Source organism: Peribacillus sp. Aquil_B1 (genome assembly GCF_022603275.1).
Taxonomy (GTDB): Bacteria; Bacillota; Bacilli; order Bacillales; family DSM-1321; genus Peribacillus.
This window is the reverse complement of the sequence record NZ_JAKXEE010000008.1, coordinates 1-106,198: the sequence shown is the minus strand read 5'-3', so window position 1 is coordinate 106,198 and position 106,198 is coordinate 1. Positions and strand designations below refer to the sequence as shown.

Sequence of the window (106,198 nt, the reverse complement as noted above, 5' to 3'; positions counted from 1 at the left end):
AGATCCCTGAAAGATGATCAGGTTGATAGGTCAGAGGTGGAAGCATGGTGACATGTGGAGCTGACTGATACTAATAGATCGAGGACTTAACCAACGCTTTTTGAAAAATGAAATACCTTCTTATTATTATCTAGTTTTGAAGGAATGAAAATTTCTTCTTGCATTTTGATTTCATACATGGTATGATAATAAATGTTCTAAAAAGATTAAATGTTTGGTGGCGATAGCGAAGAGGTCACACCCGTTCCCATTCCGAACACGGCAGTTAAGCTCTTCAGCGCCAATGGTAGTTGGGGGTTTCCCCCTGTGAGAGTAGGACGCCGCCAAGCTATAATCTTTGTATTCTTTTTGAATAAATGGGAACACTATATTTATAAAAGCAACATTTATACCGTCGCGGGGTGGAGCAGTCCGGTAGCTCGTCGGGCTCATAACCCGAAGGTCGCAGGTTCAAATCCTGTCCCCGCAATCATGGAAAAAACGAAACTTAGGTTTCGTTTTTTTGTTTTATCTGAAATTCGATTAATTATGTTCCTAACTTATTTGTTTCTTCTTTTGAAACAAGGTAAACTACATATAGAATGGTTTTCGTTCCATAATATTGCGTTTATGGTTATGGACATGAACAATAGGACGTTTCCTAATAATGATAAAGGTGATTGATATATGCAACATGTTGAATGGATTTCTCAGAGTGAGGAAGAAACCGCGCAATTTGCGCATAGATTGGCACAAAAGCTTTCCAGTGGAGATGTGCTGGCTTTAGAAGGTGACTTGGGTGCAGGGAAGACGGCATTCACAAAAGGGCTGGCTAAAGGATTAGGTGTTACCAGAATGGTGAATAGCCCTACCTTTACGATAATAAAGGAATACATGGGCCGCTTGCCTTTATATCATATGGATGTCTATCGGGTAAGTGAATCGGAAGAAGATCTAGGCTTTGATGAATATTTTGATGGTGATGGTGTGACTGTCGTTGAATGGGCTCATTTAATAAAGGATCACCTTCCAGAGGAAATCTTGTCCATTTTTATCTATCGCCTGGGCGATACCAGCCGGCGTATTGTTTTGGAAGCCAAAGGCGAACGATATGTAAAGTTATGTAAGGAGATTATTTGATGAAGGTTTTAGCTATAGATACATCGAATTTTACATTAGGGATTGCCCTAGTAAACGAGAATCAAGTAATTGGTGAGTATACGACAAATTTAAAGAAAAATCATTCGGTGCGGGTAATGCCGGCAATTGAGACACTGCTGAGGGATTGTGATACTAAACCGAAGGAATTGACTAAGATAGTGGTAGCTCAAGGTCCAGGCTCATATACAGGGGTCAGGATTGGAGTGACGATAGCGAAAAGCTTGGCGTGGACGCTTCAGATTCCCTTATCAGGTGTTTCCAGCTTAGAGGTTTTAGCGGCTAATGGACGTTATTTTAACGGGGGGATCTCTCCCTTGTTCGATGCAAGAAGAGGGCAGATTTATACTGGATTATATGAAATGGAGAAGGATTCTTTAAAGACAGTCATAGAAGATTGTAATATTCTATCCTCTGAGTGGGCGAATCAATTAAAGGAATTAAATCGTCCTGTTTTATTTGTTGGTCAAGATGTGGACATCCATCGGGATGCAATTACGGATGCATTAGGGGAATTGGCGGTATTTGCTCCGGTACAGTCATATAATTCAAGGCCAAGCGAACTGGCCTTCATCGGTCTTGATAAGACTGAAGTGGATGTTCACCAGTTTGTACCGAATTATATCCGCATGGCTGAAGCAGAAGCTAAGTGGCTTGAACAGCAGGGGAAATAAACAAGGAAAGCGACCGATTATTATGAGTAAAACATTGACGTTCCGAAAAATGAATACGGAAGATATCGACCAAGTGCTAAACGTGGAAAAGCAGTCCTTTACTTTGCCTTGGAGCCGGGAAGCTTTTTTTAATGAATTGAATCATAACCAATATGCTGTATACATGGTGATAGAGGATGAAGGTAAAATCGCCGGTTATTGCGGTGCCTGGATCGTCATTGATGAATCGCACATTACCAATATAGCGATATTGCCAGAATACCGAGGGCAAAAGTTAGGAGAAGCTTTGCTCAGGAAGATGATTGAAATCTCCATTTCGATGGGTGTGGTGAGGATGACGCTCGAGGTCCGTGTCAGTAATGCAATAGCCATTTCGCTCTATGAAAAACTAGGTTTCCAAAAGGGCGGAATCCGAAAAAATTATTATACAGACAATCAAGAAGATGCTTATGTTATGTGGGTGAATTTTACATGAAAAAAGATCAATTTATATTAGGTATTGAAACGAGCTGCGATGAAACTGCGGCAGCTGTCATAAAAAATGGTACGGAGATACTGAGTAATGTCGTGGCTTCACAAATCGAAAGCCATAAACGTTTTGGCGGTGTCGTTCCTGAAATAGCTTCCCGTCATCATGTAGAACAAATTACGATTGTTCTTGAAGAAGCACTGCTGCAAGCCGGTGTGACATATGAAGACTTGGATGCCATTGCCGTTACAGAAGGTCCAGGCCTTGTAGGGGCACTATTAATTGGCGTGAATGCGGCGAAGGCTGTAGCTTTCGCACATGGAATACCGATTGTCGGTACGCATCATATCGCCGGTCATATCTATGCAAATCGGCTTATTCAGGAGATCGAATATCCTGCTCTTTCTTTAGTCGTTTCGGGAGGACATACGGAATTGGTGCTTTTAGAAGAGCCGGGTTCTTTCAAAGTGATAGGGGAGACGAGGGATGATGCAGCAGGAGAGGCGTATGATAAAGTGGCTCGGACATTGGGGCTCCCTTATCCTGGCGGTCCTCATATCGATAGGCTGGCGCAAGAAGGCTCACTAACTTTGAAATTGCCTAGGGCATGGTTGGATGGCAGCTATGATTTTTCTTTCAGCGGGTTGAAATCGGCGGTGATCAACACTTTGCATAATGCAGAACAGCGCGGGGAAAAAATCGAACCTAAAGATTTAGCGGCAAGTTTCCAAGCAAGCGTGATAGAAGTGCTTGTAATGAAAGCTGTAAAAGCTGCAAAGGAATATAATGTGAAGCAGGTATTGCTTGCTGGAGGAGTTGCGGCAAATAAAGGTCTTAGGGAAGCATTAACGGAAGCTTTTAAGGATTTACCAATGGATATATCCATTCCGCCCCTTTATCTTTGTACGGACAATGCCGCCATGATCGGTGCTGCTGGCAGTGTCATGTTTGAAAAAGGAAAACGATCTGGCTTGGATTTGAACGGAAATCCCGGCTTGGATATAGAAGCATTTTAATTGACGAGAAGACAGGATCCCGCACTTCGGCATCCTGTCTTTTTATCGTGTTAATAAAATAATAGAATATTCTGTGGATAAAGTTTTTTTGTTCATCCTACTGCATGTGTATAAAGTGGTGCTTTTGTGGATAAGTGGATATGTTTCTGTGGATAATGTGCATAACTTGAATTATTGGCTAATGAACGGTAAGTGGTTTGTTAACAAGTTTGTGGATAACTTGTTGATTTGAATTGAAAAAGACCGAGTCGATTGACCCGGTCTTTTGTCATTCTTCCAGTTCAGTCCATTCTTCGAGCAGCTGGTCCAAACTTTCCTGTGCAATATCAAGCTTTGTTTGAACCTCCATCACTTTTTCGTGGTCCTGAAAAACATTTGGATCACAAAGGAGATCATTATATTCGCTTATTTCGATTTCAAGAAGCTCCATGGCTGCCTCGATTTCCTCAATGCGCCGTTTTCGCTGGCGTTCAGCTTTTTTTGCTTCTTTATCAATTTTGTAATTTGTTTTTTCTACAGCTGCATCTAAAGTTTTAGCTTGATCCTGCTGTTCAAGTGCTTGGATTTCCGCCTGCTCCTGTTTCTTCTCTAAATAGTAATCATAATCACCGAGGAATTCTTCGTTGCCGTCTTTGGAGAGCTCTATCACTTTCGTTGCTATCCGATTTATGAAATAACGGTCATGTGAAACGAAAAGAATGGTTCCCGGATAATCGATCAAAGCATTTTCAAGCACCAATTTACTATCGAGGTCCAAATGGTTCGTTGGTTCATCAAGAATTAAAAAATTCCCTTTTTCCATCATCATTTTGGCTAGAGCAAGCCGGGCCTTCTCGCCTCCGCTTAGTGTGGAAACGGTTTTCAAAACATCGTCCCCGCTAAATAGGAAATTACCGAGTACGGTGCGGATGTCCTTTTCCGGTTTAAGGGGATAGTCATCCCATAATTCATTGAGTACGCGTTTATTGGAAACAAGGTTAGCCTGTTCTTGATCGTAGTAGCTGACTTCTACGTTCGTTCCAAAACGGAAATCCCCAGAAAGTGCAGGCAGCTTAGAAATGATCGTTTTCAATAAAGTCGATTTTCCAACTCCATTTGGACCAACAAGAGCTATGCTCTCCCCTTTAGTCATACGGGAATTAATATTCTTTGATACCGTTTCCCCTTCGTATCCGATAGCCAAGTCCTGGAGGTGAAGTACTTCATTTCCGCTTTGCCTTTCAATCTGGAAAGAAAAATTCGCGGATTTTTCATCACCTTGCGGCTTGTCCAATACATCCATCTTTTCGAGCTGTTTGCGTCTGCTTTGTGCTCTTTTCGTGGTGGAGGCCCTCGTGATATTACGTTGAACAAAGTCGCGAAGCTTTTCAATTTCCCCTTGTTGCTTCTCGAACAGTTTCATGTCCCGCTCATAATCCTCCGCTTTTCCCTCTAGGTAGGAACTATAATTACCATGGTATTTTTTCATGTTATTCCGGGAAATCTCATATACCAGGTTTACTACTTTATCTAAAAAATAACGGTCATGGGAAACAATAAGGACAGCTCCCTGGTAGCTTTGTAAATATTGTTCAAGCCAAGAAAGGGTTTCGATATCCAAATGGTTCGTCGGCTCATCCAGAATCAATATATCCGGTTTCCTTAAAAGCAGCTTTCCTAATGCAAGCCTTGTTTTTTGCCCGCCGCTTAAAGTGGAAATTGGGGTAGAATAGTCAAAGTCAGCAAACTGAAGCCCATGCAATACGGAACGGATATCCGCTTCATATTGATAACCGCCCTTCTCTTTGAATGCCACCATCAAAGTGTCGTATTCATTCAGCACTTTTTGGTAAATCGTTTCGTTTTCAAAGATGTCAGGTCTGGCCATATCAGCCTCTAGGCGACGCAGTTCCTTTTCCTGCTCTATAAGGTCCGTGAATACGGTCAGCATCTCATCCCAAATCGTCAGTTCGGATTCCAATCCCGTATCCTGGGCCATATAGCCGATTGTGACGCCTTTTGGTTTGATAATTTCACCGCCATCATGGGAAAGCTGCCCGGCTATGATTTTTAGCAGAGTGGATTTTCCGGCGCCATTTCGGCCGACAAGTGCAATTCGATCTTTATTTTGAACTTCGAGCTTCATATTTGATAAAATAAGTTCAGCTCCATAATATTTCGATAGTTGATTGATTTGTAATAAAATCATAGATTTCACCTCAATTGATTATAGATAGTGTAACGTATTTTAGTGATTATCGGCAACAGCTTGGTTCCATGGTAAAACAAAAGCTGTTACATAAAGTGGAATAATAGTGTATGATTTAGGAGGGGTTACTTAAATGGGAGACTTAACGCATTTTAATGAACAGGGCAGGGCCAAAATGGTCGATGTGAGTGCTAAGCCAGAAACAACCCGGACGGCAGTAGCTCAATCGAGCATTTTATTGAATGATGAAATATATGAATTGGTCACGAACCAGAAAATGAAAAAAGGCGATGTACTGGCTGTTGCACAGGTTGCAGGAATAATGGCCAGCAAAAATACATCCAATATCATTCCGATGTGCCATCCCATTGCTCTGCAAGGGGTCAATATAGCCTTTGAGTGGGAAAAAGAAGAACAAGGATACAGGCTTAGGATTGAAACGCAAGCTAAGACAAAAGGGAATACAGGTGTGGAAATGGAAGCGTTAACAGCTGCATCCGTGACGGCCTTGACTGTTTATGACATGTGTAAGGCCCTTGATAAGGGAATGGTGATCGGGCCTACATTCTTAGTGGAGAAAACAGGCGGAGTTTCCAGTAACGACTTTAAAAGACAAGTAAAACAAACAGATAGAGAATTAAGTTGAAAAGCATGTGTGAAGGCGGGGAAGAACAATGAACCATGACCCAAAGATACCGCAGGCAACAGCCAAAAGGTTGCCATTGTATTATCGATTTTTAAAGAACTTACATTCCTCAGGCAAACAAAGAGTTTCCTCTGCAGAGCTAAGCGAAGCTGTAAAAGTGGATTCTGCCACCATACGCCGTGATTTTTCCTACTTTGGCGCTCTTGGGAAAAAAGGTTACGGCTACAATGTCAATTATTTATTATCCTTCTTCAGAAAAACACTAGATCAAGATGAATTGACCAAAGTCGCTTTAATCGGGGTAGGAAATTTAGGAACCGCTTTTTTAAATTACAATTTCATGAAAAATAATAATACAAAAATTGAAATGGCTTTCGAAGTTTCTGAAGAAAAGGTCGGCAAGCGAATAGCTGATGTGCCCATCTATCATATGGATCAAATCGATACACTATTGCAGGAAAATAATATTACTGCGGCTATATTGACAGTGCCTGCACAGGTAGCCCAGACGATAACCGATCGTCTAGTCAAAGCCGATATAAAAGGAATATTGAATTTTACACCTGCACGGCTGACCGTGCCTCCATCCATTAGGGTCCACCATATTGACCTGGCCGTGGAGCTTCAGTCGCTCATCTACTTCCTGAAACATTACCCAATAGTGGAAGAAGCCGCATTGGAGGAATGAAAAAAACGCTGCATCATTGCAGCGTTTTTTTTATTGCAGCTTTTCAGTTTATACACTAAAGGAGGCGGAACGGTCTCATCCCGAACTTAGATTTTAAAACCAACATTGATTATCCTTCATGTTTTTAACCTTTTTTGGGAGGTACAATTTAAACGTTAATTTCCACTCCAGGCACTCGCTTTCCGCGGGCGGTCCGGGAGCCTCCTCGGCGCTCTTGCGCCTGTGGGGTCTCCCTTGGACGCGCTTTTCCCGCAGGAGTCTCGCACCTTCCGTTACAATCAACTAGATTTTTATAGGTTGTTCTAACCTAGGACGATGTTTAGGATAGATTATTCTTCATGGTTTTTTACAGTTTTATGAAATCGCTCAATGGATTGAAGAAATTTGCGTCACTCCTGCCGAAAAACTGGCTAGCCGAGCCCCCACAGACGCTTGCTTTGTTGCGGTTTGGCAGACAGTCGGCGGAAAGGGAGCGGATTTCTTCAAGCAACTGGAACTTTTATTAAATAAAAAAAACTGTAGACTCAATTTTAATCGAATTGGTCTACAGTCTGAAATGCTGCTGCGTTTTTTTATTTTTTCTTATTTTTTTGTGCGGCTTTAATCTTAAAGTGCAGCATGATCATGCGTAAGCCCGATCCAAAGTCAAGAGTCGCAATAAGGACAAGTATGTAGGCGAAGAGTCCCCATCCAGAAGAATTGACGGTTTGAATCGCGATAGCGGTAAAAAGAGCTCCTAAGCCTGCATAGATGATGCCCATGAATAAGGGTGATTGACGTTTCATAATAAACCTCCGATGAAGGCCTGTGCAGTATCTATCATCTTCTCTATATCCTTCCGATATACCACTTGAAGGATGATGACAAGTGTATTCATCGCAATATGAGCGCTCATTGATACGAGAATGCGGCCTGTTTTTGCATAAAGGAAAGCAAAAGTGAAGCCCATTGCCGTATATAAAAGAAGATGTTCAAATTCACCATGCGCCAAGCCGAAAATAACTGAGCTGATTAAAGCTGAAATAAAGAAGTTAAAGCGTTTATGAAGTGATCCGAAAATGATTTTCCGGAAAATTAATTCTTCCAATATAGGTCCAATTACTGAAGTGACGAAAATGACCATGGGGACTTTGTAAATGAGTGAAATGAGTTGCTGCGTATTTTCAGATTCAGATTCCACCCCAAGCATCTGTTCAATGCTTCCGGCAATGCTTTGCGCAAAAAGAGCCATGAACACTCCTGCAATTGCCCATAATATGGACATGGAAACGGAAGTTTGATTTCTCGTGTCTACCTTTTCCCTCATGTCTCTTCTCATTAAAAAAAGAATCAAGAATAAAGCAGCGAGAAAACTGAAAACTATCCAGTATGCTGCAGATTTCACTTGGAGTTCATCATCCGGCATTCCGGTATAAGACCCGATCAGCATGAAAATGGGCACCCCAACAATACTGGATAATTGCATGGCAATATAAGTGATGATGACGAACCAATATTCTTTTTTCAAAAATGAAAACTCCTTTTATAGTCACCCATTCCGCTCGGAACGTTCCTGTTATGGGGACAAGCTATAAACGCATACTCCAAAATGGTATCAAAAATTGAGGCAGAACTCCACTTAAAGGTCCCCCTAACGAAACATTTAAATAACTTTGTTAAGGAAATCATTATGCTAAAGTAGTTTACCCGTAATTTATCAGAAATTAATAAAAAATTTTCAATAAGATACTTGCAAAAAAGGCTCGGTTTATTTAATATTATAAATGTGTTAGCACTCGATGATGAAGAGTGCTAATAATCATGTAACAAATTATCAAGAGAATATGAGGAGGTTGTTTCACTTGTTAAAACCATTAGGTGATCGCGTTATTATTGAACTAGTTCAAACTGAAGAAAAAACTGCAAGCGGTATTGTTCTTCCTGATACTGCTAAAGAAAAGCCACAAGAAGGTAAGGTAGTAGCAGTTGGTACTGGCCGTGTCCTTGAAAATGGCGAACGTGTTGCTTTAGAGGTTGCCCAAGGCGATCTAATTATCTTCTCAAAATATGCAGGTACTGAAGTTAAATACGAAAACACTGAATACTTAATTTTACGTGAAAGCGACATTCTAGCTGTTATCGGCTAATTATACATCATACTTAACTGAACGAAAATTTTCTTAAAATTTTAGGGAGGTACTTATAAATGGCTAAAGAAATTAAATTTAGTGAAGAAGCTCGCCGTTCCATGCTTCGTGGTGTGGACGCACTTGCAGATGCAGTTAAAGTAACGCTTGGACCAAAAGGTCGTAACGTGGTTCTTGAGAAAAAATTCGGTTCACCGCTTATCACTAATGACGGTGTGACGATCGCTAAAGAAATCGAATTGGAAGATGCATTCGAAAACATGGGTGCAAAATTGGTTGCTGAAGTAGCAAGCAAAACAAACGACGTAGCTGGTGACGGTACTACGACTGCAACGGTTCTTGCACAAGCAATGATCCGCGAAGGTCTTAAAAACGTAACAGCTGGTGCTAACCCAATGGGTATCCGTAAAGGAATCGAGAAAGCGGTCAATACTGCAATCGCAGAATTGAAAGCCATTTCCCAACCTGTTGAAAACAAAGAATCAATCGCACAAGTTGCTGCCATCTCTTCAGCTGATGAAGAAGTGGGCCAACTGATTGCAGAAGCAATGGAGCGCGTTGGTAACGACGGCGTCATCACAATCGAAGAGTCTAAAGGTTTCACAACTGAATTGGACGTAGTAGAAGGTATGCAGTTCGATCGCGGATATGCATCTCCATACATGGTTACTGATTCAGATAAAATGGAAGCTGTTCTAGAAAATCCATATATCTTGATCACAGATAAAAAAATCACGAATATCCAAGAAATCCTTCCTGTACTTGAGCAAGTTGTACAACAAGGTAAACCGCTATTATTGATTGCTGAAGATGTAGAAGGCGAAGCGCTTGCAACTCTTGTTGTGAACAAACTTCGTGGAACATTCAACGCTGTTGCGGTTAAAGCTCCTGGATTCGGTGACCGTCGTAAAGCAATGCTTGAAGACATCGCAGCTCTTACAGGCGGCGAAGTAATCACTGAAGAAATCGGACTTGATCTTAAATCTGCAACAATCGATTCATTAGGCCGTGCGTCTAAAGTGGTTGTTACAAAAGAAAATACAACGATCGTTGAAGGAGCTGGAGATACAGCTCAAATTCAAGCTCGTGTAAACCAAATCCGTGTTCAATTAGAAGAAACAACTTCTGAATTCGACCGTGAAAAATTACAAGAACGCCTTGCTAAATTAGCTGGTGGCGTAGCAGTAATCAAAGTCGGTGCAGCTACTGAAACAGAATTAAAAGAACGTAAACTTCGTATTGAAGATGCATTGAACTCCACTCGTGCTGCTGTTGAAGAAGGTATCGTAGCCGGTGGTGGTACAGCACTTCTTAACGTATACAATAAAATCGCTGAAATTCAAGCGGAAGGCGACGTAGCAACAGGCGTGAAAATCGTTCTTCGTGCAATCGAAGAGCCTGTTCGTCAAATCGCTCACAATGCTGGACTTGAAGGCTCTGTAATCGTAGAGCGCCTTAAAGGCGAAGCAGTAGGAACTGGCTTCAACGCAGCTACTGGACAATGGGTGAACATGATCGAATCCGGAATCGTCGATCCTACTAAAGTAACTCGTTCAGCTCTACAAAACGCTGGTTCTGTAGCAGCTATGTTCTTAACAACAGAAGCTGTTGTTGCTGACAAACCAGAACCTGCTGGCGCTGGCGGCATGGGCATGCCTGACATGGGCGGCATGGGCGGAATGGGCGGCATGATGTAAGAACACCTTGAAAACGTTGATAAATCAACGAATTTAGGGGTTTGCATCAGAATATGTCCTCGGTTTTGTCCTCTTAAGAAGACAAAGTTCGAACTAAAGGAGAAGGTCTTTCATCAGTTTACTGAACTGTTGAGAGGCCTTTTCTTCCATATTAGAAGTCATATGAGCGTAAATGTTCATGGTGGTGTTTATGTCAGTATGGCCTAAACGCTGTTGAATTTCTTTAATACCCACACCTGCCTCAATAAGTAGTGAGGTATGAGTATGCCGGAAAGAGTGTGGTGTTATATTCTTTTCAATTCCCGCCTTCTTAAGCAACCTCTTTAGCCTTGTTTCAAATACCTTTCTTAATTGTGGATAACCATCATCCCTGGCGAAAATAAAATTCTCATTTTGATAAATTGGGCTATTTTTAAGCTTAATTTCATTTTGATAAATCTTATGCTTTTTAAACATGTTGGTAAGCATCTCATCGATCTTTATTGTTCGGATGGATCCTGATGTTTTGGGAGTTAGTAGCTGGTAACCTTGATAATTGTTATTTGGATTGTACAGCGTTTTTGTAACTCGCAGCTTCCCTTGTTGTATATCAACGTCTGTCCACTTTAGGGCAAGAAGCTCACCAATTCGAAGACCAGTATAGGAAAGTGTCGTAAATACAAGGGCATCCATATCTAATCCTTCTGAATGACTGAGCTTTAGGAAGCTAGCCAATTCCTCTTTCTCCAAAAACTTTAATTCATCTTCCGCCTTTTCCAAATCTTCTACCTTTGCCTGTTTCTTCGGTAACCTAAAGTTTTCAGTGGGGTTTATTTTCATAAGATCAAGCTCAATAGCTTGTTTAAAAATCATTCGACCGGTAGCGTGAATCCCGTCCATGTAATTGCGGCTATATTTTTCTGATAGGTCCATGATTCTGTCCTGGTACATTTTTTTTGTAATGCGACCAATCGGAAAGGGGCCCCATACATTAATAAAGTGCTTCATTTCTTTTTCTCTGGCTCTAACACTGCTGACCTTCACTCCGCTCCGACTATAGGATTTAAGCCAATCCTTAGCAAATTCCTCAAAGGACATACGGGATGCCTTTACTAATGTACCGTTTTCTTTTTCCATCTCCACAATTCGGGCTGCAGCCACAGCTTCTTTTTTTGTCTTGAAACCACCCTTTGATATTTCCATTCGTTTCTTAGTCAATGGGTCTATACCTAGATATACATAATAAGTCCACGTATCACCGCGCTGCTTAAATTTGGCCACAGCTTAATCCTCCTTAAACAATGCTGATAGAATTCCTAGAATAAGTTGTTTTTTTTCAAATGAAATTTTCTTTTCATCATAGAAAACTGAAAAATCTCCTTCGAGTATTTTTTTTAAGTCTAAGTGGGCACCTTCTAATTTGAAACGTTCGAAACTCTCCATAGTACTTAAAAATTGGCTATCTGTTTTTTTATATTCAGGTAAAACTGGAAAATCAATGTATTTAAATTTTTTTGATAATAAATTACCATAAGAAACTTTATATACCTTGGCTAGTTTAGCTAAGACTTCATGCGAAGGATCATTCTTTTTTCCTAATTCTAAGTTTCGGATATAGGTATGACTAATACCGGCATTAACTGCCACTTCACGTAAGGACATATTTCCTCGTAATTCTCTGAGATAATCTCCGAATTCATTCACTCATAACATTCCTTTCAAAACATGTAATTACATCTATATTGTAAGTTATAAGATAACAAAAATAAAGACTTTTGTAATTTATTAGTTGACAGTTAACTTAATTAGGAATAATATAAAGTTGTAAACTATCAGATAACAAAATTGAGGTGATGAGATGAAAAATATTGTTAAGTATCTTAGGAGAAGTCAAGAATTCGACATGACGCAGCAAGACTTAGCAAAAAAGATAGGTGTAACGAAGGTCACGGTATCAGCAATTGAAAATGGTAGTAACACTTCTGGAGAAATTATTTTAAAAATATCAAAGGTATTTAATAAAGATCCAAGAGAAATTTTTTTTATCGAGGATGTAAACTAATAGATTACAAATGATTAGAGGGAGAAAAAATGATTGAAATTAAACTAGATGAAAATGAACTTAGAACCATCTATTTGGAGGAAGTGCAAAAAAGACTGGATAAAATTCAATTCGAAACATTACTTATGGATTCAAAACAATTGTGTAAGATGTTATCTCTTTCATGGCCAAGCATTGAAAAACTTTTTTTATCTGATCCTAACTTTCCTTCAATGAGAGTTGGTACTAAATGGTTGTTTAATAGAAAGGAAGTTCAGGAGTACATTGATCAATGGTCTGTCCAAATTAAAGTTAAAAAATAAGGGAATGAGGGACTTCATCATTAAAAAAATGTTATCAAGCATGCAATTTATTGTTTATTGCATAGGAGGGAGAATTGATGGATAGTGAACACGCAGCAAAATAACTTCAACAATATACCTAATGAATTAAAACTCACTAATCAATGGGTTCTCTGGAAATCCACAGTTAGAGAGGGAAAGAAAACAAAGGTTCCTTTTCAATCAGATGGCACTATGGCCCAATCAAATAATCGTCGTACTTGGTCTACTTTTCAATCAATTGTTCATCGGTACAACCAAGGTGGATATGACGGAATAGGATTTATGTTTTCCAAAGATGATCCATTCATTGGAATTGATATTGACCATTGTGTGAATGAAGGGGCCCTGACGGAACTGGCTGAAGATGTTATTGAAACTGTCCAGAGCTATACAGAGTATTCCCCAAGTGGACAAGGCGTTCATATTATCGCAAAAGGTAAGCTGCCATTAAAGGGGCCCGGGACTGGCCGGAAAAACCCTGGGATGGGCTTAGAAGTATATCGGCATGGCAGATACTTCACCTTCACAGGGGATAGCCTGGGCGAAATCCCAATCGTGGAACGTTCGGATGAACTAAAGATTCTATTTGATAAGTACCTAAAGGAAAAAGAAATGCCGGCTCCAAAAGTGAGGACAGAGCAGAGGGAACGGGAAGACTTCAGTACCCTTTCTAATGCGGATCTATGGGAAAGAATGTTCAACAGTAAGAGTGGTGGCAGCATAAAGAATTTGTTTCAAGGCCTCCTGATCAACGGAGACCATTCTTCCACAGATATGGCATTATGCAACCACCTTGCCTTCTGGGCGGATAAAGATGTTGCAAAAATGGATTCGATGTTTCGTGAATCTAATTTACTTAGAGAGAAATGGGACAAGCCGCATTCATCGGATGGTAGAACATATGGCCAAATGACAATTGATGCAGCAGTTATATCAACGCAAAATACTGTTTCTGATTTTGAGCCTACGTACAGTAAAAAAAATGACTCTAAAACCAATAGAACTAAAAGAAAGCAATCATTCAATAGGACTGACTTAGGAAATGCGGAGCGCTTGGTTCATCATCATGGTGAGAATATTAGATACAACAATACATTTAAGAAATGGTACTTATGGAATGGAAATCAATGGAATGAAGATGAAACGAATCAGATACGCCAGCTTGCTAAACAAACCGTTAGGAAAATATATCAAGAAGCCTCGGAAGAAGAGGATGGAGATATCAGGGCCGCCATTTCAAAGCACGCTATGCACTCCGAAGCGAGAGCAAAAATAGAATCAATGATTGCCCTTGCTGAATCAGAGGTTCCTATTTTACCGGATGATTTAGACAAGAATAAATGGCTTTTCAATTGTGCAAATGGAGTTATTGATTTGAAGACAGGCAAACTTTTGAAACATGATCGAGAATATTACATGAACAAAATTTCTCCAGTTGCTTATGATCCAAATGCTAAATGCCCATTATGGGATAGTTTCCTTCAGGATATTATGCGTGATCAGAATGGAAACGTGAATTATGAATTAATAGAATTCCTGCAAAAAGCAATTGGTTATGCACTAACTGGTGAAACAACCGAACAAGTTGTATTTTTCCTTCATGGCAAAGGAAAAAATGGCAAGTCTACCTTTTTAGATACTATCCGTCATCTTGTAGGAGACTATGGAAAACAGTCTAATACAGACAGCTTTACAATGAAAAAAAATGATTCTGTTAGAAGTGATATTGCAACTCTAAAAGGATCTAGATTAGTAGCGGCATCTGAATCTGAGGAGGGCGCAAAGTTAGCTGAATCTTTAATTAAACAATTAACCGGTATGGAGCCTATCCAAGCAAGGTTTCTATATGGTAATCCGTTTGAATTTGTACCACAGTTTAAGATTTTCTTTACAACAAATCATAAGCCGGATATTAACGGCGATGATCTTGGAATCTGGAGAAGGATTCGTTTAATACCATTTACAGTTACAATTCCAGAAGAAAAAAGGGATAAAAACCTTCCTGAGAAATTCTTAAAACAAGAAATATCAGGCATACTTCGATGGGCTGTAGAAGGCTGTCTAAAGTGGCAAAAAGATGGATTGAAACCACCAGAAGAAATTGAAAAAGCAACTGATCTTTATCGAAGCGAGATGGACACTATCGGGAGCTTTATAAGTGATTTTTGTACAATTCATGAAAGTGCTAAAACTTATTCTAAACAACTGTATTTTAGATATGAAGATTGGTTCCACGAAACTGGAGAAAGAGAAATACCTAAAGTAACCTTTTATAAAAAAATCGAAGAAAGAGGATTTAGAAAAAAGAAGGACAATAAAGGATTTTACTTTCAAGGAATTGGTATCCGTTCTTCTTTTGAACACTATTCTTCTTCTTTAGAAAGAAAGAAAATATAAAGTGAAAAAGTGAAAAAGTGAATCAAAAAAGGAAAAGTTTCTATAGGAAAAATAAAAAATAAAAAGTTTCCAAAATTAAAGCTGTTTTTTCACTTTTTCACTTATCCATTTATGAGGTGAATTATGGTTCTTAAGAAAGAAAAACCGCCAGTGTTATTAGCTATTGAAAGAGATCAGGAGGGGAATTTGAGCGTTTGGTGTCATCACTGTGGACGCTTTCACCATCATGGTAAAGAGCAAGGTAATGTAAGTTCTCATTGCACAAATGCAGAAAGTCCATTTAATAAATCCGGTTATTACTTAAAAAAGATCAAATATAACGGGAAACAAATCATTATTGAAAATAAGTCACTTAAACAAGGGAGGAAAAATTAATATGAAAAACCCGAAAAAACAAATCGAAAATTATGAGCAGTTACGTGAACTTGTCGGGAGTCAGAGAGTGCCAAATTTGGCTGAAAGGAAAATTTATAAACGAATTTTCAATGGGGAAATGTTACAAGAAAATGGTGAACTATCGTGGGCAATCATGCTCGTGTATTTGGCTGGAAAGGCGAAAGGTGCCGGAATGATTACATACGAAGGAATGGATAAAATCGTTGATAGGATGGTAGAACAGGAAGCACAGAAAAAAACCTCCACTACTGAGAATAGTGAAGGCATTGAAAAGTTAAATGCATAATAAGTTTTTAATCCACCTGAATTATATCACGAAGGTGGGATTGTATGGAACAGGAAACTTTATCTGTTGCTGAAAAGAAAGTCCTGGACGGTGCCGAATATAAGGTCTTGCAAAGAATGGTAAAGGAGCAACTAAAACTTTACCGAGCATTGAATGTAAGGCTGCAGAACAAACGAGAATGTGAAGCAGCTGGAGTAGGCCGGTTATTTCCTTCTATTCGTGAGAATTACATTAAGGATGATTTAAAAGTTAAACAGATTGACAGGGCGTTGACAGAGGGATTAGATGCAGTGGAACGTGAAATCATTGAGCTTAAATATCTACAGCCGTCTATCCCTACAGACCTTCAGGTGTACATGGATATGTACCTAGAGAAAACAATTTATTACCAGAAAAAGAAATCAGCTGTTATCTCCATTGCTTATGCTCTTGGGATGATATGAAGGCAATGGCTTTATCTGCTGATGAAAAGAAGGAGATCCGGAAAGCTCTTGAGCAAGAGTTTGAAAGCTATAGGCTTTATCAATTACTGATTGGTTCCGAAGGATATATTGATCAGCAACAATATATGAAGTCTTTCTGTGAAAGGATAGACCAAGCTGTTAGTCAGCTGCCAGATCGAGAAAAGCATTTGATTATGGAACGATATCTAAACATCGAGAGTGATTACATTATGGATATAGTATACCTATCTCATGAGTCCATCAATAAGTGCAAGGACATACAGCACGTATAGAGACAGGGCCATGGTTAAGTTAGCAATGTATTTGAATATAAACACTGGAATAAAAGGAGTTGATTGTATGGTCCATTGGGACCGGCAATGCCGAAGATGTGGAGAGTAAAATACGCCCCCCGGTCAAAAAGTTTCGTCATTTTTTTGGAACCCGGGGACCGGGGAGGGGGCTCGACTGTCCAAATTTTTGTCTTATTTCTCGCGTATATAGGGGGGGGGGAAGGCAAGAGAAGTCAATGATGAAGAAGCTTTTAGGTTAGAAAACGATGTAAATAATGCGATAAAAGGAGGTGAAAGAACCAAATGAAACACAATATCGAGGTCAAAGGGCCAATTATTTCAAATGATGAAGCTTGGATCTATGAGTGGTTTGAAATGGATGCAACAAGTCCTAGCAGAGTATCAAAAGCCTTGGCTGAAGCAAATGGGGAAGATGTGATTGTTTCAATTAATAGTCCAGGTGGTTATGTCCATGATGGATCAGAAATTTACACAGCTATAAAAAACTATTCAGGAAATGTTGAAGTTCAGATTGTTGGACTAGCAGCAAGTGCAGCATCTGTTATTGCTATGGCTGGTGATAAGGTGAGAATATCTCCAACAGGACAAATGATGATCCATAACGCATCTATGTTAGGGCATGGTGATCATAGAGATATGACCAAGGCATCCCAAGTGTTAAGAACTACAGATAAAACAATTGTTAATGCCTATGTCATTAAAAGTGGTAAGTCTGAAGATGAACTTTTGTCCATGATGGCGGAAGAAACTTGGATGAGCCCTCAACAAGCTTTAGAACACAAATTGGTGGATGAGATTATGTTCATCGATAATACCGTCAAAATTTCTGCTTACAGTGCTGCACCAAATATGATTCCACAAAAAGTAATTGATAGTATCAGAAATAAAGTTATGAATGAGAAAAAAAGTGAAGAAAAAGAAGGTTTAAGTTCTATCGCAAGAGCGTTTTTAAACAGTTACTCTAATAAACTATAAAAATTCAGGAGTGTGTTAACTATGGTAATAAGACTTAATAATAAAAATGGAATGAACGATGCAAAGGAAAAATTAACAGCTGTATTATCAAACACAGAAAGTACCGAATCGCAACAAACAGAAGCTTTTACAAATTACTTCGATGAACTACAACGAGAGGTTACAAAAAACATACGTACAGAAGTCCAGACGGACATGCTTAGTGGTTCGCGTGGTTTAAATCAATTATCTGGACAGGAAGTAAGATTTTTTAATGCAGTAATTGAAGAAGGTGGGTTTAAAGACAATGAAACTCTCCCTGTAGATACGCAAGAACGTATTTTTGAGGATTTACAACAAAGTCATCCACTACTGCAACATCTTGGTATTCGAAATCTTGGAGCTGTAACTGAATTTATTTACGGTAATCCAGAAGGTGCAGCTGTCTGGGGTCCGATCTTTGGTGATATTAAAGGACAACTAAATGCTACTTTCCGAAAAGAGTCTATCAGTCAGCTTAAATTGACTGCATTTATTCCCATCTCTAATGATATGTTGAAGCTAGGGCCAGTATGGGTTGAACGTTATGTTCGTACAATGATTGTGGAAGCAATGTCAGTTGGCTTAGAGCGTGGTTTTGTTGCAGGAACTGGAGATAATCAACCTATTGGTTTGCTGAAGGATTTAAATGGATCAGTAGTAAATGGGGTAATGGTATACCCTGATAAAACTTCTGCAGGTACTTTAACCTTCAAACCTGGACGCACTACGATCAATGAGTTAAAAGGCGTGGTAGAAAAACTATCTATTCACACTGTGGGAAGCGAGGAAAGAGTGAGAAATATTGCTGGAAAAGTTGTGATGGTCACTAATCCATTTGACAGCTTTGGTATTAAAGCAAATTCAACAGTTCAAAATGCTGCAGGATCCTATGTATCTAGTCTTCCATTCAGCCCAATCTTTACAGAATCAATGTTTGTTCCTCAAGGTAAAGTATTATTCTTTGTAAAAGGGGAATATCTAGCGGCTATTGGTGGAGGAATGGAAATTAAAAAATTCGACCAAACATTAGCAATGGACGACGCAACATTATACATTGCTAAGCAATATGCAACTGGAAAACCAAAAGATAATAAAGCAGTACAGGTTTACGATTTAGATCTTTCTATTACTGAAGAGCCTGCAGGTGTATAAATAGTCAGAGGGGGTGGGCTCTAAGTAGTCTATCCCCTTTCTAAAAGGTGGTATGAAGGCGCATTGAGAGACATGGTAAAGGTGAATTAAATAATGTTCGGGGTTGTTAAAGAAATAAGAAAAATGCGAAAAGGATAGAAATTTTTTAATGACATTAATGCATTGTAATTGAAAAAGGATTGTTTGAAAAAGCAGAGGGGGAATACTCCCTCTTTCTTTTCGACAACTCTTAATGACCGTTAGGAGTATTGAGATAATGGAGTAATTACCGAGTCGGAAGCTTCATGAATGTTGAAATATTTATTACTATCTAGTAAATTTTTAAATTAAAATCCTTCTCTAACAATGGAGTAGGATTTTTTATTGTTTATTTGCTGATTAAAAAAGTTAGGAAAAGAATTGTTTCCCCAGTCATATGTATTTAAAAGAAGGGGTGAACAGATGTTAAAAAAACTGTTTTCTAAACAAAAAACAAATGATAAAACTGCTCGTTTTAATTTGATAATAGATTTCGCTAAATCAGTTATAAGTGAAACGCAGTTAAGTAAGGATGGGGTATTTGAAAATGGCAATCACCCTATTTTTGATGTCATAAGGCTTCTGGGAAGAAATCTACAAACGAATTATTTAACCAGTTTATTAATTTCTGAAAATGAAACTAAATTACCGAGTCTATACCCTGAAGTGATTTTTATGGACCCGAGGACAATAATATTTGATGACATAACAATCGAGAGTTTGTTAGTTGAAGTAAATATAACCAAAAAGCTACAACTGGGTAGAGACTTAGTACTACCGTGGCCATGGAAAAGAGAAAGACTAATTAACTGCATTTCACAAATAGGAGAGAAGAGAAAAAATGGCCCATGGAAGCAAGATTATAATCATTGGGTCGAGCTATGGTTACCGATGGGGGTTGCTTGGGTTAACTCTGGGAACCACTCAATTAGCACCGGTATAATTCAAGGCCAAGGGCAAATTAAGTCTTCAAAGGCTATAGATATTAGTCATTTATATGCTTACATTTATAGTGATGGTGAATATTATTACTCATTTAAGAATAATGAGGTTATATCTGAGGTGAAAAATGTAGATTTTGCAGCAGTTTTTGAAATTGGGAGATTAATGAAAGAAAACGATATTAAATTTTAACAGGAAAACTTATCTCTCACATAGAAAGTAACAAAACATTTCACAACAATGAGTGAAAATAAAGCAATGCATTAATAAGAGGTTTTTTTAACTTAAATTCAAGGTCTGAATAATAAATCTTTTAGCAGAAGGGGGAGGTGATGGTCATTGACCTATAAAGGTGAAAAGGCGCGGGGCATTTCTGCAGATAAGAAAGCAAGAAAAGCTACTTTCACTGAATTGTTTGCTGCATAACATAGAGGATGAATATTAGAAATTAATTGAATGGGAAAAAATATGATTGAGAGTAACTCCTTGAAATTATTGCACACCCTGGTAAGCCTTCTTTTATAGAGGGTGCTTTTTCTTTTGAATGAGCTTTAATCACGATACGGAACTTGTCACTTTTGCCTTCATTGGACTCAAGGTGAATTCCTGGATAAAACAATTGTGGGACTTTAATTCCATTCGTTTTATCCTTTTTTTTTGTTTTAATTAATGGGTAAAAAGGAGGGGGATGCATGGTTTTTGTCAAACTAAGAGAGAGGATGTTCACGAAGAAAGTTTTTCATGGACATGATTCAACATCAAAAGGAAAAGGTGAATCGAATGATAAGGTGTATTACAAGTGATAAAGAAACGCTCATTGCATCAAATTGTGAAGTAGACAGTACAAAGAAGCTATCCAAAGAAAAACGACTTCACTGCCCGAATTGTCAAAGTACCGTAATTTTTAAACCAGGAAACGTATATAGATCACATTTCGCGCATTTTAATTCAGAATGTGTCGTTACCAATTATGAACCGGAAACAACCTCACATATTAAAGGTAAGCAAATTTTGTTTGAGTGGATAAGAAAGAACTATCCGGATGCAGTGGTTGAATATGAAGTATATATACCTGAAACGAAGCAAATAGCAGATGTTTTTGTCATCCACTCGGGAGAAGGAATGGAAGGAGTGCGATGGGCGTTTGAGTTCCAACACAGTCCCCTTTCATCAAAGGATTGGGAAAACAGGCATGAACTTTATCAATCTGTAGGCATACAAGATTTTTGGATTTTGGATAAAGCTAAATATATGAAATTCTCAAAAGCCCAAGGGATTACTGACGCCCGCAATAGAAAAGATTTAGAAACGGCCATTTATAACGAAACAGGCCTTTGCTATTTTTTGGACTTGAATACATCGGAGCTGACCATTGATTTTGAGTTTACTAAGTCATGGGAGACCAGGAATGTAAGGGGAATTGATCGGAGAAATGAATATACGTATCATAGTCCTATCCTTCATTCCTTTCATCTGGATCTAGTTATGATCCGAATGAATGAGGAATTTAAGCATGGGGTATTTGTTTTTCCTGAACTAATGAGCCGTATGGAAGACAGACTATCATATATTATAGGAAAGCTTAGGAGGAAAAAACAAGAACAAGAAGAATTAGAACTACAAGAAAAAGCTGCGGAAAAGAAGACGTTTGCGGAAAAGGAATATGGACAAGAAAAAACAGATATGATTTGGCAATTCATGAAGACAAACAAAGAAGCTTTAACGGAGGATGTACGACATTTACAACCCCAGACTTTCTTTGAGAAATATCACGAACTGATTGAAAGACTCTTGCTGGATATCCAGGAATTGAACATTATAAAGGATAGTGAGGACTTCACGAGGAAGATACTTGCAACCCTCATTTATGAATCTGAGCTTTATGGCTTGAAGTTCCTAAATGAGCAGGGTGCCCTTGTATTAGAAGAACATCTAATGACAATCAATCAAGAGAAGGTGTCTTTAGTTACATACGTCTATGAAACATATAAGGAAGAATTAGAAAAACTGGCATCGATGCATCCGAAGCATGTAGAACGAAGGCTAGGTGAGATTAACTACTCCTTAACCCCATGGGAAAAGAATCCTACGGCTATTGATTATGCGCTTAAGTATCGCCGTCTGGAGACGATGGAAGAAGCAGATGAGTATATGAAACAAATTAAGGATGAGATTATTAACTATGATCCGTTTGCTGATATGACATGGTAAGATCCATACGATTCGAACCGCATCCCTTGGTGGATGCTTTTTTTATAGGGAAAGAGAGGGAATGGCAAACTATCTTTCACTTTACCCGTCTGTACCCCTTTTGCTCCTCCGGTGCAACATAAACGGGAGATTGTGAACTTAAAGTATAAATGTTTTATAAACCCTTCTCATAATAGAGAGGGCCCTTTTTGTTTTATAAAGGCCTAACCTTCTTAACTAACTCCGTGATATCAATTTCTTCGTTATAAGTTACCTGATCTATTAGAAAATCCTCACTAGCAGCAAACTTAATTCTAATCTGCTGAATCCACTCGTATGCCGCAATGGCTGCCGTCCGGTCAGGGTCCTTTTTAAACTCTGAATTTAGGACAGGGAAGCTTCTACTCTGTAAAAATTTAGTTCCTTTTGAGTGTAAGTAAACTTTGATATTTATTTTCATTCTTAACTCCTCAATGAAAAAATGTGGACTTTTTTATTTTCTTCAACAGAAATAATCCTGTTAGCTCTTTAATAAACTATTAGAGAATCAAAGTACCTCTTGAAAAGGAGGTGATGTAATGGCCACAATTGACATAATTCAATTTGGGTTCAACGTGTTTTTTCAGTCGACCAGTTTTATAATTGCGTTATGTACTCTTTTTATACTAATAAAGAAAATGCCCTCATAAAAGACCGAGGACACGACATCACTAATTATTTTGTTTCCATGTAAGTGCTTCTGAAGCGTTGCCGCGCTTCAGTTTTTTTATGCTCTTTCGGTATATACCCAGGAATGTTCCAAATGTCATGTTCAATGTAGTCGCTTCAAGCGTCATCGCTGTTATCATATTGTATGATGTAACCGTTTGGTGATATACGTAAAATTATATAAAATAATAATATTGAAATTTATCGTATCACTGGTACCTTGTTAAATTTGAACCAGAAAATACCTAAATAGTTGCAGGAAATATGACTTATATGGCGAATTATGTTAAGAAATACTGCAAAGGTTATGCAAATGTAAAGGATGCGAATGAAAAATTGGATATTTTAAAATTTGAAGATATAATACCTGTTATAAATGAAGATAAGAATTATTGGCTGGTAAGAACTCTAGGTGGAAGATATTATGATGAGTTTAAGACAGGTAGTTTTATAGCTATTGGTTGGGACAAGATTACACTTGATGAGTTAATGAATTTGAGTCACCCCGATGTGATAAAGAGAATAAGTAAGGAATATCCTGAACGGAAAAGACCCATCAGACTAGCCAATCAGCTTAGCGATTTTGTCAAAAACATCAAGGTTGGAGACACTGTTATTATTCCTAGTGCTGGCTCAAATAAGATAACAATAGGTGAAATTGAAGGAGACCCTTATATAGAAGAGGTTGACGTAGAAAAATTGCGACCTGACGGTAAGAAACCATGTCCGTATCAAAAGCGAAGAAGAGTTAAATGGATAAAAACAATTTCTAAATGGGATATGGATATGGAGTTTTTTAAGTTATTCAAATCACAACATACAATAAGTAGTGCTAATGACTATGCATCATTTATTGATAGGATGATGCATACGTTTTTTATTCGGGGAAATGAAGCTCACTTGATATTAGATGTTAGGACACAGGGGAAAATACCTTTTGATACACTTTTTCCTATGGGAACGGAAATTCTTAATCTTGCTAAAGATTTCAATAAAAAAACTGGAGCAGGATTAGACTTATCAGATATTGAAGTGAAAATAAACGTACAGTCTCCCGGGAAAATTCATTTAACTGGAAAAGTTAAAACAATGATGGGTATAGGATTTCTTTTAATTTTATTAGTGGGCGGCGAGGTTGAATTTGAAGTTCCACTTGTTGAAACTACTGTAAACCTTCGTGTAGAGAGTCTCATTACAACAGTGTCTGATTATTTAGATGCTAAGCAGGATCGTGAGCATGACGATTTGGTCCTGAAAACTTACATGAAGGAATTAAAAGTTGAAACACCGGATGAACTTAAAAAGCTAATGGAAATTGATAATAATTTAAATTCAAATGATGAGCAGAAATCCGAATCAAAATCAGAAGAATGATATATAATATTGCAAAGGATATTACAGGGTATTAGGAGGGGGTTCAGAGATGTTGAATTTGATTAATTATATATCAATTTTAGGTTCTTTTCTCTTCCTTTTTGGCTTACTTTTCCTTTTACAAAGATATACTTTGGGTTTTATACCACTATTCGGTAGACCATTAGGAAGAAAAATTAGAAATTTATCAATCGGGGATGTTGTTTTTTCCTTGAATTCAATATTCTTTCTAATAACCTTCATGGATTTTATTAAACCATATTAACAAAGCCCCTCCTATATAAGTGGAAGGGCTTTTATTATATCCAATACTTATCTTGATCCCTTCCATTTTCGGTGGGTCTTTTTTTATTTCCTGAGTCCTAGAAGCAAAGATTAATAACTGTTTTATGTCCAGAATCTGAATGAATTGAACGGCTGAATGACACGGTAAATTGGATCTGGTGTCTGTGAGCAGAATGACTTAGGAAAACTTTTTTATCTTCTGGTTGCCAGGGTTCCTGCTGCCACTCATTGCTCATGAAATAAGATACCTAGCGGTTAAACTTTTCATCATAACCTTTTCGGAATAGATAGAACGTTAAATCTCTACAAAGAACGGGGCACGCTCTCAAATCATAAAGGCGTCAGGTTCCGTATTTTGGTTCGAAAAAAAAGGTTTCTGGTGGCTGAAAGTTCAGCAGTGACCTATAGAATTCAACGATTTTCAAGAAATGAGGGATTTTAGCAGAGTCTTTTTTTATAGGGGTTAGTGAAGGGAATTAGATGTAAGGTTGTTGAGAGGTATTCACTTCAATTATATTGTCTCTTCGTAGTCTCTTCATAACCGTATTGCAGCATGTAATAGGGTTCTTCAATCCAGAAAGTGAAGGTTGATAAGATCATCGTGTGTCATGCACCGGAAACGGTTTAAATCAGCCAGTATATTTTTAATCACGTTTTCTCATTAATCCAACACCTAAAATATAGGATCAATAATCTCTGGTTCATCAGATTGCTTAGAAGGCCCTTTAAATGGATTTTTAGTTATATTAGACCTATGAATCTCTAATGTTTTTTTAGCCTCGGTTATGACTAAATACGGGGCTTGAACTTCTTCCAATTCAGCTTTGCTTTATAATTTCAGTAAAAATCAAACGTTACCTTTCAATTTCTCGCTTCCTGGCGTTCCGATAATACGTGAGTTAAGGGACACAATGTCTAGAATTTGTGCTACACCTGACTATGTACCGTCTGGTGAGATAATAAGGAAGATAATGCGAGCCATTATGAAAATTGATCCTGGAGCAAAGGTGGAGGATTTTTTTGATATATAAAAAGGGGACTGTTTTTTTACAGCCCCTCTCCCTCTTCTGGAATTTCTTTATATAACATTGGTCTTATAAACATTAGAAGATCTATATCCTCAACATCTGTACGATTTTGCATAATCACAACTGTTTTGTTTACTGTAATCATAAAATCATAACTTCTTTTCTCAAAAGTGATTGAGCAATTTAGAGAGCTTAGCCTTCCAGCAGCCTCATAACGGTTATAATCTTCACTAAGATTTACATGATCCCCATACAACGCTACACTTTTTAGGTTTCCATCGTTAAAACCATTTAACCATCCGCCCCATACATTCTGTGTGTGGAGTATTAAGTAAGGAAAATCTACATTTGATCTGTTTAATTTAAACTTGTTAGCGTGCTGCTTCTCAAACTTCTTTTTAAAATCATTAACTGCTGCTTTATTTCCCTCAACAAGAAAAAGTTTTTTTGAAGAATTATAATAAGCATTCATACTGTGATTTTCTACGAATTGGTTGAAAATAAGATTTTCGCCGTATGCTCTTCCTTGCTTTCTTTTTATCTTTTCATGCTTAATTATATATTTATCAAAACCAGAATAGTAATCCCTTTTTATTAGCTGTAATGTGCTTATAGGCTGATCGTCAGATTTTTCCGCTGCGAGTTGTTGTTCAGTGCTTACAGCGGTTCCCTCTTGAACATCATCAAAAAGTGTTAAGGTCTCCACGTCTAAAAAATGATATGCTTTCAATAATTAATCACCTACTAATGATATAAAGTTTACACTGGCTGTTTGAAATTCTGTAATATCATTAGTTGTACATTCCAGTGCTTTTTCGGAAATAGTTATGTTTTTCTTGCCTTGAATTGTTTCTTGACTATAGCTATACCACAATCTATGGACCTTTTTAGAGTCAATATTCTTAGCGATCATGCTGATAAAAGGATTTTTACCCTGAAAGCTAATTTTAAATGTGAACTTACTACTGTCTGGTTTTAATTCTCGTTCGATACTTCTAAAGATAGGGGTTAATCTATTTTGAAAAATATCTAAAGATTTATCATACGAACAATAAAAATCATCAACTCTACATACCACTTTACCTTTGACATCGGTTTCTTCATCATAAATGTCTATATAATCAAATACGAATCGAAGACCGTCAATATTTAAGGAAAAAGCCCTATCGTTTATCAAATTGAATGATCCTGAATTCTTATTTTCAAGCATTTTTTCTTTAATTTTTTGTTGGATATTAGAGTTAAAATCACCTTCAAATTCTGTGTGGACATTCCATTTTGAACTTGAATTAAGAAGAATTATTTTAACACGGTTAATAAAAATGTTAAATTTACTCCAATAGTTGTATAACGTTGAAATAAGTCCAGCAATGCCAAACCCATATTTAAAAACGTCAAACCAATTTTTTACTAAAGAATGGAAGTATTGATAAATAAGAATGGCAATTGTAGCAATTAAAATAGCTGATACCGTAAACCATAGGCGTCTACTATAAATCAATTTCATAAAATGGACCGCCTGCCTCATTTTCTTTTTGTTCATTTTAACATAATTTGTATTAGATAAACTAATTTAAATTGTCCTCGGGTTTGTCCTCCTGTATTTTTAAAAACATTTATGTCTATTGCGATAGAACTTAGTAAAATGTTGAATAAATAAGGATCATTAAATTCGGTTTCTTCCTATTATAGGTTCAAATGAATGGGCGGCATGATGTAATTATCGCCCAAACCCCTTGATACATGAGGGTTTTATGTAAGAGGGGAGCGGAATGCTAACATCTTGCTAACATTTCTCTCCTAACATTAGAGGTTTCTCATGAGTTGTGCAAACTTGTGGGAAGCCTCTTTTATCATTTCTTTGGTATGTGAAGATAGACGTTCTTAGTTTTCTCGTCGTCACAGTGTCCTAAGCGATCCGTAATTTCTTCTAATCCTACCTTTGCTTCGTCTAACAACGATGTATGTGTGTGGCGCAAAGAGTGAGGAGTGAGCTCTGAACTTAAGCGGCCAGCTTCAGCAGCCGCGCCATTCTGTTTTCCACGGTCTTGATTAAAATAGGGAAGCCAGGTTGTTTCTTTTTCTTGGCAAAAATAAATCCTTCATCAAGATAGGTTTCACCATAGTACTCCTTCACTTTCTCCTGCGCTAGCATATGCTTTTTGAAAGCGGCAATGACTGCTTCATCTACTGAATTGTGCCAGGCTTTACATTGTTCTTCTCACTGTACATAAGAAGCCACTCGCTCGCGAAATCTTTGAATATAACATTCACTTCTTGTACATATGTGCCTTGATTGAGTTCGTGTAGGAGTTAGTTAGCGGCTCTGACCCTTTCGGGGATTTAGCTCATTAATTGTGACTATAATAAAACCTTTTCAGAAAAGGAAATCAAGTTTTTCTTCAATAAATTTCATCTCTTTTTTATTTCAGCTTATTTACCTTAATATATAGAAAAGCGGGTTCAATAAATATCTGAGCTATCCCAATGAATAAGTTAAAAAAATATTGGTAACAGTTGACACATACACACACACGTGTGTATAATGTGTGTATTGGTATCAAATGGAAGTGATAATAATGTTAACGACAAAAGAAATTAGTGAAATGTTAAAGGTATCCGAGGAAACTGTCCGTAGATGGATTCGTACGGGAGATCTAAAGGCGATTCAAGAAGGAAAAGGTTACCTGGTTGAGAAAAAAGATTTAATGAAATTAGTTCAAGAGAAGTCCACTGCAACAAATTCCTCAATTGGCAAGATGGCAACGTTAATTCCTTTGATAGGAGGGGTAGGAGCTATAGCCGGAGAAACAATTCTCAAAATGCTAGCTAAGAAGAACTTAAACGATGTAGATAATAATAGGAAAAGAGAAATTTCACTTCAAGATATAACTTACCGTATAGAGGAATTAAAATTAAAAAAGAAAAAGATAGAACTGGAACACCAAATGGAACTTTTGGAGATTGAAGAAGAAATCTCAGTATATCAGAAACTTCAAAATGAATTAAAAAAATCTGGAAAATAAAATCCCTTATAAAAAAACCTCTTGGGAGAAGGTAATTTGATGAATGAATTAAAATTAGATAAAAGGCATTTTATTTCTGAAAACGTATATAATTCCCAAACGATAAAGGATAGCTTCCTAAAAACATTTGAGTCAAGAACAAACAAGATATTAACTAATATCGCCGGCTTGCTTCCAACAGCGGAACATATAAGGGATATCATCGATCCACACAAAATATATGTTGCCCAATTTCCAAAAGACATAGTTGAGAAAATGCAAGCGGGACAGTATGATTTAATGCATTCAAAATCTGGCGAAATACTTTCTATGATAATTGATAAAACCCATCCTAAAAAAAACATTATTCATAATGTAAGATTAACCGAGCTTGACACTAATGTACTAAGTAAGGTACAGGACATTTCAAATAATATTGCTAGTTTGGCTGTTCAACAACAGCTTGCTCAAGTATTGGAAGAATTGTCTGAAGTGAAAAAGATTGCTACATCAATAAAGCGGGGGCAGGTTACTGATAGAATCGCAACGGTTAATACAGGTAAAGACCTTCTTGAAAGTGCTTTGAATGGGCCTTCAAAAGAAGGATACTCTGAAATTCAACATGCCATACGAATGCTGTTATTGGGAAGGAATCAATTGGAGTTGTATCTAAAAGATGAATTAAAATTTATTAGCGATGTACCCACAAGTAAAATAAAAATATTTTTTAAATCTGTTTTTAATAATGGATTTTATGATAAATGTAATGAAAGCTACAATTCCTTCCAAGAGGCTTTTAAGGCATATTTTGAATCATGTGTTTATCTCTCTATGGCATATAATGAGATAAAAGATGAAAAGGCTATGTTAAAAGCGTTTGAGACTGTTAAATCATTAGTTCAAGTTTCCTCATCCAAAATACTCTCACTTTCAACTATAGCTGTTTCAGGGAAAAGTGAAGAAGATTTAATGTGGTACAGAAATCCAGATCTAATATTAGAAACATTTGATAATTATCAACAACAAACATTCCTGAAAAATGCGGATGTAATAAATATAGAATTCGAAGGAAGCCAATTGTTAGGTGAGGTGTAACAATGAAAAACTGTATTTTTTGCAAAAAGTTAGGTGAAGGAATGATATGTAGGCATTGTTTAGCAAAAGGAGGAGCAAAGACAGGGCAAATTACCAAGACTATTGGTAAGTATGGTGGAATGGTTGTTTTTTTGGCATTTGCAAGGGGAAAATTTAGAAATAGAGGGGACCATAACTGAAAAATACAATTTGAAAGTTAAACTCATCTAACATTTCATGTGTTGCCACATACACTCCGCACATGAGGATTGTGTAACTGCGGTTTAAAAGCGACGCAAACAGAATTTGCGCCGCTTCTGTTATAAGAGACATCAAGTTAATTGCAAATCATTGACTGCTAACATTTTGCTAACTAAGTCCAATAAAACGAAGTAAATTAGGGTTAAAGATATTACATTTGATGCCTGCAGAATGCTGATTCGACGGACCTTTCTTCTATCGTCGTTAAAAATGTTACAACATAAAACCACATGGGCGGCATGATGTAATCATCGCTTAAATCCCTTTGGGTTTAACGAGGATTCAGTCATGAGTGCTCACCAAACATGTGAATATCTTTAAAGTTGAAGTCCTCTCACAGTTTACTGTGGGAGGCCTTTTCTTTATATTTGAATTCAATTCTATATTTCCTAATCGTTGTTGTTTTTTTATTCCTACTACAGCTTCAATTAATAGTGAAGTGTAGGTATGCCCAAATAAGTGTGGAGTAATGTTCTTTTCCATTCCTGCTTTTTTCGGAAGCCGTTTCAACTATTCGGTGTTTCTATAACATGTTAACAGCATTTCATCAATCTTAATCGTACGTACAGAGCCCTTTGTTTTTGGTGTTAAAAGTTGATATTTCCCAATATGGTTATATCGTGTTTTTGTCATGCGAATAGTGCCTGTTCTTCGTTAAAATCTGCCCATTTCATGGGTAATGATCACCGATTCTTGAACCGTTATAGGGAATACGCGATTCTACCAGGGAAGCATCGCTAAAAAAAGGGAATTAAGAAATGTAAATTATATCGTTTCATTTTTGGAACGAGAGGATTTACTAAATATATTAGTATAAAGTTAGAAGTGCGAAAACGCTACCCTAACCCCATTGTTAAAAGGAGTTTGACCACAATGAAAATAATTAGAGAAAGAGAAGTTACAATTGCACTTTGGGTATTATAATAGTAGGAGTTGAAATTAATGGATGAGTTAATAGATGAATTTAAAAAGATGAAATATCATCAAAAGTTATTACTTACAATTGCATTGGATAAAAATCATGAACAATATACTTTTTTTCATTTCATTTTGAATAACGATTTGAGTGAAAAGGATTCAAAGGTAATTTCTGATATACTTCATGCTTTAGAAGATAAAAAGGAAGGTACTTACCAAAAGGGTAAATATGGTGCAGTCATTGCATCATTATTAGGAGATAATCCTTCAGTGTCCATGGATACCTTTGAAAAGGCATTGTTACATGTAAATATTGATGTGAACCCTATTTATCTAATTAAATCCTTGAGAAATCAATATTTTCAAGTTGATTTATGTAATTACCTCTTGGAACAATAAAGTATGATAATCTCAACAAGCATCAGTATATAATATTATTTCGGCAAACTAACTAAATATGCTAATGCTAAAGAAAGAAAACCCCTTTTTCTATAGTTGTACTGACCTAAAAAAGTGAGAAAAATAAAAACACCTTTCGTTGAAAAGTAGGTATTAAATATCAACCAATCAATGTGAAGGTGTTTTTTTTATGGGAAAAACAATGCGGTGTAGGTAAATAATTCTAGAAGGGTTTGGCGTTATAATAATTATTTTCTTATGTCATTTCACGTTTGTTAAATTCACGTTAAACTCAGTAGATTCAGCAACTGTATTTCTAGCAAAGTTGTCTGATTCATCACGTATAGAAGCCTCTGTAAACCGCGGAGAATCAGAGCTGCCCTAAAGGCAGCTCTTTCTTTATGCAAATATCAATGCGGTTTAGTGAAATAAGAATGGCTATATAAAACAAGTGAAACAGGTATTTTTCTAAAATAATAATGTATTTAGAAGCTTCTTCATATGCTGCACACCCTTTCCACGGTAACCTCAGTTCTCCTATACCCAATTGTGAGATGTTGCGAATATAAAAAATGAATAAATATATTCCCTTTTATAAAAAATGGTTTACAACCATTCGTTTAGTTGGTAAGATTTGTTTTAATAAATAATTTGAAAAATTCAGTTATTTATCTTTTTAAAACAGAAAATTTTAAAACTAAAAAGGAGAGGTAAATAAAATGGAGGCAACTGATTACAATTTAAAGCCGAAAGTAAAAAGATTCCTGGAAGGATCTATCGGTCTTTATATTAATGGAGAATACGTACCAGCGGTTAGTGGGGAAACATTCGATGTCATTAACCCAGCTAATGAAGAAGTGATTGCACAAGTCAGCGAAGCACAAACTGAAGATATCGATATTGCCGTACGAGCTGCAAGAAAAGCATTCGATGAAGGTGAATGGTCAGAAATGAAAGCGGCTACACGCTCGCATCTTCTTTATAAGTTCGCAGATCTTTTGGAAGAAAACCGTGAAGAGCTTGCGCAACTTGAGTCACTTGATAACGGTAAACCATATAAAGTCGCATTAACAGATGATGTTGATGGGTCAATCCAACACTTCAGGTATTATTCGGGTTTCGCAACGAAAATACAAGGAAAAACGACACAAGTATCGCCGGAATACGTGAATTACACTGTGCATGAACCTGTTGGGGTTGTAGGCCAGATCATTCCTTGGAACTTTCCTCTTTTGATGGCTGCTTGGAAGCTGGGATCTGCTCTGGCTGTTGGTTGTACAGTGGTTATTAAACCAGCAAGTGAAACACCACTTTCTTTACTTTATATAGCAAAACTGTTCAAAGAAGCTGGTTTTCCAGACGGCGTTGTTAACATCACTCCTGGCTCCGGTAGAGTTGCTGGTGAAGCAATTATCACTCATAAAATGGTGGACAAATTGTCGTTCACTGGATCAACAGCTGTCGGAAAAGAAGTCATGAAGAAAGCTGCAGATCAAATCAAAGGAGTCACGCTCGAACTAGGTGGTAAATCACCTGCAATCATCCTGGAGGACGCCAACCTGGAAGAAGCGATTGAAGGGGCATTCAATGGCACGATGTACAACCATGGACAAAACTGTAGTGCTTGTACACGTATCTATGTTCATCGTAAACATTATGAACAGGTAGTGCAGGCATTGGCAGAACGTGTGAACACGTTGAAACTTGGCCCAGGAATGGATCCGGAAACAGATATGGGTCCCCTCGTCTCAGCAAAACAGCAACAAACTGTTCTTGACTACATCGAGCAAGGAAAAAGAGAAGGTGCACGTCTTGTTACGGGAGACAAAATGGCATTTAATAAAGGCTATTTTGTTCAACCAGCGATTTTTGCGGATGTAGAAGATGACATGGCCATAGCGCGTGAAGAAATCTTTGGTCCAGTAATGTCGGTTTTGGTTTTTGATACTGTTGAAGAAGTTATTAAAAGAGCAAATGATAGTGATTATGGTTTAGCGGCTAGTATTTGGACTGAAAATATCAAAACCGGTCACTATATTTCCCGTAAACTGCAAGCCGGTACAGTTTGGATTAATGATGTTGGTCTTGAGTGGGAGACAATGCCGTTCGGCGGTTATAAACAATCTGGCATTGGACGCGAAATGGGCGGAGAGTATGGCTTAGAGAACTACACCGAAGTGAAAAGTGTATATGTGAATATTAAACAAAAGTAGACAGTTAAAATCATGCAAATCCGTAATAGCTACACAACTATATAGATAGATGCAGCTTTTCCAATAAAGAAATCAATGGGTAGAAATTCTGTTTAATTAACTTTTATGAGGAGGATAAATATGTATAAACCTTTTGGAATGATTCCAGCTTTACCAACACCTATGAATGAGGATAACAGTATTGATTATAAGGGGCTTGAACAAATAATAGAACATTTGATAGATGGAGGAATGAACGGTCTTTTAGTGGGAGGAAGTACTGGAGAATACTCACTAATGAGCATGGAAGAACGAAAGGAAGTAATTAAATTCGTGTGTGAAACATCAAACGGCAGATTACCTGTTATGGCGGGTACAGGATGTCATCGAACAGAAGATACAATTGCACTTACTAAATACGCAGCTGAAGTTGGTGCAGATTGTGCCTTGGTCATTAATCCTTATTATATGACAACTAGCAGACAAGGAATCATTGATCATTACAAGGCAGTAGCAGAAAACTCTAGCATTGGAATTGTCATCTATCATTATCCGGATGCTACAGGTGTTGAACTTGATCCAGAGTTAATTAATGAATTAAGTCAAATAGATGGAATTGTCGGTATTAAAAATACCGCTGATGGACAGCATACCTCTAAACTTATTGCAGTGACAAAAGACAATCCGAACTTCGCGGTCCTAACTGGATTTGAGCATTTGATCTTACCTACATTGGCATTAGGGGGGCATGGTGCTATTGGAGTTGTCCACAACTTGGCTCCGAAAAAAATAGCAAAATTATATGATTTGATCGTAAATGAAAACAACTTAAAAGAAGCGACTAAATTAAATCAGGAATTGCTAGTTTTATATAATGCTATTGAAGAAGAAACGATTCCTGGAACAGTAAAGGCAGGCTTGGAAGCACTAGGATTATCAGGAGGATCAAGTAGATTACCGTTAGTGCCTGCTTCCGAAAAGTTCAAGTCAAAAATTGAAACAGTACTAAATGAATTAGGGGAACTAGGAGTGAAACAACATTAATTGAATGAGGAGAAATACACAAGGGATGGGAGGAGATCCAATGAAAGATGTAATTATAATAGGCGGTGGACTTGCTGGATTGTCCGCTGCCTGGCGCCTTAAACACCATGATATATTACTTTTAGAATCAGATGATCGTATTGGTGGGCGTGTCCGCTCTGAACGCCGAGGGGATTATTGGTTAAATTGGGGCGGACATCTATATGCCGGAGCTGGTTCGGCTACAGATGAATTATTTCAATCTGTAGGAATAAATGCATTACCTGTACCAGGAATTTTAACGGCAATGTCTTTGAATGGGAAGTTGCTTTTAGATGGTCCAGTTGAACTGTATCCATTTCGGGCCCCTATGGCATGGAAAGCTAGATTTGCCATGATACGTGCAGGTGCTAAAGTGCGTGCAGCTGTTATCAAGTATGGCAAAGTAGCAAAAAAACGTCCGGGGGAGGACTATAGAGTTCGACAACAACGAATTTTAGAATTTATGGGTGATCAAACTTTTGCCGAATTTACTGGTAAATTACCACCAGATGCAGATGCCATTTTTAGACCTACAGTTAGCCGTTCGACTGGCAGTCCTGAGACAATGACTGCAGGATCAGGTGTAGGGTATTTCCACACTGTATGGAACAAAGATGATGGGTTAGGGAGAAATATTGTCGGGGGAGCATCAACGCTTACGAACACGATTGCAACAACATTAGGTGAACGGGCTCAACTAAATGCAAAAGTTTCAGAAGTTCTACAGAAAGAAGACTCTGTTGTCGTACACTATACTCAAAATGGCGTGAAGCATGTGGTGGAAGCACGTTATGCAGTCCTCGCGACGCCTGCCACAATTACAAAAAAAATAGCGAAAAACATTGACCCGGAAATCGCAGACGCTCTTGGTAAGGTTAAATATGGTCCACATGTTAGTGCAGCATTTTTAACAAATGAAACAGGACCTCAAGTTTGGGATCATGTATATTCTTTTGCTACGCCTAAAAGGTCATTTGACATTATTCTTCATCAATCTAATCTAGTCCGTTCAATAGAAACTGAGAGACAGCCAGGTAGCAGTCTTATGACATTTTCACCGGGGGAAAGCGGGCGGCGGCTAATGGATAAATCTGATGAGGAAATCATTCAAATATATTTGAAAGATTTAAATGAAATATTTCCTGGTTTTAGTGATCATGTAGTGGAGGCTCATGTAGAAAAATTCCCATTCGGATCAGCTTATATTTTCCCAGGCCGTGCAGAAATACAACCAGTTTTAACAAAATCTGCGGGCCGATTGTTCTTAGCAGGTGATTATTTAGGCTCCTATTATACTGAAACAGCCATTCAAACAGGATTCACTGCAGCCCAGAGTATTAATAGCTTCCTGGATTTCGAGCTTCTTGCATCCCAAAAAGAGAAGAAATTCAAGACTGTAGTTTCTAATTAATGACCATGGTTTTGTTGAGAGAATCAGTTAATATAGGCTTATATAGATAATTTCCTTTTTAAACCGGCAGCAAAAGTGGCCCTTTTCTTTGGCTCAATTAGGTAAAAAATTTGGTCATGTCGAGAAATTAAGCAGAATGTATATAGATTGAAAAACCCTCATTAAACCTAGTCATTTACAATAAATGATGCGACTTTATGAGGGAATTCCCCAAAGCTTTCTATATAAGTATAACTGAAACTTTCAACATGGCTAACGAATCAATTCGCTGGAGCACTTTCTCCGGGAAAGTGGAGATGCTCCATAAATGAACGAATGGATGAATGGATGTCTTTTATGCATTGCACTGGGTCCTTCTCCATACAGAAGAAATCGATATTTTTAATGTTCATACAGCCTAAAAAGCTGACAATGGCGGTAACGCTTCTTGATAGAGCCGGAAATTGTCAATTGAAGGTATTATGAATATTTAACCATTTTAAATGCATCCACTTCTTTATCCATTCTTTTAGGAGCAGTATGGACAGGAAAAGGCCGTTGTTAAATCCAGTCTTACAATACTTAGGCAATAGCCCTTTCTATAACTTAGATGAAGGATAATACATGTCGAAAGTGATCGGCAAAATGCAAGCGTTATCTTTATGACAAAGGTAATATTTCGCTATTTGGAACAGATGAATCAAAGTAAAAAATATTGTTAATAATTGGGAGGGAATTTATGAATAAAGTCCGGACAATGGAAGAGCTTCCTTTAAGTGGATTCCATTATAAAATGTTTGCCTACGCCAGTGGGAGTACATTCATCGATGGGTATATTATTGGAATTATTGCGGTAGCCCTTTCTGCCATGCAGTCCCAATTCGATTTGTCCTTAACCATGATGGGGTTGATTGGGATGGCAACTCTCGCGGGTATGTTTGCTGGTGGAATAATAGGGGGCTATCTTACAGACCTTATTGGCCGGAAGAAGATGTTTCTCATCGATATGCTTATCATGGCTATTGTGTCAATCCTTCAGTTTTTTATCAACGATCCCATTCAGTTAGTCATTTTACGATTTATTTTAGGTGTTGCAATCGGGGCAGATTACCCAATTGCAGGAGCCTTGATGGCGGAATTTTCTCCGAAAAAAAATCGTGGATCCTTGCTTGGAGGGCTTAATGGACTCTGGTATGTCGGTTACGCCGTTTCATATTTGGTCGGTTTCTTATTGCTGTCCGTAGGTGACACGAGCTGGAGATGGATGCTTTTAAGCAGTGCTATTCCAGTAATCCTCATGCTTGTCGCACGTTTAAATATGCCAGAATCCCCTCTTTGGCTGGCTAGCAAAGGAAGACAAAAAGAAGCAAACGCTATTGTTCGGAAAATATTCGGGGATCATGTCATCATGTCAAATGAACCAGAGACCAAGGAGAAAACCACCTTTCTCGAAATGTTTCGAAATGGTTATGGAAAATGGGTGTTTTTCGTGTCTGCTTTCTGGTCGCTTCAAGTTATTCCTACCTTTGGAATAGGAACCTATATCCCTGAGATCCTTGCACAATTTGGTTTTGCTAATGGAACGAGGGAATATCTTGGATCGGCAGTCATTAATATCGTCTATCTTGTCGGCTTGCTACCTGCCCTTTATTTAATCGAAAAATTCGGAAGAAGACCTACCCTTATTGTTCCGTTTTTAGTATCTGCCATTTCTTTATTCGTACTGGGGGCAACCTCTGGGATGAATACATCGTTTGTTTTTATCCTGGTTCTCTTTATAATATATGGAACGTTCAATACTGCGATGGGAGCTCATGATTGGATCTATCCGAACGAGCTTTTCCCAACCCATATTCGGGGTACGGCAATGGGCTTTATCACAGGCGTAACCCGTATCGCCTCTGCCATTGGTACATTTTTCTTCCCGTTCATTTTGGAGAATTATGGGTTGGCAGCTACGTTGTATATTTGTGGGGCTTTGTTTTTCATAGGATTTTTAATCTCTCTCTTCATGGCTCCGGAAACAAAGAATATGAGTTTAACGCAAACCAGCTCCATCAACAAAGCGGGAAACAAAAGACAAGACAGCTTCACATCGAAAAAACACATTAATTAGAAAAGAGAGAACTTTTTAGAACAGCAACAGTTAATTAAAATTATTCGTCTGGCAGGAAAAGTGTTGATAGTTGTCGAAACCGAGGAAGAGATGGAAAAAACCAACGAGATGTTGTGTTTCTGGAGAGGGTTTGACCCGGCTAGTGGCAAAGTGACTGGCCGGCCTCATTCCCCTTATAGGAAAAGCCTTACATCTGAAATTGAATTGGTGAAGAACATACCCGTTATCATGAACAAAAAGCGGCGGGGGAGCAGGACTCATCATGACATTTGGCGCTGCTTCCGTTCAAAATAAATCTCTGTATCTTAACTTTATTACTAGTTAGATTTATTAAAACCACTAGTCATCTTCCGCCTAGACGGATAGATGGCTTTAAATTTGAAGTTCTATTTATGGGGAAGGAACTTCAGATGGAGATGTTGTCTGCTGCTACGATGCATTCATACATACTAAATGGAAGCTCAATATTATGATGACTTAAATTGGCGTACAACTGAATAGGAGGTGAATGATATGAAAAAATTGTCGGGCTTGAGAGTTTACTTCATTACAATTGCTGGTGCGGTATGTTGGGGACTTATTGGTTTATTTATTGCTCCATTATATGCTCGGGGCTTCACGGCTTGGGACGTAGTTGCCATTCGGGGTATCTTTACCTTTGTTATCTTAATTCTAATTATGGCAGTTTTTTATCGTGATCAGTTACGTACCAGGTTAAAAGATCATATTTTTTTCGCTGGTGCGGGAATCTTTAGTATCGCTTTATTTAACTTTTTTTACTTTGAAGTTTTTTCTCAATCGAGTTTATCCCTTGCAGTAACACTTTTATATACTGGTCCCTTGTTTGTAACCATCCTATCTCGGCTCTTTTTTAAAGAGCCCTTGACCATTCGGAAAGGCTGGGCACTTGCTCTTGCTATTACAGGTTGCGCATTTGTCGTAGGTCTAGTGCCATTCGGCCAAGAAAGTATACCTATGAATACCTTGTTAATGGGGATTCTATCTGGATTTTGTTATGCGTTGTACAGTATTTTCAGTAAACCTGTAACGAAACGGTATTCTGCATTGACAATTACAACGTACACATTTTTTTATACGAGTATTTTCATGTTATTGACTAGTGACATAATAAAAAAGACGGATCAATTTCAATATGCAGATGTTTGGATGTCAGCGGTGTTGTTAGCGTTAATATCAACGGTTGCAGCTTTTGTTTTGTACACTTCAGGACTAAAGCATTTGGAAGCTAGCAAGGCTTCCATTTTAGCAACGATAGAACCCATCGTTGCAGTAGTAACTGGAGTACTCTTTCTTGGGGAACATCTGCGGGGATGGCAGGTGTTGGGGATCGCATTGGTTTTGTATTCAGCAATCCTTGTTGCAGGGGGACGGTCTATGGTTAAGAAGAGCTTTTGATATACAATGATGGATTTCAATCTTGTCGAAGATTCTTTTGTACATAAATCGTATTTAAACTCTCCATTTCTAACACATTTTTTAATTAGTCAGCCTTGAAGGCATGAACCCGGTGATCCACCGGTCTCATGCCTTTTAATTTCTCTATGATTCGTCTGTGATTGTAGTAATGAATATGATTTCTAGTTCTTGTTTGAAACGCTCCATGCTGTCGACCTTCTGTAATTAAAAGTAATGCAGATTTAGCCAAACTAGTTTTCCATGGTGTCTAAACAATTTCCTTTTTGGGACGTACTTTGAGTAAGAGCATGTAAGATTTCATTTGGTAATGCCAGCCTCCGAATGAAGAATGGGGAAATCCTTCAACTACTGTCGCTAAAGGCTTGGTTAAGCATCCAAATTAGGATCAGGAGAATAAAGCACATATCTTTGGTTATTATACTAATCTAATAACAAATGCCTCCTCCCAAAAAACTACTTTGATTATTCGATAAAAATCCATTCCTCCAACTGCCTTACCCTATAAATAATAGGTTAATCAGGTGAACTGATTAACCCTATATTACAAACCGGCGCCATTCAGAAGTGTCCTTTTTGAATCCGGCCATTTTCCTTGAATATAAGATATAATGGACCCAAGTGGATCGCTTTTGACGGATAATCTACATATTGAAGGTGAAAGGGGATTTAAATGAGTTTATATAATCAAACAACAACAATAAATAAAATAGTTGATATTAAAGATTCTTTACCAAAAAAACAAAGACAGTTATGCGATTATATTCTAAAAAATTATCAGTCAATAGGATTGATAACAATTAAAGAACTTGCCAATAATGCCAATGTTGGAATTTCAACTGTGGTGCGTACGATAGAAGCCTTGGGATATGAAAATTTTAATGACTTACGAAAAGATATCTATGATGAATCGGTGCCTTCCGTCTCAAAATGGACATTGAAGAAGTCTTTTACAGAAATAAAAAAAGAAGGAGGGAAGGTTCCGACTCTAGTGCAAGTTTGGAAAGAATCAGTTAATTTATTAGACAAATCATTAGATTCCACTTTGATGGAAAATTTCGAAAATGCAGTTGATTGCATTGTGAAATCAAGTTATATCAATGTGTTGGGTACTCGACCGTATAAAGCAACTGCCTTATATTTCGAACTGTTGCTTGGGGAATTCTATCCTAAGATAAGGCAACTAGGCCATGACACGGAAGTGATTTATGACAGGATCTTGCAATTTGAAAAGGATGAAACTTTAGTGGTTTTTGCATTCGAACCGTACACTAATCGCATTATCGAAGCAGTTAAGCTGACCTATGAACTAGGTAATAAAATTATATTGATAACAGATCATATCTCATGTCCAATTATTTCTTATGCGTCTGTCACATTGAAAGTAGAGGTTAGTGAAGAACAATTTTCAGTAATACCTATTATTGCATTAATAGATGCATTGGTCATTGAAATTGGTAAACGGTCATCAGAAGAATCGATTAAAAAGTTGAAAAGACTTGAAAAAACACTTATAGAAAAGAATATAACGTTTACTTATTAAAACTAGAGGAACAATTATTTTATCTAAATAATATGGGGTAAAAGCTAAATGTAAACTGGTAGCCGTCATCTACCGAGCACCAATTGGCGGCGGCTATTTGAATGTCATTCAATTCTATAAGCAAATTAATCTATTAAAGGTGAAATGATTATGATAGCTAGTCTTATGAAGTCTTGGACAATATGGATGAAAATTGGAATAATTTTATTCGGGGTATTCTTACTGTCGTGGTTGGGTCCTGACGAAATTGGTCTTACTGATTTGCTTATTTCATTAAGAGAAGGTGAAGAAACAGGAAATAAGTTAATGCTTGCCGTTTTTTTGTTAATTTCTTTAAATACAGTTTTAGCTTTGTTTCATTATATTGGTGCACTGCTGTTGGGGGACGAAATCGGTGCTCGTTTAAACCGTCCATGGTTAAAAATTATCATTCCTCTTATTATCATTCCTCTCGACTATATCGTGATAAATGCTTATTATTCTTTAACATACTCATTTAGCGCATATGCGTTGTTATTGTTGTTGGCCATCTTATTATTGCAAGCCTTTGAAAAGGATAGGTTAAAGCCCATTATTAAAACGATTATTTGTTCTCAATTAATCTTTGGGATTGAATGGCTGAATGAGATTCCTTCTTTATCCCAATATGGATTTGGCCAAGGGACGATTTCAAAGGAATTAAAAGATATAGCGGTTCAAATTGGATTTGAGCAATCATTAACATTGTACAGTTTAACTTTGTGTTTAATTTTTGTTATTAACGCTGTTATTTTAGCTGTGTATTTTTCATTAGCTGAACAAAAGTGGCGGATAAAGCAAGAGCTTCATTATGCGCAGTTAGAAGCAATGCAGTCAAGATCAGGGCGAGAAGCACTATATCTGGTCCATGATTTAAAAACACCTCTCACAGCAATTGAGGGGCTAAATTCTTTAATTAGTTTGAAAGTGGACGATTCTAAAATTAAAGAATATTCTCGAAAGATTTCATCATCGATTCATTCCGTTAGCGACATGATTTCCGAGATTTTATACGATGATAAAAAACATTGGTGCCGTATAAAAGATCTAGTTGAATACGTCGAAGCAAGCAGACTGAGCGGGACAAATCTAAATCTGAAGGTAGACTTTCAAACAGATCCTGAGATTAAAATTTTAATTAATAAAATCCGAATGACAAGGGCATTAGTGAATTTAATTGACAATGCTTACGATGCAGTGAATGGAAAAGAAGATGGCAAGGTTTTGCTTAAGGTAAAAACCTTTGAAAATGAACTTTGGTTGGGCGTATCAGATAATGGGAAAGGGATTTCACCTAAAGAACAGCTGAAAATATGGAAAGCTGGGTTTAGTACAAAATCGCATCCAGGGATGGGATTAGCCTTTGTACGACAAGTTGCTGAAGGACATGGTGCATCTTTAGAAGTTGACAGCAAGCTTGGGCACGGGACAATAATTTGGATTAAACTAGCTGAGGGGAGTGTGTCAAGATGAACATTTTAGTCATTGATGATGATGCATCAATTCAATATATGCTAAGTGAAATTTGTGAATTTGCCGGCTGGAATGTAGATACGGCTAACAACGGAAAAGAAGGGTTAAATGTGTTTGCAGAAAAAGGAGCGGATGTCGTTTTAGTTGATTATCATATGCCGGAAATGGACGGAATAAAAACGGTGGGTGAGCTTCGTAAGCTTAATGCTGATGTTCCGATTCTTGTATTAACAGTCGATGAACGACAGGAAATTGCGGATCGCTTTCTTGAAGCAGGCGCAACAGATTTTGCATTAAAGCCTGTAAAAGCACCTGATTTGATTTCAAGAATTCAACTGCATGCTCGCCTTGCAAAATTAACTCAATCAGCTCCGCAGCAAAAACCCAGTGAAGAAAAGGATGTATTTGTAACAAAGGGAATTAGTAAGAGAACACTTTGTCACGTTAGTGATTTTCTACATTCTAACCGTGAACCTTTTTCCGTTGATACCATTTCTAAAGAAGTGGGTTTGGCTTATCCGACCGTCTATCGTTATATAATGCATTTACTTGATGAAGGAAAAGTGGAAATTATTGTGAGTTATCAAAAAATAGGAAGACCGAAAAATTTATATCAATGGATTGTTGACTAAAAAACTGCCTTAATGCAAGGCAGTTTTTTTATTATGATGGGGAGTCTCCAGTACTGCACAGACCGTTAATGCAGCAGGACTTTTTTTCTTTTTTTTCTGTATTTTTATATTTTCTGATAATATAAAATTATTTTACAACACAAAAGATTCTTTAAAATTTAAATGCTTTCATTAAGCGTCTTCGAATAAAATGAATGAATTTATTAGGATTAATGTTCATTTAGATTTTGCTATCTGATTCCTTTTGAACCGGATCTAAGATTAAAAAAATGTAAACGCTTACTGCTGGTGGGTTGGATGACATGCATCGCCAACATCGTATTAGGCGTAGTTGGAACGAATCAATAATTCTATTAAATGCAATTACTTGGCGAATGTAAACGATAGGTGAAGGTTTAATATTTAACCATATTTAGGGGGACTTTATTATGCAAGCACTATTAAAAGATGATGTTCAGCAGTCAAACGAGTCAAACCAGCCCAGGAAGAAGCATCCTCCTGGACTGTATATGCTGTTCGCTACTGAGGCATGGGAGCGCTTCAGCTATTACGGAATGAGGGCAATTCTTGTTCTTTACTTAACGGCAACTGTCGTAAACGGCGGGCTTGGAGTCGACAAAACTACGGCTATGGGTATATACGGATTCTTTACTGGTGCCGTTTATATTACGCCGATGATTGGCGGATACTTGACTGACCGTTTCATAGGCAGAAGATTGGCGATTACGATTGGCGGTATTTTAATGGCGCTTGGTAACTTTTCGCTATTCGCAAGTCAGAGTTTGGCTGCTCTTTACATTGGTCTTGGTTTATTGATTATCGGTAATGGTTTCTTCAAGCCAAACATCTCGACAATTGTTGGTGATCTTTATGAAGACAACGATCCGCGTCGTGATGGGGCTTTCACCATCTTCTATATGGGTATTAACGTTGGGGCTTTCTTCGCACCATTAGTAGTTGGGCTTATGAGCTATAAATATGGGTTCTTGACAGCAGCAATTGGCATGATTGTAGGTCAGTTAGTTTTCAACTTATTAGGCAATCGCTATTTGGGTGATATCGGTAAAGAACCTACTGGCAAACCGGAAGTTACAGCTGGTCAAAAATCAGCTGCACCGTTAACGAAAAGAGAACAAAAACGTACAGCGGCCATCGTTATTTTGGCAGTCTTCGTTATAGCGTTCTGGGCCGCTTTCGAGCAGGCAGGAAGTTCATTGACATTGTATGCTAATGACCAAATTGATCGGAATGTATTTGGTTTTGAGGTTCCAACTGCCTGGTTCCAATCATTGAACCCATTATTCATCGTGATTTTAGCGCCGATTATGTCTGCTTTATGGTACAAGCTTGGCAGTTCAAAACGCGGTGACTTAAAAACTCCAACGAAGATGGCTCTTGGTTTAGTCACTGTTGGTTTAGGTTTCTTAGTACTGCTTCCTGCTGTTATGTATACAGGAAACGATACAGCGCTTAAAGTAAACATCCTGTTCATGATTGTCACGTATTTCCTTCATACATTAGCCGAATTAATGATTTCACCAGTTGGTTTATCAATGGTAAGTAAAATTGCTCCAATCAAGCTTGCCTCTCTTCTAATGGGAGTATGGCTGGCAAGTTCCGCGGTAGCTAATATGGTAGCCGGCCAATTAGCTGCATATACGCAGTCTTTAGGTTACCTGGAAATCTTCAGTGTAATTGGTTTTGTAACAATTGGTTTAGGTATTGTTTTATTGCTTCTTTCGAAGCCAGTAGCAAAGCTGATGAAATAATGAGAAAAGGAGCTGACCCAAAGGGCATATTATGTGCCATTTGGGTCGAGCTTTTTTTAGTGTAAAAAAATAATAGAATCGGTCTAAATTGGTGTAAGAGGAATCTCCACAACCATCCAAACCAGAAAGGAAGATTCACTGAAGTTTTATTTCTTTTTGCTTAATCTTATCAGTATTTTCACGAGTCTTTCATCAATTTGAATGCTACGGAAGGCTAATATAATCAAACAAGAAACAAATCGGAAGTTCTTATAAAACAAGTCAAAGCTATATTAGTGAATGGACTTGGTTTCAATAATCGGACGGCCACTTTTAGTAGAAAAGGACTCAGAGCCGGTTATGTAAAAGAGCTGATGAATTTAGGATGGAATTCTACTTTATTGAGCACTTCGAAAGAAAATGCACAAAGTTAATCTAGAAAGCATGCGATGATAGAATATCGGTGGATGATCTAATTCTATATGGAAACAGAGGAGGGAAAAGGAAATCTTATCGCTATCCCTAACGACTTCTAGATAGGCAATACTTATCTAGACAGAAAATTTAAGGTCAGGTAGACTACAGATACAACTAGTTATAGAAAAGAGGCCCGATATGCGACGTGATATACAATTGAATGAACGAGCTTTCTCTTCCAAGGAAGTGGCGGAAGAAGTGGGGATTGCAACTCCCACTGTTCGAAAGTATGGTCAAATCTTAGAGCGAAATGGATATGAGTTTTTGAAAGATGGAGATCGACGTATCTTTGTTAAATCTGACATCGGAGCGCTTATAGCGCTACGCGATACGGACAAGCCCCTAGACGATACAGCTAAAGACCTTGTATATCAACAAAAAGAAAAATTAGAAGGATCCAATGAAACACAGATAGCGATACCCGATACATATGAAAATTCACCCCACGACCCCAATCAATTAAACGAGGTCTTAATGTTTTTAGTCAATGAACTCGCAGCCACACGTGAAATGAATGTCCAACTGACAAACGATATGTCACAGCTTAAAACAAAGGTTTCCCGGCTCCAGCAAGATCATCATGTTATAAGTTCTAGTATTGGAAATTCAGCGCAAAGAACTAATTCTAAAATTGAACAATTAACTGAACAACAAAATATCCATTACGAAACATTGCTGGAACAAGAAAAACAAAAAAGTGAACTCTTACAAAAGGAAATACAAAATATGCGGGACGAACAGAAAAGAGAATGGAGTTCACAAAATGAATTTAATAAACGTTTAGAAGTGACTATACAAAAACGTTCCGAAAAATGGCGGGGGCTTTTCTCCATATTCAGAAAATAAGGGAACTGTTATGGTTTTTTCCTAGCTGGGTATTGATTGGTGGAAGCAATGTATTGATGAAGAAACAATTGATAGATATTTTTTAAATAAATAATGATGGAAAAAAGCATTGAGATGCGAATCCACAAAACTTTAAAAAATTCATAGTGCCATATATGATTCACGTATCTGAAAAACAGAATGAAGAAAGAATATTTCAACTTTACAGGATTTGGCACCTTTTATCTAAATGCTCGGCGATACTAATGTATCGGACGTTCTACCAAAGGCTCAATTGAAATTCATTGGAGATTTGTTTAAGCGATATGCATCTAAAACAAAATACACAATTTGAAGCAGCAAAAAAGCTTGTTTGATAAAAAGGGGGTTTGAGGAGGTTGAAAACTTGCCTTCAAGATTCACCCTTACTAGAGGTGCTCCAGCAGGGATTGATTGGCTCTTTTTTGTGTGTTTCGTATCGCTGGGCGATATAACTTGCAAATAGATTTGAACCCTTAGGTTTAATAGAATAGCGGCGTTTGATATGCAAACATGATATACATCCGAATGAACGAGTATTCTTTTCTAAGGAAGTGGAAGAAGAAGTAAGGATGCACACCCACTGTTCAAAAGTATGATCAAAACTTAGAACGAAACAGATATGAGTTTTTAAGATGGTGGTTGCCTATCTTTATTCAAGCTGACATCGAAGCGCACATAGCGTTACGCGATACGGACAAGTCCCTAGAGGGTACAGCTAAAGATCTTGTGTATCAAAAAAAATAGATTAGATGGTACCAATGAAACAGAGATAGCGATACCCGATATATATGACAACTTACCCCGTAATTCCAAACAAATAAATGAGAATTGTTATAAACCAATGAACTCGCAGCTGCGCTTGAAATGAACGTCCACTGACAAACGATATGTCACAGCTTAAACCAACGGTTTCCCAACTCCAGCAAGATCTATGTCCTCAATAGTGTTCCTCAAGAAAGAACCTTAGCGGTTCTTTTTTGTGTATCGTATCGCTGGGCGATATAACATGAAAATAAATCCACAGAACCTTCATCTTTACTAGAAAGGAAGGTCCGATATGCGACATGATATACATCCGAATGAATAAGAACCCTCTTCCAAAGAAATGGAGATGCAAAATAAATGAGAATTGTTGTTAAAATATGTAAATTTAAATACCTTTGTTCTATCCAACATCAAAACGCTTAAAGTGTTACGCGATACGGGCAGCTCCCTAAACGATAGCGCTACCCGATACATATGACAATTTAACTCATGTTCTCATTCAATTAAAAGGGAGCTTGTTTTTTAACCAATGAACTCACAGCTACACGTGAAATGAACATCTAACTGACAAACGATACGATATGTCATAACTTAAAACTGAACAACTAAAAACCAATTACGAAACATTACTTCAATAAAAAAAGATTTCAATGTCTTTTCCTTTACGATATTCAGTGTTAATTTCCGTTAATAACTATTTAAACCTAAGGCAGTCAAATCAAAAGTAGAAATTCCTTTGTTCCACCTAATCGGAATCACTATTTTCAAATTTCAACAATTTCCCGAGAAATATCTACAAATTCTGAGTAGATATCGACAAAATTAAAAGCTTCTAAAAACTGCCGGATAATGGCTGTGGAAATGGAAAAAATAAATGGATGATCCACATAAGTTTATATAATACTCCTTATCGGACTTTTGCAAAAAGCTTGTTTTAGCAATAATTACTGCATTTAGCTTCTATATGATTTAGCCTTTCCAAGAGACAGGCCTCTAGAGTATAAGAATTTTTCTTTCCTCCTCCTTTGAATTACAAACAACAAAGCAGTGATCTCAATTTTCGGGATGCACTGCTTTGTTGTTTGTAGATATTCTACGCATTCATGATTAGCTCGATAACTTCTTACCATTCCGTAAATCAAAAGCAGCAAGATCCTGAACCCGTTCGATTTTTCCAACAAAGAAAAATGTAGGACAGTGATCCTGCGAAGGTTATACAAGCAATAAGGGGAGGTGCAGGAGCAAAATCACCGCCCTTGGCCAGGAAGCCAATCGCAATCCGTATAATAATTGATGCTGTACCACCAATGAAATTGAATGTACCTCCAGAAATTCCAATCAGCTGCTGCTTTAGGCAAGCAATGAAACAAACACCCAGGTGAATGAAAGCGTATGTGTTTGAGAAGAACACACCTTTCAGGACTAAAGAAATATAAAGGGGTGAGTGAGGGGCAACCTACGATAGTACTGAAGGCAGCTAAATCGCTGCGAGTAGCGACCTGTGCTCGCTCGATATCACAACAAGACCTAGAAGCAAGTCAAAGAGAACAAGGCTAAGCCGAAGACAAAAGACAAAAGGAGGTCTCAAGGCCAGGGATACATGTCTCATGGCGAAGCCAAACCCAAGCAGGTTTATCAATGGTAGTTTTTTTAATAGGTGAATGAGGGCTATCTAAGAAAATTTAGGAAGGCAGCTAGATCCCCTCGAGTAGCAACCTATATTAGCCGGCCAGTAACGTGCAATTACTAATAGGGCGCTAACCAACGGGCAAAATCTGCCCAAAATGACGTTCTGATTCATTCATACAGTCGTTCGCAGTAGCGGTTAATCCCAAAAGAATAAAATATTACCATTCCATAATTCTATTCATTTTTTTCCCCCAGAACCTGCTAAAATCCCAATAAACTTTGCCTCTATGAACGAGAATCTAGTTGAATTCAAAAAACTTGCATTACTAATTATTTTAAGATTATAATACTTGTATACAAGTGTACTTGAACTCTAAGGGAAGGTGAATATATGGCTGAATCAAAGGAATTTCTTTATCCTGCAAAATGGCTTTCAAAAGCTTCAGCTGGTGATCGTGTTACATCCGAGCTTAGAATGCGTATTATTTCGGGGATGATTGAAAGCGGTGCCATCCTATCTGAAAATAAATTAGCTGCTGATTTCGGTGTAAGCCGCTCACCAGTTCGTGAAGCGTTAAAAATACTTGCCTCTGAAAATATCATCCGATTAGAAAGAATGGGTGCGGTTGTCATTGGTTTAACAGAAAAAAAGTATGCAGAAATCTATGATGTACGTATACTCATCGAAACGTTTGTATTTGAACGTCTAGTAAGGTTGAACACGAATGAATTAGTAATGGAACTTAGTAAAATATTGGAAATGATGAAAGTGTCCATAAAATACCTGGATGCTGATGAGTTTTCCTATCAGGATGTTCTATTCCATGAAACGATCATTCGATCCATCGATCATTCCTACATCCTGATGATCTGGGATAATTTAAAACCTGTGATGGAAAGTTTTATTCTTCTATCCATGCGCAGTCGTTTTAAAGAAAAGTATGAAGACTTTACACGGATCATAAATAATCATCAACTTTATATTGATGCGATCAAAACAAAAGATCGAGACATCATGATTAAGTCGTTACATGAAAACTTTGATGATGTTCAAGGAAAAGTGGAAGACTTATGGATGGCCCAACAGATGCTTTCAAAAGGAGTCGAACAAGAAAATGACTAGCTATATGTTAGGAGTAGACATCGGTACAACAAGTACAAAAGCTGTATTATTCACGAAAAAAGGCGATGTCATCCAGCAAGAGAATATTGGCTATCCTCTTTACACACCGGATATGACAACGGCGGAACAAGACCCTGAGGAGATTTTCCAGGCTGTTCTGAAAGCCTTTTCAAATATAACGAAGAAGCATCCAGATAAAAAACCATCATTTATTTCATTTAGCAGTGCGATGCATAGTGTTATAGCTATGGATGAAAATGACCAGCCGCTAACCGCTTGCATCACTTGGGCAGATAATCGCAGTGAAGCTTGGGCCCATAAAATAAAGGATGATTTAGATGGGCATGAAGTTTACAAGCGAACCGGAACACCGATTCACCCGATGTCACCATTATCCAAGATTACCTGGATCGTGAATGATCGCCCGGAGATCGCAACCCATGTTAAAAAGTATATCGGGATTAAAGAATATATCTTTAAAAAGTTCTTTGATCAATATGTTGTCGATCATTCCCTTGCTTCTTCGATGGGCATGTTGAATCTCAAAAATTTGGATTGGGATGAGGAAGCCCTAAGAATTGCTGGAATAACGCGTGATCAATTGTCTGAACTCGTACCAACAACCAAAATCTTTAACAACTGTGACCCGGATTTAGCCAAACAGATCGGGATTGACCCAGAAACCCCTTTTGTCATTGGGGCAAGTGATGGTGTCCTTTCAAATCTAGGTGTAAACGCTATCCGGAAAGGTGAAATCGCTGTCACGATTGGGACAAGCGGTGCGATTCGGACGATTATTGACGAGCCGAAAACAGATGAAAAAGGAAGAATCTTTTGCTATGCCTTAACGGAAAAGCATTGGGTGATTGGCGGACCGGTAAACAATGGCGGGATGGTCCTTCGCTGGATCCGCGATGAATTTGCTTCTTCTGAGGTGGAAACGGCTAAAAGACTCGGAATCGACGCTTATGAAGTCTTGACCAAAATTGCCGAACGCGTAAGACCAGGCGCAGATGGATTGTTATTCCATCCATATCTTGCAGGTGAACGTGCACCATTATGGAATCCGGACGTACGGGGTTCATTTTTCGGATTAACACTGTCGCATAAGAAAGAACATATGATTCGAGCGGCTCTAGAGGGAGTCATTTACAATTTATACACAGTATTTTTAGCCTTAACCGAATGCATGGACGGTCCCGTGACCCGAATTCAAGCTACAGGAGGCTTCGCAAGGTCAGCTGTTTGGCGGCAAATGATGTCCGATATCTTCGAATCGGAAGTCGTGGTTCCAGAAAGCTACGAAAGTTCGTGCCTGGGTGCTTGTATATTAGGATTATATGCCACTGGGGAAATTGATTCCTTCGAAGTCGTTTCTGAAATGATAGGCAATACCCACAAGCACACACCGAAAGCTGATTCTGTAAAAGAATATAGGCAGCTGCTGCCGATTTTCATTAACCTATCAAGGGTATTGGAAAACGAATATACACAGATTGCGGATTATCAAAGAAACTTAATAAATGCTGCAAAGTAAAGACATGGGGGGATTACAATGCCATTAGTTATTGTCGCTTTAGGAATTGTCGCCTTATTAATTTTAATAATGGGCTTAAAATTAAACACCTTTATTTCCTTGATCATTGTATCGTTTGGAGTGGCTTTAGCACTTGGGATGCCACTTGACGGAATTGTCAAAACCATTGAAGCTGGATTAGGCGGAACACTTGGCCACTTAGCGTTAATCTTTGGACTTGGAGCGATGTTGGGTAAGTTAATCGCAGATTCAGGCGGAGCGCAACGCATTGCCATGACCCTTGTTAAAAAATTCGGTGAAAAGAATATTCAATGGGCTGTCGTGGCAGCGTCATTTATTATCGGTGTCGCACTATTTTTTGAAGTGGGCTTAGTATTATTGATTCCAATCGTTTTTGCGATTTCAAGAGAATTAAAAGTTTCGATATTGTATCTTGGTATTCCAATGGTAGCGGCATTATCCGTAACACACGGTTTCTTACCGCCGCACCCAGGACCAACCGTTATTGCTGGTGAATATGGTGCAGACATTGGTCAGGTTTTACTTTACGGCTTCATCATTGCCGTTCCAACCGTTATTTTGGCTGGACCAGTATTTACGAAGATAGCCAAAAGATTAGTACCTGAATCATTTACGAAAACAGGCAGCATTGCTTCTTTAGGAGAACAAAAATCATTTAAACTTGAATATACACCTGGATTTGGGATCAGTGTATTTACCGCCCTGCTTCCGGTTATATTAATGTCAATTGCTACGATTATCACTTTGATGCAAAAAACAATGGGATTTGAAGATAATGGTTTACTGGCAGCTATCCGTTTCATTGGCGAAGCAGGTACTTCCATGTTGCTTTCCTTATTATTTGCGGTTTATTCAATGGGATTAGCAAGAAAGATTCCAATGAAAGATATTATGGAATCTTGTACATCAGCGATTCTGCATATCGGAATGATGCTCTTGATCATTGGAGGCGGCGGAGCCTTCAAACAAGTATTGATCGACGGCGGTGTAGGTGACTATGTAGCTGAATTATTCAAAGGAACCTCATTATCACCGATCTTGCTTGCCTGGATCATCGCGGCAATCCTGCGTATTTCATTGGGATCTGCTACCGTTGCAGCCTTAACGACAGCTGGTTTAGTTATTCCGATGTTAGGTCAGACGGACGTTAACCTTGCTCTAGTTGTACTTGCTACAGGAGCGGGAAGTTTAATCGCTTCACACGTTAACGATGCTGGTTTCTGGATGTTTAAAGAGTATTTTGGTTTAAGCATGAAAGAAACATTTGCAACGTGGACGTTGCTTGAGACGATCATTTCAGTAGCTGGATTAGGATTTATTCTATTACTAAGCTTATTTGTATAGGCCTTTCCCGGCAGTAAATCCCCCACTTATGGCTGGGATTTACTGCCTATTATTCTTACATAGAAGGAGCAGAAATAAAATGTACAATACAATTGGTGTCATTGGTTTAGGGGTAATGGGCAGTAATATCGCGTTAAATATGGCTAGTAAAGGGGAACAAGTGGCTGTCTATAACTACACAAGAGATTTAACGGATCAGCTTGTTGCTGAATTGGACGGTCAGTCGATCCATCCGTATTACGAAATCCAAGACTTTGTTCAATCACTTGAAACCCCAAGAAAGATTTTTCTAATGGTGACTGCGGGTAAAGCGATCGATTCGGTGATCACTTCATTACTTCCTCACCTTGAATCAGGCGATATTATCATGGACGGTGGTAACTCCCATTACGAAGATACTGAACGCAGATATGATGAATTGAAATCTAAAGGATTCAGTTATGTAGGAATTGGTATTTCCGGTGGAGAAGTCGGGGCGTTAAAAGGACCTTCAATCATGCCAGGCGGAGATAAGGAAGCCTATGAAAAAGTAGCTCCAATCCTGACAAAAATCGCAGCCAAAGTAAATGATGATCCTTGCTGTACCTATATCGGTCCAAAAGGATCAGGTCATTTTGTGAAAATGGTACATAACGGGATTGAGTATGCGGATATGCAATTAATCGCCGAAGCTTATACGTTTTTAAGAGAAAAACTGCATTTAGAAGTTAATGAAATTGCTGACATCTTTGAAACATGGAATCAAGGCGAACTGAAAAGCTATTTAATTGAAATCACAGCGGAAATTTTAAGGAAGAAAGATGAAGTAACAGGCTTACCCTTGATCGATGTGATTCTTGATAAAGCAGGACAAAAAGGCACAGGAAAATGGACCAGCATGCAAGCTATTGATAACGGTATACCAGCATCGATTATTACAGAGTCTTTGTTTGCCCGCTACATTTCCGCTTTAAAAGAAGAAAGGGTTCATGCAGAAAACATTCTAACAGGGCCTGAGAACGTTCAGCAACAATTAGATAAAAATGAGTGGATTGACTATATTAGGCAAGCATTATATATGGGCAAAGTTTGTGCATATGCGCAAGGTTTCACTCAATATAAAATGAGTTCAGAACTTAACGGCTGGGATTTGCCTTTAAAGGATATTGCGCTTATCTTCCGAGGCGGCTGCATCATTCGGGCAGAATTTTTAAACGTCATTAGCGAAGCCTATCAAGAGCAGCCGCATCTGGCCAATTTATTGATTTCACCATATTTCGCTGAAAAGGTTGCAAAGTACCAGGTGGGATTGCGAAAGGTTGTCTGTGAGGGAATAAATTCTGGCATCTCGTTCCCATGTTTGGGCTCTTCACTTACTTATTACGATAGTTATCGGACAGGCATCTCAAATGCTAACCTCCTGCAAGCACAACGTGATTATTTTGGGGCACATACCTATGAGCGACGTGATTTAGCAGGGGTCTTTCACACAAACTGGCAGTGATGGAAGTGACAAAAGGGACAATCATCTTTCAATGACTGTACATGAATTGGAGAAGGTACCTTGCTTCAAAAAGGGAGCTGCTTTGGCAGCTCCTTTTTTGTGTAACAAAAGGGGGTCCCATCTAAATGTTAAAACAAACTTGATTGAAATTGGTGTGCAAGACTTCGGCGGGAAAAGCGTGTCAAGGGGAGACAGCAAAGGCGCCGAGGGCGGACCGGCCTCGGAAAGCGAGCATCTTGAGGGGTAAATCAACGTTCAAATTGAACAAGCCTTTAAATAACTGTAGACTCGAAATTTTAGTTGGGCATTTTAATTGGTCTATTTAATTGAGAATAATCCCGATATGACCGATAAGATACCATTTTTCTATTCTCATAATACCCATCCAATTGTAATATTTTTGATTTGTTGGTTTCTAAATAATAATGAAACCCTTCTGTTTCTAAACTATAGAAGGCATAGGTAATTCCAAGCATTTGTTTCTTGGTGACTTTTGTATCAGGGTGATGTTGTATAAAATCAGCCAATTGCTGTACAGATGTTGCTGGAATGTCTTCGATATCAAATAATGTTTCCTTAATATTAGTCTTTATTTTATTCAAAGTAGTTTTTGCTTTATGTTTGATTTTTTTGGAATGTCTTTTCAAAAATATCACTCCTACTCTGTTTATAGTTAAAAGATTTATTATGTTATTTCCAATCAGGAAACGGAGTAAACGCAAATTTGAATCCTGGGTGAAATTCTACCAAAACAGAGAAAATCTTGGTGAAAAGTTTTACGGAAACAAATAATGTTTTGGGGGAGGTTTAATACTCAGGTTAAGTGGTATATAAATGATAACGGTTTATTCCTCTGCTGTGCCTTTATTAATAGTCGGAGTTCTTTACGAAGAAAGAGTATCGTTTCATGAATGATGTCGACAGGTAGCACATAGTCTTCTTTTGATTATTACCAATTATTTCTGCCTGAAAAAGGAGTGATATATCATGAGGCAAATGTGTATTTACTGTTTTAAATGGGCTGACATAGATACGATGACACCACTTTTGAACAAGGTAGAGATTTCGTCAATTATTATTGCGAGGATTGTGTTACTGCTGTTATGGATAATTTGTTTAAGCTTCCAGACAAACATGTATGCGAACAATCAAGAACCCACTAACAACTAGCAATGCGATTTAAAAGTTAAGTGATTGCGCTGAAACAGCATAACTAGAGGCCATCTCAAAACGAGAAAGGCTTTTTTTGTTCGCGTTTGTCCTCTTCTTAATCATACCGATTTAAAATTATCTAGTCGAACTCTTGCGGAATAATGATATATAGTCCTTTTTTGATGAATGGACGAAGGATGTAATCATCGCTTAAATCCGTTAATATAAGGGTTTAACAAGGATTCATAAAGTGTCTTTAAAGTTGAAGGCCTCCCACAGTTAACTGATGGGAGGCCTTTTCTTATCCAGTAAGCAGGCTGTTTAACCCTAGTTATTTCAACCCACTTAAACAATATGATCATACCGAATATTATTAAGTAGCGCGTATGAAATCGGATTGAGGAAAAATTACATGTTTTAATACTGCTGATTATTGAATGTGGATTAGATATTAACAATGAAAACAGATAAAGAAACTAAAGCATTTAAGGGGTAGATTAGCCTGTTAAAGGAATTCAATGTTTGTTATACTCTTGACGCTGATGTTAAGTGGGAGAAAATAAAAAAAGGATTGAGCAGTAAAAAAGAAGATGTTTTACAAGAAGTCTTGAAAAGGATGGAGCACTGTGAGTATTTTATTGTGAAAAGTGATAGTAAGCATCATATTATCCATACTTCATTAATACGTTATATACGCATTTTTGAAAATAAGTAATCTCACTACTGCTTTCTTGGAATATAAGTTATGGTTGTATTCTCCTAACAGTCTATCTGGGAGGGGATTTTTCTATGGCAAAAAAACCTTTTCATACATATACAGAGCGAGTAGGTTTGGTAAATGCCTTGAAAGGAGTGTAAAGATGAATAGAGAATTAGATGATGGTTTTATTGAGTCATTAATGGTTTCCCTTCAAGACGAAAGGGTCACTGAAAAGATAAAAGCAATAGCAGAAGCGGGCTCGTTTAATCAAATGGGGGAATATAAGGAGCTGCTGAGAGAAAAAGAAAAAGAAATAGCAAGACTCCAACAAGAGATTGAGTCGAAGAAAGAGGAAATTAGTGAGTACCAAATAAAGATCACCCATCTAAATGGGAAGATGGAAGCCTATTTTACTGAATTGCAAAAGAGAAGAGCTGACTATCGGGAAGCGGAAGAACTTTATGAAGCTGTACAACAATTATCCCATTCCACTAAAAGTTCGTTGAAAGGAATTTTCAAGGGCGGGTCGGTGCAGGAATTCATTGTTTGTGGTGTGCAATATGAAAACATTTCATCTTTGTGGGATTTTATTAAAAACGAGATTATGGAAGGAAGGGAGCAGGAAAGAGAGATTTTACTCGCCCTTTTTCTGTATTTCTTTCAAGAATACAGTAAAACATACGATACACCTTTATATAGAATACAGCAAGTGAAAATGAATGAGGTCTTCAGGGAAGACTTGTACATAAGGGCCCCCAATAGCAAAATATCAGGGAACATTACGGACATCCTGCTGCCGGGTTATATAAGCATTAATGGTAAAACCATTAAAAAATCGGTTGCGAGAATCTAGCAGGCAAAAAAGAGAATGATATTAAAGGAGAAATACAATGACATCGATTATTATCCCAGAGATTGAAGAAGGCATCGAAAAAATCCTTCTTGTGCATTGGTATAAACAGCCAGGCGATTATATTACGGTGGGCGAAAGCTTAGCCAAATTCAGCTGTGAGGGCATCGAATTTGATCTCTTTTCAGAAAAAGAAGGTACCCTTAAAGAATTGAATGTAGCGGAGGACACTATAGTCAAGATTGGTGATCTGATATGTTATTTGGATTCTGGTGATGCAATATCAGAAGAATTATTAAAAGAAGTTGAAAAACAAGAAACGATAGTAGATAAAGAGCCGCTTGAGAATGTATCAAGCCTAGCAGAAAAAAACAACATAGACAGTTCCATATACTTAATGAATAAGAACGAAGAAGAGGTTCTATGCTCACCTGATTCCCAAACCGTTCCGGTATCTGCCATTTCAATGACTTATAAAGAAGTGAGATCTTTAATCATCCATTTATATCAGAGTGCAGAAGAAACCTTCTTCAAGGATGAAGCGAGCTTCTTTCAAGACATTAAAAAGATGCTCCGTTCCAGATGGGTTTACATGAGTAACGGGAATATTATATATGATCACAACATCGCAGCTTTATTTCCTTATAGAAAATACTATGAGTTAATGGACGAGGATTTTGACTACAAACAGCATCTGGACGTTTCCGGTTTTAAAGGTGATGTCATGACACGGGAAGAAGCTGCGAAAAGTTTCAATACAACCGATCACCCTGTATATAAGAGAATACTAGCTTTAGATGATTACTCCGCGAGTAAAAATCCTTCCATTTCAAGGATATTTGCCAATCAAACGGCTAACTCTTCTAAATCAATAGCGTTTAAAACCAACGGGTACAACATTCAAAGCTTCGATGTAGTAAATCAAAAAAACAATTTGCTGGGAAAAGGATTTTTCGTACCCGTTTTCCGTTTGAATGGGGAAAATGCCCTTGAAGTCAATGACCGAATGGCTCTCCATCTCTGGCTGGAAAACCGATTGGTACCAAGTGGATTAAGCGCCGAACGCCAGAAGGAGTATGATTATTTGCTGGCATTGTATCAATTAAAGGGTTTAGATCAGGAAAGTTTTCTAAAAGAATTGCCATCGATCGCTATCGATTCCAAGACGTTTTATGAGAAGCTTTTAAACTCTGAAAAAGTAAGAGCTGATATTGATACATATGATAAAAAGATGTTAACAGATCCAAACCGGGGACATTGGGATTTATGGCCTGTCCACTCTGATGAAAAACCTTTAACGATAACACTGAACGAAGAGATAATGGCCAGAAATCCTAAATTGGATATTAAGGAGGACGGCATAGTTGGCATTGATTTTGGAACGAAAAGTACAGTGGTCGTCCATCAAGAAGAAAGTGATTTTACTCTTCCCATGCGGATTGGGGTTGGCTACCTTAACACGGAAGTACAAGACTGGCATTATGAAAATCCAACCGTGATCGAATTTATCGATTTAGAACATTTCCTTGAACTTTACAAAGAAAAGGAAGGAAGACCAGATACAAGGTGGCAGGATGTGACGGTTTCCCATAATGCTCTTAACAACTTGATGAATGGAAAGAGTGACCATTATTATTCCATATTGAATAATCTAAAGCAGTGGGCTGGAGAAAAGAGAAAAGAACTCCGATTGAAAGACAAGAGGGGATATGACGTTGTACTGCGTTCCTTTTTGGACTTAACCGATCAGGAAATCAACCCAATTGAGTTATATGCCTACTACCTCGGTTTGTATATCAATAACCAGAACAATGGAATTTACCTGGACTACACCTTATCTTTTCCGGTGACGTATGAAAAAGAGGTAAGGGAAAAAATTCTAAAGTGTTTTGAGCGTGGGTTAAAAAAGACGATTCCTATGCCAATTCAGCAGGATGAAGAATTAATGAAAAAGTTTCGTGTCACTGCTGGGGCGAGTGAACCTGCTGCCTATGCCGTTTGTGCGTTACAGGAATACGGGTTTGAACCTGAAGAGGATGAGAAAACGTACTATGGCGTATTTGATTTTGGTGGTGGAACGACAGATTTTGATTTTGGGATTTGGCGTGAAGCGGGCTTGAAAGAAAGCAGGTACGATTATGTCATTGAGCATTTTGCAGCGGGAGGGGACCGTTATTTAGGCGGGGAGAACATGCTAGAGCTTTTGGCGTTCCAAGTGTTTAAAAACAACCAAAGAACAATGCGTGAGCTAAACATTCCTTTTACTCTCCCAGCAGAATGTGTGAAATTTCCCGGAAGTGAAACGCTGATTAATGAGTCACAAGAATCCTATTTAAATACGAAACAATTGGTAGAAAAATTAAGACCGCTTTGGGAAAGGCATGAACGGTATGAAGAACAGATTGGAAAAGGCATGATCCGGGCAGACTTGTTTGACAAAGGTGGCCACGCTAAACTCAATGTGGAGCTTTTGATCGATCAAGATGAAATGGAACAACTGATTGAGGAAAGAATTGAAAAAGGCATTAAAAATTTCTTTGAGTCATTAAGGCGCGCTTTTGCCCGGTCAGAACACAGTAAAATTAATAAAGTGAATATATTGCTTGCAGGTAATTCAAGTAAATCCCCGGTCGTTATGAATCTATTTAATAAATGGATTGAAAGGGAAGTGCAGAACACCCAAAACTGGGGAGAAGTGTCTAGTGGTCTTTTTGAGATTCTCCCGCCACTGGGGACAGAAGGCGCATATTTAAAGCAAGAAGAGAGAAACAGAGTGGTTAACCGGGATATAATAACCGCTCCTACAGGAAAAACAGGCGTTGCCTTTGGACTTGTACAAAGCAGAAAAGGCGGAAGTATAAAAGTTATTGACCGCGATATGGTGAATGGTGAATCAAAGTTCAAGTATTTTCTTGGCATCGGGAGAAAAGGGAAATTAAAAACAATGATCGATCAAGAAGAAGAGTATAACAAATGGCATCTCTTCATTGATGCGTCAGAAGAAGATTTTGAAATCTATTACACAAGCCTGCCGGAAGCTAGTACCAACCAGCTTGATATTAAACAGGCACAGAGGAAAAAGCTTCGAATTGACCATGTAGACGATTCAGCTTTTGTTTATATTCGAACCATAAGCCCGACTGTTATTGAATATGTTGTGGCAGACGAAGACTCGATTATAAGTGGGGATTATTTAAGTGAAACTACTAAAGTGGAATTAAGCTAATCATATAGGTTGAATGAAAAAAAATCGTGAATGCAAAAGATGATTCAATTGTATGGGCTTTGATTGCTTCAATTGAATATATCAAGTTAAAGGTGCTATGTTCATTTGAGTGGTATATAAATAGAAGATGTCCTCGCTTGGTGCAGGGTTAAGGTTTTAGTAGGACCATGAGTGACTTTAAAGTTGAATGCCTCCCACAGTTTTCTGATGGGAGGCCTTTTCATGCTGCTCGTATAAATAAATAGTTTTCATTTCCAACATTTAATGCTGGAAGCTCTATGTGTTTATCCTGGGATTCACTTCTTCGATCCTCCTGTTGTTCCATAATCATTAATTGTTAATTTTACATCGTAATGGATAGAAGCTTCACTAAAAGTTTGGTCCCAATCCTTTTTGACACGATTCCATACTTTTGGTTGCTCAATTCTCAATCGATTTCCGAAGCCAGCAACGTCCACTTGGTATTCTTTTTGCATTTTTTCTAAAACATTCCCCACCAAGCGTTTCACTTCTTTTTCAAATGATTTTTCTGCTTTTTTTAGAAATTCATTTTTAAAAGTATTCCCTGAAACTACCCAGTTTTCAGACAGTCTTCCCACTGATTCAATGTTTACATCAAAAGATATGCTGTTTCCTTTAACTCGTGGTATGATCCTGCTTTTCATGGTTTCTATTTCATATACAATCGGCTGACCGGTTTCTTTATCAAAGCTTTTCACAACACCGCCTTTTCCCTTACCTGTTATCCACGTCACTCCCTCCAGTTCTTCCTCATTCAAAGTACCAGTCATTTTGTGTGTCTTTCCATCGATTACGGCAGCTCCGGCAAATTTGACTTGCCCATCTGCTGATAGAACTTTTTGCATCAGAAAACTAGACCCTGATTTGATCTTGCTTTCTACTTTAATATGCGACATGGGGGGCAAAATTCTCGTTGTTCGATATGCATTTTCTACAATGCCAGCCAGACGGAACGCTGGGATTTCTCCTGCTTTCTTTGTTTCCAGTGTTTTACTTGCTCTTCCTTTACTGATGAGCACAAGGCAGCTTGGCCTAACCTCACTTTCTCGTAGATTTTGATCAAGTAATTGTTCCAACTTATACGATCTTGCAAGATTTTCACCGATAACAACCACTTTCATATGGTGAGCGGTTACGGGTTGTTCACTTCTCAAAGATAATTCACGAACCATTTGATGCAAGGAGTCTCCAGTTTCAGAAACATTAACATAAGATTTTTGTTGTGGTCCGGATTGTTTCGTCGTCGAACTCGCTACCAGTGGAGTGATAAATTGATAGGTTGCTGTAATCAGGTTCCTTTTTGAATAACCCTCCCCTTGTTCGTTCAACTTTTTCTCGATGGAGGACTGCTTGGCTTTATCGAATGCCAAACCTATACCTAAACTTTGCTCTTCAATTTCATGACTGCTCCAACATCCTGTAAGGGATAAGAACGAAAGAACGGAGAGGGAAATGAAGAGGGGGCGTCTATTGCTATGTGATTGTTTCATATTTTCCTCCCTTTATTCTTGAGATGATAAGCAGTAGAAGGGGGAGTAAACCAAATAAAAACATTGCGATATTGCCGACAAAATCTCCTTGCTTAAATAGGTCATTGATATTTTTTGGAATCATGGCAAGGATGTAGAGAATCGGAAGCAAACCAAACATGAAGGGGTGAATGCTTTTTTTCGTAATTTGAGCCAGCCCTAAAGCGGCTGCAAAAAACGTGATCGTAAATGTGGCGAATATTTGCATGATCCAGACAACGAGCAATAAAGATTCAAATCGTTCAAAGATCAAACCGGCGATTTCAAAACTTCGGATAAGATCAAGTGTCGGCCATGTTCTAAGGACCACTCCATCAACAGATAATGCCCCGATAACCATCACGACCGTTATCACGTAAAAAATCAATGGAATGGAAACGCCAACAAGCAGGGCTTTTACTGCTTTTTTGGGCTGATTCATAAATGGAAGAAGCAGTAGCATAATTTCAGGCCCTGAAAAAGCGAGAGCCGTTGTTTTTACTCCTTTAAGTACAGGGACGATTCCTTCTCCTAATACCGGACGGAGATTATCGATTTCAAATATTTTGAAGCTCATAAAGGTAACAACCAAAAAAAGGATAACTGTCAAAGGTAGAATAATTTCAAAAAGACGGGCGATCGGGTTAATGCCGCCGATGATGAGATAAAGACTTACCCACATGAAGATCATAATAATTGCCCAAGTAGGCGTACCCTCCAGAAGTAAATACCTTATTACTTCCGCCATTGCACGGAGCTGAAAACTGGAAGTTGTCAGAAAGTAACATATTACAACTAAACTTAGTAGCCCGCCCAGCCATTTTCCTACAATTTCATTGATGTATTGATAGAAGGTCTTTTCGGGAAACTGTTGGCTTAATTTGACCATGATCAGCCCCGCGGTTATAGTGATAACTCCGCCTAAAATAACGCTTATCCATACATCTGGTGTTTGTACCTTCTCCGTAGATGATCTGGGTAGGGTGAGTAATCCTGTGCCGAGTATAAAGTTGATGACAATGACTGCTGCTTGAGGAGTTGTAATTTTGTCTTTCGGATTGAGAATCATTCTATAACCACCCTTTCACCGATAGGTTATCCTTTACGTATGGGATTTTTTGTATGCATCATCTTTGGACGGCGTTTCATCATCATAAGTGGCATGCGTACCATCAGGTCTTTCCACTCACTTAAGCGATAAGGAACGGCTGGACTCAAATAAGGCACACCAAAGCTTTTTAATTTCACTAAATGGCTGGTCATTAAAAGAAAAAAGAGAATGACCCCGTATAATCCAAATGTGGCAGCACATAGCATTGCGGGAAAACGAAGAATCCGTAATGTAAACCCTGCACTATATTGCGGAATGGAAAAGGATGAAATGGCTGTTAACGCTACTACAATGACCAGAACGGGGCTAACGATCCCTGCCTGTACAGCAGCTTCCCCAATGATTAAACCGCCGACAATTCCCATTGCGGGACCGATTGGTTTAGGCAATCGCAGTCCTGCTTCCCTCAGAATTTCGATGGCTATTTCCATGAATAATGCTTCAATAAGTGCCGGAAACGGGACCCCGGACCTGGTTCCGATAATGGAGATGGCCAGCTTGGTCGGAATCAACCCTGAATGAAATGAGATAAAAGCTATATACAAAGACGGTGTAAAAAGGGCCAGAATAGCTGCGAGGTAACGAAGCATACGGATGAATGTGCCTGGAATCCACCTTTCATAATAATCTTCCGGTGACTGCAACATCATGCTTAAGGTAACCGGAACGATCAAAGCGAATGGCGTCCCATCTAACAAGATGGCCACTCGCCCTTCCATCAAAGCAGCGATCACGCGATCAGGACGCTCTGTATTCTGTACCTGCGGAAAAGGACTAAGGTAATTATCTTCAATAAGCTGCTCTACATAACCTGATTCCGGCACACTATCCATATCGATTTTCTTAATTCGATTTTCCACCTCTTGAACTAACTCGGGATCAACAATATCTTTTATGTAAGCGACAACCAAATCCTTTTTTGAAAGCTTTCCTACTTGGAATTTTACTAACGATAAATTCTCAATTTCACCACTGCACCTTAAAAAAGATGTATTATCACTCAATGATTCAGTGAAACCGACACGTGGACCTCTGACTAATGCCTCTGATACCGGCTCTTCAATCGTTCTTGTTTTATGTTTTGCAGTTCCAAGGATCAGCGCATCCAATGATCCATCAATTAAAAGGGCGGTAGAACCTGTTAGTACTTTAGATGCTAACTCTTTAATGGAACGGATAGCTTCTATTTCACTAATGGATAACACTTCATTTTTTATGAATTCTTTTGAAATGCTTCCTTTGAGGAAGGGAAGGTTCTGTTTATATTCTGCTGAAAAATCAAGCATCAATGATGACATAATATGCTTATCAATGAGATCTTTATCCGATAGTCCATCCACAAAAATGATAACTGATCGTATACCGGTTCGCCCTAGATTAAATTCCCGAAAATGCACATCCCAATTATGGCCAATTTCTTGCTTAACACATTCAAGATTAAAATTAAGATTATCTGTAAACTGATTTGTTGGATTTTGGGAAGTATATGCTTCTTGTTTGTCTTTTTTGTTACTATTTCCTTTTTTACCAATCTTTGATATCCACTCTTTCATCATCATCACTCATCCTTTGAGGTGCGAAGCAAATTAAACAATTTGCTGATTAGATACGGAATAACAAATACAATGAAAGCCTGTATAAAAACCTGCCATTCTGGAAGGTAGGAAACAATCGTTTTCCACATTTTCATCACCCTATACTTGTCTCAGATAGCAGCTGAAATTCCTTTATTTCTCAAATAGTATGAATATCTTCTATGTTTCTTATGCAATGAAGTTAAAAGCCATTAGCCGTATTTGCCATCAATTTAGACTTCGCATCAGCTTAGCGGGAAGGTGATTTTGAATATAGTAGAGGATAAGTCGATATCAGCGACTCATTGATTATAGTGAGCTTTAATAAACATCGGTTTTCCTTTCTTTGAACGGAGGATGACTTATGCTCACGATTTGAAATATAATTTTAAAAATATCAATATAAAATTGAAATGGAACACGAAATAACCTATACTGAAAATTAAGAATTATTTGTAAATATTATCCGCTTTTGGAAATTGCGCGCTTTTATAAATTTAAATATGAAAAGAGATGGAATGAATCCGATTATTATCTTTCGGTAATGTATTTCAAAGGGGTGGAAAATGATGAATATATGGACAAGCTGCACTCTTAGTTCAATACTGGCACTTTCCTTATTAGCACCTTCCGTGTCTTTTGCTAATGAAAATTCAAATCATGTAGCCGCTGTGAGTAAGGAGACTGCCGGCCAGTATCCAATATTAAAGAAAGCAAAAAAACCGGAAGAAGCGGGCTTTTCGTCTGAAAAGCTGGATAAAGTGGATCAGCTTATTGAAACGGAAGTGGCAGCCGGTTTCCCTGGTGCTGCACTGATTGTCATTAAGGACGGAAAAATCGTTAAAAATGAAAGCTACGGGTACAAACAGAAGTTTGATGAACATACACCTCTTAAGAAATTTCAGAAAATGGAAAATGACACGTTATTTGACCTTGCTTCGAACACGAAGATGTATGCAACCAATTTTGCCATTCAGAAACTAGTCAGCGAAGGCAAGCTGAATATCGAGGCAAGAGTCCAGCAATACATTCCTGAATTCAAAGACACGGAGGAGGATGTAATCAAAGGAAAGGACAATCTGAGGATTATTGATGTTCTTCATCATACAGCAGGGTTTAGACCCGATCCGCAATACCATAATCCAAAGGTTTCGAAAGAACTTTATTCCCAGGAGCGGGATAAAACCATCGAGTTCATTTCCAAAACACCTCTCACATATGTACCTGGAACACAGAATGTCTACAGTGATGTCGATTATATGCTGCTTGGTGCCGTTGTTGAAGAAATAACGGGCCAACAGCTTGATGCCTATGTTGAAAACGAATTGTACAAGCCGCTTGGTTTGAAAAATACAAAGTTCAATCCTCTTCAAAAGGGCTTTAAGCCAAAGGATTTTGCCGCAACTGAATTGCTTGGCAACACCCGGGATGGCGTGATAGACTTCCCTAACATTCGCACATACACACTTCAAGGGGAAGTGCATGATGAAAAAGCCTTTTATTCGATGGGAGGCGTTTCAGGGCATGCCGGACTTTTCTCCAATACGGAAGATATGGCTGTCCTTCTGCAGGTGATGCTGAATGGCGGGGGATACGGTAAACATACTTTGTTTGATCTAGAAACCATCGATGAATTCGTCGCACCTTCCAAGATGAATCCTACATATGGACTTGGGTGGAGACGAAATGGCGATGCCAGCATGGAATGGATGTTCAGCCCTTATGCGAGCGACAGTGCCTACGGTCATACTGGCTGGACCGGGACGGTCACGATCATTGATCCGGAAATGGATTTAGGGATTGTGTTACTAACAAATAAAAAGCACTCACCGCTCGTTAACCCTGTAGCCAATTCCAATCAGTTTTTTGGCGACCTCTTCAAAACAGGAAGCTATGGAAGTGTTGTAACTGCAATTTATGAAGCATTGGAAACGAATCAATGAATATAACATAAAGTTAAAGGCCTCCCAATAATGTTGGGAGGCCTTTTTTCTCGTTTATGGATTTCTTTAGCCAAGCTTTATTCTATACAGTTTGGGCAAGGATCAGATTTTTATATGCTCCGTCTTGATGGAGTAAATTATCATGGGCACCTTGTTCGATGATTTCTCCGTTTTGTACAACGATGATGCGATCGGCATGTTTGATTGTCGCTAATCTATGTGCAATGACAAGTGTAGTCCGATTTATCGAGAGGCGCTCCAAAGCTTTCTGAACTGCTTTTTCTGTCTCGGTGTCTAGAGCGGAAGTCGCTTCATCAAGGATTAATATCGGTGGGTTCTTCAGGAATATACGGGCGATCGAGACACGCTGTTTTTGCCCTCCCGATAATTTCACTCCGCGTTCTCCAATCAACGTTTCCAAGCCTTCGGGCAATTGTTCGATCAAGTCATTCAATTGAGCATCTTCGATGGCTTGGTTCAATTGGGCTTCGGTTGCCTCAGTATTGCCGTACATGATGTTATCCCTAATCGTTCCATCAAATAAAAAAACATCTTGTTGTACGATACCGATATGTTTTCTTAATGAAGTCAATTTGTAGTCCCTGATATCAATGCCATCAATTTTAATACTGCCTGACTGGATATCGTAGAAGCGGGGCAGCAAGCTGCATAATGTTGTTTTACCACCACCTGAAGCACCTACCAATGCTATCGTGTTACCTGCGGTTACTGAAAAAGAGATATCTTTTAGTATCGTTCTGTCCGCTTCATAGCCAAAAGAAACATTCTCGAAAACTACATCACCTTTTACGGAATCAACTTCGATTGCGTCCTTGACATCATGGATATCCGGGAACATATCAACCAATTCCAGGTATCTTTTAAACCCTGCATAACCCTTGGGCAAGGTTTCCAAAATCGAGCTGATTTGTTTGATTGGTGCTATGAATATATTCGAAAGCATAATGAATGCCACGAACTCCCCATAGGTCATTTTTCCATGTATGACATACCAAGCCCCGCAGCCCAGCACGGTTAAGGCGACCAATTTCATGAGAATGAAGTTCATCGACGTACTCCACGCCATGATTTTATAAGCAAGGAGCTTTGTCAGGCGAAATTCCGAGTTGCTGCGATTGAATAGCTGAATTTCATGAGCCTCTTTAGTAAAGGATTGGACAACGCGGATGCCGCTGATATTATTTTCGATACGAGCATTATAATTCGCGATATCACCAAACATCCTTTTGAAAGCCCTTGTCATTTTACGGCTGAAATAGACGGATAAGACGATTAAAAAGGGAACAACCGTAAATACGATAATGGCTAATTGCCAATTAATTTGGAACATGACGAAGAAGGCCCCAAAAATGGTCATGAACGCTATGAATAAATCCTCTGGACCATGGTGTGCGATTTCCCCGATATCCATTAAATCATTCGTCATCCTGGATACTAAATGCCCTGTTTTGTTATTGTCAAAAAACTTAAAGGATTGCTTTTGCAGTTTGGAGAATAGATTTTCCCTAAGGTCCGTTTCGATGTTTATACCAAGTTTATGCCCGTAGTAAGAAACGATGAAGTTTAATAGAGTACTCAATAAGTAGATGGCAAGAAGCGCTACACATGCTATTATTATGTATTTCCAATTGCTGGTTGGTAATAGATCGTCTATTATTCGGTTCACTGCAAGGGGAAAGATTAACTCTAAAACAGCAATTAAAACTGCACATGAAAAATCAATAATGAATAGTCTTTTATAAGGTTTATAATAATTTAAGAAACGCTTGATAACAGTAGACATGATATATCCTCATTTTTCCTTGATTTCATCAAACATGATTCATATAGGTCCCCTATGGGGAAACAGACAAAGGCCATCACTGCCTGTGATAGCCTTTATTATTATTTCACTAAACTTTTTAAAACATTATCAATGATTTGTTCATTAGCGATTGCTCCAGTGTATAACCAGCTTTCATCAGCAGAAAACTCATGAACATTTCCAGCCTTTACAGCTGGTATACTTTTCCACAAAGACTCATTCAAGGCTTTAGAGCCAGTTGAATCATCACTATTGATCAAGAAAAGGTGATCGGCATCCAATTCCACTAACTTCTCTAATGAAATGGCACTCCAGTTCCCTGTTGCACTAGCGGATATTTCTTTTACCACAGCGGGAACTTTCAAGCCTAAATCTTCGTACATTACAGCTCCGCTGGAAAGTGTTTCACTTACAACGAAGAATTTTCCGCCTACTAGCCAAATAGCTGCCACAGAAGGATTATCCGTTTCTTTTTTTAGCGTTTCTTTTGCTTTTGCAGCTTTAGCATCATACTTTTCTAAAGCTTCCTTAGCGGCTTCTTCTTTGCCAAATACTTCTCCAACGCGCTTAAGCTCATCACGCCAGTCATTGTTTACCTCGGTACCGATTACATATGTAGGTGCGATTTTATTATATTGCTCATACTTACCGCCTTCAACCATGCTGGCAGAGTCCATGATGATTAAGTCAGGTTCCGTTTTTTGAACAGCTTCAAATGGAAGGTCATGTGGAATGGTAGGGATTCCGTCAAGTTCGTCTTGTAAATACCCCTGTATACTTGCCCCATCTTTCACACTCCATTGAGCGACAGGCTTTATCCCGAGAGTGACAAGATTATCTTCAAGATATGTAGCGATGACACGTTTCGGATTGGCTGGGACAACTACCTTATTCCCCATTGCATCCGTTAAGGTTCTTGTTTTGGCTTCTCCTTGTTGGTCTTTAGCTGAGGTTTGATCTGTTTTAGTTGTCGAAGATTGACTTTCCGTTGCTTCTTGGTCACCGCAGGCAGCTAATGAAAGTGCTAATAATCCAGCGCCCATCGCCTGCAACATTTTTTTCGTGCTCATAACTTTATACATTTGAATCCTCCTAAGGATATGATAGAATATACCGTGGATGATAATGATTATCGATTTCAATTAATTTAAATATAGAAACCACTCATTGTCAATCGTTATTTTTGCATTTTCACTTTGGAGAGAGTAGTTGTTAAGATGAATTCAAAAACGGAAATAAATAAGATACCGCTAAATACATATAAAAATAGATTAGTAAGTTTGATACTAATGATAGTAGGTATTGGGTTATTGCTCATTTCGGTCGTGGCTTCGATTAACTTTGGGGCTGCCGATTTGAGCTATCGTGATGTTTATAACGCATTATTTCATTTCGATGAAGATAATCCGGCTCATACGATCATTCGGCAATTAAGGTTTCCGCGTGCGGTCGCCGCAATATGTGTAGGAGCTGCTTTAGCTGTTTCAGGAGCGATCATGCAGGGAATGACAAGAAATCCATTGGCATCACCTTCGATAATGGGTGTAACGGCGGGGTCTTCATTTTTAATTGCAATTGCTCTCGTGGCTATGCCAGGTGTTACTTACCTAGGTTTGATGATGTTCTCATTTGTGGGGGCAGGGTTAGGAGCTGCATTAGTTTTCGGGATTACATCGTTTTCCAGAGGCGGCATTACACCAGTAAAGCTGGCGTTGGCCGGCTCGGCCATTACATCCTTGCTAAGCTCACTTTCGACGGCTGTCGGGATTAAATTCAATATTTCAAAGGATATAAGCTATTGGTTTGCTGGAGGTGTTTCAAGTGTGCAGCCGCAGCATGTTTTATTTACGCTTCCATTTATATTGGCAGGGCTATTGTTAGCCATAGCCCTTTCCCGTTCTATTTCCATTCTCAGCCTAGGTGAAGAAGTGGCAAAAGGTCTTGGTCAGAATACAGGCATAGTGAAACTAATCGGAACGATTGTGGTATTGCTGCTGACGGGAGCTGCGGTATCGATAGCGGGAATGATAGGTTTCATTGGCTTGGTCATTCCCCACATTACAAGGTTTTTGGTAGGGAATGATTATCGGCTGATCATTCCATGTTCTGCAATTTTGGGTGGCGTGCTATTGATTGTGGCTGATATCGTCGGGCGTATGGTGAATGCCCCATTCGAGACGCCTGTCGGAGCCATAACGGCCATCATCGGCGTCCCCTTTTTCCTTTATTTAGCACGTAAGGAAGGGAGGGGATTATGATGCCCAAGCATTCAGATCCAAAAGAGGGAATGTTTAAGAAGCTGCTTTTATTAACTGGCGTTTTAACCGTCATAGTCTTTTTCATTAGCATTAATGCAGGCTACATTAAGATTCCGTTGATTGACGTCATAACGACAATATTGGGAAATGGCACTGCTCAAAACGAATTGACGATTTTGGAATTTCGTTTACCAAGAATCGTTTTAGCTATTCTCGTTGGAATGGGAATCGCCATATCAGGGGCCATTTTGCAAGGCATCTCACAAAATCCCCTAGCTGACCCTGGGATCCTTGGCATCAACGCAGGAGCAGGTTTCACAGTTGTACTATATATGTTCTTCTTCCAAGGCACTGCATTTTTCAAGGGATGGTCATCGGTATTCATCATGCCTTTCACTGCTTTAGTGGGTTCATTCCTTGCCGCTTTTTTAATTTATGCACTATCTTGGAAAAAAGGGCAGGTGACGCCTGCGAGACTATTATTGGTAGGCATAGGAATTAATGCTGCTTTCGGTGCAGGTCTGGTCATCTTCCAGATGAAAATGGAACCGAACAATTTCATGAAGGCATTAATCTGGTTATCCGGGACGATCTGGGGGACGAATTGGACTTTTGTATGGGCGTTATTACCGTGGTTGGTCGTATTGATTCCTTTAGCGATTTATAAATCCAAAGTATTGGATGTTTTGCGCTTGGGTGACTCGATTGCCATTGGAGTTGGTGTCCAGATAGAAAAGGAACGCAGGCTTTTATTGCTGATTTCGGTCGCTTTGGCAGGTGTATGCGTTTCGGTTGGCGGAGGCATTACGTTTTTAGGCCTGATTGCCCCGCATATAGCCAGGAGACTAGTGGGGGCGAGACATGCAAAACTACTGCCACTGACTGCAATCCTAGGTTCCTTATTGCTGTTATCTGCCGATACTTTAGGTAGGGTCATCATGGCCCCGATGGAATTGCCAGTGGGGATTATCGTTTCGATTTTAGGAGCGCCGTATTTTATCTATTTACTCGTGAAAAATATTTGAAGAAGTACAGAAAAGCTTCAGAAAAAAGCCCATTTTATGAGGATGGGCTTTTTGGGTTTTTAATGAATATTGATGAGAACTGTACGGACAGAAAGCTGATCTCAGGAGTGATGAATCATCCCCTAAAAGAACTATTTTTAAAAATATATTGACCGAATGGCTTGTATCCGCTTACAATGATATTTAGTTATTAGTGTATTTAGAAAATTGTAAAAGAGGTACCTGCATGACAAAGGAATTCGACAGAAGAATCGGGCGCCATGCAATCATGTACGCGTTTGCGAACGAAGAGGAAGAAGTCATATTGACGAATGACCTTAAGCGGATGGATTGGCTTTATGGAAAAGGTAAAGTCGGTTCAATGGAGCTGCAGAAAATAGTTGCGGCCATTGAGACATCAGCGAAAAGACTTGGATTAGTCAATCCCGATAAGTATCGTGAAATGCATGCACTGTATCATGCGATCATCGAAGCACTCCAAGGAGTGACACGCGGCCAAGTCGAGCTTGGCGGTCTTTTGAGGACTGCGGGCCTTCGGTTTGCCATCGTTCGGGGCAGGCCGTTTAAAAACGGGGACGAAGGTGAATGGATTGCTGTAGCCGTGTATGGAACGATTGGAGCACCGGTTCGGGGATTTGAACATGAAGCCGTTGGCTTGGGAATTAACCACATTTAAATAATTAAAAGCCTATAGTTATTTAGTGAAATAGGGGGCTGTATTGAAAGACTGGATAAGTCTGTCAATACGGCCTCCTTTTGTTTGTTTAAAAAAAGAATAGGGGTGCAGGAAATGATTATGTTAACGGGCCAAACTTTAACGATTGAAGAAGCGAAAAAAGTGTTGTATGGGGAGGCATTTGTCACGGCTTCTGCCGAGAGTGTCAAGAAAGTGGAAAAGAGCCGGGAAGCGGTTGAAAATATCGTGAAGCAAAAGAAAGTCATCTATGGCATCACAACAGGTTTTGGAAAATTCAGCGATGTATTGATTGATGCAGAGGATGCAGAGCAGCTACAGTGGAATTTGATTCATTCCCATGCGTGCGGAGTCGGGGAGCCGTTTCCTGAAGTCGTTTCGAGAGCTATGGTCCTTCTCCGTGCCAATGCGCTATTAAAAGGGTTTTCCGGCGTACGTCCTGTCGTCATTGAACGTTTGATCGATCTTTTGAATGCACATATCCATCCGGTCATCCCTCAGCAAGGTTCTCTTGGAGCAAGCGGGGACTTGGCGCCGCTTTCCCATTTGGCGCTAGTATTAATGGGAGAAGGGGAAGTGTTTTATAAAGGAGAGCGAATGGAGGCCATCGTAGCTTTATCGAAAGAAGGCATTCTTCCTCTGACACTTAAAGCAAAAGAAGGTCTTGCATTAATTAACGGAACACAGGCCATGACGGGGATGGGCCTCGTCAATTACATTGAAGCCGAACAGCTGGCCCATCAAACTGAAGCGATCGCTTCACTGACGTTAGAGGGATTACGCGGCATAGAAGATGCCTTTGATGCGGACGTTCATCTGGCACGAGGCTATCGCCAGCAAACAGAGGTCGCGGAACGGATTCGCCGCATGATCAGCGGCAGCCAGCTCATCACCAAGCAAGGAGAACTGCGGGTACAGGATGCCTATTCGCTCCGCTGCATCCCTCAAGTGCATGGGGCATCATGGCAAACACTTGATTATGTAAAAGAAAAACTGGAAATCGAAATGAATGCTGCGACGGATAATCCGCTTATTTTTGACGATGGGGAAAAGGTTATTTCAGGGGGGAACTTCCATGGCCAGCCGATTGCATTTGCGATGGACTTCATGAAAATCGCTGTTGCCGAGCTTGCGAACATTTCAGAGCGCCGCATTGAGCGACTCGTCAATCCTCAGCTGAATGATTTACCGCCATTCTTAAGTCCGTCACCTGGCTTGCAGTCGGGAGCGATGATCATGCAATATTGTGCAGCTTCACTAGTTTCTGAGAATAAAACACTCGCACATCCTGCAAGTGTTGATTCCATTCCATCTTCAGCGAACCAGGAAGATCATGTAAGCATGGGAACGATTGGGTCCCGGCACGCACATCAAATCATTCAGAACGTACGCCGCGTTTTGGCGATTGAGCTCATTTGTGCCCTACAGGCGGTGGAATACCGCGGAACAGAAAAGATGGCTCCGTTTACAAAAGAGTTTTATACGGAAGCAAGAAAGCTCATTCCAAGCATTACACAAGATCGTATCTTTTCAAAAGATATTGAGGCAACGGCAAGCTGGTTACATCAAATCGATTGGAATTCATTTATTAATAGGAGTTTACCTACAACATAATAGGAAGTGCGGAATATCCGAATGAACGTTAGGCTTATCGCCCTTTGAACTGGGTTTTAAGCCTAACATCGTTATATAAATGCTACATAGATCCCAGAAATCCAAAAAGGTCTCAGCATTAGAGAAAATGACCTTGAAATAGCAATAAATGCAGGAAATGACCATTGCTGGAATGATCGACTTTACCTATTCGTGCTAGATTAAAAATGCATTTTTGGAGGGGAATCTAATTTGGAAAATCGGCAATTGCAACCACCTGTCATAAATGAAAAAAACCAGCCGTCAAATACTTTACAAAGGAAGCTGAAAGCGCGCCACCTTACGATGATATCGCTAGGAGGGGCAATCGGGACTGGGCTGTTTCTCGGAAGCGGGCCGGCCATCCACTCTGCAGGGCCTGGCGGTGCTTTGGTCGCTTACGCCGTAATTGGTATAATGGTTTATTTTATTATGACAAGCCTAGGGGAACTGGCATCATTCATGCCAGTCAGCGGAGCTTTCAGTACCTATGCTACGCGTTTCATCGACCCGGCATTAGGTTTTGCGCTTGGTTGGAACTATTGGTTCACTTGGGCGATGACGCTTGCCGCGGAACTATCTGCCGCAACGATGGTCATGAAGTTTTGGTTTCCTGACAGCTCGTCTTTTTTATGGAGTTCTTTGTTTTTAGTCTTGATATTCTTATTGAATTACGTATCCGTTAAAGGGTATGGCGAAGGGGAGTATTGGTTTTCCCTCATTAAAGTGGCAACCATCATCATTTTTATCGTTGTCGGAATATTGATGATATTCGGGATCATGAACGGTGAGGCGGTTGGTTTTAAAAACTTCACAGTTGGTGACGCTCCGTTTGCCGGTGGTTTTTTGGCAACATTGGGTATTTTCATTGCTGCTGGATTTTCTTTTCAAGGTACAGAAATAGTCGGTGTTGCAGCCGGTGAAAGTGAAGACCCGGCAAAAAATGTACCTCGTGCAGTTCGCAGTATTTTTTGGAGAATCTTCCTCTTTTACATCCTGGCGATACTTGTTATTGGATTGATCGTTCCTTATACGAATGGCAATCTGCAGGGGCACACGATCATGGTTAGTCCATTTACGATGGTGTTTGAAAAAGTGGGACTGGCATTTGCCGCTTCCGTGATGAATGCCATCATTTTGACAGCCGTATTATCCGCTGGTAATTCTAGTCTTTACGTGACAAGCCGAATGTTGTACTCGATGGCAAAAGATGGGCTGGCACCGCGTATTTTCGGGAAGCTTAACAAGCGCGGCGTTCCCATTTGGGGACTGGTTGTCACTTCACTTGTAGGGATGCTGGCCTTTTTTGCTTCCATTTTCGGTGATGGAGTTATTTATATTTGGCTTATGAATGCGGTTGGAGTCACTGGATTTATATTTTGGCTCGGTATAGCGGCAAGCCATTACCGGTTTAGAAAAGCTTATATCGCTCAAGGGTATTCACTGAACGATCTTCCCTATAAATCAAAATGGTTTCCTTTCGGACCGATATTTTCCTTTGCTCTCTGTTTTTTCGTTTTATTGGCGCAAAACTATCAGGCTTTCATTGGCGATGACATTAACTGGGCAAGTGTGATCGCTGCCTATCTTGGCATCCCATTCTTTTTGATAATGTGGCTTGGTTATAAGTTCATTAAGAAAACAAAAGTAGTTCCGCTAGAGGAATGCCAGATTGATTTTGATGAACATAGGAATGCCAAATAGACATAAGACTTCTTTTAATCATTTATTTGGATTAATTATTAAAATATGCAACTTTCTTTGTTAAGAGCGTTAGCAGCCTTTAAATGAGTATCTTACCGCCAAGAAATAAAACAAACAATATTTGAAGTGATGAGAAAATGATCATCGGTTCCAGTTGATTAAGCCGAAGTTGGAGATGATTGAATCCATACGCACTATATCAATTTCATTTTAGGGATATTCCTTTTTAAAGAATTGGTATTATCCCATTATCCCCCTGCAAGTAGAGTGACAAGATGTCCTTGATAATCTACCTGGAGGGGATTTTTTTATGGCGGAAAAGGGACAAACATTTAAAACATATACAGAAGAATGAAATCGTGAAGCCGTTCGATAAAGTTGGAGAGGTTCATTGAATTTATGGTTTGTTTAATAGGAAAGAGACTTACCTTGATATCGATTAATAAACGGTTTTGTCAAACAGAGATAAGCCCTTCCAAAAGGGGTTGGAGGGTTACTTGGCATGACCATGAATCATGTAACAAAAGGATATATAATAATTCGGGTAATTGGGGAGGAAAGACATTGTGTCTTACAAAATATCTGAAGGTATTGTTAAGTCTATCGTCTATATGAAATGATCTATGAACATGTTGGAAAATAATTGATCATCTACTTAATTACATGTCCTTTTTTCCATATACTCACCAATTTTGCGAAACTTATCAAAACGCTGTTGGCGTAGGATGCCTTTATCTAATTGACCAAGTTCTTGTAATGCTTTGCGTAATGTTTCTTTGATAAATTGCGATTGAAGTGGGATGTCCATATGTGCTCCTCCAACAGGTTCTTTGATGACCTCATCAATCACCCCTAGTTTCATCAAGTCCTTAGCCGTAATTTTCAATACTTCAGCTGCCCGTTTTGCTTGTGTGGCATCCTTCCATAACACTGCTGCTGCTCCTTCAGGTGAAATAACCGAATAAAATGTGTTTTCTAGCATGTAGATTCGATTGCCAATCCCTAGAGCCAACGCACCACCACTCCCACCTTCACCAACTACAAAGCAGATGATCGGTACTCCAAAACTAGCCATTTCACGAAGATTGTGGGCGATGGCTTGAGATTGTCCACGTTCTTCGGCTTCACGTCCTGGGAAGGCTCCTGGCGTGTTAATAAATGTTACGATGGGGCGATTGAACTTATTGGCTTGTTGCATTATTCTTAAGGCTTTTCTGTAACCTTCAGGTTGCGACATGCCAAAACGACGATAGATATTGTCTTTTGTATTTTGACCTTTTTGATTTCCTAAAACAGTTATAGGCATTCCTTCGAAGGTAGCGATTCCAGAAACTAATGCAGGGTCTTCCCCATAAAGTCTGTCACCATGAAGTTCAATAAAGTCTTCAAAAATGTGGTGGATATAATCTAAAGTAGTTGGACGTTGTTGAATTCTGGATAGTTGAATTTTATCCCAAACTTCCATATTCTCATTAAGATGAATTTTGATTTCATTGACTTTTTGCTCAAGATTTTTTAATACTTCGTTAAGGTCAAGATTATGCTTTGCGGACACCTCTTTCAGTTCAGCAATTTGATTTTCCAGTTGTTTTAATTCTTGCAAATTCATCGTTTAAAGCACTCCTTGAAATTGAGATGATGGATTTTTAAAATGGTTGTTAATGATTGTTTTAATTCATTCCTATTTACAACCATATCCAATTGCCCATGTTCCAATAAAAATTCAGAGGTTTGAAAATTCTCTGGAAGTTCTTCTCTTATTGTCTGTTCAATTATGCGTCTTCCTGCAAAGCCAATTAAAGCTTGCGGTTCGGCAATATTGATATCACCTAATGAAGCGAAACTAGCAGAAACTCCACCCGTTGTAGGATTGGTTAAAACGGATACGAAAAGAATTTTTTCATAGTGTAGTTGTTCTAAAGCAACACTTGTTTTTGCCATCTGCATGAGACTAAGAATTCCTTCTTGCATGCGAGCTCCGCCGCTTGCTGAAAACAATATAAATGGTTTTCGTGTTTTTAATGATTCCTCAATGGCTCTTGTGATTTTTTCACCGACTGCTGATCCCATGCTTCCCATACGGAAACGAGAATCCATGACACCTAGCACAACCGGATAGCCGCCTATGGAAGCTTCCCCAGTAATGACCGCATCATTTAATGCAGTCTTATTCTTATCAGAAATTAATTTATCTTTATATTCAGGGAAGTTCAACGGGTCAACGGAAATTAAACTTTTATTGAATTCCGAAAAAGAACTACTATCTGTAAGCATTGAAATGCGGTCATAAGCTGTAACGGGGTAGTGATATTGGCATTTCGGACATACATTCAATTCTATTTTCATAAGAGATTCATCATAGGTTTCCCCACATGATTTACAAGTAAAAGGGATGGGAGTAAAGCTTTTGTCTATTTCAAAAAAAGAGTTCGATTCTATTTTTTCTCTTTTTAATGGATACATCTTCATCAATCCTCCTGTGGTAAGACCGCTGAATTACAAGTTACGCTCACCATTCCTTAAAATAAGGAGCGTGATTTTTAGCTTTTCTTAAAAAGTTTTATACAAACAGAAATCATTTATTTTTGTATGAATGCATGTTTACTTGGGAAATCAGAAACTTACGATTTTTTTGATGGGAATTACGTAGGCTTGTATACAAACCGAGTATACAGGTATGAGTGTAATCATTATTTATCGCTCACCATTATTCCAATTCTTAGAAAGAACGATTTACCAATTGGTGTAAGCTCATAATATGCACATACCAATATAATTGAATGGACTCATTCTTCCGTGGATAATATTTTTTTGGTTTATCAGATTGTAAAAAGATAAAGATTAATAGTTTTTTAAATCTAAAGGGGCAGATTAGGAACACATAATATTCAAGAGGACAATATTAGAAAAATGGAAGGTAATGGAACTTTGGGGTTTATATATATATATTCGTATAAGTTGATAGGGGTTCAATTGAAAGTGAAATTACCATAACAGACAAAGCAAATTAAAGGAGAAATGAAACAAAGAAGTTTATGGCTAAGTTAGGGGAAGTGCAGCAACTGTTGATTTACGCTGCGAGAACCGTTCTTATTATGCTGGCATGAAGCCAACGGCTAACTGATTAATCTGTTGTTCCTCTTCTCCGCCATGCAAAATTACTTCCCCTTTTAGTGTTTCAGTATTGAAAACTTGTATGAATGGAATGGAAAGAAGGCAATTGACTAACTAAGTAGCCATCTATCGTTTTTTTGTACTTCTTGTTTTGTCCTCGAAGAGTATTCGATTGTAAGATTATTTCCCATTTTAAAAAAATGATAAATCGTGTGTCTGAAAAAATGTTTCGATGTCCCGGTTATTGCTTTAACCACTGATAAATCAATGTTTATAGAAGGTTGGTGCCACTTTCAGATGGTGCACCATCTTAACGTATATACACAATAATTCCGCCCCACATCATTTGAATTTATATTCATTCTTTGTTAAGGTAATGAAGTGCTTTAGGGATAGCGGTTCATTCCGTGTGCTGGGACTGAACAATTCCCTAAAATAAAAAACCATTATATTTCAGTTGGTATATGCTGTGCCTGTTAGTTTCCTCAGTAGTATTGCACTTCTTTTCCCTGCAAAGCTCAAATTAGACACATTGGGAATCCCATGATCATATTTCTATGCGTTTTGGTGTTATACTGCACTGCAAGTATCATTCCACCTGGTTAAGGAAATGAAATACATTAGAGGGTAGTCGTAAGTCCATCTGGACAAAACTCTAAGTGGAAATCGTTTATATTACAGTTGGTATATGTTGTGCCTGCTTGTTTCCTCAGTTGTGATTGCACCTCTTTTTTTTCCTACTTGAAATGCTCAATTTATCACACATAATATAATCCAAGTAAAGAAGTACTTCTTGGGAATAATAAATTATAGATTATTTTTCTATGCACCTACGCCCTGTGCACTGAACAAGTGTCACTTCCGCTTTTTTTGAAGAAAAAGCATTAGGGTAGAATTTCGGTTATTTCAAGGTACTTGTGCATTAATAATCATCACTCGCATAAAACGGGGGAATTCAGCAAAACTGAATATCATATGGGCAACTATTAGAATGAGGTGACTTGATGAAGCCGAATGTAGAAGTCAGAAATGTCTCGAAAATTTTTGGCAAATCTCCAAAAGCAGCAACAGACTTATTGAAGCAAGGCAAAACGAAAAAAGAAATCCTAAAAGAAACGGGACAAACGGTCGGAGTGAATAATGTTAATTTCGAGATTTATCCCGGCGAAATTTTTGTCATCATGGGCTTATCAGGAAGCGGGAAATCCACTTTGATCCGCATGTTCAATCGTTTGATCGATCCCACTTTGGGTGAAATCCTAATTGATGATGAAGATATCGTGAAGATGAACGCGGCCCGGTTAAGGGAAGTCAGACAAAAGAAAATAAGCATGGTCTTTCAGAACTTTGCTTTATTTCCGCATAAAACGATACTTGAAAACGCTGAATTTGGGCTCGAAATTAAAAAAATGGATCCAGCAAAGCGTCATGAAAATGCGATGAGGGCTCTTGAAGCCGTTGGATTGAAAGGCTACGAAAATCAGATGCCATCACAGCTTAGCGGCGGTATGCAGCAAAGGGTTGGTTTAGCCCGGGCACTCGCCAGTGATACGGATATCCTACTGATGGATGAAGCCTTCAGTGCACTTGATCCATTGATTCGTAAGGATATGCAGGATGAACTGATTCAAATCCAGGATCAGTACAAAAAAACGATCATTTTCATTACCCATGATCTTGATGAAGCATTAAGAATCGGGGATAGAATTGCCCTCATGAAGGATGGAAGTGTCATTCAATTGGGGACCCCTGAACAAATCATGATGAATCCAGCCAATGAATTCGTCGAGAAGTTTGTAGAAGATGTTGATCTATCAAAAGTATTGACAGCGTCTCATGTGATGATACGCCCAGAGAAGATCGCGGTGGACAGAGGCCCGAGGGTTGCCTTGGAAATCATGCGTAAACAAGGGTATTCCAGCATTTTTGTTGTGGATAGAAAGCAGAAGTTATTGGGCGCCGTGACTGCTGAACAGGCTCGTCAGGCAATGAGCAATAACCAATCGATCTCAGAAGTGATGTCAACCGATATCCCGACTGTAAAAGAGGATGAATTACTTGGAAACCTCATGGATGTGATGGCGACTTCAAGCTTGCCAATCTCAGTCATCGATGATCAGAACAGAATTAAAGGAATTCTTCTTCGCGGTGCCGTTATCGGCGCTTTGGCAGGAAATAAAGATTCCTTGAATGAAATGGAGAGTGAATAATTCAATGAATATGCCGAAAATCCCACTAGGAGCTTGGGTCGATTCTTTAGTGGATTGGATAACTATTGTATTTGCTGGATTATTTACATTTATTACGAATGTAATTGAGGGTCTATTGAATATCTTGGTCGATGTAATGAGTGCAGGGCCTTCGATCGTTTTAATCATCGTCCTGACCCTTCTGGTTACTTATACAAGCAAATGGCCATTGGGAGTATTTGCATTCATAAGCTTACTATTGATTGATAATCTGGGTTATTGGGAATCAAGCATCCAAACTCTGGCAATCGTTATATTGTCAGGAGCTTTAACGATAGTGATCGGGATACCGATCGGAATATGGTGTGCCCAAAATAAAACCGTGCGCAGTATCGTAACCCCAATCTTGGATTTCATGCAAACGATGCCTGCATTCGTTTATTTGATTCCTTCGATCTTATTCTTTGGAATAGGGGTAGTGCCTGGAATCATTGCGTCATTCATTTTCGCGATCGCACCGACAATCCGAATGACCAATCTTGGGATTCAGGAAGTGCCTAATGATTTGATCGAGGCATCGGATGCTTTTGGTTCAACCAGCAGCCAAAAGTTATTCAAAGTACAAATACCATTGGCTACTCCAACGATCATGGCGGGAGTTAACCAAAGCATCATGCTCGCACTGTCAATGGTCGTTACAGCCTCATTGGTTGGAGCACCCGGACTTGGGGCGGATGTCTACCGGGCTGTCAGCCAAATTAATGTGGGACAAGGATTTGAAGCAGGATTATCCATCGTAATCATTGCAATCATTTTAGATCGTATCACGCAAAACCTTCGTAAACCAGCTTACGAACATATCGTTAGCAGGAAAATCATCTTTACAATATTGGCTTTACTTGTTGTGGGTACTGCACTATTCGGTGCTTTTACAAAAGAAAAAGCTGTGAACGGGGATGAAAACAGTCTTGCTGCTAAAGCCAATTATGAAATCATCGGAATTGAACCTGGAGCAGGAATAATGAAGTTGACTAAAACGGCTATGGATGATTATAAGCTGGATGATTGGAAAGTGGTTGAAGGGTCATCGGCAGCGATGGTTGCAGAATTGAAAAAAGCAATCGATAAAAAAGAACCAATCGTCGTTACAGGATGGTCACCGCATTGGATGTTCTCAAAATATGACTTGAAATATCTCGAAGATCCGAATGAATCCTTCGGCAAGGCTGAAAATATTAACTCGATTGCCAGAAAAGGCCTTGAACAAGATGCCCCTGGCGCTTATAAAATTCTTGATCAGTTCTCCTGGGATACGAAAGATATGGAAGATGTAATGGTCAAAGTTACGGAAGGTATGTCTCCTTCAGAAGCAGCAGAAAAATGGATAAAGGAAAATCAGGACAAAGTATCCGAATGGACCAAAGGTGCACAATCAGGAAATGGTGAAAAAATCAAACTGGTTTATGTTGCTTGGGACACTGAAATTGCCAGTACAAATGTGATTGGCAAGGTACTGGAGCAGAATGGCTATGATGTAACCTTGAGTCAGGTCGAGGTAGGGCCAATGTTTGCTGGTGTAGCAAACGGAAGTGCGGACGCAATGGTGGCTGCATGGCTCCCGGGAACACATCTTGAATACTATAATAAGTATAAAGCTGATATGGTTGACCTTGGACCAAACTTAAAAGGAACAAAGCTTGGTCTGGTCGTACCGGATTACGTCGATATTGATTCGATTGAAGACTTAAAATAAGAAAAACGAGGGGATTTCATTTTTGAAATTCCCTCGTTTTTTAGTTTATATGGTCCGCTGAGGATCAATGGATGGAAACGAATTTATTCCTCAATTCCTCTTCCGTCACTTCGATCTTTCCTTTCAAATCTTCAGCCAGTAATACATAACTTTTCACGCCAATGAATTCTGAATGTGATATTAAAAAGAATTTTGTTCCTTTTTTATACGCTGGATCATCTTCAACCAATTTAAACATTTTCATCCTTTTTCCACCTTGGAAATCATATTCGTAACGCAAATTGCATCGAACAAGTTGAAAAGGGAATTAGGTCACTACTAAGATGCAACATCTTCTTTTCACTTTTTATATCATTGATATTTATGGGCGGTCAACTATTTTTACTGGAAGATACAAGAACCAGCTGGCATTGTTTATTTGTTTGCAAATTATGATTATTCCTAACTTTCTGTGGAATTGCCGATCGTTGAATGTTAAAATTCAGTTGGAAAACAGTGATTCTTTATACATATGAAAGAGAAAAGAGAGCCAATGAGAGTTAAGGGCTCTCCAAAAGTGATTTTGGAAGGTGTGAAAATATTGAAACCAATCATATTTGATGTAGATACCGGTATTGATGATGCCATGGCGATGGCATATGCTTTAAATTCCCCTGAATTAGAAGTGCTCGGTTTTACCACTTGCTTTGGTAACGTGCCCGTTGTTGAATCGACCCGCAATACGCTTGCCGTTTTGGAGAAATTAAATAGGCGCATTCCGGTTTATGAAGGTGCTGACCAAACTTTGGTACGCGGAAGGAAGAAGAGGTATCCCAAGCATGTACATGGGGAAGACGGGTTAGGAAATACCCTTCGGTTTGAACCAACAATCAAAGCATCACAGGGAAATGCAGTAGACTTCATCATCGATCAAGTGCAAAGCAGACCGCATGAAATCACGATTATTGCAGTTGGACCACTGACTAACATCGCATTGGCGATTAAAAAAGCACCAATGACCATGTCTTTAGTAAAAGAGGTCGTTATTATGGGCGGTGCCGTAAACGTACCAGGAAATGTAACCCCTTATGCTGAAGCGAACATAATATCAGATCCTGAAGCAGCACATCAGGTATTAACTTCAGGACTGCCAATCACCCTAGTGGGGCTTGATGTGACGCTGCAAACATATCTTCTGAAATCGAAGCTTGATGATTGGCGTGCCACTGGTAAGGAAAGCGCCGAATTTTTAGCGGAAATGACCGATTATTATATGAAGGCATATGAAAACTCCCATCCAGGTTTGGGCGGTTGCGCCCTTCATGATCCGCTTGCAGTCGGGGTTGCGATTGATTCAAGTTTTGTGAGTTCAGAATGGATGAACGTCAAGGTGGTGACCGAGGGTGAAGAAACAGGCAGGACAATCGGTCAAAAGGATGGCGAACCAAGAATCCGCGTCTGTACGAATGTGGAAAGTGCCCGGTTTGTGAAACATTTCTTGGAACGGGTTATATGACATTGAATCATGTATTAATTTTGCTGTCCCTGTTTAATAAATAGATCGGAGTCAGGCCGAATTATTATTATGGCATTCAAACTTTAATCAAACGTTTGATTAAAAGGAAAGTCTAAAGTCACTATTATTATGATGAGAACCATATTATTGGATTATGGCTCAAAAATAATGGGTATAAGGAACTTTTTTTACCATAAAAAAGTAAAATGATTAAAATTTTTAAAGAAATGGGTTTTAAAATATGGAAAAACAGGTACATAGACTTTCATAATGCCATAAATAGGTTTTTTTGCATAATCATAATTTACCATTTTTCGACTTTGTGGTTATTTATATGGCAGAAAATGTATGGTTCTATTAAAATGTACTATATAAGATAAAAGGAGGAGTTTTTTCTATGTCACAAATTCGCGTAACACCTTCAGAACTGAAAGATGTAGCCAGACAATATGATAATGAGAGCCAACAAGTAACGGATATGATTGGTCGTTTAGATAGAATGAGAGATCATTTAACTGGAATTTGGGAAGGTTCTTCCAGTGAGGCTTTCGTAGGCCAGTACGAAGAATTAAAGCCTTCATTCATGGATATGGCTCGCTTGTTGAATGAAGTTTCTCAACAATTGAATAAATCAGCTCAAATCCTTGAAGACACAGATAATCAGATTGCTAGTCAAATTCGCGGATAATCATTAGGTCAATGAGATAAAGAAATTTCTAGGAAAAAGCGCCGCGACTCTTTATGAAGATCGTGGTGCTTTTTTGCTTTAAAGAGGTGGTTTCCATATATATTCAACTAACGATCGATTTAAACAGGTATACAGGGGAAGTATTTGATTTGCAAGTGTCGAATTACCGCTCCATCAAAAAGGTTGTGGAAATCATATGGCAGGTAAAGGATATTGCCAGTGCACCTAAAGAAGGCTATTGGGTGCGGGTCCAGAATAAAGAGTTCGTATGTTCAGGTTATGAAACCCTGCTTGATAGCGGAATTACGACGGGGGACCGCCTAGAGATCCTCTAATGGGTCAAGTGTGGACTCTTTATAGGAAAAAAGTCTAAAGCCCTTTAGCAGGGGTAAAGGAGTTACATAAAATGGATGAGAAAAAATCCTCATATCTGGAGAAAAAAACAGAAGCTGCAATGATGAAGGATGATAATGGGCATTTGTTCGTTTTCCAACGGGCAAAATTATCAATGCAAGACCCATTGGAATTACAGCTTATTCATGAAGCGGATGATGCTCTCCAGAAACATATAGAAGTGACAGAGGACGAGGTGCAGATCAGAGTAAATCCACCAGCCTCTTTTTTTGTTTTTTCCAAAGCTAAAGATAAAAATCCATTGAGCAGATGGTTATCGTCTTATCAAATCTTGAAGAAAATCAGGAATCATGAATTGAGTCGCCTGCAACTTGTCGTCTGTCCGGAAAATATCGTTTTTGATTCAAGCTTGGCCCCATATTTCCTGCATTATGGCGTAAAAGACAGTTTGCCTCCTTATGAGCATAATCAAGATGAGCTATTTAAAGAAACGAAGGCAACGATTTCAGCGCTTGTGGATGGGCAGTATACATTCGAAGAGTATCTGCTTTACCATAAAACCCTGAAACTATCGAGTGAATCACAAAGCATATTGGCAGCGGGGACTTGGGATGAACTTTCCATGGTCATTCAAAATCGCATAGAAGATTTGGAGAAGGAAGAAAAATCATTTGTGCATATCCCTGAAAAGAAATGGAAAATGGGTCGTTATACACTTTGGGGTACGATGATCGTTCTAGTGCCGCTGCTATTGTTTACGATTTACACACTATTCTTCTCCCAACCTAAGCAGGATGCATATGTAGATAGCGGTGAAAGCTTTTTAAAACAAAAATACAGTGAAGTCATTGACCGGTTGGAAAACTACGATCCGAAAAAAATGCCTTATGTCGTTCAATATGAATTGGCGAAGTCATACGTCGCTTATGAACCGTTGGATGGTGTCAGAAAGAAGAATGTAGAAAATGCAATCACTTTGCAGACCGATAGCCAGTATCTCTTATATTGGATTTATATAGGCAGGGGCATGAGTGAAGACGCGATCGATTTGGCGAGAATCATGGAGGATCGTGAATTGATTATGTATGGACTCGTAAATCTGAAAGAACAGATTAAGTTGGACGATAACCTTTCTGGGGAAGAAAAGGAAACGCAAATTAAAGAAGTCGATACGGAGCTATCCCAATATGAGAAGGAACTAAAGGAATTGAAAAAGCAATTGGAGGAGCAGCAAGGTGAGAACCAGCCTTCAACAGAATCGAATTTAGAGGATAAAGGCGAAACGGAAGCAAAGCCTGCTGTAAAAGAGGAAGCGGAAAACGAACCTGCTTCTGGTGAGAAAGAGGAAAGTAAGGATTCCTCCAATAAATCATCCGAAGAAAAAGAGAAAAGCAAAGAGTGAGCAATGGGCCTTTTGCGGAGGTGAGATTTAATGAGTTTATTATGGATTTATTCTAAGGGAAACTACCAGTCCTATACGATCAAGGATAATCATAACGGTCCAATTACGATTGGTCCATCAAAGCAGGATACGATCACCATATATTCCATTTCCTTTGAACATGGTCCTATCAAGCTGAATAAACCTGAAGGACTTGATGGATATGAGGTGTTTAGAGAGGACATGAAGCTTGGCGATGTAAAGCCATTCCAGAGCTTCACCTTTCATGAAGGAGAAGAAAAAGTCGAGATTTTTTACACGGCAGGAGAATTGGAAGAAAGCCTCTATTATATAGGCAACTTGAAAGAAATCACTTTATCGGCCAAGGCGGGAGCGACTATCCGTAAAGAAGGACCCGTTTCCGGCATTGGGGTTTCCTTTGTGCTTCATAAAGGGCAGTGGCTGCTCATGCCAAAGGAAAATAGCGGGGTATTCATGAATGGTGAAAAAGTAACGAAAGCTGTTCCCATTCAAAATGGTGATCTGATTTGCTGGCCGAATATGGTGCTGAGGTTGATTGAAGGTGACTTATTGATGATTCATAGTGCCGAGAGCTATGAAACATCTTTAGCTAAAATGAAGAAGCCAATCTCTGAAATGAAGAAAAACTATCCACAATTTCGCCGGACACCAAGGATGATTTACGAATTGCCGGACGAGAAAGTGACGATATCTTTTCCGAGCCAAGAATCGGAAGATAATAATAGAGGGTTATGGCTGATCCTTATGCCGCCTTTAATGATGCTAATCGTCATGGGGGTCATCACGGTCATTCAGCCTCGGGGGATTTTCATCATCATATCGATTGTGATGTTCACAACAACTTTAGTTACCTCGACGGTACAATACTTTAAAGACAAAAAGAAGCAAAAACTCAGAGAAGAAAAACGTCAACGTGTATATACAAGATATTTAGAGCAGAAGAGGGAAGAACTGCAAGAGCTGTCTGAAAAACAAAAGAATGTGCTGTTCTATCATTACCCTTCCTTTGAAAGGATGAAGCTGCTGACTGACAGTATTAACGACCGTATATGGGAGCGAACTTTGGAAAGTGAAGATGCTCTGCACTTTAAAATCGGAACGGCGACCATACCATCAAGTTATCAGGTGTCGGTGAATAGCAGTGATATGTCCAATCGGGATATAGATGATTTACTTGAGCAGTCGCAGGAACTTGTGGATGTATACAAAAACCTGGATGATCTTCCTTTATCGATCGATTTATCAAGCGGATCGATGGGCCTGGTCGGAAAGGAATCGATTGTTAAACGGGAGCTGCAGCAACTGATTGGGCAGCTGGCCTTTTTTCATAGTTATCATGATGTTCGCTTTGTGGCCATTTTTCCGGAAAAGGATTACCAGGAATGGGAATGGATGAAATGGCTCCCTCATTTTCAATTGCCGCATGCCTATGCAAAAGGCTTTATATATAATGAGCAGTCACGTGACCAGCTGCTGACCTCGATTTATCAGCTATTGAGGGAAAGAGATTTGGATGAGAACAAAGGGAAAGTGAGATTCAGTCCCCACTTTGTCTTTATTGTCACGGATCGTAATTTAATTTCAGAGCATGTCATATTGGAATATTTAGAAGGTAAAACAGACGATTTAGGTATCTCGACGATTTTTGCAGCGGATGCAAAAGAGAGTTTGACGGAAAATGTCCATACGCTAGTGAAGTATATCAATGATGTTGAGGGTGAGATTCTCATCCAGCAAACGAAGGCTGTTCATACTCCTTTTACACTTGATGTACATTCAAAGGAAGGGAATGAGCGTTTTGCACGTACGCTGCGTTCACTGGATCATCAAAAAGGCATGAACAATTCCATACCAGAAACGGTATCATTCTTGGAATTATTGAAAGCCCGTGAAGTGGAAGATCTGCCTATCAGCCAAAACTGGCGGACCAATCAGTCTTCCAAATCCTTGGCTGTTCCCATTGGATTGAAAGGGAAAACGGATAGGGTTGAATTGAATTTGCATGAAAAGGCGCATGGCCCCCATGGTTTGGTTGCTGGAACGACAGGATCGGGGAAAAGTGAATTGCTGCAAACCTACATCCTTTCATTAGCCGTTCATTATCATCCACATGAAGTGGCCTTTTTGCTCATTGATTATAAAGGCGGGGGAATGGCACAGCCATTCAGGCAGATTCCGCATCTGCTGGGAGTCATTACGAATATTGAGGGCAGCAAGAACTTCAGTGCCAGGGCACTAGCCTCCATCAATAGCGAATTGAAGAAACGCCAGCGCATGTTTGATCGATACGAAGTCAATCATATCAACGATTACACGGATTTATACAAAGAAGGCAAAGCGGATGAGCCGTTACCGCATTTATTTTTGATATCAGATGAGTTTGCGGAACTTAAAAACGAAGAACCCGATTTCATCCGCGAATTAGTGAGTACGGCACGAATTGGACGGAGCTTGGGAGTTCATTTAATTCTTGCTACACAAAAGCCGGGCGGTGTTATTGATAACCAGATCTGGAGCAATGCCCGCTTTAAAATTTCCTTGAAAGTGCAAGATGCCAATGATAGTAAGGAGATTCTTAAAAATAGCGATGCGGCAAATATTACTGTCACCGGACGGGGATATTTGCAGGTAGGAAATAACGAGGTTTATGAATTGTTCCAGTCTGCGTGGAGCGGTGCACCATATTTAGAGGATACGGTTGGATCTGAGGATGAAGTGGCCCTTGTCACAGACCTTGGACTTGTTCAAATCTCAAATGTAACGGAACAAACCGCTACTAAGAGGAAAGAAAAGATTAGTGAAATTGAAGCCGTGGCGGACCGTATTGTGGCGACACAGGAAGAAATGGAGATTAAGAAGTTGGCAAGCCCGTGGCTGCCTCCTCTTTCAGACCGCTTATCGAGAATTACTGAAAGAAGCCTGACGAGGAATCAAATCCACCTGGGAATGAAGGATGAGCCAGAATTGCAGAGCCAGACGAATTATGTCTATAACTGGATTGAAGATGGGAATGTTGGTGTTTTTGGCTCTTCCGGGTACGGCAAGTCAACCACCGTATTGACACTTCTCTTTAGTTTTGCAGATCAATTCAGTCCTGAAGAATTGCATTATTATATTTTCGATTTCGGGAATAGCGCTTTATTGCCAATGCGCCAGCTGCCTCATACTGGGGAATACTTTAGGTTCGATGAGCTAAGGAAAATCGAAAAATTCATGTTATTCATGAAGGCGGAAATGGAAAGGCGTAAGCAGCTCTTTTCAGAAAAGGAGCTTAGTAACATAAAGCTTTATAATGCATTAGTGGAAGATAAATTGCCGATTATTTATATCGTGGTCGACAATTTTGACTTAGTGAAGGATGAGATGCAGGACCAGGAAGCACAATTCGTTCAGTTTGCACGTGATGGACAATCACTTGGAATATTCATGATTTTAACGGCAACGAGAATCAATGCGATTCGCCAGCCGTTAATGAATAGTCTTAAGACGAAGGTCGTCCATTACTTAATGGACAGTTCGGAACAATATTCGGTTTTGGGAAGAACCCCTTATGAAAATGAACCTGTTCCGGGGAGGGCGTTAGTGAAGAAGGACCAAACCTATCTCACGCAGGTTTATCTTCCAGCCGATGGAGCGGATGATATAGCCGTCTTGGAAGAAATGAAACAGACGGTGGCAGATCATAAGGTTAAATATAAGGAAATGGCCAAACCGCCGGCGATTCGGATGTTACCGGCACGTCTTGATTCCAGCAGCTTCAAGAGTTACTGCTCACAAGCCATTAAGAAGGATTCCATTCCAATCGGACTTTCAGAGGAAAGCGTTACACCTGTTTTGTTGGAGTTGAATTCCAATCCATTCCTGCTTGTCGTAGGACAGTCACGTAAAGGGAAAACCAATGTCCTTAAAGTGCTACTGGAATCATTGCTTACACAGACAATTGGGGAAATTGGTTTGTTTGACGGAGTGGATCGTGGCCTATCTTCTTATGCCACAGAGGAGAAGGTGAGCTATGTGGAAACAAAAGATCAGATAACCGAATGGCTCGATCATATCACTGGAATATTTGAAGAACGTGAACGAAGTTATCTAGAGGCATTGGAAATGAAACCGATGAAGCCACTGGAATTCCCAAGGATCATGTTTATCATAGATAGCATTTCAAGGATCCAACAAACGATCGACGGCAGGATTCAGGATAGGATCAGCGGTTTAATGAAACAATACAGCCACCTTGGGTTTAGTCTGATTGTCGCTGGAAATGCCAACGACTTCACCAAAGGATATGATTCGTTGACAACCGAACTGAAACAAGTCAGACAGGCCGTTTTGCTTCTTAAAAAATCGGACCAAAGCTTGTATACCCTCTCTTATTCAAGAAAAGAAGAAGAAATACAGCCGGGTTACGGATACTTTGTGCTGAATGGCCAGGAGAGTAAAATCCAAATTCCACTAAGTGAAGAAAGAAGGAGAGTGCAAGAGAGTGTCTGAAAAAATAAAACCGATGCTGTTAATCGGTAAAATACTGGTGATCTTAGCGCTGCCAATCTTGTTTTTTTCTTATATTGGCCAAAATCCAATGAAAAAGACAGAAACGGCTTCTCGTGAAATCGCCATTGTTAATGAAGATAATGGCACTGAATTTAACAATAATCCCATTTATATGGGCTCAGAGCTTGTTACTACACTGGACAAGGATTCTGAATATGAGTGGTTTGTGGTAAATAGGAGTACGGCGGAAAGTGGACTTGCAAATGAAAAGTATGATGCAGTCATATATTTTCCATCCGATTTCTCAGAGAATATTTATACATTCGATGATGAACAGCCTATCAAGGCGGGGATAAAGTACAAGGTACAACCTAGTTTGAATGCTGAGAACATGGAAAAGGTACAAAAGGAATTAGAGAAGACAAAGAGCAAAATGAATAAGCATATTTCAACACAGTATTGGAGCTATGTTTCCCAATCAGTCGAGGATATCCGTAAGAAGTTCGATAATGTCCTTGCTAAAGAAATCGCTTTTCAAAACACGATGTATGAGTTTTATACTCCAAGCTCGGAAAGCCTTGCCGGCGAAATCAAGCAGCACAAGGACATGCTTGAAGGAGTCTTTGCCGAGACGAAGGATGCTGGCAAAACAAGTAATGAAACAATGGATGAAATAGGGAACACGAAGACTCAAATGGCTTCATTTGTGAAAGATGTAGTTTCTTTTGAGGAATATCAAAAAGCTCAAAGTATCCTTTTTGAGAAAACCTCTGCCCAAAATCAGCAGCTTGTCAACGAGAGTGTACAATCATATGACAAGGTGATGAATGAGGGGAACCAAACAATACCTGAGATTCAGCAAGGGATGAATACGAAATACAGTCTTAATGATCAAGGCATTAGTGAGAATGTTGGAATCATGCAGCAGAAGCTCGATTCCAGCAGTAATGAATTGGAACAATTTTCAACAAGCATGAAGGATGATCAAGTAGAACAAATTACAAAAATCACTCAAGATCAACAAAGCTCGATTGAACAATTGAAACAATCGGAAGAGGCGGGTCTTGATAATCTTCAGTCTACCTTGCTTGCGCAAAGAGGGAATCTTGCAAGCAGTTCTGGTGATGGGGAGGTTATTGGTGAAGGAACGAAGCCTATAGAAGATATTGAAACGGAAACGGGAAAAGGTGAATCGGTTGCTGTACCTGAAAAGAAGGACCCGATTGATGAACTGTCACTGCAGGTACTGCTAGATCAAATCACTGGGATTAACACGGCACTTGAAAGTTTGGTGCCGGCAGAAGGAAGTGAAGGAGCTGCTGAACAAATCAATATCCTAACAGCGGAACTCCAAGCGGAAATCAATAATCTCAGCGGAACGGTAAACGGCAGAACGGGAAATTATAATCAAGTGATCACCGAGTTTAATACACTGGTAGATTCATATAATGAACTGCTGGCGCAGTTTACGCAATTACAAGCTGATTATAATGAACTCGGCACGAATTATAAGGATTTAGGTGACCAATGGAAAAAGTCACAGGAAGATATTCAAAAATTACAGGACATCCAAAGCATGACAATTGACGAGGCCATTGCTGAAATCAAGACTCTCGAACAATCACTTCTAGAAAAGGTGGGGGGAGAAAGGCGAGCGGTGCTGGTGAAGGCCTTTGAAAATCCTATCACGAATCGTGATTCAACTACCCTCCTTGCCTATTACGGTTCACTCTCATCTTATGGTGAATTGGCTGAAAGAGTCACGGAAGCAAATGTAGAAAAGGTATTTGCAGCCAATATAAAAGAATTGGAAAACTTGAAAAATGGGGTCTCCGGAAACGTAGATGAAGAAGCGAAACTCGTTAAAGCCAGTTTAGCAGGAGTCAATGAGAACTTCGGTATGTTCTCGGATTCCATTATGGGTTATATGAAAGAATATGATGCTAACGTTGAAACGGGGCAGAAAGCTACTTTAGCTGAATTAGCGGCAATTACCGGTAAGGGCCAAGAAGTGTCTGCCAATTTGTCAGATCATATGGAAGTTCCTGAAGTGGAGGCCGAACCGCCAGTTAACCTTGATGGAGAAATGTTTGTATCACTTCAAGACAATACGGCAACGACTGTCGGCTTCATTTCCGAGCTTGTCAATTCTGTAGCGGAACGGCAGGACACTGTCACGAAGGATACAGCAGACCTGCAAGCGAAAGTTGGATCAGTACAGGAAAGGGCCGATCAGCTTAATGATAATTGGTCCCAAAATGTAGATTCGACCGTAAAAATAAAGACGGACGTCTATAGTGTCTTGAATAACACTCTAGTCGATGATCAGGAAAACGGATATGTGTACGAATATTTAGCAAATCCCGTACAAATCAGCGGGGAAGTCCTGCATCAGGAAAAGGTTAATATCCCGCCGATCGTCATGTTGGTGATCATACTCATTTCTGGGTTATTGATCGGTTTCTTCCTGCATCATTATGAAACCATTCCAATGATGGTCCATGCGGCCTTGTTTGCCTTATTGAATCTGATCGTAGGTTTAATCATCAGCATGTATGGTTTGAAGATCTATCCACTGGGAGATATGCAGGAGATTAAATGGACCGTTTTCACCGTCCTGCTTTTATTCTTCTGTTCAGCGTTTACCCGGCTTGCCTTCTCGATTGGGCCGTTTGTCGGTGCTATCCTGGTGATTGGTTTGATCAGTTTCCTTACCATTCCATTATTGGATTTAATCATGCCTAATTTCAATGTAGACCACCCGGTTGCAGATGTATATATGTCCATTCAGTTCGGAAATCAGTCGGCATTCATTCCGGCTAGTATCATCTTGATTGTGCTGACGCTTATTGCAACGATCATTCCATATATAGTGAAGCGTCTGACAGAAAGAAGAGCAATGGCCCATGAAGTGGAATAAATACGTAATGCCTGTCTTGCTCATCCTGTTTTTTAGCCATGCACCTCATGGCGGGGCGGAAGATGAACCCATGGTGGAGCCTAATGAATATCAAGAAAACGATATTGATATTCAAACGGAGTATTTCCATGAAGAAGGATTATTGGAACAGAAGCGGAAACTGCCTGAAGAACAAAAGGACCTCACTTTTGAAAGAGGGAAATATGATGTCATTGACTCGGTGGAGGACTCATTATTTCTGTCTCCGGTAACGGGGAATCAAAATAATACAATCGCTTCAAAAGCCGATCAGCTTGGATTATTCTCAGAGGTCGGCGTTCGAACGAGAAGCGAAGAAGAAACAGAGCCTTCCCTTAATTTTGACCTGACGATATTGCTTGGCATCGTTTTGGCACTTTTGGTCGTTTGTTTGTTTTTTATCCTTATCCCGAAAATGGGGAAGTTGAATGGAGAGGTTAAACGAAAATGAAAAAAGCCCGATTCCTGGCATAAGTCAGCAATCGGGCTTTTTTTCTACATATCCATAACGGTTTTAATAAGCCCTAAAAGAAGGGCGGCAGCGAAGATCAAAATGAAGAATTTTTTATACATGATCAGTACCTCTTATATCTTATGATTGGATTGCATTCATTTTAGCACAAACGTCATCATTGGTTCATATTCGCTTAGCAACAGTTTAACATACCTTTTTAGTACAAATTCGTTTATGGTTTAGCGATTATCTAGTAAACTTACAATGTAAGGTTTAATTGGAGCTTAATGTAAAAAGTGTGATATAGAGAAGGTAAAGATAATGTGAATCCCGGGAGGTAGAGAATGATTTATAAGCAGGTTAATCAAAAACTGGAAATGGTTCTGGGGAATATCGAAAAGGTGATTATCGGAAAACGGGATATAGCGGAACTGAGCATCGTGGCACTCCTTTCCGGCGGACATGTCTTATTGGAGGATGTTCCGGGCGTCGGAAAGACAGTCATGGTAAGGGCACTGGCAAAATCAATAGGTGCAAGCTTTAAGCGAATTCAATTTACACCTGATTTACTTCCTTCTGATGTTACTGGTGTTTCGATCTTCAATCCTAAGGAACAAGCATTCATTTTTAGGCCAGGTCCGATAATGGGACATATTATTTTAGCCGATGAAATTAACCGGACCTCGCCGAAAACTCAGTCTGCATTACTTGAAGCAATGGAAGAGGCAAGTGTGACGATTGATGGTGTCACAAGAGGATTGGAGAAGCCGTTCTTCGTAATGGCGACGCAAAATCCGATCGAGTACGAGGGAACATATCCGCTTCCGGAGGCTCAATTGGATAGATTCCTATTAAAAATGAAAATGGGCTATCCCGGTGTGGAAGAAGAGATTGAGGTTCTTCATAGAGCTCAATACACGGCACCGCTTGAGGAGCTGGAATCCGTCATCACCTTGGATGAATTGATAGAATTACAGGGTGAGGTAAAAGCGGTGATAGTGGATGACACAATAAAACGATACATTGTTGAATTGGCGAATCAAACACGTTCGCATGAAGGGGTCTATTTAGGGGTGAGTCCGCGTGGATCGATAGCATTGATGAAAGCAGCCCAGGCTTATGCGTTGATCCAGGGCAGGGACTATGTCCTGCCGGACGATGTTCAATATTTAGTTCCATTCGTATTTTCCCACCGGCTTATTTTGAAACCTGAAGCGAATTATGATGGCTTCGATGCTGGAATGGTGATACATGAAATTGTCGCGACAACACAAGTGCCAGTGAAGCGGGCTGTGACCTAATGCGCAAATTCATCAACATTTTAAGAGGAAATATGAGTGTGATCGGACTTGTATTACTCATGGCCGTTTCCTTTTGCTATGCAATGTTTCAAGGCGGTTTTGTCAGTTGGTTCATTTTTTATTCATTTTTGCCGTTTTCTGTGTACGCTTTGATTCTGCTTGTTTATCCGCTGCATGATTTTACCGTTGAGAGAAAGGTCAATAAAAGGGAATGCCAGGCCGGCGAATCTGTTGAGATAGCATTGAGGTTTACCCGTAAAAATCGGCTGCCCCTATTATTCATGGTGGTAGAGGAGGAATTGCCTCAGAAGATGGAAGATAGGGGATTCCAAAGGAAAATAATTATTTTTCCGGGATTCAAGCGTACCTTCAGCATGTCATATATCTTGGAAGACTTGCAGCGCGGAGAGCATTCGTTTCAATCGATCCGCTTTTGGATTGGTGATTTTTTCGGGCTAGTCGAAAAGGAAGCGATATATAGTTCACCTTTGAAAATAACTGTTTTTCCTCGTTATCATGAGCTTGGCTACAGTGATCTTGACCGAGTGTTCAATCAGGGTGCAGTGGTTTCAGCAAAGAAAACACAACGGGAACATTCAGTTGTTTCCGGGGTAAGGGAATATCAGCCAGGCGATCAGTTGTCATGGATTAACTGGAAGGCGACGGCTAGAACGAGTGAAATCATGACGAAGGAATTCGAAGTCCAGAAAAACCGGGATGTATTCATCATGCTTGATGAAAAGCCGTCGGATTTATTCGAAGAATCCATTGAAATGGCTGCTTCCATTGCACACGCCCTGTTAAAGAAAGGCATGGAAATTGGGTATGTGAGCAGGGAATCGAGGTTAATCATACCGGCAGCAGCGGGCAATAACCAGAAACGAAAGATTTTTTACCAACTTGTTAAAGAAGAGCCGAGAGTGGCAAATGATTTGAACGAAAATGTCAGGAAGGGAATTCTTCCGGCAAATGCTGCTGTGATCTTCATCGTTTCAGACTTAACCTTAGAAAAGGTGGACATATTGAGTGCTTTACGGCCTAATCTGGGATTAATGTTATGTGTGAAGAAACAGGCGTATCTTACTGATGAGGAGAAGTTGTCAAGCTCTGCAGCTGTTTCGAGGGGGATAAAGGTTAGATTTTTTGAACATGGCCAACTAAAGTCTGACAGATCAGAGGTGATGGCGAAATGAATGTCACCACTGCAAGGTTGGAAAGATTCATGCACGTCCTCATGTATGTATTTGGTCTGTTGTTGATTACTGAGTGGCTGAGGCCTGTCGATAAACTGACAGATACAGGTAATATCATCATTTTTATCGTATTTTTACTCTATTCCCTGCTACTGCATTATTTCCGCATACATTGGTCAATCCGGTTTATTCTCATTATTGCTTATATAATGATTTCATTGCAGTTCCTCCATTCAAAAGGCGCCTTATTTCAATTATTATGGCTGAAAGAAGGCTTCCTAGCGGATTTTACGGCCAATCTTGGTTTTATATACGATGGTAAATGGGAGCTGATCACAAATCCATTTCGAACATTTCTATTTTTTGTCCTTTTGTGGCTTGTAACGTATTTGATTCATTACTGGGTGATGGTAAGGCAAAGCATTTTTTTCTTTTTTATGTTAACGGTGATTTTTATATCTGTACTTGACACATTCACTCCCTATGTGGGGGATAAGGCAATGATTAGAATCATCATCATCGGGTTCTTGATGTTAGGCCTGCTGTCCCTGGTGCGACTTACGGTACAGGAGCGGATTAAGTTTTCGATGGCTTCCATCAATAAGTGGATCTTAATGCTGACCGGCATGATATTGATGAGTGTTCTTGTCGGTTTCGCTGCCCCAAAGCTCTCCCCGCAGTGGCCGGACCCGGTGCCTTATATTACCTCTTATTCTGATAAAGCGGGGAAAGAAGACGGTGGTTCGAAGCGTAAAAGTGTCGGATATGATGAAGACGATTCGGATCTTGGCGGATCGATAGAGCCGGATGGTTCCATCGTTTTTTATAATAATGCTCCTGCAGGACATTACTGGAAAGTCGAGAACAAGGATATTTATACCGGTAAAGGATGGGTTTCCATACTGGAAACGGACTTTCACACTTTTTCCAACGGGCAGGACATGGCATCTTTAGATATTTATGACGTTCCTGAAGTGGTGAGGACAGAAGAGATGTCGGCAAAAGTGTCCATGACAGAATCATATTCCCATATCCTTCATCCGCAGTCCGGGTATTTGAAAAAGATTGAGGGCAAAAACGGGATGGTTTTCAAATATTATGAGGGGATGGACAAAGTTATTTCTGAAAAGGATAATGGCGAACGACTATCCATGAAAGAGTATGAACTGGTCTATGATATGCCGAGTTTCGATATAGCTGAGTTAAGGAAGGTAACGGAACCTGACGAATCAATGGATTTTTTAATGGAAAAGAACACGCAGCTTCCAGAGGGTATGCCAAACCGGATATATGAATTGGCATCCGGGCTTACAAGGAATGAAAAGAATTGGTACGATAAAGCTAAAGCCATTGAGGATTATTTTGACGGACCTGAATTCATTTATTCTAAGGACGATATTCCATATCCGGAGAGCAATCAAGATTATGTCGATCAATTTTTATTTGAGACACAGATAGGGTATTGCGATAATTTTTCAAGTGCAATGGTTGTTTTGCTAAGAGCCGCCAATATACCTGCAAGGTGGGTAAAGGGCTATACGGAAGGGGAAAAAACAATCCTTGATGGCGAATCCGTTTATAAGGTAACCAATAATAATGCACATTCCTGGGTCGAGGTTTATTTTTCAGGGATAGGCTGGGTTCCCTTCGAGCCGACAAAGGGTTTCAATGGGGAAGTTGAATTTTACGATTCGGAATTGAAACAGGAAGCGATCAAGAACTCTGAAGAAACTCCAATTAATGAAGAGCAAACAAAGAAAGTGAACAGGGAACGCCAGGATACACCCGATAGGGAAACTCAATCATCCGTGAAAACGGGTATCGGGAACATGGCTGGGTTCTTAAAATGGACTGCCATCTCACTGTCAGGTGCATTGATTTTCGCTTCTATTGGTTATTTCTTCAGAAGGAAGTGGATTCCTCATCTGCAGATTCTTCGTTATAGAAAGAAAACCGGTGCTCATTTCTCGACAGCCTATATAATTTTATTGAAACAATTAAAACGAGCCGGTTTAGTTCGGCCGGAGGGGCAAACCTTAAGGGAGTACGCCGCCTATGTGGATGCAGTGTACGATACGGATGAGATGACTGAATTGACGGCTGGCTACGAGTTAATGATATATCGTGGAGACGTGGAAGATGGCGAATGGAAACACTTTCAAAAGGGTTGGGAAAGCTTAATGAGAAAAACTAGCTCTTGACCAGGTTTTTATTATATTGATACAATAACAAAAACTAACTTAAACTAATATATCCTTCATATATCCTCGATAATATGGATCGAAAGTTTCTACCGAATCACCGTAAATGATTTGACTATGAAGGCGGATTTTAACAGGAAAGCTGAAAATCTGCCTTCGTCTATACTTTTTCTGTATTTTTGAGGGTGGATTTTTAGTTTTTCTTTTTTTATGATAATATTTTTTATAAGAAATTATCACTCGATTTTATGAGTGAATTACATTGATAGAGGTGACGTTTGTGCCGGGGAAAACAGAATTGCAAAAAAACCAGGAAATGATCGTAGTACTTGATTTTGGAAGCCAATATAATCAATTGATCACTCGTCGTATCCGTGAATTTGGTGTGTACAGTGAGCTTCATCCACATACAATTACTGTAGAAGAAATCGAGAAAATGAACCCAACGGGAATCATTTTCTCAGGGGGTCCGAATAGTGTTTATGATGCAAATGCATTTGGTTGTGATGAACGCATATTCGAAATGGGCCTTCCGATTTTCGGTATTTGCTATGGCATGCAGCTTATGACTAAACATTTTGGCGGTAAGGTGGAACCAGCTAAAAACCGTGAATACGGAAAAGCGACACTTGCCATCCAAAATGAGTCCAAGTTATTCAGTGACCTGCCGAAAGAACAGATCGTCTGGATGAGCCATGGTGATCTAGTGGTGGAAACGCCTGAAGGTTTCCAAATTGATGGGACGAACCCGTCTTGCCCAATTTCGGCTATGAGTGACGAGTCACGTAAATTATATGCCGTGCAATTCCATCCTGAAGTCCGTCATTCCGTATACGGTAATGACATTTTGAAAAATTTCGTATTCGGCGTTTGTGGCTGCAAAGGTGACTGGTCAATGGAGAACTTCATTGAAATAGAGATGGAGAAAATCCGCCAAACGGTCGGAGATAAAAAAGTGTTATGCGCATTGAGCGGCGGTGTGGATTCATCCGTTGTTGCAGTATTGATCCATAAAGCGATTGGCGATCAGCTGACATGTATTTTCGTTGATCATGGATTACTTCGTAAAGGGGAAGCCGAAGGTGTAATGGAAACATTCAGTGAAGGCTTCAATATGAACGTAATCAAGGTCGATGCAAAAGAACGTTTCCTATCGAAGCTTGCTGGCGTTTCAGATCCGGAACAAAAACGGAAAATCATCGGTAACGAGTTCATCTATGTATTCGATGACGAAGCAACGAAGCTTGAAGGAATTGATTTCCTTGCACAGGGTACACTTTACACAGACATTATTGAAAGTGGTACGGCCACTGCACAAACAATAAAATCGCATCACAACGTTGGCGGTCTGCCGGAAGATATGCAATTTAAATTGATCGAGCCTTTGAACACCCTGTTCAAGGATGAAGTGCGTGCACTTGGTAGTGAAATGGGCATTCCGGACGAAATCGTTTGGCGTCAACCATTCCCGGGTCCAGGTTTAGGTATTCGTGTACTAGGTGAAATTTCAGATGAAAAACTTGAAATCGTTCGTGAATCTGACCATATCTTACGTGAAGAAATCAAAAAGAATGGTTTGGAACGCGAAATTTGGCAGTACTTTACGGTGCTTCCTAACATTCGAAGCGTAGGGGTAATGGGCGACGCGCGTACGTATGATTATACAATCGGGATCCGTGCGGTTACATCCATTGACGGAATGACTTCCGATTGGGCAAGAATCCCTTGGGATGTACTTGAAATCATCTCAACGAGAATCGTTAATGAAGTAAACCATGTAAACCGCGTAGTTTATGACATTACGTCTAAGCCACCTGCAACGATCGAGTGGGAATAGAAGATTAAAATCATCCAATCAGTGAAGGGAATATCCTTCACTGATTTTTTTTTGTTAAAATAGTATTTGAATCTGTAGATTACTTACATTTCACGTATGTTGGCGAAGATATAGCCATAATAAGTATGGAATATATAGTGAAAAACGAACATTGCCTAAAATTACATAAAAAATATTCGTTTGGTATATTGACGATTATTTTAGTGACTGATACACTATACCTATAATAATAAAAAAACATAATTGTCGTATAATATTGGGGATATGGCCCAAAAGTTTCTACCAAGCTGCCGTGAACGGCTTGACTACGATATGGAAGGATTGGCGTGGATAAACCGCCATTTCTTTACATGACCGCAGTCAAGCCCCGTTCGTTAGCGAATGGGGCATTTTCTGTTGGCACGATTTTATGATAGGGGAGACTCATAATGAAAAATTATTTTCGGTTTAACGAGCTGGGAACTAATTATCGCCGTGAAATACTTGGTGGACTGACTACGTTCCTTTCAATGGCGTATATCCTGGTTGTTAACCCTGTGATGCTGACTTTACAAAGCATCGAGGACTATCCGGATGAGTTGAGAATGGACTACGGAGCGGTTTTTGCAGCGACCGCCTTGGCAGCCGCAATCGGCTCGATATTGATGGGGCTAATAGCCAGGTATCCAATCTCGCTTGCACCAGGGATGGGATTGAATGCTTTCTTTGCTTTTACCGTTGTGCTTGGTTTTGGAATTCCTTGGCAGACGGCTTTGTCAGGAGTATTGATTTCAGGTATTATCTTCGTTTTGCTTTCCCTATCGGGAATACGTGAGAAAATCATTAATGCAATTCCAGTCGAATTGAAATACGCAGTTGGTGCCGGTATCGGTTTATTCATTACTTTTGTAGGATTTCAGAATGCTGGAATCATCACGAATGATGACAGCGTCCTTGTCGGACTGGGCGACTTGACATCAGGAAATACTCTATTGGCTGTGTTCGGAATTGTCGTAACCGTCATTTTGATGACGAGAGGCGTCAAAAGCGGTGTGTTCATAGGAATGGTCATTACAGCCATTGCAGGAATGATTTTTGGTCAAGTTCCGGTGCCGGAGAAAATAATTGGTGCCGTACCTAGCATAGCTCCTACATTCGGGGTTGCGTTCGGTGCCTTCGGAAATCCCGGTGATCTCTTCACTGGTCAAATGTTAATCGTGATACTGACCTTCTTGTTCGTAGCATTCTTTGATACAGCCGGTACGTTGGTGGCTGTCGCGCAACAAGCTGGTTTGATGAAGGATAATGTTCTTCCTAGAGTGGGAAAAGGATTACTTGCTGATTCATTATCCATCGTTTCAGGTGCAATTCTTGGTACATCAACCACGACATCTTATGTAGAGTCTACATCGGGTGTTGCCGCTGGTGCACGAAGCGGTTTTGCGGCTGTAGTGACAGGGTTGCTTTTTGTCCTATCCCTATTCTTCTTCCCGCTTCTATCTGTGGTGACATCTGCGGTGACTGCGCCGGCATTGGTTATAGTCGGAGTATTAATGGCATCATCACTTAAAAATATTGACTGGCAGAAGTTTGAAATTGCGGTTCCGGCCTTCTTTACGGTCATCATGATGCCTATGACATATTCAATTGCGACAGGTATAGCTTGCGGATTCATCTTCTATCCGATCACCATGTCCATGAAAGGGAGAGCTAAAGAGGTTCACCCAATCATGTGGGGTCTTGGAGTCGTTTTCCTACTATATTTCATTTTCTTGAAGTAATAATGCAATAAGTAAGGAGAGTCCTGATTTCGGGGCTCTTCTTTCATGTTGTAAGAGAAAGCTCATATCGTGTATAGTAAAAGGACTAAGTACTAAGTACTTTATCCTGTATGGGGCATAGGGATGACTTTGAGAAAAAAAGAGGGAGAAAAATGAATGGTTTTATCGTTGAAAAGGTTTTGAACAATAATGTGGTGATTGCCACGCATCCGTCGTATGGAGAAGTCGTTTCTATTGGAAAGGGCTTAGGCTTCAACCGAAAGAAAGGCGAAGAGTTAAGTCCGGAACTTGCGGAGAAAACGTTTGTCCTGAAAAATGTCAAAGAACAGGAAAGTTACAAAAAACTTTTGCCGCAGATCGATCAAAATCTTCAAGCTGCCATTATAGAATCCATTCATCTCATTAACGACCGAGTAACTGGAAAACTCAATGAACATATACATGTCGGTTTAACTGATCATTTATTGTTCGCCCTTCAGCGTGTTTCACAAGGAATGACTATCAAAAACCCATTCTTGAAAGAAACGATAACCCTTTATCCTTTTGAACATGATATTGCTGTCGATGTAGTAGAATTAATTCAAGATAAGACAGGCATAGGCCTGCCCCAAGGGGAAATCGGTTTTATTACGCTTCATATTCATAGCGCGATATCAAATAAAGACTTATCGGAAGTCAATCAGCATTCGCAGTTAATCTATCAGCTAATCCAAGTTGTTGAAGAACAGCTCAATGTGAAAATTAATAAGGATAGCATAGACTATTCACGTTTGGTCCGTCATTTAAGATTCATGATAGACAGGGTGTTGGCTGGGGAAAAAGTAGAGGAACCTGAAAAAATAGCAATGCTATTGAAAGAAGAATATCCTTTGTGTTACAATATCTCTTGGAAGCTAATAAAAATTATGCAGCAGAAATTAGGCAAACCGGTTTGTGATGCGGAAGCTGTCTATTTAACGATGCATATCCAACGATTACAAAAGAAAATTAAATAAACATACATTAACTTACGTGTTACTGATTCGATCAGGCATAAGTGAGGAGAATGATTGTTATGAAAGAGGGTATTATATACCTGAATTTTCATTTCAATCCTATCTTTGCTTATGCCTTTTTTGTATTTGAATTCTGATGCGTGGGAAGATGAATACCATCGTAAATGTAACCGTTTTATTAGCATGGAAAAACAGTAAAGAGGAGGAAAACCTATGTTTAAGAAGTTGTTTGGTGTTTTGCAAAAAATCGGTAAAGCTTTGATGCTTCCTGTAGCCATTTTACCAGCGGCCGGAATTTTGCTTGCGTTTGGTAATGCATTGCAAAACGAAACTTTGTTGGATATCGCCCCGTTTCTTGCGAGTGGCGGAGTGGAAATGGTCGCATCCGTAATGGAGAATGCCGGGAATATTATTTTTGGGAATCTTCCCTTGTTGTTTGCTGTGGGAGTCGCAATTGGGTTAGCTGGCGGAGATGGTGTTGCCGGTTTGGCGGCGATTATCGGTTTCTTGATTATGAATGTAACGATGGGAACTGTTCTTGGCATTGACGCTGCCGACATTGCGAAAAATAGTGCTGTGTATACCAATGTTCTGGGAATCCCGACGTTGGGAACTGGTGTGTTCGGCGGTATTATTGTCGGTGTCATGGCTGCTGTTATGTATAATAAGTTTTATGAAATTGAACTGCCTTCATATTTAGGATTCTTTGCAGGTAAACGTTTTGTACCCATTGTAACAGCCGCAAGTGCAGTTATTCTTGGGTTGCTGATGATCTTGGTTTGGCCGACGATTCAATCGGGGTTAAATGCATTTTCCGAAAATATGTTGGGTGCTAACCTGACTCTGGGAGCTTTCGTGTTTGGGGTTGTAGAACGTGCGCTGATTCCTTTTGGGTTGCATCATATCTTCTATTCGCCATTCTGGTTCGAATTTGGCAGCTATATCCCTCAAGGTGGGGGAACGCCAGTCAGAGGAGACCAGGCCATCTTCATGGCACAAATTAAAGATGGCGTTCAGAATTTAACGGCAGGTACCTTCATGACTGGTAAATATCCATTTATGATGTTCGGGTTACCAGCTGCGGCTTTGGCCATTTATCATGAAGCAAGACCGGAAAGAAAGAAAATAGTCGGGGGCTTGATGGCTTCTGCGGCACTTACATCTTTCTTGACGGGAATTACTGAGCCACTTGAATTTGCATTCTTATTTGTTGCACCGGTTCTTTTCGGGATTCACTGTCTGTTCGCAGGTCTATCTTTCATGACCATGCATTTACTGGACGTGAAAATCGGGATGACGTTCTCGGGTGGTTTGATCGATTACGTACTGTTTGGTTTAATCAATCCGCAAACCAATGCATGGATTGTTATTCCGGTAGGTTTAGTCCTTGCGGTTATCTATTACTTTGGATTCCGATTTGCGATAAGGAAGTTTAACCTTAAAACTCCTGGCCGTGAAGTGGAAGAGGATGAGGAAGATGGCGGATCTGCAAGTACAGCTGGGAGTCTTCCTGGGGATATCTTGGATGCTATGGGCGGAAAAGAAAATATTTCTCACTTGGATGCTTGCATTACCCGTCTTCGTGTATCAGTCAATGACATCGGTAACGTTGATAAAAATAGGCTGAAGAAACTTGGTGCCGCTGGAGTTCTGGAAGTAGGCAATAACATCCAGGCCATCTTCGGACCTCGTTCAGAAACGATCAAGGGGCAAATAAAAGATATCATTGATGGAAAAAGGCCTCGTAAAGTAGAAGCATCTCCTGAAGAGGGTGTGGAAAATCAAATCGAGGATGTCGTGCCGAAACCTTTACGGACGGATGAAGTTTCCGAGCGCTTTGTTTCTCCTATTAAAGGGGAATTAAAGCCGATCACAGAAGTGCCTGATGCAGTTTTTGCTGAAAAAATGATGGGTGATGGATTTGCCATTGTACCTGAGGAAGGATTGGTTGTTTCTCCTGTAGACGGTACGATCGTAAATCTATTCCCGACTAAACATGCAATAGGCATCGTTTCCGAAGCTGGTCGTGAAATCTTGATACATGTCGGGATCGATACAGTTAAGTTAGAAGGCAAAGGTTTCGAAGCGCTAGTCTCTCAAGGAGATAAAGTGACAAGCGGACAGCCATTGCTCAAAGTTGATATAGAGTATGTCAAAAACAATGCCAGCTCTATCATTACGCCAATCGTCTTTACTAACCTTTCCGAAGGTGAAAGTGTGAAGATCGAAAAGGCCGGAAATGTAGATAGAGAAGAAGCGGACGTAATTACCATTAATAAATAATCATTTCTACCAGGAGGGTGGCTATAATCAGCTGCCCTCCTGTTTTTGATAATTCAATGGCAGGGTCCGGCTTCTATAGAAAGAAAGTGGTGTATATATAGAAGAAGCTGGTTCGTGAAAAAAATGAAGGGGATTTTAAAAGATTGCATTGACTTATTTAAATGCAAGTGCTAATATATTAAATACACCGCTTGAGACAAAAGAAAAACAAGTAAATGATAATTTATTGTTGACTTTATGTTTGAAGGGTGTTATACTAACAAAGTCGCTAAAAAGCGATGAGAAATATTGCTCTTTGAAAACTGAACAAAACAAAGCGCCAACGTTAAATTTTTAAGTGAGCACACACTATCAAAAAAGCAAATGAGCAAGTCAAACATTTCTTCGGAGAGTTTGATCCTGGCTCAGGACGAACGCTGGCGGCGTGCCTAATACATGCAAGTCGAGCGAATCGACGG

The 106,198-nt window shown here is 39.3% G+C and carries 82 protein-coding genes, 1 tRNA gene, 3 rRNA genes, 1 pseudogene and 2 riboswitches; of the genes and pseudogenes, 67 read left to right on the top strand and 20 right to left on the bottom strand.

From position 1 onward, the window contains the following. The 7 genes from MPH60_RS26420 to tsaD form a co-directional block, all read left to right on the top strand. A 23S ribosomal RNA gene (locus tag MPH60_RS26420) occupies positions 1-94 on the top strand; the annotation flags it as partial. Positions 95-213: 119 nt separating this feature from the next. Then, positions 214-329, top strand: a 5S ribosomal RNA gene (gene rrf, locus MPH60_RS26415). Positions 330-395: 66 nt separating this feature from the next. Further along, a tRNA-Met gene (locus tag MPH60_RS26410) sits at positions 396-469 on the top strand. A 197-nt stretch (positions 470-666) separates the two neighbouring features. Next, entirely contained in the window at positions 667-1,119 is a 453-nt protein-coding gene (gene tsaE, locus MPH60_RS26405) for a tRNA (adenosine(37)-N6)-threonylcarbamoyltransferase complex ATPase subunit type 1 TsaE (RefSeq protein WP_241593739.1), read from the top strand. Next, positions 1,119-1,811, top strand: coding sequence for a tRNA (adenosine(37)-N6)-threonylcarbamoyltransferase complex dimerization subunit type 1 TsaB (gene tsaB, locus MPH60_RS26400; RefSeq protein WP_241615884.1), 693 nt, complete (start codon positions 1,119-1,121; stop codon positions 1,809-1,811). Before tsaE ends, tsaB begins: the two co-directional genes overlap by 1 nt. Before the next feature lie 22 nt (positions 1,812-1,833). Next, the gene (gene rimI / locus MPH60_RS26395) at positions 1,834-2,286 is read left to right on the top strand and encodes a ribosomal protein S18-alanine N-acetyltransferase (protein WP_241593740.1); all 453 of its coding nucleotides are present in this window, start codon (positions 1,834-1,836) and stop codon (positions 2,284-2,286) included. Next, positions 2,283-3,296 carry a tRNA (adenosine(37)-N6)-threonylcarbamoyltransferase complex transferase subunit TsaD gene (gene tsaD / locus MPH60_RS26390; RefSeq protein ID WP_241593741.1) on the top strand — a complete coding sequence of 338 codons (1,014 nt, stop codon included), beginning with the start codon at positions 2,283-2,285 and terminating at the stop codon, positions 3,294-3,296. Before rimI ends, tsaD begins: the two co-directional genes overlap by 4 nt. 268 nt (positions 3,297-3,564) lie before the next feature. Here tsaD and MPH60_RS26385 read toward each other — a convergent pair whose 3' ends face one another. Then, entirely contained in the window at positions 3,565-5,484 is a 1,920-nt protein-coding gene (locus MPH60_RS26385; protein WP_241593742.1) for an ABC transporter ATP-binding protein, read from the bottom strand. Positions 5,485-5,617: 133 nt separating this feature from the next. Here MPH60_RS26385 and moaC point away from each other — a divergent pair, with 133 nt between their 5' ends. Next, complete coding sequence (gene moaC / locus MPH60_RS26380; protein ID WP_241593743.1) at positions 5,618-6,130, top strand: cyclic pyranopterin monophosphate synthase MoaC; 513 nt, start codon at positions 5,618-5,620, stop codon at positions 6,128-6,130. 28 nt (positions 6,131-6,158) lie between these two features. Continuing rightward, positions 6,159-6,818: a redox-sensing transcriptional repressor Rex gene (locus tag MPH60_RS26375; protein ID WP_241593744.1), complete on the top strand. Its 660-nt coding sequence runs from the start codon at positions 6,159-6,161 to the stop codon at positions 6,816-6,818. Positions 6,819-7,390: 572 nt separating this feature from the next. On the opposite strand, the gene MPH60_RS26370 is transcribed toward MPH60_RS26375, so the two are convergent. Then, positions 7,391-7,603, bottom strand: a complete 213-nt coding sequence (locus MPH60_RS26370; protein ID WP_034306342.1) for a YdiK family protein — start codon at positions 7,601-7,603, stop codon at positions 7,391-7,393. After that, entirely contained in the window at positions 7,600-8,325 is a 726-nt protein-coding gene (locus tag MPH60_RS26365; protein ID WP_241593745.1) for a CPBP family intramembrane glutamic endopeptidase, read from the bottom strand. Before MPH60_RS26365 ends, MPH60_RS26370 begins: the two co-directional genes overlap by 4 nt. 334 nt (positions 8,326-8,659) lie before the next feature. Here MPH60_RS26365 and groES point away from each other — a divergent pair, with 334 nt between their 5' ends. Continuing rightward, a complete protein-coding gene (gene groES / locus MPH60_RS26360) occupies positions 8,660-8,944 on the top strand; it encodes a co-chaperone GroES (protein ID WP_101225604.1) in 285 nt (94 codons plus the stop codon). A gap of 59 nt (positions 8,945-9,003) precedes the next feature. Next, positions 9,004-10,641 (top strand): chaperonin GroEL, encoded by a 1,638-nt coding sequence (groL, locus tag MPH60_RS26355; RefSeq protein WP_101225605.1) that lies wholly within the window; start codon positions 9,004-9,006, stop codon positions 10,639-10,641. Between the two features lie 93 nt (positions 10,642-10,734). Here the strand turns inward: groL and MPH60_RS26350 are convergent, their stop codons facing one another. Continuing rightward, the gene (locus MPH60_RS26350) at positions 10,735-11,901 is read right to left on the bottom strand and encodes a site-specific integrase (protein WP_241593746.1); all 1,167 of its coding nucleotides are present in this window, start codon (positions 11,899-11,901) and stop codon (positions 10,735-10,737) included. 3 nt (positions 11,902-11,904) lie between these two features. Next, complete coding sequence (locus MPH60_RS26345; protein WP_241593747.1) at positions 11,905-12,324, bottom strand: helix-turn-helix domain-containing protein; 420 nt, start codon at positions 12,322-12,324, stop codon at positions 11,905-11,907. A 154-nt stretch (positions 12,325-12,478) separates the two neighbouring features. On the opposite strand from MPH60_RS26345, the gene MPH60_RS26340 reads away from it, so the two are divergent. The 11 genes and pseudogenes from MPH60_RS26340 to MPH60_RS26290 all read left to right on the top strand — a co-directional run bounded on the left by MPH60_RS26340 (position 12,479) and on the right by MPH60_RS26290 (position 22,160). After that, a complete protein-coding gene (locus MPH60_RS26340; protein WP_241593748.1) occupies positions 12,479-12,682 on the top strand; it encodes a helix-turn-helix transcriptional regulator in 204 nt (67 codons plus the stop codon). A 29-nt stretch (positions 12,683-12,711) separates the two neighbouring features. Beyond that, the gene (locus tag MPH60_RS26335; RefSeq protein WP_241593749.1) at positions 12,712-12,984 is read left to right on the top strand and encodes a DNA-binding protein; all 273 of its coding nucleotides are present in this window, start codon (positions 12,712-12,714) and stop codon (positions 12,982-12,984) included. Positions 12,985-13,068: 84 nt separating this feature from the next. Continuing rightward, positions 13,069-15,402: a phage/plasmid primase, P4 family gene (locus tag MPH60_RS27930; protein ID WP_241615883.1), complete on the top strand. Its 2,334-nt coding sequence runs from the start codon at positions 13,069-13,071 to the stop codon at positions 15,400-15,402. Between the two features lie 123 nt (positions 15,403-15,525). Further along, on the top strand, positions 15,526-15,777 hold the full coding sequence (locus tag MPH60_RS26325; RefSeq protein ID WP_241593751.1) for a hypothetical protein: 252 nt from the start codon (positions 15,526-15,528) through the stop codon (positions 15,775-15,777). Position 15,778: 1 nt separating this feature from the next. Beyond that, a complete protein-coding gene (locus MPH60_RS26320) occupies positions 15,779-16,084 on the top strand; it encodes a hypothetical protein (protein ID WP_241593752.1) in 306 nt (101 codons plus the stop codon). A gap of 44 nt (positions 16,085-16,128) precedes the next feature. Continuing rightward, on the top strand, positions 16,129-16,527 hold the full coding sequence (locus MPH60_RS26315; RefSeq protein WP_241593753.1) for an ArpU family phage packaging/lysis transcriptional regulator: 399 nt from the start codon (positions 16,129-16,131) through the stop codon (positions 16,525-16,527). A gap of 5 nt (positions 16,528-16,532) precedes the next feature. Then, complete coding sequence (locus MPH60_RS26310; protein ID WP_241593754.1) at positions 16,533-16,820, top strand: hypothetical protein; 288 nt, start codon at positions 16,533-16,535, stop codon at positions 16,818-16,820. Between the two features lie 303 nt (positions 16,821-17,123). Further along, positions 17,124-17,736, top strand: a pseudogene (locus MPH60_RS26305) (head maturation protease, ClpP-related); the annotation flags it as partial. A 101-nt stretch (positions 17,737-17,837) separates the two neighbouring features. After that, complete coding sequence (locus MPH60_RS26300) at positions 17,838-18,989, top strand: phage major capsid protein (RefSeq protein ID WP_241593756.1); 1,152 nt, start codon at positions 17,838-17,840, stop codon at positions 18,987-18,989. A gap of 441 nt (positions 18,990-19,430) precedes the next feature. Further along, on the top strand, positions 19,431-20,141 hold the full coding sequence (locus MPH60_RS26295) for a DUF6710 family protein (RefSeq protein ID WP_241593757.1): 711 nt from the start codon (positions 19,431-19,433) through the stop codon (positions 20,139-20,141). 588 nt (positions 20,142-20,729) lie between these two features. After that, complete coding sequence (locus tag MPH60_RS26290; RefSeq protein WP_241593758.1) at positions 20,730-22,160, top strand: competence protein CoiA; 1,431 nt, start codon at positions 20,730-20,732, stop codon at positions 22,158-22,160. 193 nt (positions 22,161-22,353) lie between these two features. Here the strand turns inward: MPH60_RS26290 and MPH60_RS26285 are convergent, their stop codons facing one another. Next, entirely contained in the window at positions 22,354-22,599 is a 246-nt protein-coding gene (locus MPH60_RS26285) for a hypothetical protein (RefSeq protein ID WP_241593759.1), read from the bottom strand. 521 nt (positions 22,600-23,120) lie between these two features. On the opposite strand from MPH60_RS26285, the gene MPH60_RS26280 reads away from it, so the two are divergent. Next, positions 23,121-24,221 carry a restriction endonuclease gene (locus MPH60_RS26280; protein WP_241593760.1) on the top strand — a complete coding sequence of 367 codons (1,101 nt, stop codon included), beginning with the start codon at positions 23,121-23,123 and terminating at the stop codon, positions 24,219-24,221. Positions 24,222-25,553: 1,332 nt separating this feature from the next. On the opposite strand, the gene MPH60_RS26275 is transcribed toward MPH60_RS26280, so the two are convergent. From MPH60_RS26275 to MPH60_RS27865, 4 genes are all read right to left on the bottom strand, one after another. Continuing rightward, positions 25,554-26,264, bottom strand: coding sequence for a hypothetical protein (locus MPH60_RS26275; protein ID WP_241593761.1), 711 nt, complete (start codon positions 26,262-26,264; stop codon positions 25,554-25,556). Positions 26,265-26,267: 3 nt separating this feature from the next. Beyond that, entirely contained in the window at positions 26,268-27,041 is a 774-nt protein-coding gene (locus MPH60_RS26270; RefSeq protein WP_241593762.1) for a hypothetical protein, read from the bottom strand. A 346-nt stretch (positions 27,042-27,387) separates the two neighbouring features. After that, a complete protein-coding gene (locus tag MPH60_RS26265) occupies positions 27,388-27,513 on the bottom strand; it encodes a hypothetical protein (protein WP_241593763.1) in 126 nt (41 codons plus the stop codon). Positions 27,514-27,536: 23 nt separating this feature from the next. Then, complete coding sequence (locus tag MPH60_RS27865; RefSeq protein ID WP_272492848.1) at positions 27,537-27,671, bottom strand: hypothetical protein; 135 nt, start codon at positions 27,669-27,671, stop codon at positions 27,537-27,539. Between the two features lie 442 nt (positions 27,672-28,113). Here MPH60_RS27865 and MPH60_RS26260 point away from each other — a divergent pair, with 442 nt between their 5' ends. The 9 genes from MPH60_RS26260 (at position 28,114) to MPH60_RS26220 (ending at position 39,370) form a co-directional block, all read left to right on the top strand. Then, complete coding sequence (locus MPH60_RS26260) at positions 28,114-28,560, top strand: helix-turn-helix domain-containing protein (RefSeq protein WP_241593764.1); 447 nt, start codon at positions 28,114-28,116, stop codon at positions 28,558-28,560. A 39-nt stretch (positions 28,561-28,599) separates the two neighbouring features. Then, the gene (locus MPH60_RS26255) at positions 28,600-29,634 is read left to right on the top strand and encodes a hypothetical protein (RefSeq protein WP_241593765.1); all 1,035 of its coding nucleotides are present in this window, start codon (positions 28,600-28,602) and stop codon (positions 29,632-29,634) included. Positions 29,635-30,816: 1,182 nt separating this feature from the next. Continuing rightward, positions 30,817-31,191 (top strand): DUF1878 family protein, encoded by a 375-nt coding sequence (locus tag MPH60_RS26250; RefSeq protein WP_241593766.1) that lies wholly within the window; start codon positions 30,817-30,819, stop codon positions 31,189-31,191. A gap of 719 nt (positions 31,192-31,910) precedes the next feature. After that, complete coding sequence (locus MPH60_RS26245; RefSeq protein ID WP_241593767.1) at positions 31,911-33,404, top strand: aldehyde dehydrogenase family protein; 1,494 nt, start codon at positions 31,911-31,913, stop codon at positions 33,402-33,404. Between the two features lie 120 nt (positions 33,405-33,524). Next, a complete protein-coding gene (gene dapA, locus MPH60_RS26240; RefSeq protein WP_241593768.1) occupies positions 33,525-34,427 on the top strand; it encodes a 4-hydroxy-tetrahydrodipicolinate synthase in 903 nt (300 codons plus the stop codon). 40 nt (positions 34,428-34,467) lie between these two features. Then, the gene (locus MPH60_RS26235; protein WP_241593769.1) at positions 34,468-35,859 is read left to right on the top strand and encodes a protoporphyrinogen/coproporphyrinogen oxidase; all 1,392 of its coding nucleotides are present in this window, start codon (positions 34,468-34,470) and stop codon (positions 35,857-35,859) included. Positions 35,860-36,577: 718 nt separating this feature from the next. Next, a complete protein-coding gene (locus tag MPH60_RS26230) occupies positions 36,578-37,954 on the top strand; it encodes an MFS transporter (protein ID WP_241593770.1) in 1,377 nt (458 codons plus the stop codon). Between the two features lie 63 nt (positions 37,955-38,017). Beyond that, positions 38,018-38,248, top strand: coding sequence for a hypothetical protein (locus tag MPH60_RS26225; protein ID WP_241615882.1), 231 nt, complete (start codon positions 38,018-38,020; stop codon positions 38,246-38,248). 219 nt (positions 38,249-38,467) lie between these two features. After that, positions 38,468-39,370 (top strand): DMT family transporter, encoded by a 903-nt coding sequence (locus MPH60_RS26220; RefSeq protein ID WP_241593771.1) that lies wholly within the window; start codon positions 38,468-38,470, stop codon positions 39,368-39,370. Positions 39,371-39,455: 85 nt separating this feature from the next. Here MPH60_RS26220 and MPH60_RS28065 read toward each other — a convergent pair whose 3' ends face one another. Beyond that, positions 39,456-39,620, bottom strand: a complete 165-nt coding sequence (locus MPH60_RS28065) for an IS3 family transposase (RefSeq protein ID WP_405390362.1) — start codon at positions 39,618-39,620, stop codon at positions 39,456-39,458. A gap of 441 nt (positions 39,621-40,061) precedes the next feature. Between MPH60_RS28065 and MPH60_RS26215 the strand changes: the two genes are divergently transcribed. The 10 genes from MPH60_RS26215 to MPH60_RS26170 all read left to right on the top strand — a co-directional run bounded on the left by MPH60_RS26215 (position 40,062) and on the right by MPH60_RS26170 (position 54,295). Next, complete coding sequence (locus MPH60_RS26215) at positions 40,062-40,931, top strand: MurR/RpiR family transcriptional regulator (protein WP_241593772.1); 870 nt, start codon at positions 40,062-40,064, stop codon at positions 40,929-40,931. Positions 40,932-41,081: 150 nt separating this feature from the next. Beyond that, positions 41,082-42,422: a sensor histidine kinase gene (locus MPH60_RS26210; RefSeq protein ID WP_241593773.1), complete on the top strand. Its 1,341-nt coding sequence runs from the start codon at positions 41,082-41,084 to the stop codon at positions 42,420-42,422. Continuing rightward, entirely contained in the window at positions 42,419-43,054 is a 636-nt protein-coding gene (locus MPH60_RS26205; RefSeq protein WP_241593774.1) for a response regulator, read from the top strand. The genes MPH60_RS26210 and MPH60_RS26205 overlap by 4 nt, the downstream gene beginning before the upstream one ends. Before the next feature lie 428 nt (positions 43,055-43,482). Beyond that, the gene (locus MPH60_RS26200; RefSeq protein WP_241593775.1) at positions 43,483-44,823 is read left to right on the top strand and encodes a peptide MFS transporter; all 1,341 of its coding nucleotides are present in this window, start codon (positions 43,483-43,485) and stop codon (positions 44,821-44,823) included. 594 nt (positions 44,824-45,417) lie between these two features. Next, positions 45,418-46,125, top strand: coding sequence for a hypothetical protein (locus MPH60_RS26195; RefSeq protein WP_241593776.1), 708 nt, complete (start codon positions 45,418-45,420; stop codon positions 46,123-46,125). Positions 46,126-48,931: 2,806 nt separating this feature from the next. Then, the gene (locus tag MPH60_RS26190) at positions 48,932-49,663 is read left to right on the top strand and encodes a GntR family transcriptional regulator (RefSeq protein ID WP_241593777.1); all 732 of its coding nucleotides are present in this window, start codon (positions 48,932-48,934) and stop codon (positions 49,661-49,663) included. Then, positions 49,656-51,200 (top strand): gluconokinase, encoded by a 1,545-nt coding sequence (gene gntK / locus MPH60_RS26185; RefSeq protein ID WP_241593778.1) that lies wholly within the window; start codon positions 49,656-49,658, stop codon positions 51,198-51,200. Before MPH60_RS26190 ends, gntK begins: the two co-directional genes overlap by 8 nt. Positions 51,201-51,218: 18 nt before the next feature. Then, positions 51,219-52,565, top strand: coding sequence for a GntP family permease (locus MPH60_RS26180; RefSeq protein ID WP_241593779.1), 1,347 nt, complete (start codon positions 51,219-51,221; stop codon positions 52,563-52,565). A 79-nt stretch (positions 52,566-52,644) separates the two neighbouring features. Next, on the top strand, positions 52,645-54,048 hold the full coding sequence (gene gnd / locus MPH60_RS26175) for a decarboxylating NADP(+)-dependent phosphogluconate dehydrogenase (protein WP_241593780.1): 1,404 nt from the start codon (positions 52,645-52,647) through the stop codon (positions 54,046-54,048). 31 nt (positions 54,049-54,079) lie between these two features. After that, positions 54,080-54,295 (top strand): hypothetical protein, encoded by a 216-nt coding sequence (locus MPH60_RS26170; RefSeq protein WP_241593781.1) that lies wholly within the window; start codon positions 54,080-54,082, stop codon positions 54,293-54,295. A 49-nt stretch (positions 54,296-54,344) separates the two neighbouring features. On the opposite strand, the gene MPH60_RS26165 is transcribed toward MPH60_RS26170, so the two are convergent. Next, complete coding sequence (locus MPH60_RS26165; protein ID WP_241593782.1) at positions 54,345-54,695, bottom strand: hypothetical protein; 351 nt, start codon at positions 54,693-54,695, stop codon at positions 54,345-54,347. 1,365 nt (positions 54,696-56,060) lie between these two features. Here MPH60_RS26165 and MPH60_RS26160 point away from each other — a divergent pair. Both MPH60_RS26160 and MPH60_RS26155 read left to right on the top strand, forming a co-directional pair. Then, positions 56,061-56,753 (top strand): coiled-coil domain-containing protein, encoded by a 693-nt coding sequence (locus MPH60_RS26160; RefSeq protein WP_241593783.1) that lies wholly within the window; start codon positions 56,061-56,063, stop codon positions 56,751-56,753. A gap of 37 nt (positions 56,754-56,790) precedes the next feature. After that, positions 56,791-59,976, top strand: a complete 3,186-nt coding sequence (locus MPH60_RS26155) for a biotin/lipoyl-containing protein (protein ID WP_241593784.1) — start codon at positions 56,791-56,793, stop codon at positions 59,974-59,976. Positions 59,977-60,272: 296 nt separating this feature from the next. Here the strand turns inward: MPH60_RS26155 and MPH60_RS26150 are convergent, their stop codons facing one another. The 3 genes from MPH60_RS26150 to MPH60_RS26140 are packed head-to-tail and all read right to left on the bottom strand — an operon-like array spanning position 60,273 to position 64,169. Continuing rightward, positions 60,273-61,487, bottom strand: coding sequence for a Ger(x)C family spore germination protein (locus tag MPH60_RS26150; RefSeq protein ID WP_241593785.1), 1,215 nt, complete (start codon positions 61,485-61,487; stop codon positions 60,273-60,275). After that, entirely contained in the window at positions 61,471-62,574 is a 1,104-nt protein-coding gene (locus tag MPH60_RS26145; protein WP_241593786.1) for a spore germination protein, read from the bottom strand. The genes MPH60_RS26150 and MPH60_RS26145 overlap by 17 nt, the downstream gene beginning before the upstream one ends. A 26-nt stretch (positions 62,575-62,600) precedes the next feature. Beyond that, positions 62,601-64,169 carry a spore germination protein gene (locus tag MPH60_RS26140; protein ID WP_405390644.1) on the bottom strand — a complete coding sequence of 523 codons (1,569 nt, stop codon included), beginning with the start codon at positions 64,167-64,169 and terminating at the stop codon, positions 62,601-62,603. Positions 64,170-64,759: 590 nt separating this feature from the next. On the opposite strand from MPH60_RS26140, the gene pbp4b reads away from it, so the two are divergent. Continuing rightward, positions 64,760-66,133, top strand: coding sequence for a penicillin binding protein PBP4B (gene pbp4b / locus MPH60_RS26135; RefSeq protein ID WP_241593791.1), 1,374 nt, complete (start codon positions 64,760-64,762; stop codon positions 66,131-66,133). A gap of 82 nt (positions 66,134-66,215) precedes the next feature. Here pbp4b and MPH60_RS26130 read toward each other — a convergent pair whose 3' ends face one another. Together MPH60_RS26130 and MPH60_RS26125 are read right to left on the bottom strand one after the other, a co-directional pair. Continuing rightward, positions 66,216-67,937: an ABC transporter ATP-binding protein gene (locus tag MPH60_RS26130; RefSeq protein WP_241593788.1), complete on the bottom strand. Its 1,722-nt coding sequence runs from the start codon at positions 67,935-67,937 to the stop codon at positions 66,216-66,218. A gap of 101 nt (positions 67,938-68,038) precedes the next feature. Further along, complete coding sequence (locus tag MPH60_RS26125; RefSeq protein ID WP_241593789.1) at positions 68,039-69,040, bottom strand: ABC transporter substrate-binding protein; 1,002 nt, start codon at positions 69,038-69,040, stop codon at positions 68,039-68,041. Positions 69,041-69,175: 135 nt separating this feature from the next. On the opposite strand from MPH60_RS26125, the gene MPH60_RS26120 reads away from it, so the two are divergent. The 5 genes from MPH60_RS26120 to MPH60_RS26100 all read left to right on the top strand — a co-directional run bounded on the left by MPH60_RS26120 (position 69,176) and on the right by MPH60_RS26100 (position 75,271). Beyond that, positions 69,176-70,216, top strand: a complete 1,041-nt coding sequence (locus tag MPH60_RS26120; RefSeq protein WP_405390355.1) for a FecCD family ABC transporter permease — start codon at positions 69,176-69,178, stop codon at positions 70,214-70,216. Further along, positions 70,213-71,241 carry a FecCD family ABC transporter permease gene (locus tag MPH60_RS26115; protein WP_241615881.1) on the top strand — a complete coding sequence of 343 codons (1,029 nt, stop codon included), beginning with the start codon at positions 70,213-70,215 and terminating at the stop codon, positions 71,239-71,241. Before MPH60_RS26120 ends, MPH60_RS26115 begins: the two co-directional genes overlap by 4 nt. 226 nt (positions 71,242-71,467) lie before the next feature. Beyond that, positions 71,468-71,917, top strand: a complete 450-nt coding sequence (hutP, locus tag MPH60_RS26110; RefSeq protein ID WP_241594500.1) for a hut operon transcriptional regulator HutP — start codon at positions 71,468-71,470, stop codon at positions 71,915-71,917. 114 nt (positions 71,918-72,031) lie between these two features. Continuing rightward, positions 72,032-73,549 (top strand): histidine ammonia-lyase, encoded by a 1,518-nt coding sequence (gene hutH / locus MPH60_RS26105; RefSeq protein WP_241594501.1) that lies wholly within the window; start codon positions 72,032-72,034, stop codon positions 73,547-73,549. A gap of 324 nt (positions 73,550-73,873) precedes the next feature. Continuing rightward, a complete protein-coding gene (locus MPH60_RS26100) occupies positions 73,874-75,271 on the top strand; it encodes an amino acid permease (protein WP_241594517.1) in 1,398 nt (465 codons plus the stop codon). A gap of 655 nt (positions 75,272-75,926) precedes the next feature. On the opposite strand, the gene MPH60_RS26095 is transcribed toward MPH60_RS26100, so the two are convergent. Both MPH60_RS26095 and accD read right to left on the bottom strand, forming a co-directional pair. Continuing rightward, entirely contained in the window at positions 75,927-76,880 is a 954-nt protein-coding gene (locus tag MPH60_RS26095) for an acetyl-CoA carboxylase carboxyltransferase subunit alpha (protein WP_241594502.1), read from the bottom strand. Then, the gene (gene accD, locus MPH60_RS26090; RefSeq protein ID WP_241594503.1) at positions 76,877-77,734 is read right to left on the bottom strand and encodes an acetyl-CoA carboxylase, carboxyltransferase subunit beta; all 858 of its coding nucleotides are present in this window, start codon (positions 77,732-77,734) and stop codon (positions 76,877-76,879) included. The genes MPH60_RS26095 and accD overlap by 4 nt, the downstream gene beginning before the upstream one ends. A 1,655-nt stretch (positions 77,735-79,389) precedes the next feature. On the opposite strand from accD, the gene MPH60_RS26085 reads away from it, so the two are divergent. Both MPH60_RS26085 and MPH60_RS27860 read left to right on the top strand, forming a co-directional pair. After that, the gene (locus MPH60_RS26085; protein WP_241594504.1) at positions 79,390-80,595 is read left to right on the top strand and encodes a quaternary amine ABC transporter ATP-binding protein; all 1,206 of its coding nucleotides are present in this window, start codon (positions 79,390-79,392) and stop codon (positions 80,593-80,595) included. 4 nt (positions 80,596-80,599) lie between these two features. Next, a complete protein-coding gene (locus MPH60_RS27860) occupies positions 80,600-82,327 on the top strand; it encodes a glycine betaine ABC transporter substrate-binding protein (protein WP_272492863.1) in 1,728 nt (575 codons plus the stop codon). 64 nt (positions 82,328-82,391) lie between these two features. Here MPH60_RS27860 and MPH60_RS26070 read toward each other — a convergent pair whose 3' ends face one another. Beyond that, the gene (locus MPH60_RS26070) at positions 82,392-82,571 is read right to left on the bottom strand and encodes a hypothetical protein (protein ID WP_241594505.1); all 180 of its coding nucleotides are present in this window, start codon (positions 82,569-82,571) and stop codon (positions 82,392-82,394) included. 336 nt (positions 82,572-82,907) lie between these two features. On the opposite strand from MPH60_RS26070, the gene MPH60_RS26065 reads away from it, so the two are divergent. The 15 genes from MPH60_RS26065 to MPH60_RS25995 all read left to right on the top strand — a co-directional run. Continuing rightward, the gene (locus MPH60_RS26065) at positions 82,908-83,822 is read left to right on the top strand and encodes a nucleoside hydrolase (RefSeq protein WP_241594506.1); all 915 of its coding nucleotides are present in this window, start codon (positions 82,908-82,910) and stop codon (positions 83,820-83,822) included. 397 nt (positions 83,823-84,219) lie between these two features. Beyond that, complete coding sequence (locus MPH60_RS26060) at positions 84,220-84,510, top strand: WXG100 family type VII secretion target (protein ID WP_034306171.1); 291 nt, start codon at positions 84,220-84,222, stop codon at positions 84,508-84,510. 95 nt (positions 84,511-84,605) lie between these two features. Beyond that, on the top strand, positions 84,606-84,845 hold the full coding sequence (locus MPH60_RS26055; RefSeq protein ID WP_053537134.1) for an EsaB/YukD family protein: 240 nt from the start codon (positions 84,606-84,608) through the stop codon (positions 84,843-84,845). A 71-nt stretch (positions 84,846-84,916) separates the two neighbouring features. After that, positions 84,917-86,266: a type VII secretion protein EssB gene (gene essB, locus MPH60_RS26050; protein ID WP_241594507.1), complete on the top strand. Its 1,350-nt coding sequence runs from the start codon at positions 84,917-84,919 to the stop codon at positions 86,264-86,266. Positions 86,267-86,296: 30 nt separating this feature from the next. Next, positions 86,297-90,778, top strand: a complete 4,482-nt coding sequence (gene essC / locus MPH60_RS26045) for a type VII secretion protein EssC (protein ID WP_241594508.1) — start codon at positions 86,297-86,299, stop codon at positions 90,776-90,778. Further along, the gene (gene esaA / locus MPH60_RS26040) at positions 90,771-93,698 is read left to right on the top strand and encodes a type VII secretion protein EsaA (RefSeq protein ID WP_241594509.1); all 2,928 of its coding nucleotides are present in this window, start codon (positions 90,771-90,773) and stop codon (positions 93,696-93,698) included. The genes essC and esaA overlap by 8 nt, the downstream gene beginning before the upstream one ends. Beyond that, positions 93,685-94,167, top strand: a complete 483-nt coding sequence (gene essA / locus MPH60_RS26035; protein WP_241594510.1) for a type VII secretion protein EssA — start codon at positions 93,685-93,687, stop codon at positions 94,165-94,167. The genes esaA and essA overlap by 14 nt, the downstream gene beginning before the upstream one ends. A 347-nt stretch (positions 94,168-94,514) precedes the next feature. After that, positions 94,515-95,471 (top strand): AAA family ATPase, encoded by a 957-nt coding sequence (locus MPH60_RS26030; RefSeq protein ID WP_241594511.1) that lies wholly within the window; start codon positions 94,515-94,517, stop codon positions 95,469-95,471. Between the two features lie 32 nt (positions 95,472-95,503). Next, entirely contained in the window at positions 95,504-96,664 is a 1,161-nt protein-coding gene (locus MPH60_RS26025; RefSeq protein ID WP_241594512.1) for a DUF58 domain-containing protein, read from the top strand. Beyond that, a complete protein-coding gene (locus tag MPH60_RS26020; protein WP_241594513.1) occupies positions 96,661-98,865 on the top strand; it encodes a transglutaminaseTgpA domain-containing protein in 2,205 nt (734 codons plus the stop codon). The genes MPH60_RS26025 and MPH60_RS26020 overlap by 4 nt, the downstream gene beginning before the upstream one ends. A gap of 36 nt (positions 98,866-98,901) precedes the next feature. Next, a riboswitch (purine riboswitch) is annotated at positions 98,902-99,003 on the top strand. A gap of 142 nt (positions 99,004-99,145) precedes the next feature. Further along, complete coding sequence (guaA, locus tag MPH60_RS26015) at positions 99,146-100,702, top strand: glutamine-hydrolyzing GMP synthase (protein ID WP_283916613.1); 1,557 nt, start codon at positions 99,146-99,148, stop codon at positions 100,700-100,702. 226 nt (positions 100,703-100,928) lie between these two features. Further along, a riboswitch (purine riboswitch) is annotated at positions 100,929-101,030 on the top strand. Positions 101,031-101,130: 100 nt separating this feature from the next. Beyond that, positions 101,131-102,462, top strand: coding sequence for an NCS2 family permease (locus MPH60_RS26010; RefSeq protein ID WP_241594514.1), 1,332 nt, complete (start codon positions 101,131-101,133; stop codon positions 102,460-102,462). Positions 102,463-102,614: 152 nt separating this feature from the next. Beyond that, positions 102,615-103,457 carry a glucose PTS transporter transcription antiterminator GlcT gene (gene glcT, locus MPH60_RS26005; protein WP_241594515.1) on the top strand — a complete coding sequence of 281 codons (843 nt, stop codon included), beginning with the start codon at positions 102,615-102,617 and terminating at the stop codon, positions 103,455-103,457. A gap of 213 nt (positions 103,458-103,670) precedes the next feature. Next, a complete protein-coding gene (gene ptsG / locus MPH60_RS26000; protein WP_241594516.1) occupies positions 103,671-105,740 on the top strand; it encodes a glucose-specific PTS transporter subunit IIBC in 2,070 nt (689 codons plus the stop codon). Positions 105,741-106,121: 381 nt separating this feature from the next. After that, positions 106,122-106,198: ribosomal RNA gene (locus tag MPH60_RS25995) — 16S ribosomal RNA — on the top strand; the annotation flags it as partial.

Bases quoted from the DNA above. Each gene is read 5' to 3' on its own strand.
- dapA (WP_241593768.1), top strand. From the start codon at position 33,525: ATGTATAAACCTTTTGGAATGATTCCAGCTTTACCAACACCTATGAAT.
- MPH60_RS27860 (WP_272492863.1), top strand. From the start codon at position 80,600: ATGAATATGCCGAAAATCCCACTAGGAGCTTGGGTCGATTCTTTAGTG.
- MPH60_RS26270 (WP_241593762.1), bottom strand. From the start codon at position 27,041: ATGAAATTGATTTATAGTAGACGCCTATGGTTTACGGTATCAGCTATT.
- essC (WP_241594508.1), top strand. From the start codon at position 86,297: ATGAGTTTATTATGGATTTATTCTAAGGGAAACTACCAGTCCTATACG.
- MPH60_RS26170 (WP_241593781.1), top strand. From the start codon at position 54,080: ATGACTGTACATGAATTGGAGAAGGTACCTTGCTTCAAAAAGGGAGCT.
- MPH60_RS26370 (WP_034306342.1), bottom strand. From the start codon at position 7,603: ATGAAACGTCAATCACCCTTATTCATGGGCATCATCTATGCAGGCTTA.
- MPH60_RS26215 (WP_241593772.1), top strand. From the start codon at position 40,062: ATGAGTTTATATAATCAAACAACAACAATAAATAAAATAGTTGATATT.
- hutH (WP_241594501.1), top strand. From the start codon at position 72,032: ATGATTATGTTAACGGGCCAAACTTTAACGATTGAAGAAGCGAAAAAA.
- MPH60_RS26220 (WP_241593771.1), top strand. From the start codon at position 38,468: ATGAAAAAATTGTCGGGCTTGAGAGTTTACTTCATTACAATTGCTGGT.
- MPH60_RS26180 (WP_241593779.1), top strand. From the start codon at position 51,219: ATGCCATTAGTTATTGTCGCTTTAGGAATTGTCGCCTTATTAATTTTA.
- groL (WP_101225605.1), top strand. From the start codon at position 9,004: ATGGCTAAAGAAATTAAATTTAGTGAAGAAGCTCGCCGTTCCATGCTT.
- MPH60_RS26290 (WP_241593758.1), top strand. From the start codon at position 20,730: ATGATAAGGTGTATTACAAGTGATAAAGAAACGCTCATTGCATCAAAT.
- MPH60_RS26030 (WP_241594511.1), top strand. From the start codon at position 94,515: ATGATTTATAAGCAGGTTAATCAAAAACTGGAAATGGTTCTGGGGAAT.
- MPH60_RS26280 (WP_241593760.1), top strand. From the start codon at position 23,121: ATGGCGAATTATGTTAAGAAATACTGCAAAGGTTATGCAAATGTAAAG.
- MPH60_RS26285 (WP_241593759.1), bottom strand. From the start codon at position 22,599: ATGAAAATAAATATCAAAGTTTACTTACACTCAAAAGGAACTAAATTT.
- tsaE (WP_241593739.1), top strand. From the start codon at position 667: ATGCAACATGTTGAATGGATTTCTCAGAGTGAGGAAGAAACCGCGCAA.
- MPH60_RS26295 (WP_241593757.1), top strand. From the start codon at position 19,431: ATGTTAAAAAAACTGTTTTCTAAACAAAAAACAAATGATAAAACTGCT.
- MPH60_RS26230 (WP_241593770.1), top strand. From the start codon at position 36,578: ATGAATAAAGTCCGGACAATGGAAGAGCTTCCTTTAAGTGGATTCCAT.
- MPH60_RS26025 (WP_241594512.1), top strand. From the start codon at position 95,504: ATGAGTGTGATCGGACTTGTATTACTCATGGCCGTTTCCTTTTGCTAT.
- essA (WP_241594510.1), top strand. From the start codon at position 93,685: ATGAAGTGGAATAAATACGTAATGCCTGTCTTGCTCATCCTGTTTTTT.
- rimI (WP_241593740.1), top strand. From the start codon at position 1,834: ATGAGTAAAACATTGACGTTCCGAAAAATGAATACGGAAGATATCGAC.
- MPH60_RS26060 (WP_034306171.1), top strand. From the start codon at position 84,220: ATGTCACAAATTCGCGTAACACCTTCAGAACTGAAAGATGTAGCCAGA.
- MPH60_RS26100 (WP_241594517.1), top strand. From the start codon at position 73,874: ATGATATCGCTAGGAGGGGCAATCGGGACTGGGCTGTTTCTCGGAAGC.
- MPH60_RS26260 (WP_241593764.1), top strand. From the start codon at position 28,114: ATGTTAACGACAAAAGAAATTAGTGAAATGTTAAAGGTATCCGAGGAA.
- MPH60_RS26085 (WP_241594504.1), top strand. From the start codon at position 79,390: ATGAAGCCGAATGTAGAAGTCAGAAATGTCTCGAAAATTTTTGGCAAA.
- gntK (WP_241593778.1), top strand. From the start codon at position 49,656: ATGACTAGCTATATGTTAGGAGTAGACATCGGTACAACAAGTACAAAA.
- MPH60_RS26310 (WP_241593754.1), top strand. From the start codon at position 16,533: ATGGCTTTATCTGCTGATGAAAAGAAGGAGATCCGGAAAGCTCTTGAG.
- MPH60_RS26340 (WP_241593748.1), top strand. From the start codon at position 12,479: ATGAAAAATATTGTTAAGTATCTTAGGAGAAGTCAAGAATTCGACATG.
- MPH60_RS26190 (WP_241593777.1), top strand. From the start codon at position 48,932: ATGGCTGAATCAAAGGAATTTCTTTATCCTGCAAAATGGCTTTCAAAA.
- essB (WP_241594507.1), top strand. From the start codon at position 84,917: ATGGATGAGAAAAAATCCTCATATCTGGAGAAAAAAACAGAAGCTGCA.
- MPH60_RS26210 (WP_241593773.1), top strand. From the start codon at position 41,082: ATGATAGCTAGTCTTATGAAGTCTTGGACAATATGGATGAAAATTGGA.
- MPH60_RS26375 (WP_241593744.1), top strand. From the start codon at position 6,159: ATGAACCATGACCCAAAGATACCGCAGGCAACAGCCAAAAGGTTGCCA.
- MPH60_RS26255 (WP_241593765.1), top strand. From the start codon at position 28,600: ATGAATGAATTAAAATTAGATAAAAGGCATTTTATTTCTGAAAACGTA.
- MPH60_RS26155 (WP_241593784.1), top strand. From the start codon at position 56,791: ATGACATCGATTATTATCCCAGAGATTGAAGAAGGCATCGAAAAAATC.
- MPH60_RS26320 (WP_241593752.1), top strand. From the start codon at position 15,779: ATGAAAAACCCGAAAAAACAAATCGAAAATTATGAGCAGTTACGTGAA.
- MPH60_RS26020 (WP_241594513.1), top strand. From the start codon at position 96,661: ATGAATGTCACCACTGCAAGGTTGGAAAGATTCATGCACGTCCTCATG.
- hutP (WP_241594500.1), top strand. From the start codon at position 71,468: ATGACAAAGGAATTCGACAGAAGAATCGGGCGCCATGCAATCATGTAC.
- MPH60_RS26200 (WP_241593775.1), top strand. From the start codon at position 43,483: ATGCAAGCACTATTAAAAGATGATGTTCAGCAGTCAAACGAGTCAAAC.
- MPH60_RS26205 (WP_241593774.1), top strand. From the start codon at position 42,419: ATGAACATTTTAGTCATTGATGATGATGCATCAATTCAATATATGCTA.
- MPH60_RS26300 (WP_241593756.1), top strand. From the start codon at position 17,838: ATGGTAATAAGACTTAATAATAAAAATGGAATGAACGATGCAAAGGAA.
- MPH60_RS26145 (WP_241593786.1), bottom strand. From the start codon at position 62,574: ATGATTCTCAATCCGAAAGACAAAATTACAACTCCTCAAGCAGCAGTC.
- pbp4b (WP_241593791.1), top strand. From the start codon at position 64,760: ATGAATATATGGACAAGCTGCACTCTTAGTTCAATACTGGCACTTTCC.
- MPH60_RS26245 (WP_241593767.1), top strand. From the start codon at position 31,911: ATGGAGGCAACTGATTACAATTTAAAGCCGAAAGTAAAAAGATTCCTG.
- MPH60_RS26250 (WP_241593766.1), top strand. From the start codon at position 30,817: ATGGATGAGTTAATAGATGAATTTAAAAAGATGAAATATCATCAAAAG.
- MPH60_RS26235 (WP_241593769.1), top strand. From the start codon at position 34,468: ATGAAAGATGTAATTATAATAGGCGGTGGACTTGCTGGATTGTCCGCT.
- MPH60_RS26335 (WP_241593749.1), top strand. From the start codon at position 12,712: ATGATTGAAATTAAACTAGATGAAAATGAACTTAGAACCATCTATTTG.
- MPH60_RS26315 (WP_241593753.1), top strand. From the start codon at position 16,129: ATGGAACAGGAAACTTTATCTGTTGCTGAAAAGAAAGTCCTGGACGGT.
- glcT (WP_241594515.1), top strand. From the start codon at position 102,615: ATGAATGGTTTTATCGTTGAAAAGGTTTTGAACAATAATGTGGTGATT.
- MPH60_RS26115 (WP_241615881.1), top strand. From the start codon at position 70,213: ATGATGCCCAAGCATTCAGATCCAAAAGAGGGAATGTTTAAGAAGCTG.
- MPH60_RS26010 (WP_241594514.1), top strand. From the start codon at position 101,131: ATGAAAAATTATTTTCGGTTTAACGAGCTGGGAACTAATTATCGCCGT.
- MPH60_RS26140 (WP_405390644.1), bottom strand. From the start codon at position 64,169: ATGAAAGAGTGGATATCAAAGATTGGTAAAAAAGGAAATAGTAACAAA.
- MPH60_RS26070 (WP_241594505.1), bottom strand. From the start codon at position 82,571: ATGAAAATGTTTAAATTGGTTGAAGATGATCCAGCGTATAAAAAAGGA.
- gnd (WP_241593780.1), top strand. From the start codon at position 52,645: ATGTACAATACAATTGGTGTCATTGGTTTAGGGGTAATGGGCAGTAAT.
- moaC (WP_241593743.1), top strand. From the start codon at position 5,618: ATGGGAGACTTAACGCATTTTAATGAACAGGGCAGGGCCAAAATGGTC.
- MPH60_RS26095 (WP_241594502.1), bottom strand. From the start codon at position 76,880: ATGAATTTGCAAGAATTAAAACAACTGGAAAATCAAATTGCTGAACTG.
- accD (WP_241594503.1), bottom strand. From the start codon at position 77,734: ATGTATCCATTAAAAAGAGAAAAAATAGAATCGAACTCTTTTTTTGAA.
- MPH60_RS26325 (WP_241593751.1), top strand. From the start codon at position 15,526: ATGGTTCTTAAGAAAGAAAAACCGCCAGTGTTATTAGCTATTGAAAGA.
- MPH60_RS26125 (WP_241593789.1), bottom strand. From the start codon at position 69,040: ATGTATAAAGTTATGAGCACGAAAAAAATGTTGCAGGCGATGGGCGCT.
- MPH60_RS26195 (WP_241593776.1), top strand. From the start codon at position 45,418: ATGCGACGTGATATACAATTGAATGAACGAGCTTTCTCTTCCAAGGAA.
- MPH60_RS26385 (WP_241593742.1), bottom strand. From the start codon at position 5,484: ATGATTTTATTACAAATCAATCAACTATCGAAATATTATGGAGCTGAA.
- MPH60_RS26150 (WP_241593785.1), bottom strand. From the start codon at position 61,487: ATGAAACAATCACATAGCAATAGACGCCCCCTCTTCATTTCCCTCTCC.
- ptsG (WP_241594516.1), top strand. From the start codon at position 103,671: ATGTTTAAGAAGTTGTTTGGTGTTTTGCAAAAAATCGGTAAAGCTTTG.
- MPH60_RS26120 (WP_405390355.1), top strand. From the start codon at position 69,176: ATGAATTCAAAAACGGAAATAAATAAGATACCGCTAAATACATATAAA.
- MPH60_RS26160 (WP_241593783.1), top strand. From the start codon at position 56,061: ATGAATAGAGAATTAGATGATGGTTTTATTGAGTCATTAATGGTTTCC.
- tsaD (WP_241593741.1), top strand. From the start codon at position 2,283: ATGAAAAAAGATCAATTTATATTAGGTATTGAAACGAGCTGCGATGAA.
- MPH60_RS26130 (WP_241593788.1), bottom strand. From the start codon at position 67,937: ATGTCTACTGTTATCAAGCGTTTCTTAAATTATTATAAACCTTATAAA.
- tsaB (WP_241615884.1), top strand. From the start codon at position 1,119: ATGAAGGTTTTAGCTATAGATACATCGAATTTTACATTAGGGATTGCC.